Below are 111,132 nucleotides of genomic sequence, written 5' to 3' on the forward strand. Positions count from 1 at the left end.
TCCCGAACTCAGCAGTGAAACGATGCATCGCCGATGGTAGTGTGGGGTTTCCCCATGTGAGAGTAGGTCATCGTCAAGATTAAATTCCGAAACCCCAATTGCGAAAGCAGTTGGGGTTTTGTTTTTGTCCGCAGGAAATTCAAACTGCTGCCCCAACCACTCCTATGTGTGCTCCAGCGGTTCCAGCGACACACAGATCAGAAAGCCCAACCTTTTCAGGTTGGGCTTTCTTGTGCCTTCATTTCTGTCGATCGACAAAGGCCGTTCACTGATCCTTTTCGCAATTGACCATCCACGACACACCAAAACGGTCGACGAGCATGCCGAAGCGCGCTGCCCAGAACGTGGCCTCCAGTGGCATCTGCACACTGCCACCGTCCGCTAGTGCTTTGAACACCCGTTCAGCCTCGGCAATGCTGTCCACGTTGAGTGAAATCGAGCAGGCACTCATTTTATCGACGGGGCGATCCGGTGTGGTGTCCGACCCCATGATCGCCTGATCGCCCACGATCAGGCGGGTATGGATGATCAGCTTGTGCTGCTCCTTGGGGAAATGCTCACCCGCAGGGGTTTCGCCAAAGGTCAACATGGCTTCGATCTGGCCTTGCAGGCACTTTGCGTAGAACGTGAAGGCGTCTTTGCAGTCGCCGTTGAAGATAAGGTAGGGATTGATTTTCATGGTCGGCTCCAGGTGCTCGAGTGCATACATCGGGTTGGACGCCGGTTTTTTCGGCGAATTCCGATTGTGTCGAGCCGACAAGCAAAGCGCTAAATCTTTGTCGGAGCTTGTGTTTCTTTAGATGTTTTTTCCATCGGACGGGCGAGGCTAATCGCCTCCGGCACGCGCCGCGGCGCAAGCACTCGTTCGATGGCGCCGCTGACCATGCTTTCCAGCAGCTCCTCACGTTCCTGCTCGTCCAGCACATGGGGTGTGAGCCAGCTGGGGGCACTGTTGAGCAGCGCGCCAATGGCATGCCCGGCGGCCAGCAGGCCTTGCTCGCTGAAGCGGGACTTCGCGCCCAGCATCTTCAGCAACGTGCGTTCGTATTGCTCGCGCAGTTGTTGAACCCGAGCCTGTTGCTCTTCGTTCAGGCAACCGCTGTCGCGCTCCACCAGGCGGAAATGCCAAGGCATCTCCCGGTGCAGATTCAGATGGGCGCGGATCAGGCTGTTGAGTTTGTCGCGTTTGCCGGGCGTTTTTTGCTGGATGCGCCCCAGAGTGGCCAGCAGTTCCTCGTAGAACTCCTCGATCAGGTCCAGCAGCAGATGCTGTTTGCTGGGGTAATGGTGGTACAGCGAGCCTGGAGAGAGCCCCAGGCACGTCGCGAGCTCACGCATGCCGACCTGGCCGAACCCCTTGCAGGCAAACAGCTCCAGGACCTTGTCCCGGTACTCGGCAAAGCGCGAGCAACGCTCAGGCATAGGCATGGAAGCCGCGCCCCGTCTTGCGCCCCAGGTAACCGGCAGCGACCATTTCCTTGAGCAACGGCGCCGGGCGATATTTGCTGTCGTTGAATCCGTCATAGAAGGCTTCGAGGATCGACAACAGGGTATCCAGGCCAATCAGGTCCGCCAGGGCCAACGGACCGATAGGCTGGTTGCAGCCCAGGCGCATGCCGGCGTCGATGTCTTCGGCGCTGGCCAGGCCTTCCTGGAACACCAGGATCGCCTCGTTGATCATCGGCACCAGGATCCGGTTGACCACGAAGCCCGGACGGTTGCCGGCGGTGATCGCGGTTTTGCCGAGGGTGGTCGCCATGTCCAGCGCCAATTGGTGGGTCGCGTCATTGGTTTGCAGGCCACGGATGACTTCGATCAGGCCCATCACCGGCACCGGGTTGAAGAAATGCAGGCCGATGAAGCGCTCTGGCTGGCTGACACTGGCGGCCAGTTGGGTGATCGACAGCGACGAGGTATTGGAGGCGATGACGCATTCGCTGCCGACTTGCGCGGCGATCTGTTGCAGCACACGCAGTTTCAGGTCGAGATTCTCAGTGGCCGCTTCGATGACCAGTTGCGCGTCACGCAGGACGCTGTAATCGGTGCTGGTGCGGATTTTGTCGAGGGTGGCCTGTTTCTGCTCTGGCGTCAGGGTTTGCTTGGCGATCTGCCGGTCAAGATTTTTCCCGACCGTCGCGACGGCTTTTTGCAACGCGCTTTCAGAGATGTCGAGCAGGGTCACGTTGAAACCGGCCATGGCACAGACTTGTGCGATGCCGTTGCCCATGGTGCCTGCGCCGATTACACCGATGTTTTGCAGATTCATTTTCCGTCCTTCGATCAAACCCTGCGATACCTTGGCCGCGAATGCGACCGAAGGCGTACTATTGCCGCGAGTCTAGAGCCGGCAGGGCGGTTGTCCTATGCCAAAACTGTTCAACGGCACTGATGTTTTTTACCATTCGGGTGATGAGAGAGAAGCGAACCAATGCGGGAAAAGGACTCGGTTGCCGCCTATTTCGTGCAGGCAATGATCCATGGGCTGAGGGACGATCCGCAGCGCGTGACGGCCGTGCTCGAACAGGCGGGTATTGATCCGGCGGTCATGCAACAACCCACGGCGCGGGTGCCGGCCAATGCGTTTGCGGCGTTGTGGCTGATTCAGATCCGCGAGCTCGACGACGAGTTTTTCGGGCTAGATTCCCATGGCATGCCGCCGGGCAGTTTCGCCCTGATTTGCCGCGCCCTGATTCAGGAGCCCGATCTGCACAAGGCCATGCGTCAGTGCCTGGCCAACTTCGGGCTGTTCCTGCGCGACTTTCGTGGCTCGCTGGCCGTGCGGGGCAAGCGTGCGGTCATCAGCCTGCAAACCCGTTCGGAGGACAATGATGCCAGCCGGTTTGGTGAAGAAACCTTCCTGGTGTTGATGATCAGTCTGCTGTGCTGGCTGGGTGGGCGGCGCATTCCCATTGACCGTGCGGACTTCCGCCATTCGCGCCTGTCGCTGAGTGACGACCGCCTGCTTTGGGGGCCCAACCTGACCTTCGGTGCCGAGCGCACTGAAATCGAATTTGCCAGCCATTACCTGCGCCTGCCGGTGGTTCAGGACCTGGCGTCGCTGAAAGTTTTCCTGCGCACCGCGCCGCAATGGCTGGTGATCCGCTTCCGTAACCAGCATGGCCTGGCCTCGCAGGTTCATCAGCGCCTGCGCGGCAGTCACTACAGTCAATGGCCGACGTTGCAGGCCTTTGCCCTGGAACAGCACCTGAGCCCCAGCACCTTCCGCCGCAAACTGGAGCGTGAAGGTTGTTCCTATCAGGAGATCAAGGACGAAGTACGGCGCGGTGTGGCCTTTGAACAATTGCGTCAGAGCGACGCGAGCATCAGCGATATCGCCGAGCAACTGGGCTTCCAGGAGCCCAGCGCCTTCCATCGGGCGTTCAAGAAGTGGACCGGGGAGAGTCCGGGGCGCTATCGGGCCCGTTATCAGGGGGACTGTGGGAGCGAGCCTGCTCGCGAAAGCGACAGGTCATTCAACAGTGATGTCGTCTGACACTCCGCCTTCGCGAGCAAGCCCGCTCCCACAGGGATCCGTCATGGCATTTCCGGCAGTTCCTGCGGGCGCAGGTCGAAGACCAATACTTCAGCGTCCACGCCGTTGCTCAAGGTCAGTGCCTGTTCATCACGGACCCGCACACCGTCGCCTTCCTGCAATAACACGCCATTAAGTTCGACGCTGCCCCGGGCCACGTGCACGTAGGCATAACGGTTGGCGGCCAGCTCCAGGGTGGCGCTTTCCTTTCCGTCGATCAGGCCGGCATACACCCGTGCATCCTGACGCACCTTCAGCGAACCCTTGGCGCCGTCCGCAGAGATGATCAGTTGCAGGCGCCCGCGTTTTTTCCGGGTGCTGAAGTGCTCCTGCTGATAGCGCGGTTTGGCGCCGCTGACGTCGGGCACGATCCAGATCTGCAGAAAGTGCACCGGCCGTGTGCTGGAGTGGTTGAACTCACTGTGGGCCACGCCGCTGCCAGCGCTCATCAGTTGCACATCGCCGGGGCGGATCACCGACCCGGTGCCCAGGGTGTCCTTGTGTTCCAGGGAACCCTCAAGCACATAGGAGAAGATCTCCATGTCGCGGTGCGGGTGCTGGCCGAAGCCTTTGCCGGCGGCGACGCGGTCGTCGTTGATCACCAACAGGTCGGAAAAACCCTGCTCTTTCGGGTTGCGGTAGTTGGCGAAGGAAAAGGTGTGGAACGACTTCAACCAGCCGTGATTGGCCAGACCACGATCCGAGGCTTTGCGAAGAGTCAGCATGATGAAATCTCCTGTGGGGACGTGAATTCGTCCGAGTGAGGAGAAGGTTAATGTTTACTGGTATGTGCAATAAGTAGGTGAAAATTGAAATACTGTCTCCTTCAGGTTGACAATTGATTGCGACATGAATCGCTCATTCTTGAGGCATAATTCGCCATAACCCACGGCAACCAAACCTGTGGGAGCGGGCTTGCCCGCGATAGCGGTGTGCCAGTCAACTTCAATGCCAACTGGAGCTCAGCCATCGCGGGCAAGCCCGCTCCCACAGGTTTCAATGTCGGTCAATGTTTCCGCCTTTGATCCCAGTGAATTCCAATCCATGAAAACCGTGGCAATGGTGTTGTTTCCCGACTTTCTCCTGCTCGATATGGCCGGGCCCATGGAAGTGTTTTCCATCGCCAATCGTTATCTGAAACCCGACGATCACTATGTGCTGTCGACCATCGGAACCGAGCCCGGCGCATTGCGGGCGTCCAATGGCGTGAGCGTGCAGGCCGACCGGCACATCGATCAGGCCTGCGAAGGTTTTGATTTGCTGCTGGTGCCCGGTGGTCCCGGTGCCTACAACGAAAAGCATCCGCCGTTGCTCGAGTGGCTCAGGCACAACGTCAGCCGGTCCACCGGTTACGGCTCGATCTGCACCGGAGCGTTCGTATTGGGGCATGCGGGCTTGCTCGACGGCTATCGCGTCACCACCCACTGGCACTACACCGAGCGGCTGATCAAGGGCTTTCCGAAGGCGACCGTCGAGACTGACCAGATCTTTGTCCAGGACCGCAACCTGATCACCTCCGGCGGCGTCACCGCCGGGATCGACCTGGCGTTGTCGGTGGTGGCGCAGGACCACGGCAAAAAAGTCGCCCAGGACGTGGCCAAGGTCTTGCTGGTGGTGATGAAGCGTCAGGGCGGGCAGGCACAGTTCAGCCCGTTGATGGCGGCGGTCGCGCCTCACGAAACGGCGATTACCCGCGTGCAGAACCATGTGCTCGAGCACCTCGACGAGTCCTTCAGCATCGAGCGCATGGCGAGCCTGGCCAACATGAGCCCGCGGCATTTCGCCAGGGTGTTCGCCCGGGAGGTGGACATGACGCCGATGGAGTTTCTGCAAAGCGCACGCATCGATTGCGCCAGGAACCTGCTGGAAACCAGCGAGTTGCCGCTCAAGACCGTGGCCTTCAAAAGCGGCTTCGGCAGCGTGCGGCACATGCGTTTTCTGTTCAGTGAAAAGCTTGGCCTGACCCCGACTCAATACCGCGAGCAGTTCAGCTAGCGCGCGTGTCCGTTGTGCGCACCGCAATGGCCGTGACGCTCCCCCCGTGGCGGTTGTACCGTCACAGAGGGCTGCCAAGATACGAGGTAACTCATTGCAAGGAAGGTGCGGAGCCTGGATGGACTCACGTGCCAGATCAGGTGTCCCGCGAGTGACTACCCATGAACAGCCTCAGAGACGTCAGCAACGAAGCGGTGCTGCAATTCGGACCCTACGCTTTCCACCTCAGTCAGCGCCTGGTGCTGGAGGGCGATCGACCGCTGCGCCTGGGCGGCCGTGCCCTTGATGTGTTGCAGGTGCTGGTCGAACACGCGGGCTCGGTGGTCAGCAAGGACGAGTTGATTGCGCAGGTCTGGCCGCGCTCCGTGGTCGAAGAGATCAACCTGCGGGTGCACATTGCTGCCCTGCGTCGGGCCTTGGGCGACGGGCAGAACGGTCAGAGCTACATCGTCAACATTCCCCAGCGCGGCTACAGTTTTGTCGCCCCGGTACAGCATTCGCCGCAGCCCGTAGCGTTCCCCAGCGAGACCGTAAAAAAGCCCCTGCACAACTTGCCGGCGCGGCTCACGTCGATCACCGGGCGCGATGCGGTTGTCGGCAGCCTGGTGCGGCAGTTGCCGGTGCGCCGATTCATGACTCTGGTCGGGCCTTGCGGGATCGGCAAGACCACTGTGGCCTTGCGCGTGGCCGAACTGCTGTTGCAACACTATCGGCACGGCGTGTGGCTGGTGGACCTGGCGGCGATCGATGACCCGGCGCAAGTGACCGATCATCTCACGCGAACCCTTGGGCTGGAGGTCGGCATCACGCTCGAGGCGCTGGCGCAGCGACATGCCTTGTTGGTCCTGGACAACTGCGAACACCTGCTCGAACGCTGCCAGACGTTGGTCGAGACTCTGCTGCAATCGATGCCGCGATTGTCGATCCTCGCCACCAGCCGCGAGCCGCTCAGGGCCGCGGGCGAAACCGTATTGCGTCTGCCACCGCTGGCGGTGCCGCCGGCGTCAGCGCTGCGCAGCGTTGCCGAGGTCATGGGCTATTCGGCGGTGCAGTTGTTCGTCAGCCGTGCCCGGGCCCGTCAGCAAGGCTTCACCTTGCGCGAACAGGACCTCAGGAGCGTGCGCGAAATCTGCCGGCGCCTCGACGGCCTGCCGCTGGCGATTGAATTGGCGGCAGCGCAAATCGATGCGCTGGCGCTGGTGGGGTTGCAAGCGCAACTCGATAACTGTTTTCAGTTGCTGTCCCAAGGCCGCCGCACGGCCGTGCCCCGGCACCAGACGCTCAAGGCTGCTCTGGACTGGAGCTACGAACGGTTGAATCCGCTGGAACAATCCGTGTTGCAGCGTTTGGCGATATTCAAGATGGCCTTCACCCAGGACGCCGCGATAGGCGCGATCAGCGGCGACGCGTTACCGGTCGCCGAGCTGATCGAGGTGCTGGACAACCTCGCACTCAAATCATTGCTGTCCCTGGAGCAGGGCGGCGGGGTGATCCGTTACCGCTTCCTCAACACTACCCGCACCTACGCCCTGGAAAAGCTCGAACTCAGTGGTGAGCTGCGCACCCTTGAAATGCGTTATGCCGGTTACGTCAGTCAAACGCCCCGGCTTTCAGGCCGGCAAGTGGCAATGCAACTCACCGAGTAAGTGGCGTACGGCCTTAAGGTCCGGCGTGGCAAAACCTTCGGTGAAGCGCTGGTAGACCGGCGCCAGCAATGCATGCGCCCGTTGATGGTGGCCCTGTCGCTGCCACAATTGCGCCAGCGAGGTGGCGCTGCGCAGCTCCCAGGTCAAGGCGCCCTGGGTTCTTGCCACGTCGAGCGCCTTGAGCAACACGGTTTCAGCCATTGCGGCGTTGGCCAGACAATCTGTTGCCAGCAGCGTTTCGGCCCTGGCCCGTAGAATCTCTGCCGTGCTCCAGCCCGACGCGCCGCTTTGCGCACGTTCGAGCAAGTCGTCATCGACGCAGGTGGAGTCCAGCGTGACCATGATGTCCTTGATCAATCCGACACTTCGTTGCCTGGCGGGTGCGATATCGACGCCGCCGATCACCTGCGCGTAGTGTTGCGCCCAGGTATGGAACAGCAGGACCGAGTGTTTCTGCGCCTGTTGCAGCAGCAGGCGCAGGAGTTCGCGGGCGCTGCGGGTGTCACCGTTGTAGTAGGCGATCAGGCAGCCGGCGAGCGCCAGGGTGTAGCAGATCGACGTGCCGTGGTTGATCTGCAACGCGATGTCCAGCGCCTGCCGGGCTGCGCGCCAGGCCTGTTCCGGTTGGCCTCGCAGCCAGAGGATGCGCGCCTGGATGGTCAGCGCCGCGACACTCTGGTCGTATTGCACGCCGAAGCCATGGGTGAAACGGTTGAGATGACCACTGTGGGCCATGCGTTGCAGTACCTGTTCGGCATGCTCCCCGGCCTGTTGCTGGTCGCCGGAAAAATGCAGGGCAAGCACCCGCAATCGATGGGTGCTCAGGGATAACAGGGCGTCGTCATGCAGCCCCAGTTGATCGAATTGCCGGCTCTGTTGCAGGGCCATCTGGTATTGGCCGCCACTGAGATTGACCGCCAGGTGACCGGAAATCGCCCGCAACTGACCGGCCACATCGTTGAGTCGGCTGGCCAGGGTTCTGGCGCTGACAAAGGCGCCAAGGGTTTCGGCGCTCGCGCCTTGAGCGTGGTAACAGGCACTGCCCAGGGCCAGCTTGAGGGTCATCTGCAAGCGCGGGCACGGCTCGGCAGACTGCTCGAGCAAGGCCAGGGCCTTGCGCACATAACCGCCGTGTTCCTTGAGCAGTGACAGCTCCTGCCACAGGGGCGTGGACGTCGCGGCCAGGCGTATCGCCAGTGCCTGCGGCCCTTGTCCGTGCAGACCCCAGTCGAGGGCCGCGCGGATGTCCTCCAGGGTCCGGCCATAGCGCTCGAGCCACAGGCCGGTCGAGGTTTTCTCCCATTCGTCCTGCGCCTGTTGCATCAGCGCCAGGCAACGCTCGGCATGGCGCTCCCGCGTGCCGGGCAGGTCGGGGCTTTGCGCGAGTTTTTCCAGCGCATGGCTGCGGGTGGTATCGAGCAGACGGTAGTAGACATCTTCATCGCCCACCTCCACGTTCAACAGGGACTTGGCGACCAGTTGGGTGATCGAACCGAACACTTCGCGAGGTTCGATGTGTTCGCCGACAATCACCGCCGCTGCGGACTCCAGGGTGAAGCCGCCGCGAAACACGCTCAGTCGGCGCAGGCAGGTCTTTTCGCAGGCGTTGAGCAGCTCGAAGCTCCAGTCCAGTGTCGCGCGCAGGGTCTGATGGCGTGCCGGGGGCGTCTGGCAGGGCTGGGTCAACACCCGGAAACTGCTTTGCAACTGCGCCAGCAAGCCGGCTAATCCGAAGTTGCCCACTTGCGCCGCCGCCAGTTCGATGGCCAGCGGAATGCCGTCCAGTCGGTGGCAGATGTCGATCAACAGCGGCAGTTCATCGTCCGTCAGTTCAAAGCTGTCATGGCTGGCCATGGCCCGCTCGACAAACAGTTGCAAGGCGGAAAAGGTCATGGCTTGGGCACGGTCGAGGACGGCGATGGGCGGCGGGCAGTCGAGAGATGCCAGGCGCTGGACGAACTCGCCTTCGGCCCGCAGGCTCTCGCGGCTGGTGGCGAGAATGTGCACGTGCGGCGCACTGCGCAAAATGTTTTCGCAGAGCTGGGCGATGGCGTCGACCAAGTGTTCGCAGTTGTCGATGACCAACAGCATTTGCCTGTCGAGCAGACAGTCGGCAAGGCCGCTCAGGGGCTCGTCATCGTGCAGGGCCAGTTCGAGCAACGTCGCCAGGTGGCCGTCGATCATCAGTGGGCAGTTGATCGGGGCCAGGTCCAGCAGGCGAATGCCGTCCCGGTAGCGACCGATCATTTGTTCGGCGACTCGCAAGGCCACGGTGGTCTTGCCGATGCCGCCGGGACCGACGAGGGTGATGAAGCGCTGGCGCGGCAGTTGCACCACCAGATTGTCGACCAGCGCCCGTCGGCCGATCATGCGTGTGCGGCGCACCGGCAGGTTATGCCGGCTCGGCGCACAAGCCATGGGCGCAGACGGTTGTTCGACCTGCTCCCGTGAGTGTGGTGCGACGAAGCTGTACCCGCGCTGGGCCACGGTGACGATGTAGCGCTGGCCGGCCTGGCCGTCGCCGAGCGCCTTGCGCAACGCGGCCATGTGCACCCGCAGGTTGATGTCTTCGACCACGCTGTCGGGCCAGACCCGAGCGATCAATTGCTGCTTGCTGACCACGTTGCCGGCGTGTTCCAGCAGGATCAACAGGATGTCCATGGCGCGCCGGCCCAGGCGCAAGGGCTGGTCGGCCTCCATCACCAGGCGTTGTCCGGGGTAGACCCGGTAGGGGCCGAAATGCACAGCCTGTTCGGGGGAAAGGGTCAACGAGTCGCTCCTGCTGCAGCCGTCTGGTTCGCGGTTTACGAGCATATTCCTCAGGTTTTTTACGCAGCGCAATGTGCCGCCCCGGTGACTGAAAGGGAAGGCATTGACTCTAGCGTATCGACCAACTGCTGTCGGTCCCGAAAACATTGGGTGCGACAGATGGGCGGGACAGGCCGGGGCTTTTTGCGTGCCAAGGAAAATTAACAACGATTAACTCGTCGCGCGTCCGGTCTACGCCCAAAACTCTCCTTCTTCAACTTCCACTGAAGGCAGGGATGAAATGTCAGTAAGCCGCGAGCAGCTCGATGTGGGAGCGAGCCTGCTCGCGAAGGCGGTGTCACATTTAGTCTATGCGGTGACTGACACAGCGCTTTCGCGAGCAGGCTCGCTCCCACAAAGGGCAGAGCAATGAGCAACGTGGTGGTGGTCTATCACAGTGGCTACGGGCACACCCGGGTCATGGCCGAAGCCGTGGCCGCGGGCGTGGAGCGGCACCTGGGCAGCACTTGCCAGTTGATCCCGGTCGAGGAAGTGGACGAGCACTGGGCGCGGTTGCACAACGCCGACGCCATCATCTTCGGCGCGCCGACCTACATGGGCAGCGCCTCGGCGGCCTTCAAGGCGTTCATGGAGGCCACGGCGGCGTTCTACCTGACCCAGCCCTGGCGCGACAAACTCGCGGCGGGCTTCACCAATTCCGGCTGCCTGTGCGGCGACAAACTCAACACCTTGCTGCAGATGGCGGTGTTCGCGGCACAGCACTCGATGATCTGGGTCGGCCTCGACCTGCTGCCGGCGCGTTCCAGCACCGGCGCGTTCAACGGCCAACTCAATCGTCTGGGCAGCTCACTGGGTGCCATGGCCCAATCGAATGTCGAGCAATCCCCCGACGATGCGCCGCCCCCCGAGGATCGCTGCACCGCCGCGCACCTGGGCGAGCGGGTGGCGCGCCTGGCCGATCGCCTGAACCCACTTGCGGTTTGAATCATCCCCCAACCCTCGTTAAGGAGGCATCACCCATGAGCACTTTCACTACCCGCGACGGCGTCGAGATTTACTACAAGGACTGGGGCACCGGTCAGCCGATTGTCTTCAGCCACGGCTGGCCGCTGAACGCCGACAGTTGGGAATCGCAGATGATTTTCCTGGCCTCCAACGGGTATCGGGTCATCGCCCACGACCGTCGCGGTCATGGGCGTTCCAGTCAACCATGGTCGGGCAATGACATGGACCATTACGCCGACGATCTGGCGCAGTTGATCGAGCTGCTCGACCTGCAAGACGCGGTGCTGTTCGGCTTCTCCACCGGCGGTGGCGAGGTGGCGCGCTACATCGGTCGCCACGGCACCGACCGCGTGGCCAAGGCCGGGCTGATTTCCGCAGTGCCGCCCCTGATGCTCAAGACCGAAGCCAACCCCGGTGGCTTGCCACTGGAAGTGTTCGACGGCATCCGCCAGGCCTCGCTGGCCGACCGCTCGCAGCTCTACATCGACCTCGCCAGCGGGCCGTTTTTCGGCTTCAACAAGCCCGGCGCGAAACCGTCCCAGGGCATGATCGACTGGTTCTGGATGCAAGGCATGATGGCCGGGCACAAGAACGCCCATGACTGCATCAAGGCGTTCTCGGAAACCGACTTCACCGAAGACTTGAAGAAGTTCGACGTGCCGACGCTGGTGGTGCATGGCGACGCGGATCAGGTCGTGCCTTACGAGGCGGCAGGTGTCTCCTCGGCCAGACTGGTCAAAGGCTCGACCCTGAAGATCTACCCGGGCGCCCCTCACGGGCTGACGGACACCCACAAGGATCAGCTCAACGCTGACCTGTTGGCGTTCTTGAAAGGTTAAAAAACCAGATCAAAAGATCGCAGGCTTCGCCAGCGCCTAAACGCTAGCGTGCATGCCCGAAGGCTGCGATCTTTTGCTTTTAAGGCCATGCACCATCTGACAGCGCCAGGCAAACGGATTGATGCCTTCGCTGCGGGTGAAGAGGTGGCAGAAGTGCGCCTGATCGCAGAAGCCGCATTCGAGGCTGATCTGCGTAAGGCTCATGTCGGTGTACTGGATCAATTGCTTGGCCAGGATTATGCGTTGCCGGCGAATCCAGTCCTGCGGCGAGAGTCCGGTGCTGCACTTGAAGGCGCGGGAGAAATGACTGCGCGAGAGGGCGCAGGCCTGTGCCAGTTCAGTGACTTCCAGGCTGTCGCCGAGGCGCTCGAGGATCAGTTGTTTAACCAGCCGTTCGCGCTGCGGGCTGAGGCCGCCGGTGCTTTTCTTTGGCACAGGCGTGAATGGCGCGGGCGCGGCATTTTGCTGAACGTGAGCCATGGTGAATGTCCGTGTCGGTAGGCTTCATTCTTGGACCCGAAGGCTCTGGCTTGCGAGTTAATCGTTGTTAATTCCTCGTTAAGCGCGGGACGTCCCAGGTAAAGTCAGACACACTTCTCAACCTCGCGCCTGGCCGAACACACAAGGGAACCGTGCTTATGAACCGTAACGATCTGCGTCGCGTCGACATGAACCTGCTGGTGATTTTCGAGGCGTTGATGTTCGAAAAGAACCTGACCCGCGTCGCGGAAAAACTGTTCATGGGCCAACCGGCGGTGAGCGCCGCGCTGGGGCGTCTGCGTGATCTGTTCGACGATCCGTTGCTGCTGCGCAACGGTCGCGGCATGGAACCGACGGCGCGGGCGCTGACGATTCTCAAGGAGCTGCAGCCGGCGATGGATACCATTTCCGGTGCGGTCAGCCGGGCCAGGGAATTCGATCCGGCGACCAGTTGCGATGTGTTCCGCATCGGGCTGTCGGACGATGCCGAGTTCGGTTTGTTTCCGCCGTTGCTGCGTCAGTTGCAAGAGGACGCACCGGGCATCGTCGTGGTCGTGCGGCGGGCCAATTACCTGTTGATGCCGGCGTTGCTGGCGTCGGGGGAGATCTCGGTGGGCGTGAGCTACACCACGGACCTGCCGGCCAATGCCAAGCGCAAGAAGCTGCGCGATATTCCCTGCAAAGTGCTGCGCGGTGATACCCGGCCCGGGCCGCTGACCCTGGATGAGTACTGCGAACGGCCCCATGCGATGGTGTCGTTTTCCGGTGACTTGAGCGGCAATATCGATCTGGATCTGGCGAAGGTCGGGCGTAGTCGTCGTGTGGTGCTTGGCGTGCCGCAGTTCAGTGGGTTGCGGGCGTTGCTGGCGGGGACGGAGATGATCGCCACCGTGCCGGATTATGCGGCCTGTGCGCTGGTCGAGGGGTGTGGGTTGCGGGCTGAGGATCCGCCGTTCGAGATTGAGGCGGCGCAGTTGTCGATGGCCTGGAGCGGGGTGCATGACAATGATCCGGCGGAGCGGTGGTTGCGCTCGCGGATCAGTCAGTTCATGTCTGTGGCTTTGGATATTCGTTAGGCTTTTGACCTTGGCGGCCTCTGGGCCGACCAGGTTCTTGGTTGGTTGAGTACATATCCGTTTCTGCGGTAACGGCGGCTTATGGTTCCACTCTTACAGCGGGTCACTTTTGGCAAACGCCCGGAGTGCCGGCCCAGCCAAAAGTAACCAAAAGGTCTCGCCCCTTACGTACGGCCCCTCGCTTAGGCTCGGGGTTCCTTCGCTCCGGTGTCCATCCGGGGGCATTGCCCTCCGGTCGGCTTCGCTTCGACCTGCATGCAATGAGTTCGACTGCGTCGAACGGCGCTGCGCGCCCATCCCCGGATGAACACCTCCACTCAGCCTGCCGAGGGGGCGGGTGGATCAAGATCAAAAGCTGCAGGCGAGCTAACGCTCGGCCTGATGAGTGGTGAGAAGCGGCGCGGTGTGGACTGATCTGCCTTTACTCTTCTGTGGGAGCGAGCTTGCTCGCGATGGCGGCCTGCCAGCCAACCAATTTCTTTCGAATGTACCCAGCCCAACTGTGGGAGCGAGCCTGCTCGCGAAGGCGGTCTGCCAGCCGACCTGATTTTTGCAGATGTCCCCCAATCCCTGTGGGAGCGGGCTTGCCCGCGAAGGCGGACTGCCAGCCAACCAATCTCTTACAGGGAATATGCAGTGTTCTGACAGCTCTGTTTAAAAGCCGTCAGCCTCTATTCCTGAAAGCCACACCGCCTTGCGTCGTTGCCTACAACTACGCCAGAATCCGCCGGCTTGTGCGTCTTGGCCCTGATCTCTAACGTTCTCCGCATCGCTGGCCATTCAGCGATCGGGTTTAGCAGCTCGGTAAATTTCAAGGCTCGCCAGTGTCACCTCAAGATCATTTTGGTCTGCATGAAGGTGGCTGTGCGTGGGGCACTTCGGTGCGCCGGGTTCCTTGATCCCTGGTCTGCTAACCCGCGTACAGCCGCCACCCAATTCGTTTAGCAGCGACCTGTGGCGGCTCCATCGATCAAGGAGTTCCACCATGTTCAAACCCACCCCGAATCCCCCGAAAGACCCCGACTCACCGCGCAATCCCAGCACAATGTTTGTCATCACCCCCGACATCAACACCGAAACCCTGTTGGCCCACGCCTGCGAATCCCTGGCCTCGGCCAGCATCATGGCCAGTGATCTTGCTGGCTTTCTGCAGAGCCCGCATCGCAACGCGCTGCTGGGGATTGCGCAGATCATCATGTTGGGTGAGCTGGCGGTGAATAGGGCGCTGGATAATCTCGATCCGCAAGACTAACCAGGTAGTAGCAACAACAAATAACCCTGTGTGGGAGCTTGCTCGCGAAGGCGTCATGACATTCAGCATTGATGTTGACTGACCCACCGCCTTCGCGAGCAAGCCCGCTCCCACAGGATTTTGTGTGATTTGCAGACCGCCGACGTGGTCGCAAAACAGAGCACGTACATTCAATTTTTCCTCCTCCCGTCCCGGCACTATCGAATCCTGTCCCGGCGCATCGACGCCGGTGGTTTTTCATTGGTGCAGGTGGGCCATGGACACTTCGCGACGTGATGATCGGGCGCAAGACTGGGGGGTGCTGTTCCTGCGGGTCAGCGGCGGCTTGCTGGTGCGTCTGGCATGTTTGCCTATTCTGTTTTTGCTGTGGGTGTCGATGTTGCTCGTGCATCCGCAGTGGACCCTCTTCGAAGGCCAGTTCGGCTGGCTGTTGTTGATCGTGTTCACCAGCATTCTCATCGCCGGGCCGGGACGGCTGGCGCTCAATGTCCGTCTTGCCGGAGCCTTGCGTTATGTCTGATCTCAATCGCCGTGAGCCGGCAAGTCCCGGGCCTGATGAGGTGGTGACGCTGATCGTCAAGCACCGGGTCAAGGCCGGTTTCGAGGTGCCTTATGAAGCCTGGCTGCGCAACATCGTCAAGGTGGCCGCGCAGAACGTCGGGCATTTGGGGGTGGATGTGGTGCGCGGCAAGAACGCCGGCCTCGACACCTACACCTGTGTGCTGCGCTTTTGCTCGACCGAGGCGATGCAGAACTGGCTCGATTCGCCGCAGCGCCAGGCGTTGGTCGACGAAGCTGCGCCGATGCTGGCCGATGGCGACCAGACCGAAGTCAATCCGGTGAACGAGTTCTGGTTTTCGCCCCAGGCCGAAGCCGGTACGCCACCGCCGCGCTGGAAGCAGGCCGTGGTGACGTTGCTGGTGATCCTGCCGCACACCTTGCTGGTGCCGCTGCTCTGGGGGCCGCTGCTACGGCTCAACGTCTTGCTCTCCAACTACGTGGTGGCGACGTTCCTGATCACCCTGACCATCGTGCTCTCGGTGGTTTACATCTTCATGCCCATGGCGACGCGTCTGTTCGCGCCCTGGCTGTCTCCTGCCACATTGCACGAGGAACCCTGATGAACGCCGATCTGATTCTGTTCAATGGTCAATTTCATACCGTTGACCGCGAAAAACCGCTCGCCAGCGCGGTGGCGATCAGCGACGGTCGCTTTGTCGTGGTGGGCAGTGATGCCCAGGCCATGGCCCTGCGTGGCTCGAACACCCAAGTGATCGACCTCAAGGGCCGCTGTGTGATTCCCGGGCTCAACGACTCGCACTTGCACCTGATCCGTGGTGGCTTGAACTACAACCTGGAACTGCGCTGGGAAGGTGTGCCGTCCCTGGCCGATGCCTTGCGCATGCTCAAGGATCAGGCCGACCGCACGCCGACGCCGCAGTGGGTGCGGGTGGTCGGTGGCTGGAACGAATTCCAGTTCGCCGAGAAGCGCATGCCGACCCTGGCCGAGCTCAACCAGGCGGCACCGGACACCCCGGTGTTTGTCCTGCACCTGTACGACCGCGCCTTGCTCAACCGCGCGGCGTTGCGTGTCGCCGGTTACACCCGCGATACGCCGAACCCGCCGGGTGGCGAGATCGTGCGCGACGCCAATGGCGAGCCGACCGGCATGTTGGTGGCGCGGCCCAATGCGATGATCCTGTACTCGACCCTGGCCAAGGGGCCGAAGCTGCCGCTGGAGTATCAGGTCAACTCGACCCGCCAGTTCATGCGCGAACTCAATCGCCTGGGCCTGACCAGCGCGATCGATGCCGGCGGTGGTTTCCAGAATTATCCGGACGATTACCAGGTGATCGAGCAGTTGGCGAAGGATGAGCAACTGACCGTGCGCATCGCCTACAACCTTTTCACCCAGAAACCCAAGGAAGAGCTGACCGACTTCAAGAACTGGACCGGCAGCGTGAAGCTGCACCAGGGTGACGATTACCTGCGCCACAACGGCGCCGGGGAAATGCTGGTGTTCTCGGCGGCGGACTTCGAAGACTTCCTCGAGCCGCGCCCGGACCTGCCGCAAACCATGGAAGCCGAACTGGAACCGGTGGTGCGCCATCTGGTCGAGCAACGCTGGCCGTTCCGTTTGCACGCGACCTACAACGAATCCATCAGCCGCATGCTCGACGTGTTCGAGAAGGTCAACCGCGACATTCCTTTCAACGGCTTGCCGTGGTTTTTCGACCACGCCGAAACCATCACCCCGCAGAACATCGAGCGGGTGAGGGCGCTGGGTGGCGGCATTGCGATTCAGGATCGCATGGCCTTCCAGGGCGAATATTTCGTCGAGCGGTACGGCGCGAAAGCGGCCGAAGCGACGCCTCCGATCAAGCGCATGCTGGCCGAGGGTGTGCCGGTCGGTGCCGGCACCGACGCCACGCGGGTATCGAGTTACAACCCGTGGACTTCGTTGTACTGGATGGTCAGCGGCCGCACCGTCGGCGGCATGGAACTGCACGCCGAAGGTCTTTCACGCCTGACGGCGCTGGAACTGTTCACCCACGGCAGCGCCTGGTTCTCGTCCGAGCAAGGCAAGAAAGGCCAGATCAAGGTCGGGCAACTGGCCGACGTCGCCGCCCTCAGCGCGGACTTCTTCAGCGTCGATGAAGAGGCGATCAAGTGGATCGAGTCGGTGCTGACCGTGGTCGGCGGCAAGGTGGTGTACGGCGCCGGTGACTTCGAGAAACTCGGGCCGGCCAGCGTGCCGGTGCTGCCGGACTGGTCGCCGGTGGTGAAGGTGCCGGGCCACTGGCGCCCGACGTCGCCGATGCAGGCCCAGGTTCACCACTGCAGCGGGCCCTGTGCGGTGCATTCCCACAGCCATGAACGGGCACGCCTGTCGAACGCGCCGGTCAGCGATTTCGCCGGTTTCTGGGGCGCCTTTGGCTGCTCGTGTTTTGCCTTCTGACGCATTCAAGAAAGCGCCGACCCAACAGGGCGGCGCGGTATGCAACAACCATCCATCAAGGAGCTTCCAATGAGCAACGTTCCGTACAAACGCCTGAACAAAGACGATGCCGTGGTATTGCTGGTCGACCACCAGACCGGTCTGATCTCGCTGGTGCAGGATTTCTCGCCCAACGAGTTCAAGAACAACGTGCTGGCGCTGGGCGACATCGCCAAGTTCTTCAACCTGCCGACCATCCTCACCACCAGTTTCGACAGCGGTCCGAACGGCCCGATCGTGCCGGAACTCAAGGCGCAGTTCCCGGACGCGCCGTTCATTGCCCGCCCGGGCCAGATCAACGCCTGGGATAACGAAGACTTCGTCAAGGCGATCAAGGCCACCGGTCGCAAGCAACTGATCATCGCCGGTGTGGTGACCGACGTGTGCGTGGCGTTCCCGACCCTGTCGGCCATTGCCGAAGGCTATGAGGTGTTTGTGGTGACCGACGCTTCCGGCACCTTCAACACCACCGTGCAACAAGCGGCCTGGGCACGCATGTCGGCTGCCGGTGCGCACCTGCTGAACTGGTTCTCCGTGGCCTGCGAGCTGCAAGGCGACTGGCGCAACGACATGGAAGGCCTGGCCAACCTGCTGTCCGAGCGCCTGCCGAACTACCGCAACCTGATCAACAGCTACATGAAGTTCACTGCGAAGTAAGACGTACACCTGTGGGAGCGAGCTTGCTCGCGAAGGCGGCGTATCAGTCGACACATGTGTTGACTGACAGAAAGCTATCGCGAGCAAGCTCGCTCCCACAGTGTTTTGTGTCAGCCGTGGATCAGCGACTCTGCAACCACCCCAAAAAACCACCTTTCCTGACCGCCACCGGTTTGGCCATCAACGCCATCCGGCTGTTTTGCTGGCGCACCGCTTGCAGCTTGTTCAACGCCCGGTCGACCTCCCGACGTTGCCCCATGCAGTCGCGGGTCAGGGATTTGTCGAGGCGGTAGATGATGCTTGAAGTCATGGCGGTGAACCGTGCCTGGGACGGCGTATCGGCGAGGATGCTTTGTTCGCCCATGACTTCACTGGGCCCCATGCGCCCGGCTTCGATCTGCGTGCTGCCGTCGGGGACCGTGGCGCTGACCACGCCGGTGGCGATGATGAACAGACTGTCCGGTACTTCCTCCAGGTCCAGCACCACCTCACCGGCCGCGTATTGCTGCGCCACCATGTTCTGGGCCAGGCGATCCCGTTCCTCGGCGCTCAGGGAACGGAAGATTTTCACTTCATCGAGCAAGGCCCGTGCGCGGGTCGACGGCTCGATCACGCCATCGGGTTGCCGGGAAATGCCTGCCGCTTCGAGGTGCCGATGAGCCAGGTCGAACAGTTGATTGCGCACTTCACCCTTTTTGCCCAATTCGGCGATGAAGCCGCTGGCCACGTATTCGGACATGGTTTCGCCGGCTTCCTTGAGCACGGCTTTGGGCGCCGGATCGAGCAGCAGACTGCTGCTGCCCTGAAGGGTGCGGTCCAGGGCATCGAGTACCCGACGCGGGCGAATGTGGTTGGGCACCTGAATGCTGATCGACACGCCGTGCATGTTGAACGGGCGGCTGAGGTTGACGATCTTCGCCTTGGCCGCCACCGAGTTCGGCACCACCGCGGTGCTGCCGGCGCTGGTCAGCAGGTGAGTGGCACGCCAGTCGATGTCCAGCACCTTGCCCTCGATACCGTCGATGGAAACCCGGTCATCGACCTGGTAGGGCTTGGTGGTGTTGAGCACGATGCCGGAGAAGACGTCGCTCAAGGTGCTCTGCAATGCCAGGCCCACCACGATGGCGACGACGCCGGAGGTCGCCAGCAAGCCTTTCACTGGCAGTTCCAGCACGTAGCCGGCGGCGGCCACCACCGCAATCAGGAACACCAGTGCGCCGATGACATCCTGCAACAGCCGGCCGCTGTGGCCGATGCGCCGCATCAGGGCCAGGCCGATCACTTCGGTGAGCACCCGCGCCGCGTACAACCACCAGAGAATTCCCAGTGCCGTGGCCCCCAGTTGTGCCACGCGATCATCGGCAAACAAAGGTGCCTGCAACGGGCTGACGCCGGCGTTGATGAGCACCGCGCTGAACAGCAGAAACAGCGCCAGGCGCACACCGACCCGGCTGACGCGATGCTTGAATGGCGCGAGGTGCCAGAGCAGGGCGTCGATGGCCAGCAGCAGGGTGCTCAGGGAGAGCAGGTGACTGAGGAGAAAGGACATGGGAATGCTCCAGTAGAAATGAGGTCGCGCAGGTGGAGGATGCTGTTGTGGCGAGGGAGCTTTCTCCCGCTTGAGTGCGGAGCAGATTAATAGTGTGCCTGGAAGGAAAAAAGCGGCTATAAAATGTTTGACTGTCAACCAGGAAGTGACAATGAACCCCTTCGAAGATATGCGTATTTTTTGCCAGGTGATGGAGTCTGGAAGCTTCACGGCTGCCGCCGATCAACTGGGGCTGTCCAAGCAGTTTGTCAGCCGTCGCTTGATGCAACTCGAAGAGCGCCTGGGCGTGCGCCTGCTCAATCGCTCGACCCGGCGACTGGATGTCACGCCGCTGGGGCAAAGTTATTACGAGTCAGCCTTGCGCCTGCTCAGCGAAGTCGAACAAGTGGAGCAGGGCATCGCCGGCCAGACCACCGAGCCACGCGGGACCATTCGTGTGAGCGCTCCGCTGTCGTTTGCACTGGCGCATCTGGGCTGCCTGTTGCCGGTGTTTTTGCAGCGCTATCGCGACGTGACGGTGGAGATGGATCTGAGCGATCGGCCTGTGGATTTGCTGGGTGAGGGATACGACCTGGCGTTGCGCATCGGCACGCTCGAGGACTCGACCTTGATTGCCCGGCGGATCGCGTCGATCCAGCGGGTGTACTGCGCAAGTCCGGCGTACCTGGCCGAGCGCGGCACGCCGCTCAAACCTGAGGATTTGCATGGTCATGACTGTCTGCCGTACGGCCATGGTCGACAGGTGCAATGGCGTTTTGCGGGGCAGGGCAAGCCGCTGACGGTCAACGTCACCGGGCGGATGCGGGTCAATAACGGCGAGGTGCTCAGGGATGCGGCTATCGCCGGCCTGGGGATCACGTATTTGCCGGCGTTCATCGTCGGCTCGGCGTTGAAGGATGGACGGCTGGTGGAGGTACTGGAGGATTTGCGGCCGGAGCCGCTGACATTGTCGGCGGTGTATCCGCAGCATCGTCAGAGCTCGCGGCCGGTGCAGGTGCTGGTTGAGTTCTTGCGCGAGGCGCTGGATCAGTCTGAGGGTGGGTTGTAGAAATGCGGAGTCCCTGACTCAAACGAACCTGTGGGAGCGAGCCTGCTCGCGATGGCGTCGTGTCATCCAACATTGAAGTCGTCTGACACTCCGCCTTCGCGAGCAGGCTCGCTCCCACAGGGGGGTGTGTTGTTTGGGAATCAGCAGGAATCAGCTCCTTTTGTCATCACCGGGTTCGGCATGGACACCACGGTCATCGCCGGGTTCGCCATTGGCATGGACGCCACGGTCATCGCCGGGCTCGCCATTGGCATGGACGCCACGGTCATCGCCGGGTTCGCCATTGGCGTGGACGCCACGGTCATCGCCGGGCTCGCCATTGGCATGGACGCCATGGTCATCTCCAGCTTCATCATGGGTGCCGCTGCGTCCTGAGGACGAGGCCGTTCCGGAGTGGCTCGAACCGCTGTTGGCACTGCCATGGCCGCTGTTGCTGCCATGGTCGCCGCTATGGCCACTGCCGCTGTTGCCGCCACTGCCGCTTCCGCCGTGACTGCCGCCACCGCTGCCTCCATTGCCGCCGCCGTGACTGCCGCCACCGCCGCCTCCATTGCCGCCGCCGCCGTGACTGCCGCCACCGCCGCCTCCATTGCCGCCACCGCCTCCACCACCCCCGCCACCACCACTACCCCCATCCTTGGCCTGAGCACTGGATACCCCGGACAGGCTGTCCGGAATCAGTACGGTAGACGCCGACAGAACCGCGCCAATAGCTACTGCCAGTAAAAGCTTACTGATGTGCATGTCGTTCTCCGTCTTCTTGTTTGAGCCTGGAACGTTGATGAGCCTTGCAACGTGCTGCTTTTTCCCATGGGAGCCTGTTAAACACCTCGGCGGGCTGATTTATTCAGTTGGGTGGTTGAAGAAATGCAACGGACAGCGCAGCCCTGTTCCAAAGGTCAGTGAATACTCGAGGCCAGTTCGAAAATCGGGATGTACATCAGGATCACGATCACCCCGATCAACAGGCCGATGAAGGTCATGAGCAAGGGTTCGAACAGCCGTACGAACCATTCGATCCAGCGGCTGATTTCTTCGTCGTAGAAATCGGCGCTGCGCTCCATCATCTGCCCGAGGTTGCCGGACTGTTCGCCAGCGCGCAGCAGGCGCAGGGAAACGGGGGTCACCAGTTGATTGAGCTCCAGAGCGGTGGACAACGATTGCCCTTCGCGCACCCGTTCGCAGGCCTGGTCCAGGCGGCCTCGGGAGGCGACGGTGAGCAGGTTGCGGACCATGCCCATGGCGGTGACGAGGGGAATGCCGCCTTGCAGCAGAATGCCCAGGGATCGGTAGAAGCGTGCCAGCTCATACATGAAGATGCGCTGGTGCACCGCGGGGAGTTTTTCGATCACGCGGTCCAGTCCCCGCCGAAACGCCGGTTGGCGCTGGAGCAAGACGAGGGCGACGATGATGGCCAGCAAGCCACCGAAGAATTCGCCCTGGTGGGCGTGAAGGAACATGCCGCTGCTCATCAGGATCTGCGACAACCACGGCAGGTTCGACCCCAGCCCTTCGAACACCAGGCTGAAACGCGGCACGACGTAGCCCATCAGGAACAACACCACGCCGCCGCCCACTACCAGCAACAGCATGGGGTAGATCGACGCGCTGATGATCTTCTGGCGAACCTCGTCCATGCGCTGTCGATAGCTGACATATCGGCCCAGGGCATCGCCGACGGCACCGGTCTTCTCGCTGGACTGCACCAGCGCCACGTACAAAGGCGGGAAAACGGCCGCCAACTGGCCCAGGGCCTGGGAAAACGATTTGCCCTCGTAAAGCAGGCGCACCAGCTCGCTCAGGGTTTTGCGGGCTTGTGGCGCGTTTTCCTTTTCCGCCAGGCTTTCCAGCGCATCGATCAACGGCAGGCCGGCGTTGAGCAAGGTGGTCAGCTCCTGGCTGAACAACACCAGGTTGAACGTCTCGCGCCTTTGCAGGCGCAGCGCGCGCCAATGTCGCTCGGCATGCAGGCTGAGAACCCGCAAGCCCTGGTCTTCGGCGATGCGCCTGGCTTCGCTTTGCCCCGGCGCATCGACGGTCATTGAGACGACACCGGTCTTGCCGACGGCTTTGAGATGAAAGCGCGTGGTCGTCATATCCGTCAGTTCCAGTTGGTGACTTCGGCGTTCTCGCCTTCGCCGCCGGGTTGCCCGTCCTTGCCCATGGACAACAGGTCGTACTCGCTGTTTTCACCGGGATAGCGATAGCTGTAGTTGCGACCCCAAGGGTCTTGGGGGAGTTTTTTCTGCAGGTACGGGCCGGTCCAGCGCGGTTCGTCGCTGGGCGCGGTGACCAGCGCCTGTAAACCCTGTTCGGTCGAGGGGTAATGGCCGACCTCCAGGCGGTAAATGTCCAGGGCTTTGCTCAAGCCTTCTATTTGTGCCTTGGCCACTTTCACTTCGGAACGGCCCAACTGGGCGAAATACTTCGGCGCCACGATGCCGGCCAACAGCCCCAGCACCACCAGCACCACCAACAGTTCGAGCAGGGTGAACCCGCTTTGGGTTCGCCGGGCATAACGCAGATGCTGATTCATGATGACCTCGCACGGTAGGCAGCAGTGTTGCCATGCAGTTGCATGCAATTGCCATGCTCATGATCGGTGATCCTCCTGCACCCCCCGTGCCATGCGCCTTCTCACTTACGGCACAGTGCTTGCGTATGGCTGTTGCACGACTGGCCATTGGGGCAATACCCCCATTTTTCGGGGCCGGGAGGGGAGGTCTGACAATGAAGTTACTCACCACCGGGTTGCTGGGTCTGCTGGTGTTGACCGGCGCCGCCCAGGCCGATGTGTTTGTTTCCGTGGACGCCAATGGCAGCTACGTCCTGTCCAATGTCCACCGCCCCGGACGCCACTATGAACGGGTGATCCGAGAACCCGATGCGCCGGTCGTCAGCCTCGACCAGCAGCCGCAGATGATCGCCGCGCAACCCTACGCCGAACTGGTGGCGGCGGCGGCCAGGGCCAACGAACTGCCGGCGGCGCTGCTGCATGCGGTGATCAAGACCGAATCGAGCTACAACGCCCGCGCTACCTCACCCAAGGGCGCTCGCGGACTGATGCAGTTGATGCCCGACACCGCCCGCGAAATGGGCGTGACCAACGTCTACGACCCCAAGGCCAACATCCAGGGCGGCGCCCGCTATCTCAAACGTCTGATGACGATGTTCGACAACGATATCCGCCTCGCCGTGGCGGCCTACAACGCCGGCCCGCAAGCGGTGCTCAGCCGTGGCAACGTGGTCCCGCCGTTCGCCGAAACCCAGCGTTATGTGCCCAACGTGCTGAAGCAGTATCGGCGTTTGCAGGGTTTGTCCCCGGATGCGCCGCTGTGATCGAAACCTCCGGGGGGCGATTTTCCCCAATAGTGGGGAATGGTGGCCCCAGTCGGAAAGTTGGGGATTGGGTGGGGAATATCCCCCGGCTTATCAAGTCGTGATTATAACTTGCTGATTAATAACGTATTTTTTTTGGCATGCGGATTGCTCCAGACGATTTGTCGAGAAGTTTTCCCCGATAACCCGCAGCGAGGTCCGAGTCCATGATCGGCATATCCCGCGCTTTGTCCTTGATTAATTTGCAGCGGGTGGCTGCCGACGATTGCCTGACCATCAATCTGCAGAACCTGCTGGCCTACCCCGCCGACGTGCAATTTCGTGTGATGGACAAAGCCTCGGGCCAACCCTTGTCCGGTGACGCGCCGGGTGTTCGGGGCGAACCAGGCGATACCCAATAAGAGGAAGCTGACATGAACCGATTCGCGCATCGCGCAATGCTGACGTTCTGCCTGTTGGCCTTCGGTATCGACCAGATGCCGGCTCATTCGGCGGACGAGCACGCCGGGCACGGCATGGCAGCCAGGAAGGCCGGCCAGGAGACCGCCCGGATCAGGATTGCCGACGTGGCCTTGCTGGACCAGAACGGCAAGGTCGTCAGCCTGGAAAAAGACCTGGTGAGCAACAAGATCGTGGTCATGGGTTTCATCTACACCCGCTGCACCACGGTCTGCCCGGTGGTGTCCTCGATCATGGGCAAGGTGCAGAAACGGCTGGGTGCGCGGGTCGGTACCGAGGTGCAACTGGTGTCGATCAGCATCGACCCGCAGCGTGACGATCCCCAACGCCTGAACGACTACGCCCGCACCTTCCAGCAGGGGCCGGGCTGGAGCTGGCTGACCGGTTCGCCGCAGTCGGTCGATGCCACCCTCAAGGGCCTGGGTGCCTACGGCGGTGACTTCCAGAACCACTCGCCGCTGATTCTGGTGGGCGACGGCAACAACCGCCTCTGGACCCGCTATTACGGTTTCACCGACCCGACGGAACTGGCCCGGGCCGTCGAGAAACTCAGTGGTGAACGCAATACCCACGTCAAGCACACTGCCATTGCCATGGAGCGACAGCCATGAGAGCCATCGACTGCTTCACCCTGGGCATCTGCTACTGCATTTTCAGTTCAGTGGCGTTTGCCCACGAAGGGCATGAGCAGACCGCGCCTGTGGTGGCCGCCGCGCAACCTTCCAGCGGCACCCAGGATGCGAAAACCTGGTTCACCGACACGCCGTTGCAGGACCAGAACGGCAACACGCTGCGCTTCTACAGCGACGCATTGAAGGACCGTGTGGTGCTGCTCAATGTGGTTTTCACCCGTTGCGACGATGCTTGCCCGCTGATTACCCGCAAGCTCAAAGAAGTGCGTGAAGTGCTCGGCGACAAGGCCGACGGCATCACCTTTATCTCCCTTACCAGTGATCCGCTGCGGGACACCCCGGCGGTACTCAAGGCTTACACCTTGAAACAGGGCATCGATGGGCCCCACTGGTTTTTTCTTACCGGCGACAAGGCGCAAATGGACCTTGTACTGGGTCGTATCGGTCAGATCGTGCCGACCCCCGAGCAGCACTCCACCCACTTGATCGTCGGTGACGTGGCGAACAAGCGCTGGAGCAAAATCAGTCCCGATGCCCCGGCGGCCACCATCGCCCAGCGCCTGCAGTTGCTGACAATGCCCGTGGCCGGACGCTAGCCATGGCCATCAATACTGCCCTCGTCCTTGGCCTGCTGCTCTTCGGCGGCCTCACGCTCAGCGTCCAGGCGCTGCCGCTGAACCTCAGCGAAAGTGCCGGCAAGCGCCTGTACCGTGAAGGTGTATCGGCCAGCGGCGAGCCGATCATGGTCCGAGTCGGCGCATCGAACATGCTGCTGCCGGCCACCAGCCTGCCGTGCGCCAAATGTCATGGCGACGACGGCCTCGGGCGCCCGGAAGGCGGGGTGCGCCCACCGGACCTGAATTGGTCGCGGCTGGCCGGCAGCCATGGCCAGCAGCACTTCAACGGCCGCAGTTACCCGGCCTACAGCGACAGTACCCTGGCGCAGGCGGTGCAGGAGGGGCGCGACCCCGGCAATAACCGGCTCGATCCGTCGATGCCACGATTCGTGTTGTCGATGAACGATCAACGCAATCTCACGGCGTACCTCAAACGCCTGGCCGAAGACCGCGATCCGGGCCTGACCCCCGACAGTCTGCACCTGGGCACGTTGCTGCCGGGCACCGGGCCATTGCGCGAGGAGAGCGTCACGGTGGCAGCGGTGCTCAAGGGCTGCGTGACGCGTATCAACGAGGCGGGGGGCATTCACGGCCGGCAGTTGCGCCTGACCATCCTCGACCCCGGTACCGATCGCGCCAGTGCCGAAAAGGCGCTGAACCGGTTGATCGATGAAGAGCAGGTGTTCGCCCTGATCGCTCCGCTGGCGCCGGCATTGGACATGGACCTCGGCGTGCACCTGGAACGGGCCGGCATTCCGCTGATCGGGCCGCTGTCCTTGCAGGGCACGCCCCACGCCAGCCCGCAGATATTCGAACCACTACCGGGGCTTCGCGAGCAATTGATCGCCCTGGCCGATTACGCCAGTGCCAGCCTGCGGGTGCTTCAGGGGCCGACGTTGATCGCCTATCCGGACGAATCCGGCCAACGGCTGGCGGCACAGGAACTCAGCCGGTACTTGCAGGGGCGCGCCTGGCAAAAGGTGCGCCTGCAGGCCTACGACCCGAGCGGGGACGACTTGCCCCTGGGCTCGCGCTCGGTGTTTTACCTGGGCACAAGCAGCGGCTTCAGCCGATTGGCCGAGCGCCTGCAAACGGCGGGGCAGGTGCCTTACCTGTTCGCCACCTCGAACCAGGTGGCGGGCAATCTGACCCAGGTGCCCAGCGGATTTTCCCGGCGGGTGTTCCTGGCCTATCCGTTCGTGCCCAGCGACTGGACCCTGGCCGGGCGCCTGGCCCTGACTCAGTTGCGCGAACACCAGGGCCTCGGTGGCCAGCACGCGATACTGCAAGTGGGCGCGTTCAGTTCGATGATGCTGCTCAGCGAAGGCATGAAGCAGGCCGGGCGGGATGCCAGCCGCGAAAAGCTGGTCAGTGCCCTGGAAGGCCTGCAAGACTTCGATACCGGGCTGACGCCCCTGATGAGCTTTGGTCCAGGCCGACGCCTGGGCTTGAGCGGTGCCCATATCGTCACGGTGGATCTGCCGGACCAGCGGTTCTATCTGGTCGCCCCCTATAAACCTGTCGCTGCCACGCCCTGACCGGAGGCCGATCATGAAACTCGACACTTTGCCGGTCCTGCGGGCCCGACATACCCCGGTCAAGGTAGCGCCCGGTGCTGACGCTTCCACAGTCGAGGCCGCGGGTCTACGCTTAACTTCGATCAGGGCCCCCATCGTTACCGGGGCCGATTTCGGCCACGTTGCCCGTGGCGGGTCCGAAGAGGCGTCGGCCTGCGAAGGGGGTAACCTGGGTTACTTTCCCCGTGGACGGATGGTGCCGCAGTTCGAGGCTGCAGCGTTTGCCCTGGCACCGGGGGCCATCAGCCACTCGCACCATCGGATCGAGCGGATTGACGATGACTAGGGGGCGTTCCCCAACAGTGGGGGAAAAACTTCAATGCCAATCCGATCGCTTTCCCCGTTTTTGGGGGAAGGGATTGCTGTACAAAAAAGGCATTGTTTTTAAATTCAAGGACATGAATGCCTGAAATTACCGGCGCTCAGTCTGGCATGAAGTGTGCGTTAGTCCTCTCAGGGCACGCGCTCCGCCAGGTTCAAAACCCGGACCTGCGGTTTCAAGGAGTCGACCTTGTTGAACAAAGTACTGGTTGTTGATGACGAACAGCTGCTGGCACAAAACCTCCAGGATTACCTGCAGGCGCAAGCGCTGGAAGTCCGGATTGCTCACGACGGTGCACATGGAATCGCCGAAGCAGACGATTTCGCACCCGATGTGATGGTGTTCGATTACCGCTTGCCCGATATGGAAGGCTTTCAGGTGCTCGATGCCGTCCGCCAGAACAGGAAGTGCCATTTTGTGCTGATCACAGGGCATCCAACCGCAGAAGTTTGCGAGCGGGCCCGGCTACTGGGAGTCAGCCATATCCTGTTCAAGCCCTTTCCGTTGGCGGAATTGGCCCGTGCAGTGCTTGATCTTCTGGACAGGCGGCGCGAGCCCAGGCCGGGTGTGAGCACCTCCGAAGGATTCGTCGAACGACGCCAGAGTAGGACCGAGAGTTTCCCGCTGCAGTTGTACGACGGTAGTTGGGTGCTTGCAGATCGCCGAAAAAATACATCGGCTTCCATGGCGCCAGACGACGAACAATTGCTCACCGGGGAGTAGTGGCGCGACAAGACGTTCCGGCCCGTGCCGAAATGGCTCGCCGCGCTGACAGGGCTCAAAGCCCCGGGCGTTGGAGAGCAAGCCATGGACCGTCTATCCCTTGCCGTAGAACCGGCGCAAGTGGAAGGTGTACCGACTCGTTTCACCAGTGAACAACTGGCCCAGGCCCGCGCCCTGGCCACCAGTTCCGGCGAGCGGATGCTGGACACCCTCGGGGAGTTGAGTGAACTGGCTCCCATGCCTTTCATCCAGTGCCTGGGTGTAACCCTGCACTATCCGGTGCTCGACACCGACAGCCTGTTCAGTGCCACCCCGGTGTTCGACCGGGTGACCCTGGCCCAATGCATCAAGCGAGAATTCATCCTGCTGCGTCACGACGATGCGGTCATCGGCGTGTTCGCCGACCCCTTCGACAGTGCACGCCTGGCCTGGATCGATGAATGCCTGCATGGCGCGCCGCTGTACCTGGTGCATGCCGACGACCTGAAGGCCTACCTGGCGCGTCACGAAGAAAGTTTCCACGCGGTGGAATCGCTCAACGCCCATGCCGAGGGCGCAACCGAGATCGACACCCTGCAAAGCCTGTCCCTGACCAGCATCAGCGAAGACGCCAGCGTGGTGGTCAAGCTGGTCAACTCGACGCTGTACGACGCGCTGAAAATGCACGCCAGCGACATCCACCTGGGCACCACCGGCAGCGGCCTGGTGATCAAGTACCGGATCGACGGTGTGCTCAACAACATCAGCAAGATCCAGGGCAGCGAGTTCGCCGAGCAAGTGATTTCCCGGGTCAAGGTCATGGCTGAACTGGACATCGGCGAAAAACGCGTGCCCCAGGACGGTCGTTTCAAGATCGGTATCAGTGGCCGGCAGATCGACTTCCGGGTGTCGATCATGCCGAGCATCTTCGGCGAAGACGCGGTGCTGCGGGTGCTCGACAAACAGGACCTCGCCGACAAAGTCAGTGGCGTGCAACTGCAGGCCCTGGGCTTTGAAGAAGATACCCTGCGCCAGTTGCGCCGGCTGGCCGCCGAACCCTACGGCATGGTGCTGGTGACCGGGCCTACCGGTAGCGGCAAGACCACCACCCTGTACGCGATGATCACCGAGATCAACCACGGTGTGGACAAGATCATCACCATTGAAGACCCGGTGGAATATCAACTGCCGGGCGTACTGCAAATCCCCGTCAACGAGAAAAAGGGCCTGACCTTCGCCCGGGGCCTGCGCTCGATCCTGCGTCATGACCCGGACAAGATCATGGTCGGTGAAATCCGCGACCCGGACACCGCACAGATCGCCGTGCAATCGGCGCTCACCGGTCACCTGGTGTTCACCACCATCCACGCCAACAACGTGTTCGACGTGATTGGCCGATTCACCCAGATGGAAATCGATCCCTACAGCCTGGTCTCGGCACTCAATGCGGTACTGGCCCAGCGTTTGATCCGTCTGGTCTGCACCAGTTGCAGCGCTCCTTACAGCCCGACAGAAGAAGAGCTGGAGGTCTCGGGGCTCGATCCGCAAAAGGTCGCTCACTACCGGTTCGTCCATGGCAAGGGTTGCGGGCATTGCCGGGGCACCGGGTATCGCGGGCGCAGTGCGATTGCCGAGCTGCTGCACCTGGATGACGAACTGCGGCAAATGATCGTCGAGCGCCAACCCATCTCGAAAATCAAGGCCCATGCCTGCAAACGTGGCTTGCGCCTGTTGCGCGAGTCGGCGCTGGAGATGGTGGAACAAGGCCGGACCACTCTCGAGGAGATCAATCGTGTCACTTTTATCTCGTGAGCAATTTGTCGCCGTGCTCGGCGCCAGCGGTGTAGGCCTGGGGCATCGGCAAGGCAGTGCAACCCACTGGCTGGGGAGCGTCGGCTACATCGACGAAGGTTTCCAGGCCTGGGCAGTGGCCCTCGACACCCTCGACCGTTTGCTGGCCGAGCACGCCGTTGCCAGGGCGGAACTGACGGTGGTGGTCTCCGGACACTTCAGCCGCTTTTGCCTGGTGCCCTGGAGCGATCAGATCAGCAGCCCGGCCGAATTGCTTGGCTTCGCCCAACTGTGTTTCGAAGACCTCTACGGTGCACCGACGCAACCCTGGAGCCTGGTGCTGTCGGCTGAACCTGCCGGTTATGACCGCATCGCCACCGCGCTGCCCCAGGACTTGCTCGACCGCCTGCGCGCCCTGGTCAGCGCGCGTGGCTTGCGCCTGCGTTCGGTGCAGCCGTACCTGATGGCGGCGTTCAACCATTTCGATAAAAGCCTTGATGCCGGGGACTTCCTGTTCGTGGTCGCCGAACCGGTACGCAGCGTACTGCTGCTGGCCCGGGAAGGGCGCTGGGCTTCAGTGCGCTCGGTGGGCAGCAGCGACAGTGATGCGGCCCTGACGGCGCTGATCGGCCGTGAGAACCAGTTGCAGGCGTCAACCAGCGAGCGGCCGTTGACGGTCTACCTGCATGCGCCGGCGCGTATCGACTCGCACCCTGATGTGCCCGGTGTGCATCTGCGCACCCTCGAAGAAGACCGGACAGCCGTACGCGATTGCCTGTACGTCATGTCCCGGGCGGTGGCCTGACATGCGCCCCCTGATGCTCGACTTTCAGCCGCGCCGCCGTGCAGGTCCCCTGGGCTGGAGCCTGCTGGCCGGTGGCGTGGTGCTGACACTGACTTGCGCTCTGGTGCAGCAGCACCTGAGCAACGAGGCCGAACAACAGCAGGGCCACCTGCAAACCACCCAGCGGGTGCTCACCGGCGACAACGGCAGCAAGCCCGGCCTGACCCCGGCACAAACTCGCGAGCAGGCGCAGAACCTGGCCGAAATGCGCAAGGTCTCCCAGCAGTTGCGCCGTCCCTGGGAGCGTCTGTTCGCCACGCTGGAAGCCATGCCGCGGGACAACATTGCCCTGCTGACCCTGACCCCGGACGCCCGTAAAGGCCAGGTCCGGATCAGCGCCGAGGCGATGGACCTGGACGCCATGCTCGATTTCCACCGCCGCCTCGAAGCCAGTGACGAGCTGTCCGACGTGTCGCTGCTGAGCCACGAAATTGTCGCCAACGTGCCGGAACACCCGGTGCAGTTCAACCTGTCGGCTACCTGGGAGATCGGCGATGCAAATCCATAAATTGATCGTCCACGAATACCTGCAAGGCCTGGGGGCTCCGGGGCTGGCAGGGTTGGCCATGCTGGTGCTGGCGCTGAGCTATGGCCTGGCCGGATTGCTGCCGGACTGGCAGTCGCTGCAAAGCCTCAGCCAGCAGACCCGCGAAGCCACCGAGTACCTGGCCAGGGTCGAAGACGGCACAGTGGCTGCACCGGTGGTGCCGCAACGCCAGCTCGACGATTTTCGCAGCAAGTTGCCGTCCCAGCCCCAGGCCACCGTGGCCATCGACAAGATCTACGCCCTGGCCGCCCAGGAGCGCATCACCTTGTCCCGGGGGGAATACTCCCTGGGCGTGGACCCCAAGACGCACCTGGCCCGTTATCAGATTCTGCTGCCGGTACGTGGCAGCTATCCGCAACTGCGGCGTTTCCTGCACGCCTTGCTCGGCCAGTTGCCGGCGGTGGTGCTCGAGGATGTGGAGCTTCAGCGCAAGAATATCGCCGATACCGACCTGACCGGGCGGATCCGCATGACCCTTTATCTGTCGAGGTCATGATGAATACCAAACGAGTGGCGGGCTGGGTGGCGTTCTTCGGTGTAGCGGCAGCGCTCGCCTGGTTCCCCGAATACTTCAGGCAGGCTGACGACAGCGACCCTGCGGTGGCCGCCGTGGCCACGTCAGCCAAAGGCAAGGCCCCGGGCGCAGCGGCGGCTGCATCGAGCGCCGCGGCGGTAGTGCCGATCAAGGACCTGAGCCCTGCAGGCGACCTGTTCGCCGCCCGCAGCTGGAACGCGGAGCCGGCCCTCGGCACCGTCATTGAACAACCGGTAGTCGTGACTCCAGAGGTGCAGGTCCCCACTGCACCGCCGTTGCCCTTCCAGTTTGTCGGCAGGCTGGACGACCGTTCCGATCTGCAGGTGTTCTTGCAGAGCGGCGAAAAAATATACGTCGTGCGCAAAGGGGATGTCATCGACGAAACCTGGCGGCTCGAGCGCATTTCCGATAAGGAACTGAGCCTGGTCTACCTGCCTTTGCATTTGGCTCAGACTCTGTCTGTGGGGAGTACGGAATGAACAAATCCCGTTTGCTGATGAGCCTTTGTCTCTGCGCAGGGCTGGCTGCATGCAGTTCGGCGCAGATCGCCAAGGACGAAGCTTCCGCCCTGATGGAATCAGGCCAGTACGAAGCCGGTCTGGCTCGCATCGAACAGGGATTGCGCGAGAACCCTCGCGATACCGATCTGCACATAGCACTCAATAGCGGCCGGGCCCGCGCCGTGACGGCACTGCTGACCCAGGCCGACATGGACCGCGCCCAGCGTAATTTCGCCGGAGCCCGCATGGGCTACAGCCGGGTCCTGAGCATCGAACCGAACAACCGTCGTGCCCAGGATTCCCTGCGTCAACTCGACTACCTGCGCAGCATGGACGAGAAACTCGAAATGGCCCGTGGCGACCTGCGTCGCGGTGACATCTACGGTGCCGACCGCCAGGTCAAGCAGATTCTCGAACTGGACCCGCAGAACGAGGGTGCCCGGGAACTGCAAGACAGCATCCGCCTGGTGCAGAGCCGCAACGTGGTGCAGTACCCGCAGTTGCGCACACGCCTGGACCGGCCGGTGACCCTGGAGTTTCGCGACGCCAACCTCAAGACCATTTTCGAAGTGCTGTCCCAGGTCGCCGGCTTGAACTTCATCTTCGACAAGGACCTGCGCCCGGACATGAAAGCCACGATCTTCGTACGTGATGTGCGCATCGAAGACGCCGTGGAACTGCTGCTGCAACAGAACCAGTTGCATCAGAAAGTGGTGAATGAAAACACCTTGCTGATCTACCCGGACTCGCCGCAGAAGCTCAAGGATTATCAGGAGCTGGTGATGCGCACCTTCTACCTGACCAGCATCGATGCCAACACCGCGCTGAACATGATCAAGACCATGCTCAAGACCCGCGACGTGTTCGTCGATGAACGCCTCAATACCCTGACCATGCGCGACTCGGGCGACGCCATCCGCATGGCGGAAAAACTGCTGCAATCGCAGGACCAGTCCAACCCCGAAGTGGTGCTGGAAGTGGAAGTGATGGAAGTGGCCCGTCAGCGCATTCTCGACCTCGGCCTGCAATGGCCCAACACCTTCGGTGTGATCAACAGCGACGGCTCGCCAGTGTCCATCCTTGACCAGCTCAAAGGTATCGACTCCAGCCGGATTTCCATCAGCCCGGCGCCCCAGGCCAAGATCAACGCCCAGGACAAGGACATCAATACCCTAGCCAGCCCGGTGATCCGGGTGAGCAACCGCGAACAGGCGCGCATCCACATCGGTCAGCGCGTGCCCATCATCAGCGCCACCTCGGTGCCTTCGACCCAGGGGCCGGTGATCACCGAAAGCGTGACTTACCTCGACGTCGGTCTGAAGCTTGAAGTGCAGCCCATCGTGCACCTGAACAACGAAGTGGCGATCAAGGTCGCGCTGGAAGTCAGTAACGCCACGCCGCTGGCGCCGACCGCTCAGGGCACCATTCCGGTCCAGGTCGATACCCGCAACGCCCAGACCACCTTGCGTCTGCATGATGGCGAAACCCAGATCCTCGCCGGTCTGGTGCGCAACGACCATGGCAGCAGCGGTAACAAGATCCCTGGCCTTGGCGACATTCCTGGCCTGGGCCGCCTGTTCGGCAGCAACAAAGACGACATCAGCAAATCCGAACTGGTGCTGTCGATCACCCCGCGGATCGTGCGCAACCTGCCATACCAGAGCCCGTCGGACATGGAATTCTCGACCGGCACCGAAACCAGCATGCACATCCAGGCCCCTGACCGTTCGATGAGCACGACGGTTCAGACCGGCCCCATGAGCGCACCGATCGCCACCACGGTTACTGTCGGGAAGCCTTGATCATGAGCGCCTCGCAACGCGGTTTTACCCTGGTCGAAGTCGTGGTGACGCTGGCTTTGGTCGGTCTGTTGGCTGGCATGGCCGCACCGCTGACCGAGACGGTGGTGCGCCGTGGCAAAGAGCAGGAACTGCGGACCGCGCTGTACCAGATCCGCGATGGCATCGACGCCTACAAACGCGCCTTCGACGCCGGCTACATCGAGAAATCGCTCGACAGCAACGGCTACCCGCCGAACCTGAAAGTGCTGGTCGAGGGTGTACGTGACGTGCGCAGCGCCAAGGGGGCCAAGTTCTACTTCCTGCGGCGCATCCCCCGTGATCCGCTGGCCACCGTCAAGCGTGACGACGAGGGCGGCTGGGGCCTGCGTGCCTATGACAGTTCGGCTGAGAACCCGCGTGAGGGCCAGGACGTCTTTGACGTTTACTCCAAGGCCCGGGGCAAAGGTCTCAACGGCATCGCCTATCGTGAGTGGTGAGCATATGCGTCGGCAAAAGGGTTTTACCCTGTTGGAACTGATGGTGGTCATGGCAATCATCGCGACCCTGATGACGATCGCCATGCCACGCTACTTCACCAGCCTGGAAGCCTCGAAAGAGACCACCCTGCGCCAGAGCCTGTCGTCCATGCGCGAGGCGCTGGATCACTACTACGGCGACACCGGGCGTTATCCGGACTCCATCGAACAACTGGTCGAACTGCGCTACCTGCGTAACCAGCCGCTGGACCCGATTGCCGAGCGCAAGGACACCTGGGTCGTGGTCGCGCCACCGGATGGCGTGGCGGGCGGGGTGGCCGATATCAAGAGTGGCGCCAGCGGGAGGGCGCGTGATGGCAGCCTTTATTCCGAGTGGTAAGCCTTCGGGTCAGGACGGCTTCACCTACCTGGGTGTGCTGTTTCTGATTGTCGTGATCGGCATGGGCCTGGCCAGTGCCGGCGAGTTGTGGGCCACCGCTTCACGCCGGGATCGCGAACACCAGTTGCTCTGGGTCGGTACGCAGTATGCCCAGGCGCTGCGCAGCTATTACCGCAGTTCGCCCGGCGTCGCCATGTACCCGAAAGAGCTCGCGGACCTGTTGCAGGACGAGCGCTTCCCGTCGGCCAGGCACCATATCCGCCAGTTGTACCCGGAGCCGATGACGGGGGGCGAATGGGAGCTGATGCGCGGTATCGACGGACGGATCAGCGGTGTGTACTGCCCGTCCGAGCAGAAGCCGCTCAAACAAGAGAACTTTCCCAGCGAGTGGTCGGACTTCAAAGGCATGGCCAGCTACAAGGATTGGCAGTTCGTGGCCGAGAAAGTTGTCCTCGATGGCACCGAGGGGCTGCCGAAAGAACAGTCCACCGCGCCCCAGGCATTGCAGCCTTGAACCCTTGGGAGCGGGTTTTGCGCCAGATATACCGGGTCCAATTGTGGGCTTGCTCGCGAAGGCGGCCTGATAGCCGACCTGTCTTTTTTTGACTGTGTACATATCCGTTTTTTTGGTAACGGCGGCTTATGGTTCCGCTCTTACAGCGGGTCACTTTTGGCAAACGCCCGGAGTGCCGGCCCAGCCAAAAGTAACCAAAAGGTCTCGCCCCTTACGTACGGCCCCTCGCTGAGGCTCGGGGTTCCTTCGCTCCGGTGTCCATCCGGGGGCATTGCCCTCCGGTCGGCTTCGCTTCGACCTACATGCAATGAGTTCGACTGCGTCGAACGGCGCTGCGCGCCCATCCCCGGATGAACACCTCCACTCAGCCTGCCGAGGGGGCGGGTGGATCAAGATCACAAGCTGCAGGCGAGCGAACGCTCGGCCTGATGAGTGGTGAGGAGCGTGGGGGTACGCGGATCTGCTTTTGCTCTGCTCTTCTGTGGGAGCGAGCTTGCTCGCGATGGCGGCCTGCCAGCCAACCAATTTCTTTCGAATGTACCCAGCCCAACTGTGGGAGCGAACCTGCTCGCGAAGACGGCCTTGCAGCCAACGAAAATCCTCTGCCTCACACCAGCAAAATGGCCAGAAATTATGGACGTCAGGCAAGGCTGTAGGACCAGGAGTGAGGCTACACCGCCTTGCGTCGTTGCCTACAACTACGCCAGAATCCGCCGGCTTGTGGGCCTTGGACCCTGACTCTATCGTTGTCGGGTCGCTGCAAATTCAGCGACCGGATTTAGCGATCCGAACAGATACAGGGACACCAGCACTCCAGTCTTGATTGCATTCGTTTCTATGCCTGCAATTTGATTATGGCGGCTGTGCGTCGGAGACCTTCGGGTCTGCCGGGTTTGCCTGTAACCGGTTCGCTAACCTTCGTACAGTCGCCACCCTTACTTGTTTAGCGACAGGTCTTGGTGGTTCCAGTTTCTACAGGAGCTCCACCATGTTCAAACCCACACCCAATCCCCCCGAATCAGAAGCCGATACCACCCGGAGTGCATCAACTCTCCACCTCAAACCCGCCATCCTCAAAAACAACGCGCCCCACAACCCCAGCACAATGTTCATCATCGCGCCAAACATCGACACCGAAAGCCTGTTGACCCACGCCTGCGAATCGCTGGCATCGGCGAGTGTCATGGCCAGTGATTTCGCAACATTCCTGGATGGTCCGCAACGCAGCATGCTGCTGGGGATCCAGCAGGTGATCATGCTGGCGGACCTGGCAGTCAACCGTGCACTGGATAACGTTGCTCCACTGGACTAAACGCCGAGCTTTTGTGGCGAGGGGGCTTGTCGGATCGCCGCACCGCCCCGTTGGGGTGTGAAGCACCCCCAAAAAATGGTCCTTACGTTCATCTCCGGGAAACCGGGTAACGGCTTTTAGGGCCGCTGCGCAGCCCAACGGGGGCAAGCCCCCTCGCCACAGGGTTTGTGTACGCCGGAACGCATCAGGCGCTTTCCAGCATCTTGATCAATTCCTCAGGCCACACTGTTTCTCGGGTCTCTCGCAGTTCGGCTACGGACCACCACTTATGGTCAGCCATTACCCGGACTTCGTGAGCCGTCCATCCCTCACGGGACAGGCGTTCACTGTCGGTATGAACCACAAAATACCGCTCAACCGACAGAACCGTTTCGCCGCTTGGCAGCATCATCGGAAAACTGCGCTCTGCAACGCTGGCTCCCACGGCTGCGACAGTCAGCCCGGTTTCTTCAAACAGTTCACGAACCGCCGCAGCCTCAAAGGATTCACCCGGCTCAAGCCCGCCACCGGGTGTCGCCCAGTGGCTTTGGCCGTCGAGGGCATCGCCTTTGTGCTGGAAGTGAAACAGCAGAACCTGTTGTGCAGGATTGATCACCAGCAGTCTGGCGGAATTACGTTGGCGCATTTTTTCTTTCCATAGAGTGCCGCGAACCGCAGCTTTCACTGCGGCTCGCGACGGTAAAGCTCATGTCGGCGTTATTAGACCGAAAGGGTTAAGCCACCACCCGATAACACGGCACATACGCCGCGCCGCCCGGCAGTTTCATGCGGTGCTGGGCGACGAAGGCTTTGAGCAGCAGGTCCAGCGGTTGCATGATCGCCGCGTCGCCACGGATCTGGTAGGGCCCGTGCTCTTCGATCAGGCGGATGCCCTTGTCCTTGACGTTGCCGGCGACGATGCCGGAGAACGCGCGGCGCAGGTTGGCCGCCAGTTCGTGGGAGGGCAGGTCGAGGCTCAGTTTCAGGTTGGCCATGTTTTCGTGGGTCGGGTCGAACGGGCGCTGGAAGCCTTCGTCGATTTTCAGCAGCCAGTTGAAGTGGAACGCATCGTTGCGCTCGCGGCGGAACTGCTTGACCGCCTTGAGGCCCTGGGTCATCTGGCGCGCCACTTCGGCCGGGTCATCGATGATGATCTGGTAGTGCTGCTTGGCGGCGTCGCCCAGGGTGGCGCCGACGAACGCGTCCAGTTGCTCCAGGTACGGCGCGGCATGTTTGGGCCCTGTGAGGACGACCGGGAAGGGCAGGCCTGCGTTGTCCGGGTGCATCAGGATGCCCAGCAGGTACAGGAATTCTTCGGCCGTACCGGCGCCGCCCGGGAAGATGATGATGCCGTGACCGACGCGGACGAAGGCTTCCAGGCGTTTTTCGATGTCCGGCAGGATCACCAGTTCGTTGACGATCGGGTTCGGCGCTTCGGCGGCAATGATGCCGGGTTCGGTCAGGCCCAGGTAGCGGCCGCCGTGGATGCGTTGCTTGGCGTGGGCGATGGTCGCGCCTTTCATCGGGCCTTTCATCACGCCGGGGCCGCAACCGGTGCAGATGTCCAGGCTGCGCAGGCCCAGTTCGTGGCCGACTTTCTTGGTGTATTTGTATTCTTCGGTGTTGATCGAGTGCCCGCCCCAGCAGACCACGATCTTCGGCTCGACGCCGGGGCGCAGGGTCCGGGCGTTGCGCAGCAGGTGGAAGACGTAGTCGCTGATGCCCTGGGAGTTGCTCAGGTCGATGCGCTGGCTGTCGAGTTCGTTTTCGGTGTAGACGATGTCACGCAGGGCGCTGAAGAGCATTTCCCGGGTACTGGCGATCATTTCGCCGTCGACGAAGGCGTCGGCCGGAGCGTTCAGCAGTTCCAGGCGTACGCCGCGGTCCTGCTGGTGAATGCGGATCTCGAAATCCTTGTAGGCTTCCAGAATGGTCTTGGCGTTGTCGACATGGGCGCCGGTGTTGAGGATGGCCAGGGCGCACTGGCGGAAGAGGCTGTAGATACTGCCGGAACCGGCTTCGCTCAATTGCTGGACTTCCCGTTGCGAGAGCGTTTCCAGGCTGCCTTTGGGACTGACGGAGGCGTTGATAACTTGGCGTTGGGTCATTCAATGATCCTTAAAACGATGTCATTCACACAGCAACTACGAATGGCATCCGAATGATGTGTATTCATGAAAGAAGATGGCACGAACTGCGCGGTCTCGCCATGTCCCCCGATTGACGATGAAAAGATGAAAAGGAGCTCCAGCATAGCTAAATCCCTCGCAGAGGCGATAATGGCCCGCTGACTTTTTGCCTCAGCCCCCTTTTTACCCTTTCAGCTCAGGAAAAACCGACGCAATGTTCGAAATCCAGCCGATGAACGCTGACACCTACCGGCAACAGACGCGGCGCAGCACGGTCATCATTGCCCTGATCTTCCTGGCGCTGGCGATGCTGCTGTCCACGGCGGCGGTGGCGCTGTTCGGCACGCCCGGGGGCGACAATCTGCGCTTCAACGTCGGCGGCGTGTTTGTTGCCGTGCTGGCGATGGTCGCGCTGATGCGCAAGGTGTTCTGGCGCCAGGCGTGGATGGCGCCTGCGGTCTACAGTTGGCAGCTCAAGCGCAGCCTGATGAGCATCACCAATGTCATGCATCATGTAACGGCGGGCGTGGAACGGGGTGATCCGGTTGCGATGAAGCTGTTGCGTTTCTACCATTTGGGCTTGAACCAGATGCATCAACTCGACGGTAACTCCAGTGACCATGGCCAGTTGATCCGCGAAATGGACCAGCACAAGGAACGGATGCAAGCGCAGGGCATCGAAACCGAACAGACACGGCTGGATCCGGCGTGGCTGGAGGCGGTCAAGCAGGTGTCGCGCTAACATCATGGCGAGCCCGGCTCGGGCATAGTGAGCAAAAACGGCGATCAGGAAGGTTCGTCCGTCATCGACACAGGGAGCACCATGGGACATCCATTGATCAACGATCAAATTCAAATGCTTCGGTCAGCCGTGCCAAGGCTCAAGGTCCGCTCGGCGGTGACCTTGCTGATGGCGGTGTGCCTGTCGATGGTGGCTATCGTGATCTGGGAAGCCTGGAGCTCACGCCAGTACCACCTGCATGACAAGGAAGTGGTGATGTCCAACCTTGCGCAGACGCTGGCTTCGCAAGCACAGGCAACGATCAAGCAGGCCGATACGCTGCTGTTCACGTTGGTCGATCGTCTGGAACACGACGGCGTGGATCAATCCCGGCTGCCGGCATTGCTCAATGCCCAGCGCAGTGAGTTGAGCCAGCTCCATGGCTTGTTCGTTTTCGACGAAAAAGGGCAGTGGCTCGCCAATTCCAATGGCGCCGGCCAAACCGGCGTCAACAATTCCGACCGCGAATACTTCATCTTCCATCGCGACAACCCCAGCCGTGGGCCGCACATCGGGCCGTCGATCAAGAGCCGCTCGAGCGGCGAGTGGATCATGACGGTTTCACGTCGGCTCAATCATCCCGACGGCAGTTTTGCCGGCGTGGCACTGGCGACGATCTACCTCAGTCATTTCCTGCAGCTCTACGACAGCATCGACATGGGCAGCAATGGCGTGATCACCCTGATCGCCGACAACGCCAGCATTGTCATTCGCCGACCCTTCAAGGAGTCGGATATCGGCAGCAGTCTCGCCAAGAGCCCGTTGTTCACCCAGTTGCTGCCCAAGGGCGATGCGGGCACGGCCACGATCACGTCGGTCGTCGACGGTGTCGAGCGGGTGACGGGGTACCGCCGGGTCGAGGGTTATCCGCTGATCGTGTTTGCCGCGCTGAACAAGGATGAAGTGCTGGCCAGTTGGCGCAAGGAAACGCTGCTCAGCGCCGGCATCGTCACGCTTTTGCTTGGTGTTCTCGGGGTACTGGGGTTCCGGCTGATCAAACTGATGAAGCAGCAGAACCTGGCGCAGGTCGAGTTGCTGGACACCCAGGACAAGCTCCTGGAGGTCAATCGCAACCTTGAAGGCCTGGCCCTCAAGGATGCGCTGACGGGGCTGGCCAACCGGCGTCAGCTCGACGCGTTCATCGATGCCGAAATGGGCCGTGCCCGACGCAGCCAGAGCGAGCTGGCGCTGCTGATGATCGATGTCGATCATTTCAAACCGTTCAATGACCGCTACGGTCACCTGGCCGGTGATGAGTGTTTGCGCAAGGTCGGTGCGATCATCACCGACAACATCAAGCGCCCCGGTGACCTGGCCGCCCGTTATGGTGGCGAGGAGTTTGCAGTGGTGCTGCCCGGCAACGACTACGTGGGGGCATTCCTGGTGGCGGAGAAAATCCGTCGCGCGGTGCTGCAGGCTGAAATTGCCCACAGCGACAGCCCGGAAGGCGCCGTGACCGTCAGTGTTGGCGTGTGTGCGAGCAATGGTGCGTCCCAGGTTCGCTCCGAAGACCTGATCGGTGCGGCGGACAAGGCGCTGTACGTGGCCAAGGCCAGTGGGCGCAATATGAGTGTGATTGCCAACTGAGGCTCAGGCGTCAGGCAAACCGGTCCGTTCCCTGTGTAGGAGCTGCCGCAGGCTGCGATCTTTTGATCCTGGTTTCAGGTGGCCCGCCGCAATCGCCACTGCCTGATCAATCGAAGATAGACCAACACATTGATCACCAACACCACGCTACCCAAACCCAGCTGAATGCCGGGCGTCAGGCCCGCCGGGTAAATCACCGGCCAAATGTAATGCTCGATGAACCCACCGCCATAGCCAGTTTGCCCGGCTCCATGGCGCATGTGGTTTTCCCAGTCGGTCAGCGGGCAGGGCAGGTGGAAGAACTCCACCGCCATCCCCCACAGCGCAGCGGGCGGGTGCCACCAGATCAGGTGGCGCCATTTGAGTATCAGCAGCCCGCCGAACACGACAAACACAATGAACGACAGGTGAAACAGCATCAGCCCGTCGGCGGCGATTCGGTACAGCATGTCGGTGCCCCTGAAGGCTGAACGAATCGCTCCATGGTACTCGGGCCGCAGGCCGACGCTCTATCGATTGTCGCGATCCAATGTCCTGAGCACGCCTTTCAAACGTTCGGTCATCGATTCGCTGCTGCGTTGCATCGGTGCGCGCAGTTCGTCCCCGATCAAGCCTTGCAGGGCCAGCGCGGTTTTCACCGGGGCCGGGTTGGGTTCCAGGAACAGGCTGTTGATCAGCGGCAGCAGACGGAAAAACGTGGCACGACCTTCAGCCAATTGGTTGTCACGGATCTGCCGGTGCAACTGCACGAACAGTTCCGGATGGACATGCGCCGACGCGGCAATCGCGCCTTTGGCGCCCAGGCACAGGGCATTGAAGATCTGGTTGTCTTCGCCGCACAACACGTCGACATGGCCGCTATCGAGCAAGGCGAGGGTGTTGGAAAAGTTACCGCCGCAATCCTTGATCGCCACGATCCGCTCGTGGGCGACGATGTTGAGCAGGGTCGCCTGTTCGAAGGCCGCGCCGGTACGGTAGGGGATGTCGTAGAGAATCAGTGGCACGCTGGAGGCATCGGCGACCGTGCGGAAAAACACTTCCAGGCCGGCCTGGGACGGGCGGATGTAATACGGCGCCGGCACCAGCAGGCCCGCCACCGGGCGCTTGAGGATCTCGCTCTGGAACTGCAACAACTCGGTCAGGTTGTTGCCGGCCAGGCCCATGACCACCCGTTGCGCCGGCACCAGCTCCAGCACCGCATCAAGCACTGCCAGTTGCTCATGTTTGCCCATCGCCGCCGGCTCGCCCGTGGTGCCGCAAACGACGAGGCCGTCGACACCTTTTTCCAGCAGGTGGCTGACCAGCCGGCGCAAGCCGACGAAATCGATGGCGCCGTTGTGGAAGGGGGTGACCAGTGGAACCCAGATACCCTGAAACGCTGACATGCTTTTTTCTCCTGATGGTTGACCGATTTCGTCACCGTCAGGGGCATGGAAGGAGAGTAAGCAAGGGGAGTGTGGTCCGTCGCGCTCAATGTCCTGTCAGCTCATCTGACGGGACAGCGCGCCCCGGTCACATGAGCGACTGTTTCTTCGATTTGAGGGCGTGCGCAACGCAACCTTGCGCCTTGGCAATCAAGCCAATGACGGAAGTGTTGAGGTTGAAGGTTGCGGACATACTTGCTTACACCCTGAGTGAGGCGCCCAGTTTTAAAAGCCGGCGCGCCTTTTGTCAATCACGAAAATCAGCGAACTCGGCGCGCATCCGGCCATTGTGCTTGGCCTTGTAGAGCAGATGATCGACCTGCTCGACGAACTCCAGGGCGGTGGCATGCATCGATACCAGGGTGGTGCCGACGCCGAGGCTGATACTCAGCAGCTTTGACACGTTCGAGAATTCATGGGGGATCTGCTGCTGGCGAATCAGGTGCAGGCACTTGTGTGCCACCAGCCGTGCGGATTCGGCATCGGTTTCCGGCAGCAGCCAGACGAACTCTTCACCGCCGATCCGGGCGATGAAATCCCGTGGCCGGTTCGCCGCCAGGGACAAGGTTTGCGCGACGCGGCGCAGGCATTCGTCGCCCTTGATGTGGCCGTAATGGTCGTTGTACTGCTTGAAATAATCGATATCCAGCACGATCACCGACAACGGCAAGCCGTTACGCTGGGCCGTGTTCCACTCGCGCTCCAGCACGGTATCGAACATGCGTCGGTTGGCGATGCCGGTCAGGCCGTCCTGGAAGGAATACTCTTCGAGCTGCTTTTGCAGGCGGATCAGGTGCTCTTCGGTTTTCTTGCGCTCGCTGATATCGAACATGAACCCCACCAGCGCCTCGACCTCGCCGTCCTTGCGCACCACGTGCACCACATCGCGGATCCACACGTACTCGCCGCTTTCGGTCAGTGCACGATAGTCGGCCTCGTGATCGATTCCGGCCCGCGATTGCGAGACACAGAAGTCCATCACGTAGTCGCGGTCATCCGGGTGCATGCGCTCGACCCAGTCATTGACCGAGGCCCAGCTGTGCTGCTTCCAGCCCAGCAATTCTTCGATCTGTGGCCCGATGTAGCTGAAGGTCATGGTTTTCCAGTCGATGCGCCAGGGAATGGCTTTGGTCGACTCAAGCAGGGTTTTGTAAACGTCGCGGTCGGTTTCGACTGAACTCATGAAGGGCCTGCCTCGATGAAAAATGCAGGGCCATCATGTTGTTAGCACTTTGGCGAATCAAGCGGGCAGCCGATGAATGGCACGCGGGCGTATCAGTGAGCAAGATTGTTCAAGCCTTTGGCCGCCACAGCTGGCAAAGTCTCAGGTCTTTCCCTGTCTGTAGAACGTCATGCCCAACTCACTCATGCCGCGCAGCGCCTTTCTGCGCGGGGCTGCGGCGATCATGCCGCTGTCCCTGGCCACCGCGCCCTGGGGCCTGCTGGCCGGTTCCATGGCCATCGAAGCCAACCTCACGCCTTTGCAAGGGCAGGGCCTGTCGAGCATTGTGTTTGCCGGTGCGGCGCAACTGGTGGCCATCGGCATGCTCAAGGGCGGTGCCGGGATCTTTTCGATCTTGCTCACCACCTTGCTGCTGACCTCCCAGCATTTGCTTTACGGGATGAGCATGCGCTCGGTGATTTCGCCATTGCCGGGGCGCTGGCGTGCGGGGCTGGGGTTTTTGCTCACTGACGAGCTGTTCGCCCTGACCAGCCAGCATGACAAGCAGCAATTCAACCGCTGGTACGCCCTGGGCGTGGGCCTGACGTTCTACATCGCCTGGAACCTCTTCACCCTGGCGGGCATTGTGCTCGGCAGCAGCATTCCGGGCCTTGAACACCTGGGCCTGGATTTCTCCATCGCGGCCACCTTCATTGCCCTGATCACCCCGGTGGTACGCAACGTGCCGACCGTGGTGTGCGTGGCGGTGTCGCTGTTTTGCTCGGTGCTGTTCAGCTACTGGCAATGGGGTTCAGCGCTGGTGCTGTCGGGGCTGGCGGGGATGACCGCCGGGTTTGTCTGCAATAAATTCTACGGTGGACGCACATGATGGTCTGGGCTGTGATTGTCGGAATGGGCGTGTTGGTGTTCCTCAACCGCTACGTTTTTCTCGAACCGCGCCTGCCGGTGCGCCTGAGCAGCAATGCCCGGCAATTCCTCGGGTTTGCCGTACCGGGCATGTTGACGGCTATCTGTGGGCCGATTGTGTTCATGCCGGAAAAACAGCTGAACCTGCATTGGGACAACCCCTATCTGATCAGCTCGTTGGTGGCGGTGGGGCTGGTGCTTTACACGCGCAATACGTTGCTCAGCATGCTGTTGAGCATGGGCTTTTTCTTTTTGCTGCGCTGGTGGCTCTGAGCGGAGCAGGGGAACTGATCTAAGCTTAAAGGGGATGACCGATCCCTTCAGGAAGAGAGGTGAACATGGCCAATGAACCCAAGCGTCCGGACCCGGAAGAAGACGTGGACGAACCCACGGAAGAAGAGATTGAGCAGCAAAAGCGGTCGATGCCGGACTGGAAGCATCCTGACGACGGTAAGGAACTGTCAGAGCCTGACCGCAAGTTCTGATCACCCCAAACGACAAAGCCCCGTCATTGTAGGAGCGAGCTTGCTCCGGGCGGCGATCCGACGATGGTCGTTAACGATAACGCGTGTTTACTGGCTGAACGCGGCGCTCTTGAGTCCATCGCGAGCAAGCTCGCTCCTACAATTTCCTTAACTGAGCAGCATTACGCCATTGAGTGGGGCTCTGTCGTTATTGATAAGTTCATGGCACTTGTTCAATTAACGCAGCGCCCTGGTTCCTGACATTGCCGATGGCCTTGTCCACCTTGTACCACTCAAATACGTCACTGACCTCGCCCTGGGAAAACGCCATTTCCTCGGCCCTTTCCTTGGGCGTGGCCGGGTCCAGCCATTCCCGCGCCAGCTCGGGCGAGAACACCACCGGCCGCCGGTCATGCACGTCAAGCAGGCCGCCTGCGCTGTCCGCCGTGAGGATGACGAAACCGTCGTGTTCCCTGTGCGGGGCTCCGCCGATGGGGTACTGGCCGATGGCCGCGCAGAAAGCCGGCGCCCGGTCCCGTCGCCGGATCAACCAGGGTTGTTTGTTGCCGTCACCGGCATCCACCCATTCAAACCAGTTATCGATCGGGCAGATCGCGCGATGCGGCCAGATTGCCCGGAAGTACGGACCATGGGCGACTTTCTCGACCCGGGCATTGATCGGCTCCGTGCGATCCGTTGCCCAGTGCGGCCGCCAACCCCAGCGCACGGCGTCGGCGTGCAGCCGCTCGTTCTCCAGGTGCAACAGGGCAAGTTGCGTGGTGGGCGCGGCGTTATAGTGCGCCAGGGGTTCGTTGCCGACGTGATTGACCAGCGCGTCGGGGATGCTCAGCACCGCCACGAAGTCGTGAATCCCGCGGTATTGCGACAGTCGTCCGCACATGGCCTGACACTCTGGTTGAGCGTTTTTTCAGTTTAGTAGCTGGCGACGAAACAGGCTTGGCAAGCGTTGGAACCAAAGCCTGTGTACCTTATCCAACCTCGGCCCGGCGTCCCGGGCGAAGGATTCCTGCCAACTTGTATTTCAATCGTGATGGTCTGGCCCAAGGCAAAAGATGAAACAGTGGTTCAAGTGTTTAACGGTGTGCGCCCTGGCAGTTGGCTTGCTGGGTTGTATCGCTGCACCCATTGCAATGACGCCGCAGACTGAACAGCGTTTGCAGGCGCAACCGCCCATCCGTTTTCTGCTGACGTTCGATGACGGTCCCAGTGCATCGAGCTGGTGGAATCCGACCATCACGGTGCTTGAGAGCCTGGCGCAAAACCCGCTGCAGCCGGGGATCAAAGCCGTGTTCTTCGTGCAAACCCGCGCGCCGCGCGCCGGTGGCAGCGAATTGGGCCGGGACATCATGCGGCGCGAACACGCCGAAGGTCACATTCTGGGCTTCCACACGGCAACGCCCTGGCACACCAATCATCGCTCGCTGGAGCCGCAAGAACTGGAGCAGGCCCTGACCGATGGCAGCGCCGACATCGCGGCGATCACCGGCGCCCCTCCAACCCTGCTGCGCCCGCCATTCTGGAACTACGACAAGCGCACCTTCGCCGCTTATCAACAGCATGGCCTGCACGTGCTGCTCACGGACTTGAGCGCCAATGACGGCAAGATCTGGGGTTTCAACGCCAGCCCCCGGCGCCGGTCGCACATGCTGCGCTCGATGTCTGAAGTGCGCGAACGCATGGCTCGTGGCGAATTGCCGGTGGTCGACGGGGTGATACCGATCGTGGTGACGTTTCACGACCTCAACCGCTATACCGCCCGGCATACCCGTGAATACCTGCAGATTCTGCTCGACAGCGCCCGGGAGACCGGCGTGAAAACCGCGGACAAGCCGTTTTACGACGAACAGGCTGCGCTACAGCGGGCGGCCATGGCGCGAACCGTGCGCGATGGCTCGCAGCCGGTCGAGTTGCCGGGGTTCTGGAACTGGATCTGGGGTGGTAATTCCCACTGAGTTGCCGGAAATGCGAGGGGTATAACAAAATTGACGGCAATTTACTGGCGCAAAATCGGCAAAGTGTAACTATGCTGAAACGGATCCAATCGAACTGACTATCGCCCGAGGGACCGGCCATGCTTCCGATTTCAGTGCTTTGCAACATCGTAGAGTCCGGTTTCGAGCCACTGTCGTGCGAGTGCACCGAGAATCTCGGGCTGCTGCGCATCGAAGTCCGCGACCCCGTCGCCGGGCGGGTGGAGCTGCTGATCAGTGGTGTCTCGACAGCCGAACTGACCAGCGTGCGCGCCATCTCTGATTTTATCGGTGAGTTGCGTACCGAGATGAAGGCAGGGCGCCGGGCTTTTGCCGGCTGATCGAATGTAACCACCGTCCTGTGGCGAGGGGGCTTGCCTGTGGCGAGGGGGCTTGCCCCCGTTGGGCTGCGTAGCGGCCCTAAAATCCGTTACCCGGTTTCTCGGAGAACGTAAGGACCATCTTTTTTTGAGGGGCGCTTCGCACCCCAACGGGGCGGTGCGGCGATCCGACAAGCCCCCTCGCCACAAATGATCATCGTCTTACGCTGCCCGCGGCAGCAGCTCATCAATCATCCGCAAACAATGGCTCAACCCCGGTGAAACATCGCCCACCCGTCGGCTGAGGATGATCGGCGAGGTCGCGTTGTCTTCCAGCAAGGGTGTGAAACCGATGTCGTCGCGGTGCAGCAACTGCACCGAGGCCGGTACCAGCGTGACCCCGATTCCCGCCCCCACCAGACCGATCGCCGTTTGCAGTTCGTTGGTCCACTGCGCGACGTGGATGGTCACGCCATAGGACTCAAACAGCGCGATCACATGGTCGGCGTAACTCGGCCGTGGATTGCCGGGGTACAGCACAAAGGGTTCCCTGGCCAGTTCCCGCAGGCTGATGGGCCCGGCGAGCAACGGATGGCCGGCGGGCAGGGCGGCGACCAGGCGGTCTTCAGTGAGCACGGTCTGGACGATGGCCGGGTCGTCGATGCGGATCCGCCCAAAACCGATGTCGATACGCCCGGCCTTCAATGCCTGCACCTGTTGCAGGGTGGTCATTTCCGACAGGCCCAATTCCAGCTCCAGCGGTTCGCCACTGCGTAACCGGCGGATCAGCTCCGGCAGCACGCCATACAGTGTCGAGGGCGCAAAGCCGATACCCAGCCAGGTCTTTTCACCCAGGCCGATACGCCGTGTGTTGTCGCAGACCTTGTTCAGTTGTTCGAGCAGGGCGGTGGAGTGCTCATGGAAAAAACGCCCGGCGTCGGTCAGCTTCAACGGGCGGCCGCGCTCCAGCAACATCACCCCCAGTTCGTCCTCCAGTTGCTGGATCTGCCGGCTCAACGGCGGTTGGGCGATGTGCAGGCGCTCGGCGGCGCGGGTGAAGTTGAGGGTTTGAGCCAATACCTGGAAATAACGCAGGTGCCGCAGTTCCATGGGGCCTCCGGATTTTCAATTGAATACCTTTAAGGTATCAAGCCAGACCAATTCTATATTGGCCGCCCGGAAAAAGCCGTATGAGAATCCGACTCAGAACTTCAAGAACCTGACGGGTATCGAAATGCTTGCAACCGCCATTGAGTCGATCGAGACGATCATCGTCGATCTGCCGACTATCCGCCCGCACAAACTGGCCATGCACACCATGCAGAACCAGACCCTGGTGATCGTTCGCGTGCGTTGCGCCGACGGCGTCGAAGGCATCGGCGAATCCACCACCATCGGTGGCCTGGCCTACGGCAATGAAAGCCCGGACAGCATCAAGACCAACATCGACACGCACTTCGCCCCCTTGTTGATCGGCCAGGACAGCGGCAACGTCAATGCTGCCATGTTGCGCCTGGAGCGCAGCATCCGTGGCAACACCTTCGCCAAATCCGGTATCGAAACCGCGCTGCTCGACGCCCAGGGCAAACGCCTTGGCCTGCCTGTCAGTGAATTGCTCGGCGGCCGTGTTCGCGACGCACTGCCGGTGGCCTGGACACTGGCCAGTGGCGATACCGAGAAGGACATCGCCGAAGCAGAGAAAATGCTCGACCTGCGCCGCCATCGCATCTTCAAGCTGAAGATCGGTGCCGGCGAGGTCAACCGCGACCTGGCCCACGTCATTGCCATCAAGAAGGCCCTGGGTGACCGCGCCAGCGTGCGGGTCGACGTCAACCAGGCGTGGGACGAAGCCGTCGCGATACGTGCCTGCCGAATCCTCGGCAGCAACGGCATCGACCTGATCGAACAGCCGATCTCGCGCAACAACCGCGCCGGCATGGCCCGCCTGAACGCCATGAGCCCGGCGCCGATCATGGCCGACGAATCCATCGAATGCGTGGAAGATGCCTTCAACCTGGCCCGCGAAGGCGCGGCCTCGGTGTTCGCCCTGAAGATCGCCAAGAACGGAGGTCCGCGCGCCGTTTTGCGTACCGCCTGCATCGCCGAAGCGGCCGGTATCGCCCTGTACGGCGGCACCATGCTCGAAGGCGGCCTGGGCACGATGGCGTCGGCCCATGCCTTCGTCACCCTGAACAAACTGGCGTGGGACACCGAACTGTTCGGCCCGTTGCTGCTGACCGAAGACATTCTCAGCGAACCGCTGGTGTATCGCGATTTTGAACTGCACGTGCCGAAAACACCGGGCCTTGGCCTGAGCCTGGATGAGGAGCGCCTGGCGTTCTTCCGTCGCGACAAGACCACTCATCAAGCCTGAGGAGAGCATTATGCTGTTTCACGTAAAAATGACCGTGAACCTGCCGGTCGACATGAATCCGGAGGCGGCAGCCAGACTCAAGGCTGACGAAAAAGCCCTGGCCCAGCGCCTGCAAGAGCAGGGCAAGTGGCGTCACCTGTGGCGCATCGCCGGGCACTACGCCAACTACAGCGTGTTCGATGTCGACAGCGTTCAGGAACTGCATGACCTGCTGATGCAATTGCCTTTGTTTCCCTACATGGCCATCGAAATCGACGCGATGTGCCGGCATCCTTCTTCCATCCGTGACGATGACCGCTGAGTCCTGCCTGCTCAGCGCTACGCTAATAATTACAAGATGAGGAACCCTGAAAAATGAACGTCAAAATTTCCCACACTGCCGAAGTCCAGAAATTTCTCGAAGAAGCCAGCGGCCTGCTCAACGACGCCGGCAATCCACGGACCAAGGCGCTGGTCTACCGCATCCTGCGTGATTCGGTGAATATCATCGAAGACCTGGCCGTGACCCCGGAAGAGTTCTGGAAAGCCGTCAACTACCTCAACGTGCTGGGCGCGCGCCAGGAAGCCGGGTTGCTGGTGGCCGGTATTGGCCTGGAGCACTACCTCGACCTGTTGATGGACGCCGAAGACGAGCAGGCCGGCAAGACCGGCGGCACCCCGCGCACCATCGAAGGCCCGCTGTACGTGGCCGGTGCGCCGTTGTCCGAGGGCGAGGCGCGCCTGGATGACGGCGTCGATCCGGGCGTGACCCTGTTCATGCAAGGCCGCGTGTTCAATACCGCCGGCGAACCCTTGGCCGGGGCTGTGGTGGACGTCTGGCACGCCAACACCGGCGGCACCTACTCGTACTTTGATGCCACGCAGTCGGAATTCAACCTGCGTCGCCGTATCGTGACCGACGCCGAAGGCCGCTACCGTTTCCGTAGCATCGTGCCGTCGGGCTATGGCTGCCCACCGGACGGTCCGACCCAGCAACTGCTCGATCAACTGGGCCGTCATGGCCAGCGCCCGGCGCACGTGCACTTCTTCATTTCCGCGCCGGATCACCGCCACCTGACCACCCAGATCAACCTCGACGGCGATCAATACCTGCACGACGATTTCGCCTACGCCACCCGCGACGAACTGATCGCCAAGATCACCTTCAGCGACGATCAGCAGCGCGCAGCGGCCCATGGCGTGAGCGGTCGCTTTGCCGAAATCGACTTCGACTTCACCCTGCAGTCGTCTGCACAACCTGAAGAACAGCAGCGCCACGAACGGGTCCGCGCACTGGAGGACTGATCACCCCCGATCCCTGTAGGAGCGAGCCTGCTCGCGATGGTCGTCAACGATGACGCTGGGTGCCTGATGCCCCGCGGTGTCCTCAAGTCCATCGCGAGCAGGCTCGCTCCTACAAGTGTTTCGGTTCTAGAATGAACTGAAGCAACTCATTACAACAACGAGAGTGACCTGATGATGCAAGCGCAACTGTTGAGTCAGCGCAGCCGGGTGTTCGACCATGCCGACCCTTACGCCGTGTCGGGCTACGTCAATCAGCACGTCGGTAACCACTGCATTCTCATGCCCCGTGCCGGCAGCCCGCTGGCCAGCCTTGATCATCGCAAATTCGCCAGCCTCGACCTGTGCCGCATCAGCTACGGTGCCAGTGTGCGCGTAACGTCCGGTGCGCTGGACAGTATTTATCATCTGCAAGTGCTGCTGCGCGGCAACTGCCTGTGGCGTGGACACGGCCAGGAGCATTACTTCGCTCCCGGCGAATTGCTGCTGATCAACCCCGACGATCCGGTGGACCTGACGTACTCCGCCGATTGCGAGAAATTCATCCTCAAGGTCCCGACCCGTTTGTTTGAATCGGTCTGCGATGAGCAGCGCTGGCGATATCCGGAGCAAGGCGTGCGGTTTCTGGAAAACCGTTATCAGCTCAATGAACTGGAAGGTTTCGTCAACCTGTTGGCGATGATCTGCCAGGAGGCCGAATCCACTGAGCAGATCCCCAGGGTGCAGGAACATTACACGCAGATCATCGTCAGCAAGATGCTCAGCCTGATGAAGACCAACGTCAGTCGCCTCGATCCGGGCTCGCACGCGGCCACGTTCGAAGCGCTTGCCGATTACATCGCCAATAACCTCAAGCAGGACATCGACAGCGAAGCACTGGCGCGCCAGGCCCACATGAGCTTGCGTTCGTTGTACGGGTTGTTCGAACGCAATGCCGGTGACACGCCGAAGAACTACATCCGCCGCAAGCGCCTCGAGTCCATCAACGCCTGCCTCAGCGACCCGACCTGCAACGTGCGCAACATTACCGAGGTGGCCATGGACTACGGCTTCCTGCACCTGGGACGGTTCTCCGACAGCTACCGCAAGCAGTTCGGCGAATTGCCGTCCGATACCCTCAAGCGTCGGTATTGACCGGGGACTTCATACGATTTGCGCAAACGCCTAGAAACCCTGTGGGAGCGGGCTTGCCCGCGAAGGCGGTGTGTCAGGCAAGATATACGTCGACTGACACGGCCTCTTCGCGGGCAAGCCCGCTCCCACAGGTTCTGTGTCGTAGCGGACAAGTATTTCTCCACGCCGGCTTGTGCCAACCTCCACCTGCACAAAACGGATAAAGGTCTGCACCCCGCGGATACTCCCGCCTGATCCACCGTCCTAGCATGGCCCTGCCTGAACAATAACAATGGAGGCGGTGGCCATGACCCTGCGACCCGAATATTTGCATTCCCTGCTTGAAGACGATCCCGAGCAGGGCCTCTATCGCTGCAAACGCGAGATGTTCACCGACCCGCGTCTGTTCGATCTGGAGATGGAACACATCTTCGAAGGCAACTGGCTGTACCTGGCCCACGAAAGCCAGATCCCCAATATCAACGACTTCTACACCACGACCATGGGGCGCCAGTCGATCTTCATCGCGCGCAACAAGGACGGTGTGCTCAACGCCTTCATCAACGCCTGCAGCCACCGTGGCGCGACCCTGTGCCGGCACAAGTCTGGCAACAAGAGCTCCTACACCTGTCCGTTCCACGGCTGGACCTTCAACAACTCCGGCAAGCTGCTCAAGGTCAAGGATCCGGCCAACGCCGGTTATCCCGCGAGCTTCAACTGCGAAGGCTCCCACGACCTGACCCGTGTTGCGCGGTTCGAGTCCTATCGCGGCTTCCTGTTCGGCAGTCTCAAGGCCGATGTTGTGCCACTGGTCGAGCACCTGGGCGAGTCGGCGAAGATCATCGACATGATCGTCGACCAGTCCGCCGATGGCCTGGAAGTGCTGCGCGGCTCCTCCAGCTACATCTACGAAGGCAACTGGAAACTCACCGCCGAAAACGGCGCCGACGGCTACCACGTCAGCTCCGTGCACTGGAACTACGCGGCCACCCAGAACCAGCGCAAGCAGCGTGAAGCCGGTGACGCCAACCCGACCATGAGCGCCGGCAGCTGGGCCAAGCAGGGCGGTGGTTTCTATTCCTTCGACAAGGGCCACATGCTGCTCTGGACCCGCTGGGCCAACCCCGAGGACCGCCCGCTCTACGAGCGCCGCGATGAGCTGGCGCAGGATTTCGGCAAGGCTCGCGCCGACTGGATGATCGAGAACTCGCGCAATCTGTGCCTGTACCCCAACGTGTACCTGATGGACCAATTCAGCTCACAGATCCGCATCGCCCGGCCGATCTCGGTCAACCGCACGGAGATCACCATCTACTGCATCGCCCCCAAAGGCGAGAGCGACCACGCCCGTTCCAGCCGGATTCGTCAGTACGAGGATTTCTTCAACGTCAGCGGCATGGCCACGCCGGACGATCTGGAGGAATTCCGTTCCTGCCAGACCAGCTACCAGGGCAGCGTCACCACCTGGAACGACATGTCCCGTGGTGCCGAGCACTGGATCGAAGGCGCGGACGAAGCCGCCAAAGAGATTGATCTGCATCCGCTGCTCAGTGGTGTGCGCACCGAAGACGAAGGCCTGTTCGTGCTGCAACACAAGTACTGGCAGCAGACCATGCTCAAGGCCCTGGCGGCCGAGCAATCGAAACTGATCGCTGTGGAGGACGTGCAATGACGATTTCCCATGACACCGTGCGCGATTTCCTCTACCGCGAAGCGCGTTACCTCGACGACCGCCAGTGGGACCAATGGCTGGAGCTGTACGCACCGGATGCGACGTTCTGGATGCCGTCCTGGGACGACAACGACGAGTTGACCGAAGATCCGCAGCGGGAAATCTCGCTGATCTGGTACGGCAACCGCACCGGCCTGGAAGACCGCGTCTTCCGCATCAAGACCGAGCGCTCCAGCGCCAGCGTGCCGGACACCCGCACTTCCCACAACATCAGCAACATCGAGCTGCTCGAACAAGCCGACGGTTTGTGCAAGGTGCGTTTCAACTGGCACACCCTGAGCTTTCGCTACAAGACCGTCGACAGCTATTTCGGCAGCAGTTTCTACACCCTCGACGTGCGCGGTGAAAACCCGTTGATCAAGGCCAAGAAAGTGATCCTGAAGAACGACTACGTTCGTCAGGTCATCGATGTTTACCACTTGTGAGGCTGGCGTCATGACCCATTCCATTGCGTTCAATTTCGAAGACGGCGTCACCCGTTTCATCGATGCCAACGTGGGCGAAACCGTGGCCGATGCCGCTTACCGCCAGGGCATCAACATCCCGCTGGACTGCCGCGACGGTGCCTGTGGCACTTGCAAATGTTTTGCCGAAGCCGGTCAGTACGATTTGGGCGAGGAGTACATCGAAGACGCCCTCAGCCCTGAAGAGGCCGCGCAGGGTTTTGTCCTGACCTGCCAGATGCGCGCCCAAAGCGATTGCGTGGTGCGTGTACCGACGTCCTCCGAGGTCTGCCGCACCCGTCAGGCCAGCTACGACGCGACCATCAGCGCCGTGCGCCAGCTGTCCGACAGCACCATCGCCCTGTCGATCAAGGGCGAAGCCCTGAGCAAACTGGCGTTCCTGCCTGGGCAGTATGTGAACCTGGGAATTCCCGGCAGCGAACAGACCCGCGCCTACTCGTTCAGCTCGTTGCAGCGCGATGGCGAAGTCAGCTTCCTGATCCGCAACGTGCCCGGCGGCTTGATGAGCAGTTTCCTCACCGGCATGGCCAAGGCCGGCGATTGCATGAGCCTGGCAGGCCCCTTGGGCAGTTTCTACTTGCGTGACATCCGTCGGCCGCTGTTGTTGCTGGCCGGTGGCACCGGGCTGGCGCCGTTCACCGCGATGCTGGAGAAGATCGCCGAGCAGGGCAGCGATCACCCGCTGCATCTGATCTACGGCGTGACCCACGATTTCGACCTGGTGGAAATCGACCGCCTCGAAGCCTTTGCCGCGCGCATCCCCAACTTCACCTTCAGCGCCTGCGTCGCCAGCCCCGAGAGCCAGCATCCGCTCAAGGGCTACGTGACCCAGCACATCGAGCCAAAGCATTTGAACGAGGGGGACGTCGACGTCTACCTGTGCGGCCCGCCGCCGATGGTCGAGGCGGTCAGCCAGTTCATTGGCGAGCAAGGCATCGCGCCTGCGAACTTCTACTACGAAAAATTTGCCGCCAGCGCGGCGTGAGTCGACCCAATGTGGGAGCGGCGGTGCGGCGATTCGATTTGATCGCGAAGAGGCTGGAACATTCAGCATTGATGTCGTCTGTAAGTCCGCTTTCGCGGGCAAGCCCGCTCCCACAGTTGATGGGGGGCGGTCGCTGATTCTGTGCACGACACAGATCCATTGTGGGAGCGGGCTTGCCCGCGAAGGGGCCGGAACATTCAGCATCCAGGTTGCCTGTGAGTCGGCAATCGCGAGCAAGCTCGCTCCCACAGGATTGGGTTTCGACCGATATATCGTCATTGACCGATGAGGTACACATGAACAGATTTCACGAAAAAGTCGCGCTGATCACCGGCGCTGCCCAAGGCATCGGGCAGCGGGTGGCCGAGCGCATGGCAGCCGAAGGGGCGAAGCTGATCCTGGTGGATCGTTCCGAGCTGGTGTTCGAAGTGCAGCAACAATTGGCCGCGACCACTCAGGTGTTGGCCCTGACCGCCGACCTTGAGCAATACGACGAATGCAGCCGGGTGATGCAAACCGCCGTCGAGCGTTTCGGCCGCCTCGATGTGCTGGTCAACAACGTCGGCGGCACCATCTGGGCCAAACCGTTCGAGCACTACGAAGCATCGCAGATCGAGGCCGAGGTACGTCGTTCGCTGTTCCCGACCTTGTGGTGTTGCCATGCCGCGCTGCCGTTCATGCTGGAGCAGGGCAGCGGGGCGATCGTCAACGTCTCTTCCATCGCCACCCGCAGCCTCAACCGCGTGCCCTACGGTGCGGCAAAGGGTGGGGTCAATGCCTTGACCGCTTGTCTGGCGTTCGAAACCGCCGGTCGTGGCGTACGGGTCAACGCCACGGCGCCTGGAGGCACCGAAGCACCGCCGCGACGCATACCCCGCAATGGTACCGAGCAGAGTGAGCAGGAAAAACTCTGGTACCAGCAGATCGTCGACCAGACCCTCGACAGCAGCCTGATGAAACGCTACGGCACCCTGGATGAGCAGGCGGGGGCTATTCTGTTTCTGGCCAGCGACGAAGCGTCCTATATCACCGGCATGGTCATGCCCGTGGGCGGCGGCGATCAGGGCTGACGCGAGCGACGAGCAACCCCATCGGCAAACGGAGTCATGGTGATGAGTGACAAACCCACGATCGTGCTGGTCCATGGTTTCTGGGGCGGTGCCGCCCACTGGAACAAGGTCATCGTCAAATTGCTCAGCCGGGGCGACACGCACATTCGTGCCGTCGAATTGCCGCTGACTTCGCTGGCTGATGATGCCGAGCGTACGCGCAAGATGGTCGCCCAGGTGTCCGGTCCGGTGCTGCTGGTGGGGCATTCCTATGGCGGCGCGGTGATTACCGAAGCCGGCGACCAGCCGAATGTGGTCGGGCTGGTGTACATCGCCGCGTTCGCCCCGGACGCTGGTGAAAGCCCCGGCGGCATCACGCAACGGCACCTGCCTGCGGCAGCGGCCAACCTGACGCCGGACAGCGACGGTTATCTGTGGGTCAAGCCCGAGCTCTACCACGAGAGCTTCTGTCAGGACTTGCCGGCGACCGAAGGGTTGGTCATGGGCCTCACCCAGAAAGCGCCGCTGGCGAGCACCTTCGGCGACACCATTGGCACGGTGGCCTGGAAGAACAAGCCATCCTGGTATCAGATCTCGACCGCCGACCGGATGATCGCGCCACAGAACCAGCAATGGATGGCCGCGCGGCTCAACGCCCGGGAGATTCTGACCTTGAACGCCAGTCATGCGTCATTGGCGTCGATGCCCGCCGAAGTGGCGGCCTTGATCGACAGGGCTGCGACGGCGTTGGCTAACGCCCCCTAGGGGCTACAACGCATCCAGGGATGGCAAGGGAATTTCCATGGCGACGTCTGGTCGGTATTTTGGAGAAGGGCGGGTGTAAGGTAAACAAGTCAACCTGATAGCACTGCCCAGGAGGAGGTGACCATGAACGTTTCGATGCTGAACAAGATGCATATGAACGGCTATGACGTACTCAGCGTGAACAACGGCCCCTGGCGGGTATGCACCCGGAGTGACCGGCTTGGCTCGTTCAACAGTCGAGAGGAGGCACTGGCGTTTGCCGCGTCACTGCCCGGCTACAGGGCGCGTGCCGGCCGCCATCAAACAAAATGACCTCAATCTCCTGTAGGAGCGAGCTTGCTCGCGATGGACGTCAACGATGACGCGCCCTGTTTGAATGAACGCGTTGTCCGGACGTTTATCGCGAGCAAGCTCGCTCCTACAGTGTTAATAGCCACCGCCTCCACTGGGGCGGGAGGGTTCCCGGGCCTTTTGCTGCGTGTGACTCCATTGCGCGCAGGTCATGAAGCCCTTGTGGTCGACCATGCCGCGGCCATCGAAACTGACGTTGTACGCCTGCTGATGGCCTTCGTGAGTCAGTTTGTAGTCAAAGCAGGTACCGGGTTCAACGGTACGATCGGTGACCGCCAGGGGCTGGCCGCCGATTTGCCGGACTTGCTCGCGGGTCATGCCGGTGTCGACTTTCGCCACCAGCGGCTGGTCCTGATAGATCGAGTGGGTGCTGCAGCCTGTCAACGCGGTCAGTGCGACGACCAGCGTGAATAGAGGCCTGTTCATGGCAGCGCTCCCGCTATTGAGCCTTGTTGCGGCTAATGACCTTGGCTTTCACTTCCTCGGCATAGCCGGACAGTTTTTCTTCATCACCCTGAAACAAGGCACACAGTCTTTGCACGGCTTGCGCGTCGACTTCGCTGCCGAGCTGGCGCAACTGCTGTTCTATGCGCAAAAGCTCTACCGCCGACCAGCGCAAATCTGACGCAAGCCCTTGCAGATCACGCCGAAGTTGCTGTTCCGATTCGTTAAGCCACATGATGATCTCTTGAACGCTGCATTCCGCAATTTTAGACCCGTTTACCGGACCCGATGTTGTGTTCATCTGAATCAGCGGGGTTTCCTTTGGTCGGGAAAAGCGAACGGGAAAATGCGCTGTCTGCTCTAGGGGGCGTTCTCACGGCAGGACAATGTCAAATGACCGCCTGCAAGGAACTAACTGGGCGAAGTGATATCAATGACTCGCCGAATCGTCGGGATGGATGTGCGGTCAACGGCAAGCTACATTTTCTCTTTTCGAATTTAAGGAAGCAGCATGCGGATGTTGATGGGGGGAGTCGCGCTGGCATTGCTGGGCGGATGTTCGTTGCCGGCGTCGCTGGTACCGGGCGAGCCGAATTTCAGCAAGCACAGCGAGAAGACGCCAAAAGAGTATGCGGCGTGCGTTTTGCCCGCCTGGCAGACGGAAGTATCGAATACGACCCAGATTTCGATTTCCAACGGCTACCGGATCACCGCACCGAGCGTGATAACGGCCGATGAAGTGCTGGATATCGTGAAACACAAGGACGGCAGCCGGGTTTCGCTGTATCAGGGGCCACCTTGGGCCAAATCCGGCGACCTGCGCAGAATCGTGCGCGACTGCCTGTAAGAGCGAGAACGTGAAAATCGGTCACAGACCGTTTTGCGCCTGAATCGAGAAAAACCGGATGCCTGGCGTGCATCCGGTTCAATGAGATGGTCAGTCTGAAAGGTTGGTCGCAGGAATGATCTGCTCACTGGCCTGGGCGCTGCTTTTCCTTTCCCGACGCTCGTTCATCCAGCTCTCCACCTTGACGCCGAATTCTGCCGGGGCCTTGCGCCCGAATTTCCTGGCGATGTCGAGGATGGTTTGCTGGGCGAGGGCCTCTTCCATGCGTTTTTGCGCAACCATCATCGCCCCATGGACCGCACACGGACCGTCCAGTGCCCAGGCCGGCGGGGTGCCCTCAAACACTGCGCAACGACCGCGGATCTCCCGACAATCGAAGATCGACTTGCGGCCGTCGATGGCGTTGACGATATCCAGCAGGGTGATTTCGTCGGCGGGCCGGGCCAGCTTGAAGCCTCCGCGCATGCCTTCGGTGGCGACCACCAGCTTGCCTTTGGCCAGCTTGGTGAAGATTTTCGCCAGATAGTCCAGGGGAACGCCTTGCAGTTCGGCAAGGTCGCGCACACTCGCTTCGCGCGAATCGCCGCCGTTGCCGACGAGAAAAAGCAGGCAGTGGATGCCGTATTCGACACCTGCGCTGTAAAGAGACATACAGATCTCCGACTTGATTAGTCGCCAATTCTAACAGCCGAGCCTAAGCCAGGCAACGAATCGTCGTGTCCTGAATTTTCTTTTTTAGCTCGAAAAACCCTTGTCATGCACGTTCTTGAGGCTTTTCTGCGCAGGCATCGACGCGTTCGATGGCAGCCATCAAAAAAAACGGGTTGCAGGATTTAACTTGGATCAATAGAGTCGTAGTTGTTCGAGCGGCATAGGTCGACGATTCTCGAAAAACACCGACCTCATGCCTGCTCCCGATGAGCGTGACTCACAACCCTTGTTTATCCCCTGGAGTTAAAAATGAAACAGCACATTCTGGTGATCGGCGCAGGTTTCGGTGGCATGTGGACCGCTTTGAGTGCCACGCGCCTGTTCGACATTCACGGCCACAACGACGTAGAAGTGACCGTGCTGGCGCCCCAGGCCGAGCTGCGTGTGCGCCCGCGCTTCTACGAACCGAACGCCCACCAACTGGCTGCGCCGATCGGCGATCTGTTCGATGTTGTCGGGGTAAAGTTCATCAAGGGCGCGGCGCAAACCATCGATGTCGAGCAAAAGCAGGTCGGCTATGTCGATGCCGCCGGTGCCCGACAAGTCTGCAGCTACGACAAACTCGTTCTGGCCACCGGCAGCAGCCTGGCTTCGCCAAACATTCCGGGCGTGGCCGAACATGCGTTCGACGTCGACCAGATCGAACAGGCCGTGCGCCTGGAAAACCACCTCAAGGCGCTGGCCAATCAGCCCGAAAGCAACGCGCGCAACACGGTGGTGGTGGCCGGTGGCGGTTTCACCGGGATCGAAACGGCGACTGAAATGCCGACCCGCCTGCGGGCCATCCTCGGCGACCGAGCAGACATCAATGTGATCATCGTTGACCGTGGCGATAAAATCGGCGGCTCGATGGGCGAGGAAATCGCCGAATCGATCGCCGAGGCCAGTGTGGCGACCGGCGTGAAATGGCACTTGAAAGCCTCGGTGGTGGCGGTCGATGCCAACGGCGTCACCCTGTCCGACGGTGCGCGTATCGATGCCAGGACCGTGGTCTGGACCACCGGCGTTCGCGCCAGCTCCCTGACCGAACAGATCCCGGCCGAACGCGATCGCCTGGGCCGCCTGCATGTCGACGCCCACCTGAAAGTGATTGGCCAGGACGACATCTTCGCCACCGGCGACGTCGCCTACGCAGCCAGTGACGAGATCGGCAACTACGCCCTGATGACCTGCCAGCACGCGATTTCGCTGGGCCGTCATGCCGGCAACAACGTTGCAGCGCAGATCCTCGGTGTCGACCCGACGCCGTACAGCCAGCCCAAGTACGTGACCTGCCTGGACCTCGGCGCCTGGGGCGCGGTCTACACCGAGGGTTGGGACCGCCAGGTCAAGTTGATCAAGCAAGAGGCCAAGGCATTGAAGACCCAGATCAACACCCAGTGGATCTACCCTCCGGCGGCAGATCGAGTCACCGCACTGGCTTCGGCGGATCCGATGATTCCTGTGGCCTGATTGATTCGAGCATCGCGTCTGAACAAAACAATCCCGCTCGGGTTCGCCGAGCGGGATTTTTTACGTCTCGATTGCCTGCGTGAAATTAACCGTGTATTTTTTCATGAAATTAAAAATACAAAATTTCACGAGGCAGTATGTTTCAGCAATCCACCCGGCATGTCGCCAGTTACTACGCCCATAGCTGCGCCGATCGACTGGTCAATCGCACCGCACTGGAGGGTGAGCAAGACACCGAAGTGCTGATCATCGGGGCCGGTTTCAGTGGACTGCACACGGCATTGCGCCTGGCGCTGGCCGGCAAGCGCGTGACCGTGCTCGAGGCCAGCCGGGTGGCCTGGGCCGCGTCCGGGCGTAATGGCGGGCAGGCGATTCTCGGCTGGTCGTGTGACATGCCACCACTGGAGGCGGCGCTGGGATACGAGCGAGCGCGGCGATTGTGGGACGGCATGCGCTGGGCCGCGCGCGAATTGCGTGATCTGCCCGGCCGCCATGAGTTCGATTGCGACTATCGCGCCGGCCATCTCTGGACTTCGGTGATGCCGCGGCGAGTGGGGCTGCTGACCGAGTGGCAGCACGAGGCCAGCCACAAGTGGGGTCACGACAAACTGCAATTCATCCCCCGGCAACAGCTGCCGGAATGGGTGGCCAGCGAGCGTTATCAGGCCGGCCTGTTCGACCCCGAGGGCGGGCATTTGAACCCGCTGAAACTGGCGCTGGGTCTCGCGGATGCAGTTGAGCGGGCTGGCGGTCGTATCTACGAGCAAAGCAAGGCACTGAGTTATGGCGAGGAGGGCGAAGGCTTTGTGGTCACGACCGAACGCGGTCGTATTCGCGCCGATGTGCTGGTGCTGGCGTGCAACGCCTACCTCGATCGGCTCGACCCGCAACTGGCCAGTTGCGTGTTGCCGGTCGGCACCTATCAGGTCGCGACCGCGCCGCTCACCAAGGACCAGGCCACTGCGCTGCTGCCGAGCAACGTGTGCGTGACCGACAACCAGTTCGTGCTCGATTATTTCCGCCGCACCCCGGATAACCGCCTGCTGTTCGGCGGCGGTTGCACTTACCTGGGCGGGATGCCCAAGGACATCGCCGCGGCGACCCGGCCGTTCCTGGAGCGAGTGTTCCCGCAACTCACGGGCGTGGCGCTGGAGTTTGCCTGGGGCGGACACATCGACCTGACCCTCAAGCGCACGCCGGATATCGGTCGCCGTGGCGATCTGTACTGGATGCAGGGCTATTCCGGGCATGGCGTGCTGCCGACACTGGCCGCGGCGCGGGCGGTGTCCGACGCGATCCTCGGTCAGCCCGACGAACTGTCCCTGTACCAGGGCCTGAACAACGGCAGTTTTCCCGGCGGCAAATACCTGGCCGCGCCGCTGGAAGCCATCGGCAAGGCCTGGTATCGACTGCGCGACAGCATTTGAAGCGACACTTTCTGGAAGCCTCAAGATGGACATGCAAGAAGAAATCTCGGCGCTGGCGATCCTGATCCAGGACCTGCGCAAGCACAAGAAGTACACCCTGAAGGAACTGGCGGACAAAATCGGCCGCTCCGTCGGTTTTCTGTCCCAGGTCGAGCGCGGCCTGTCGCGCCCGACGGTGGCGGACCTGACCGCGATCAGCGAAACCCTCGGCGTGCCCACCACCTATTTCTACAGCCTGCCCAAACCCATGGCGTTGTCCTGGGTCACCCGCCCGGACGAGCGCCGCACGCTGTACTACGCCGACGGCATCACCGACATCCTCGTTTCGCCAAAAATGCGCGCGTCGTTCTCGATGCTTGAAAGCCAGCTCGAACCCGGCGCCAGCAGCGGCGACCGGCACATGAAGGACAGCTCCGAGCAGGGCGGTTATGTCCTTGAAGGGCAACTGACCCTGTGGCTCGACGACAACGAACCGGTGACCCTGCATCCCGGCGACAGCTTTCAACTGGCCAGCCATGCGCACTGCCGCTACGGCAACCTGTCCGACCAACTGACCCGCGTGCTTTGGGTTTACACCTGATAACAACAAGGAACAAGACGATGGATGCCGTGTGCTCTGAACTGCTGGCCGAAGTTCGCAACTTCCGCCACTGCAACCCCGAAGTGCGTTATGTCGACCTGATTTCCCTGGACATTCCGGGGCATTTCTACGGCAAGCGCTACCCGATCGAGATGCTGGAAAAAGTCGCTGCCGGCAGTGCACTGAAACTGCCGCAAAACTGCGTGCTGCTCGGCACCCAGGGCGGGCTGTTCAAGATTGGTGACTACTGCTTCAACGATGGTGACCCGGATGCGCTGCGGCGTTTGGTGCCTGGCACCTTGAAGCTGGTGACCTGGGAAAAGCAGCCTCTGGGCCAGATGCTGATCACCTCCGACGGCACGGAAAAACCCATCGAATTCGAACCCCGTGAAGTGCTGGCCCAGGTGCTGAACCGCCTGCACCGTAAAGGGATTTTTCCGGTGGTGGCCTTCGAGCTGGAGTTTTACCTGTTCGACAGCCGCTTGAAGGACGGCCTGCCACAGTTCCCCCGTGACGAGCTGACGGGTGACGCCGATGATCAGCCGAACATGCACATCGAACGCTTGTCGCGCTTCGCCCCGGTGCTCGATGAAATGGTCGAGACCGCGCGAGCCCAAGGCATTGATGCCACGGTGATTACCGCCGAACTCGGCCCGGGCCAGTTCGAAATCAACTTCGGCCATTGCGATGACGGCCTGCGCGCCGCCGACTGGGCCGCTCTGTTCTGCCGCAGCACCCGGGGCGTGGCGCTCAAGCACAACCTGCGCGCCAGCTTCATGGCCAAACCCTACTTGCAACACCCCGGCAGTGGCATGCACGTGCACGTCAGCCTGTATGACCAGGCCGGCAACAACCTGCTGGCGGCGAACGGTCAGCGGGCGCTGCGCCATGCCGTGGCCGGTTGCCTGGAGGTGTTGCCACACTGCATGCCGATCTTTGCCCCGAACCACAATGCCATGCGTCGCTTGAGCGGCACGGTGAACGTCGCGTCCCGCGCCAGCTGGGGCTTCGAGGATCGCGATGCGTGCTTGCGCATTCCGGAGTCGGACGTCAAGAACCTGCGCATCGAACATCGCCTGGCGGGCGCCGATGCCAACCCGTATCTGGCGCTGGCGGCGATCCTGGTGGGGTTGGAGCAGGGCCTGGAAGGGGAGCGCGAGCCGATTGCACCGCTCAACGAAGACCGCAGCAGTGGCATCGATTTCCCGTTGGAAATGCTCGAAGCGGTGCAGTCCATGCAACATCATTCAGCCGTGCGCGAAGGCTTGGGGGCGGAGTTTGTGGACGTCTATTGCGAAAACAAACGGCAGGATCATCTGGCATTTCTGCATGACATCAGCGCGCGTGAGTATCGCTGGTTCTTGTAGTCGACCTTAAAAAACATGTGGATATATAAGGGCTTAGAGCGTTTAGTAACTGAATGGTGAATAAAAATATCTTGTTACAGGCCGAAATATTCCGTAATATCCGCGCCGCGTTCACCACCACGGTTTATGCATTTTTAAGTCCCGGGCGTCCATCAGCTGCCCGGGATTTTTTTTGCCTGATTTTTGTTGATTGCCATTGGTGGCGAGGGAGCTTGCTCCCGCTGGGCTGCGTAGCAGCCCTAAAAATCGGAATTCATACTGTCAGGCGTCAATTGGGTTCGCTTCGCGACCCTACGGGAGCAAGCTCCCTCGCCACAGATTGTGTGCGCCGCTTCATCAGCCAGTAATAACTCACCGCCGGCACCAGCAACCCCACAACCCACGCCAGATCCACCCCGTCCAGTGCCGTGGCCACCGGGCCGACGTACAGCGTGGTGTTCATGAACGGAATTTCCAGGGCGATCGCCAGCAGGAAACTGCCGCAGGCAATCCGGTTGACTCGCCCGTAGATCCCGTCCAGGTCGAAGATGTCGTCAATCCGGTATTGCCCTTTGCGCAGGCAGTAGTAGTCCACCAGGTTGATCGCTGTCCACGGGATCAGGAAGTAGCTCATGAAGAAGATGAAGTTCAGGAAGAAGTTGATGAAGTCGTCCTGACTGATGGTGCACAGGGCCGTGGCCACCAGGCTGATCAGCAGCATGAACACACCGCGCACCCGCGGCGTCACCTTGAGTCGGGCGAAAGGCTCGATCACGGTGATGGTCGACATGAACGCGCCGTACAGGTTGAACACGTTGATCGATACCTGGCCATAGACGATGAAGGCGAACAGCAGCACCGCACCGGTGCCGAACAAACCGGCGACATGCCCGCCGACGTTGCTGGAAAAGTCGCCGATGCCGACGCTCAGGATCGCTCCGAGAATCATCATCCACGCACCGCCGCTGACCGTGCCGGCGTAGCTGTACCAGAACACCCGGGCGGTCGGCGTATTACTCGGCAGGTAGCGCGAGTAGTCGGCGACATAAGGCGCGTAGGACAGTTGCCAGGTCACGGCGATGCTCACCGCCACCAGGAACTTGGACAACGAGAAGCCGGTCGGCAGCCATTGTTCGGCCGAGATCGGCAACTGCAAGGCGAGCACCGTGGCGGCCACGAACACCACAAGCGACAGGATCGACAGCAGCTTCTGCAAACGGTGAATCAACCGATAGCCATAGAGGGCAACGACGAAGCACAACGCGCCGATCAGGTAGATGTTGCCGGACATCGGCAGCGGGCTGACGGACTCCAGCGCCTGGGCCGCTAGCAGGGTGTTGCTGACGAAGAAACCCAGGTAAATCAGCATCACGAACAGCAGCGGCAAGACCGCCCCCAGCACGCCGAATTGCGCCCGACTCTGGATCATCTGCGGAATGCCCAGCTTCGGTCCCTGGGCCGAGTGGGAGGCCATGAAAATCGCTCCCAGCAACGAGCCGACGATGATCGCCAGCGCACTCCAGAACAGGTTGAGCCCCATCACCACCGGCAACACGCCGGAGGCGATGGTGGTGATGTTCATGTTGGCGCCGAACCAGATATAGAACAGTGAGCCCGGCTTGCCGTGGCGTTCGGTTTCGGGGATGAAATCGATGCTTCTTTTTTCGACTTGCATGGCGATCACTCCTGAGTCCGGACGAGACGGGATTGCAGACGGGCGATGGTGCCGGGCAGCTCATGGGGCTGGTGGGCAAACAGGTCCGGACGCTCGGGGATCAGGCTCAGGTAGTCGCGCTGTTCCAGGGCGCGCAGGCATTCGGTCGCGGTAAGGATTTCCAGCGAGTAGACCCAGTTGGCCATGATCAACAGGGCCGAGTAATGCCCGGCCTCGGTGGTCGTGGTGCAGGCATCGCTGACCAGGCGTACGCGATAGCCCAGGGCAAAGGCATCGAACACGCTGGTCAGTACGCAGACGTCCGTTAGTACGCCGCAGACGATCAGTGTGTCGACCTCCATGGCCCTGAGTCGGGCATCGAGGTCGGTGCGGTGGAAGGCACTGTACCGACCCTTGTCGATGATCCATTCACCGGACTGTGGCGTCAGCGACTCGATGATTTCCACCTGCCGGGTGCCGGCGCGGTAACTGCCGGGGCCACCGTCGGCGGCCAGGGGTTCACCGTGGGGCAGGTCACTGCCGTCGGCCTGATTGATGTGGCGGGTATAGATGACAGGCATCCGCTGATGGCGGGCGGTATCGAGCAGGGCGGCGGTATGGGCGACCACCCTGTCGAGGTTCTCCAGGACGAAGCCGTCCTCCTGCTGCATGTCGATGATCAACAGCGCGTTGTTATTGTTCATTGGGCAAACCTGATCAAAGGCGAATACAAGACACCGCACGCGCCATGCCATGGCGAGACGCGGGGTGCGTGATTGGCTGTTCGGGTGGGCTCAGTGAACTATTTGCCAGAAGCCGTTCTGCTTGGCCGAAACGCTGGCGCGCAGACGCTTGAAATGCAGGTGCGAGGCGGTCCATTCACCGCGTAGATAAGCCCGCGCGGCGCCGGAGGGGAGGGCGAGTGATGGGAGGCGATCAGTGAACATGGAAATCGACCCCCCTGTAGGAGCGAACCTGTGGCGAGGGGGCTTGTCGGATCGCCGCATCGCCCCGTTCGACTGCGAAGCAGTCGTAAAACCAATACTTGCGGTACGTCTGACACACCGTGGTCACAGGCTGCAGGGCTGCTCCGCAGCCCAACGGGGGCAAGCCCCCTCGCCACAGGCTCGCTCCTACAGTTGATGTCGCAGGGCGGCGCAATCAGCGGAACGCTGGCACCACATGCTTGATAAACAGCTCCAGGGATTTTTTCTTCTCCGCGTGGGGCAGGCTGTTATCGCACCAGAAGCTGAATTCGTCCACGCCCAGTTCCTGGTAGTACTTGATGCGCGGAATGATTTCTTCCGGGGTGCCGATCATGGCGGTCTTGTGCAGGCTCTCGAGTTCGAACTCAGGGCGACCGGCGAATTTCTCTTCCGGGCTCGGTGCGAGGAAGCCGTTGACCGGGGTGGTCTTGTTGCCGAACCAGGCATCGAAGGTGCGATAGAACTTCGAGATCGCCTTGGCCCCGACTTTCCAGCCTTCTGGATCGTCAGCGGTGTGCACGTGGGTGTGTCGCAGCACCATGAGCTGCGGGCGCGGCACGTCCGGGTTGTTGTCCAGGGCGGCCTGGAATTTGTTCTTCAGGTCGAGGACTTCCTCGTCGCCTTTCATCAGCGGCGTGACCATGACGTTGCAGCCGTTGGCCACCGCGAAGTTGTGCGAGTCCGGGTCGCGGGCGGCGATCCACATCGGCGGGTTCGGTTGCTGGATCGGCTTGGGCACGCTGGTGGAGGTCGGGAATTTCCAGATGTCGCCGTCATGGGCGTAGTCGCCGTTCCACAAGGCCCGCACCACCGGAACCATTTCCCGCAACGCCTGGCCGCCGGAGGAGGCTGGCATGCCGCCGGCCATGCGGTCGAATTCGATCTGGTAGGCCCCACGGGCCAAACCGACTTCCATGCGGCCGTTGCTGATCACGTCGAGCAACGCGCATTCACCGGCCACCCGCAGCGGATGCCAGAACGGCGCGATGATGGTGCCGGCACCCAGGTGAATGGTGGTGGTCTTGCCCGCCAGATAAGCCAGCAACGGCATCGGGCTTGGCGAGATGGTGTACTCCATGGAGTGGTGTTCGCCGATCCACACGGTGCTGAAACCACCGGCTTCGGCCATCAGCGTCAGTTCGGTCAGGTCTTCGAACAGCTGGCGGTGGCTGACGCTTTCGTCCCAACGTTCCATGTGTACGAACAGGGAAAACTTCATGACGCTTACCTCGGATCTTTTGTTGTTGGCCTGTCGACTGCGGGCCTGATGGTTATTGGTATACCATAATACGAAATGTCTGCAAAACATTTCTCTGCCGGCAACCCCCGGTCCTGTGGGAGCGGGCTTGCCCGCGAAGGCGGAGTGTCAGGCGACATCGATGTTGAGTGTGCCGGCCTCTTCGCGGGCAAGCCCGCTCCCACAGGGTATGCGCTTATTCCATTGACGTCGGCGTCAGGCCAGAACAGGCAGGGCGCCCATCTTGCCGTGGCAATACACCAGTGGCCCGCTGCTCTGCCGGGGCACGATCAGGTTCTTCACCGCGCCGACCATGATGGCGTGGTCGCCGCCTTCATATTCGCGCCACAACTCGCATTCGATGACCGCCGTGGCGTTGGCCAGGATCGGGTTGCCCAACTCGCTGAGCGTCCACTCGATCCCCTGGGCCTTGTCCTTGCCTTTGCGCGCGAAGGCATAGGCTTCGCTTTGCTGGCCGCCGGACAGCACGTGGATCGCAAAACGCTTGTTCTTGATCAGGACAGGATAGGAGTCGGAGCTGTAGTTGGGGCAGAACAGCACCAGGGCCGGGTCCATCGACAGCGAGCTGAAGGCGCTGGCGGTCAGGCCGACGATTTGCCCATCTTCATCGAGCGTAGTGATCACGGTCACTCCGGACGGGAACGAGCCCATGACTTGTTTGTAGATGGCGGCATCGATCATTGGACGGTCCTCGGGTGGTGTGACGCGTTTTTATGTGTTTGTAGGTCTGATGGTATACCGTAATACATCGATTGCAAGGTCTTTTTGAGTGAACCGATAAACGTACGGCTGGCGTCGCAAACCCAATGGATACGGGGCTATTGGCTAGCCAGTGTGGGCGTGAATCGGGCAGGATGCCGGTTCAGATGCTTGTTCAAAGACCGGATCAGTCTTGTTTAAAGTTTGGAATACCATAATATGGTCCGCATCTGAGGGGCGACCAGAGAGTCCCCCCGGTTTGACTTCATACAAAGATAAGAACAGACAAACTCGAGTTCATGCACATGTCCCAGATGTCCCGGCAAGATCCGTTGATCGAGAACCATACGGTCGACTACGTTCCACTCGCAGAGCGCCATGGGAAGGCCCGCGATCTTTTCACCCTGTGGTTCAGCACCAACATCGCGCCACTGCCCATCGTCACCGGCGCCATGGTGGTCCAGGTGTTCCACCTCAACCTGTTCTGGGGTCTGCTGGCGATTGTCCTCGGGCACATGGTCGGCGGTGTGGTGATTGCGCTGGCGTCGGCCCAGGGGCCATGCATGGGCATTCCGCAAATGGTCCAGAGTCGTGGTCAGTTCGGTCGCTACGGCGCGCTGCTGATCGTGTTCTTCGCCGCATTGATCTACATCGGCTTCTTCATCTCCAACATCGTGCTGGCAGGCAAATCGATTGTCGGCATTGCGCCGTCGGTTCCGGTGCCGGCGAGCATTCTGATCGGCGCACTCAGCGCCACGGCCATCGGGGTGATCGGTTATCGCTTCATCCACACCCTCAACCGCATCGGCACCTGGGTCATGGGCAGCGCGTTGCTCGCCGGTTTCCTCTACATATTCGCCCATGACCTGCCGGCGGACTTTTTCACTCGCGGCGGGTTCAACCTGTCGGGCTGGCTGGCCACGGTCTCGCTGGGCGTCATCTGGCAGATCAGCTTCTCGCCGTATGTGTCGGACTACTCGCGCTACCTGCCGGCGGACATCGGCATCACCCGGCCGTTCTTCGCCACTTACCTGGGGGCGACCCTGGGCACGGTCCTGTCGTTCACCTTCGGTGCCGTGGCGGTACTGGCGACACCCGAAGGCACCGAGGCGATGGCGGCGGTCAAGCAGTCCACCGGTTGGCTGGGGCCGATCCTGATGGTGCTGTTCCTGCTCAACATCATCAGCCACAACGCCCTGAATCTGTATGGCGCGGTGCTGTCGATCATCACCTCGATCCAGACCTTCGCCAGCCAGTGGACGCCGAGCATCAAGGTGCGCGTGGTGTTGTCGGGCATTATCCTGGCGGGTTGCTGCGTGGTGGCGCTGGGTGCCTCGGCGAACTTCATTTCGCAGTTCATCGGCCTGATTCTGGCGCTGTTGCTGGTGCTGGTGCCCTGGGCGTCGATCAACCTGATCGACTTCTACCTGATCAAGCGTCGCCGCTACGACATCGCCTCGATCTTCCGCGCAGACGGCGGCATCTACGGGCGTTTCAACCTGCACGCGATCATCGCCTACTTCATCGGCATCATCGTGCAGCTGCCATTCGCCAACACTTCACTGTATGTCGGGCCATACGCCAATCTGGTAGACGGCGCGGACCTGTCGTGGCTGGTGGGGCTGGTGGTGACATGCCCGTTGTATTACTGCCTCGCTACGCGCAGCCAGGCGCAGGAAAACCGTGCGGTGAAGTTCGGCTACAGCGACTGAGGCAAAATCGTTCGGTGTGCGATTGAAAATGCCCGGCGCGTCGCCGTCACTGTAGGAGCGAGCTTGCTCGCGATGGACGTTAACGATACCGCGTGTTTACTGACTAAACGCAGCGCTCTTGAGTCCATCGCGAGCAAGCTCGCTCCTACAGTGACGGTAACGTGTCGGGCATTTTTGTGTTCGCTGATTGCTCATCACTGCTTGAACACATTCAGGCCGCGTTGTACCGCCGGCCTGGCTTCAACCGAGTTGAACCAGCGCGATAGCTGTGGCAGCAGCTTCCAGTCCAGCCGGTCACGGAATGCCATGGCAATGGTGAACGCCGAGATGTCGGCCATGGAAAACTGTTCGCCGGCCATGAATCCGCCGGTCAGAAAACTTTCCGAGTAGGTCAGTTGTTCGATCACCCGCAGATCGATGATTGCCGCCGCTTTGTCCTGCCCTGCCTGGTGCAGAAAAAACGCTGCATGGCTGGGGGCGATGACATCGGTCACGAAAAAGAAATAGCGGTCGATCACCCGGGTGCGCACAGGTCCCGGCTGCGCCGGTGCCAGCTTTCCGGGGGCAATGGAGTCGGCGTACTGGATGATGGCGTTGGACTGGTTGATGACCAGCGGCGGTGTCGTGCCGTGATCGATCAGGGTCGGCACTTTCCCGGCCGGGTTAAGCGCCAGGAAGTCCGGCCCGCGGTGCTCCTGCGCATACAGGTCGAGCTTGCGTGCCGTGTAGGCGATGCCCGACTCTTCCAGGGCGATCGCGGCCCGCAGACTGTTGCCGGTACTGGCGCCGAACAGCTCTATCCGATGGTTCATGGGCATTGCTCCTTGAGTGCACACAGGCAGCCAGTGAACACTGCCGATGAGGTCAGTATGATGAAAATCCGCCGCACCGATATTCAACAACAGTGATCGTCCATACCCCTGCGCGACAAGCCGTATCCCTCTACGAAAACGACTTTCACCGCGTTTGATAATAGCCTGCCGGGCAATACACCTGCGACTTCGCTTCGCTCCCACAGAAAAAACGATGTATGGGTTGGCCGCCGCACTGTCGGTGAAACGCCTCGCGACGCTGATCAATGCGGACAGGTATTTTGGCCGTTTCGATCTCCTTTTGGCCTGACTCACGCTGTGAACCGGCCCCGCCCTCGGCAAGAATCACAACCAGAAGCGGACTTCCTTGCCCTTGGCTATTTTCAAGGCCGCTGCCGTGTACAGAACATAAAAACCATCGAACTCACGCCACACTTGGGGAAATGATCCATGGACTCAATGAAACGCATACTGGGCGCCACCGTTTGCGGACTGTCGCTGCTGGCCAGCGCGGTGCACGCCGAACCGCGCGAATTGCGGGTGTACAACTGGGCGGACTACATCCTGCCGTCCGTACCCAAGGATTTTGCCAAGGACACCGGGATCAAGGTGACCTGGGACACCTTCGACACCAACGAGTCCCTGGAAGCCAAGCTGCTCACCGGCAACTCGGGCTACGACCTGGTGGTGCCCTCGAACCAGTTCATCGAAACCCAGATCAAGGCCGGCGTGTTCCAGAAACTCGACAAGTCCAAACTGCCGAACTGGTCGCACCAGGACCCGGCGTTGCTCAAGCTGCTGGACAAGAACGACCCGGGTAACCAGTACGGCGTGCCCTACATGTACGGCACCGTGCTGATCGGTTTCAACCCGGCCAAGGTCAAGGCGGCGCTGGGCGAGAATGCGCCGGTGGACAGCTGGGACCTGGTGTTCAAGCCCGAGAACATGGAGAAGCTCAAGGCCTGTGGCGTCGCGATGCTCGACTCGCCATCGGAAATCCTGCCGCTGGCTCTGCATTACCTGGGGCTGGACCCGAACAGCCAGAACCCGGATGACTACGAAAAAGCCAAGGCGCTGATGCTCAAGGTCCGCCCTTACGTCACCTACTTCAACTCCGCCAAGTACATGACCGACATCGCCAACGGCGATATCTGCGTGGCCATCGGGTATTCCGGCAGCTTCTATCAGTTCGGCAACCGCGCCAAAGAGTCGGGCAACGGTGTGGTCGTCGACTGGCGCCTGCCCAAAGAGGGCGCGCCGATCTGGTTCGACACCTTCGCCATCCCCAAAAGCGCCAAGAACGTCGCCGAAGCCCACGAATTCCTCAACAACCTGCTGGACCCGAAAGTCATCGCGCCGATCAGCGACTTCCTCGGTTACCCGAATACCAACAAGGACTCGCTGGCGCTGATCAACAAGGACATCACCGGCAACCCGAACCTGACACCGACCAGTGAGGCATTGAAGACGCTGTACGTCGTGCAGCCATTGCCGCAAAAGCTCGAGCGGGTGCGCACGCGGGTGTGGACCAGCATCAAGTCTGATCAGTAACACTGGGGTATTTTTGTGAGATCCCTGTAGGAGCGAGCTTGCTCGCGATGGTCGTTAACGATAACGCGTGTTTACTGGCTAAACGCGGCGCTCTTAAGTCCATCGCGAGCAAGCTCGCTCCTACAGGTCGTCCTGTGTCGAATTTATCGAAAAAACTCCCCCGGCGTTTCACCAAACTGCTGACGAAACGCCGCAATAAACGCCGACGTTGAGTCGTAGCCACAAGCCAGGGCGACGTCGGTCACTCGCTCGCCCTGTTCCAGCGGTGTCAGGGCTCCGAGCAGGCGCAAGCGCTGGCGCCAGGCGCGAAAGGTCAGGCCGGTGTCGCGCAGGAACAGGCGACTGAGGGTTTTCTCGGTGATGCCGAACTGGTCGCTCCAGTGACTGAGGGTGGTTTGTTGCTCGGGGTGCGACTCCAGGCTTTGCGCGATTTGCCGCAATCGGCTGTCCTGGGGCAGCGGCAGCATCAGGTCGATCTGGGGGGCCTCAGCCAACTGATCGAGAATCACCTGGGCCAACCGACCGTGCGCACCGTCCTGGTCGTATTCCACCGGAATCTGACTGAAGGCACGGATCAACTCACGCAACAGATCGCTGACCGCCAACACATGACAGCCCGGCGGCGCCCAGGTCGAGACGCTGCAATCGATGTACAGGCTGCGCATTTCCGTGCGCGGCGAACTGAACACCCGGTGCGGCATGCCCGCCGGAATCCACACCGCACGCTCCGGCGGGGCGACGAAGCGCCCGACGCCGGTCTGGATTTCGAGCACGCCCTGGATCGCATAGGACAGCTGCACCCACGGGTGGCTGTGGCGCCGGGTCAGGGCGCGATTGGGCAGCGATTCGGTACGGCCGTAGAGCGGCCTTGGCAGGCTGGACAGCCCGGGAATACTGCGCCGGATACTTTTGTCATGTCCTTTAGGCGGCATCGGTGGGCTCATCGGCGTTAGTCGGTAATATCCAGTCACGTTAGAGTCGCTTTCACGTACTGGCAACCCCCGGATGATCACCCCATGACGCGCCCCCGTTTGTTACCCGACAACTTCACCCTGACCCTGATCGGCGTGGTCGCGCTCGCCAGCCTGCTGCCTGCCAGCGGCCAGGTCGCGGTCGGTTTTGGCTGGCTGACCAACATCGCCATCGCGCTGCTGTTTTTCCTGCATGGCGCCAAGCTGTCCCGCGAGTCGATCATTGCCGGTGCCGGGCACTGGCGCCTGCATTTGCTGGTGTTCAGCCTGACCTTCGTGCTGTTCCCGCTGCTCGGCCTGGCGCTCAAGCCGCTGCTGTCACCGCTGATCGGCAACGACCTGTACATGGGCATGCTTTACCTGTGTGCGCTGCCCGCCACGGTGCAGTCGGCGATTGCCTTTACTTCGCTGGCGCGGGGCAACATCCCGGCGGCAATCTGCAGCGCGGCAGCGTCCAGCCTGTTCGGGATTTTCCTCACGCCCTTGCTGGTGACCTTGCTGCTCAATGTGCATGGCGAAGGCAGCTCGACCCTCGACGCCATCCTCAAGATCAGCGTGCAGTTGCTGCTGCCGTTCATTGCCGGGCAGATCGCGCGGCGCTGGATCGGCAACTGGGTGGCGCGCAACAAGAGTTGGCTGAGGTTCGTCGATCAGGGTTCGATTTTGCTGGTGGTCTACGGCGCGTTCAGCGAGGCGGTGATCGAAGGTCTCTGGCACCAGATTCCGTTGCTGGACCTGGTTGGGCTGGTGGTGGCGTGCTGCGTGGTCCTGGCGCTGGTGTTGGTGGCCTCGACCGTACTGGGCAAGGCGTTCGGCTTCAATCAGGAAGACCGCATCACCATTCTTTTCTGCGGCTCGAAGAAAAGCCTGGCAACCGGTGTGCCGATGGCGCAGGTGTTGTTTGCCGGTAGCACCATTGGTGTGTTAATCCTGCCGTTGATGCTGTTCCATCAGATTCAACTGATGGTCTGTGCGGTGCTGGCGCAGCGTTTTGCCAATCGCCCGGAATCGATTCCGCAACTGATGGCCCAGGTCGATCCCTGAAAATCCCGGGAACCTGTAGGAGCCAGCTTGCTGGCGATGGACTGTAGGAGCCAGCCTGCTGGCGATGGACTCAAGCGCGCCGCGCTCATCCAGTTCGCCCGCGTTATCGTTAACGACCATCGCTGGCAGGCCAGCTCCTACAAAGGACCGCGGTTATCCAGCTCACACGCGTTATCGTTAACGACCATCGCGAGCAAGCTCGCTCCTACAGGAGACTGCGTCTGTAGGAGCGAGCTTGCTAAGCCAGCGCCTGCATTAGCGCTTGCCAGCCGCCAATGGCGGGGTGCGCGGCGGGATCATGCGTTTGCTGCCGGTGGACTCGAACGCCGATGCCAGGTGCAGCAGTGACGAGTCGTCATAGGCGCGCCCGGCAAAGGTCAGGCCGACCGGCATGCCGATGTCAGGCATCACGCCCATCGGCACGGTGACCGTTGGCACGCCGAGGTGGCGGATGGCGAGGTTGCCGTTGGCGACCCATATACCGTTGCTCCAGGCGATATCCGCCGAATGCGGATCGACATCGGCATTCGCCGGCGCTACATCGGCGACCGTCGGGAACAGCACCGCGTCGAGGCCCAGGCGATCCATCCAGTCTTCCAGATCGATCTTGCGGGTCTTCTCCAGTCCGCGCAGGCCGTCGGGCACTGTGCTGATCTGGTCCCACGGCGTGATGCCGCGCTCGGCCATGCGCACGTATTCGTCCATGCCGGCAACCAGGTCGCCCTCGCGGTTGGGCAGGGTGCCTGGGTCGTGAGGGAAGATCAGCGGGCCGTCGACATCGGCCAGGCGATTCAATTTCGGATCGCCATTGGCCTGCAGGAAGTCATCGAACGCCCAGGCGGTCAGGTCCCACAGTTCATGGTGCAGGAACTCCTTGGAGACGATGCCGCGATTGAACACGGTTGGCGCGCCAGGACGATCGCCTTCGCAATTGGAGACCAGCGGGAAGTCCACGTCGATCACTTGCGCACCGGCGTCTTCGAGGGCCTTGCGCGCCTGTTCCCAGAGGCCGATCACCGAAGGACGGGTGTTGATGCGCTGGCCGGTCGGGCCACCGATGCCCGGCGCTTCGGAGGTGCCGGCTTCAGGGTCGGCGTTGATGTACATGCGCGGAACGCCGAACTTCTTGCCTTTGAGCGCTTCGCTGTTCGCCGCCAGCGCGGCATAGGATTGCGGGCGTACCTCGGACGATTTCGGAATGGGCACCCAAGGCTGCAAGCGCCACAGGTCACCGCGGGTATCCGCGTCATCGGCCACCACCACGTCGAGCACTTCGAGCAGGTCGGCCATGGTCCGGGCAAACGGCACGACCACGTCCATGGTCGGGGTCAGCGGCCAGTTGCCGCGTACCGAGATCACGCCGCGCGAAGGGGTGTAGGCGCACAAACCGTTGTTCGAGGCCGGGCCGCGACCACTCGACCAGGTTTCTTCCGCCAGACCGAAAGCGGCGAAACTGGCCGCGGTGGCCGTGCCGGCACCGTTCGACGAACCGGAGGCGAAAGGGGCGGTGAGGTAGCCGGCGTTGTAGGGGCTCTCGGCACGGCCGTAGACGCCGCGCTGCATCCCGCCGTTGGCCATCGGCGGCATGTTGGTCTTGCCCAGGCAGATCGCCCCGGCGGCGCGCAGGCGCTCGATGGTGAACGCATCGCGATAGGCGATCAGGTCCTTGAAGGCCGGGCTGCCGGAAGCGGCGGTGAGGCCCTTGACCAGATAACTGTCCTTGGCGGTGTAAGGGATGCCGTCCAGCGGACCCAGCGTCTGGCCCTTGGCGCGACGGGCGTCGGCGGCCTGTGCTTCGGCGAGAGCCTCGGGGTTGCGCACCACCACCGCGTTCAGTGCCGTGGGCGTCTCGGGGCCGTCATAGGCGTCGATCCGCGCGAGATAGGCCTGGACCAGTTCAACCGAGGTGGTCTGGCCGGATTCGAGCGCGGCGCGCAGCTCGGCAATGGAAACTTCGGTGACTTCGATCATGCTGCCACCGCCGCTTGCAGGTGGAGGTTCCCAAACACTTCACTTTTCTCGAAATGGACTTTCATATCGTTATTCTCGTTGCACTGTGTGGCACGACAGGGTCGGGTGTTAAAAATACTGAGCACTATTTAGCATTAAACCGGGATTTTAGGAATCCGTTGTCCAATTTATCTTACAGGCGACTTCACGCCATCCCTGGAACCTGTAGGAGCCGGCTTGCCGGCGATGGGCTCAAGTGCTCCACGTTTATCCAGTTTGCGCGTCATCGTTAAAGTCCATCGCGAGCATGCTCGCTCCTACAGAAGAGCAAAAAAAGGCCACCACAACCCGACGTTGTGGTGGCCCGAGGGTGACGCATTATAGTAGCCCGCGCGCGCAGGCCAATGGATCAGTGAGCGCCGGCAGCCTTGTTCAGGTCGCTTTCGGCCCATTCGGTGTAGACGCAGGCATCCGCGGTGGCCCAACGCACCCGCACCGGGTCACCGGCCTTGAGTGGCATGCCGGCGGCGGACAGTGCCTTGACCGTCATCGAGGTGCCGCCGGCAGTGATCACGCTGCAGGTCTGGCTTTCGCCGAGGAACAACACTTCCACGACCTTGGCCGAGACTTCGTTCCAGCCGGCGGCCAGCGGTTCGGCGAGGGCTTGTTCGTTGCTCAGGGCCAGGGCTTTTTCCGGGCGTACCATCAGCAGCACGTCCTGGTCGGTTTGCAGGCTGGCGGTGAGTCGGATCGACAGCGGTTGCCCCTCGAAGGTCGCCACCGCATTGCCCTGGGCCTTGAGCTTGAGGAAGTTGGAGTTGCCCAGGAACGAGGCGACAAAGGCGTTCGGCGGGTTCTGGTACAGGTCATAACCGCTGCCCAGGCCAACGATCTTGCCGTGGCTGAAAATCGCGATGCGCTGGGACAGGCGCATGGCTTCTTCCTGATCATGGGTCACGTAGACGATGGTGATGCCCAGGCGCCGATGCAGCTGGCGCAGTTCATCCTGCAAGTCTTCGCGCAGTTTCTTGTCCAGCGCACCGAGGGGTTCGTCCATCAGCAGGATACGTGGCTCGTAAACCAAGGCGCGGGCGATGGCGACGCGTTGCTGCTGACCACCGGACAGTTGCGAAGGGCGGCGATGGGCGAATTGCTCAAGCTGCACCAGCTTGAGCATTGCATCGACCCGGCGCTCGCGCTCGGCGGCAGCCAGTTTGCGGATGGTCAGCGGGAAGGCGATGTTGTCGCGCACCGACAGGTGCGGGAACAGCGAGTAGCGCTGGAACACCATGCCGATGTCGCGCTTGTGCGGCGGCACGTTGACCAGCGACTGGCCGTTGACCAGGATCTCGCCGCTGCTCGGCGTTTCGAAGCCGGCGAGCATCGACAGCGTGGTGCTTTTGCCCGAGCCGCTGGAGCCGAGGAAGGTGAGGAATTCACCGTCCTTGATGTCCAGCGAGATGTTGTCCACGGCGGCGAAGTCGCCGTAGTGCTTGTTCAGGTTACGCAGGCTGACCAGGGGTTTGTCATTTTGCTGCGCGGAATCTTTGATCACTGCACTCATGTCGTACTCCTGGCGCTCAAGCGCTGATTTCGTTGCGCCGGCGCAGAGCGGCGGCGATCACCATGACCAGTACCGAGAGGCCGATCAGCAGCGTCGAGGCGACGGCGATCACGGGCGTCAGGTCCTGGCGCAGGGTGGTCCACATTTTCACGGGAAGGGTTTGCAAGGTCGGGCTGGCCATCATCACGCTCAGCACCACTTCATCCCACGAGACGAGAAAGGCGAAGAGGGCGCCGGCAACCATGCCCGGACGGATCGCCGGGAAGGTCACCTTGAACACCGCTTGCAGGCGCGAGGCGCCGCAGATCACCGCTGCATCCTCGATCGACTGATCGAACAGCTTCAGCGAGTTGATGATCGAGATGATGGTGAACGGCAATGCCACGATCACATGGCTGACCACGAAGGCGAACATGGTTCCGGTGTAGCCCAGTTTCAGGAACAGCGCGTACACCGCCACGGCGATGATCACCAGGGGCACGATCATCGGCAGGGTGAACAGGCCGTAGAGCATTTCCCGGCCAGGGAAGCGACCGCGCACCAGGGCGAACGCGGTCGGCAGGCCCAGCGCGACGGCGAAGAACGTGGTCAGCACCGCGACCTTGAGGCTGGCCATGGCCGCGTTCATCCAGTCGGCGTTGGAGAAGAACTGGCCGTACCATTTCAGTGTCCAGCCCGGCGGCGGGAACACCAGCCATTGCGACGAGCCGAACGACAGCAGCACGATGAACACGATCGGCAGCAGCAGGAACAGACCGATCAGCCCGGTGGTGGCATAGAGGCCGAAGCGCATCCGGCGGCTCATGGCATTGGGGGTCAGGAGCATGACGGCTTACCTCGCGTTGCTGGCGCCAACCGGGGATTCCGGCTGGAGCTTCAGGTAGAAGTAGAACAGCACCAGCGTGATCACGATCAACAACGCGGCGCCGGCGCTGGCCAGGCCCCAGTTGAGGAACGACTGCACCTGCTGAATGATGAACTCGGGCAGCATCATGTTCTGCGCACCGCCCAGCAGCGCCGGGGTCACGTAGTAACCGAGGGACATCACGAACACCATCAGACCGCCGGAGAACAGCCCCGGCCGGCACAGCGGCAGGAACACCCGGAAGAAGTTGGTCCAGGGGCTGGCGCCGCAGATCGAACCGGCCTGCAGGATCATCGGGTCGATGGCCTGCATGGTCGCCTGCAACGGCAGCACGATGAACGGGATCATGATGTAGCTCATGCCGATCACCACACCGGTGAGGTTGTGCACCATCTCCAGTGGTTGATCGATGATGCCCATCGCCATCAACGCCTTGTTGATCACCCCGGAGGCTTGCAGCAACACCAGCCAGGAGTAGGTGCGGGCGAGCAGGCTGGTCCACATCGACAACAGCACGATGTTGAGGATCCAGCGCCCCCAGCCACGGGGCACCAGGGTGATAGCCCAGGCCAGCGGGAAGCCCAGCAACAGGCTGAACAGCGTGACCAGGCCCGCCACCGAGAAGGTGTTGAGCAGGACCCGGGCATAGGCCGAGTTGGCGAACAGTTGCTCGTAGTTGCCCAGGCCCGGCACCGGTTCCAGCACGCCGCGCAGCAGCAGGCCAATCAGCGGCGCGAGAAAGAACAGGCCGAGAAACAGCAGGGCGGGGACCAGGTTGCTGGCGCCACGCCAACGCTGTTTCAGCGAAGGCGAGGGTTGCTTTGCAAGGGTCTGGCCGACTGCCGGACCGGCAGCGCCAATGGCGCTCCCGGAGGCCGTGGAAGGACGAGGCGCGGTTGCCGTCATTTTCATTTGACCAGCCATTCGTTCCACCGTGTCGCAATGGCCGGACCGTTCTTGGCCCAGTATGCGAAATCAAGAGTGATCTGATCCTTTGCGTAGGCCGTCGGCAGGTTCGGGGCCAGCGCCGAGTCCAGGCGTGCCACGCTGTCGACGTTGACCGGGGCGTAGGCGGTCAGGTTGGAGAAGTCGGCCTGTCCTTTGGCGCTGCTGGCGTTGGCCAGGAACTTCATCGCCGCGTCCTTGTTTTTCGAACCCTTGGGAATGACCAGGATGTCGGCCATGACCAGGTTCTGCTTCCAGCTTACGCCGACCGGGGCGCCGTCTTCCTGCAGGGCATGAATCCGGCCGTTCCAGAACTGGCCCATGCTCGCTTCACCGGAGGCCAGCAGTTGCTGCGACTGCGCGCCGCCGCCCCACCAGACGATGTCTTTCTTGATGGTGTCGAGTTTCTTGAACGCACGGTCCAGGTCCAGCGGGTAGAGCTTGTCTGGCGCTACACCGTCGGCCAGCAGGGCCAGTTCGAGCACGCCTGGGCTTGGCCATTTGTAGAGGGCGCGTTTGCCGGGGTAGGTCTTGGTGTCGAACAGCGCGGACCAGTCCTGGGGCTTGTTGGCGCCGAGCTTGCCTTCGTTGTAGCCGAGGACGAAGGAGAAGAAGAACGAGCCGACGCCATGATCGCTGACGAAGCGCGGGTCGATCTTGTCGCGCTCGATGACTTTGAAATCGAGGGGTTCGAGCAAGCCTTCGGCGGCGGCGCGCAGGGCGAAGTCGGCTTCGACATCGACCACGTCCCATTGCACGTTGCCGCTTTCGACCATGGCCTTGAGCTTGCCGTAGTCGGTCGGGCCATCCTGCACCACGGTGATGCCGCTGGCCTTGCTGAACGGATCGGCCCAGGCCTGCTTCTGCGCATCCTGGGTGCTGCCGCCCCAACTCACGAAGTTGACGCTTTCAGCCGCCAGCAATGCCTGGCTGGTCACACTCAGCAGTCCCGCAAAAAGAACTGCGGTCGCACGTTTGTTCAACACCATTTTCACGCCCTCATTGTTGTGTTTATGAGCGGGGCCTTCGAGTGCCCGCCTATCGGGAGCAGTAGGTCCGTCGAGTCAGTGCTGACTGTCCGGTCTATGGAATATCATATTATGGTATTCCAAACTTTGTGCAAGCACTTTGCCGTACCGGCTATCAGCCAAATTGCTCTTTATGAAGTTGATTTATCCCTAGCCACATTCCTGTGGGAGCGGGCTTGCCCGCGATAGCGGTACATCTGTGACATTGATTTTGGATGTACCACCGTCATCGCGGGCAAGCCCGCTCCCACAGGGTTTTTTCCATGCAGGAATGACTGCGTATCACTCGGTGAACGGAATGCTCTCCACCACCTCCAGGTCATACCCGGTCAAACCCGCATATTTCAACGGCGGACCGAGATGGCGCAGCTTGCCGACACCCAGGTTTTGCAGGATCTGCGCGCCGGTGCCCACCTCCGAATAAATCCGCGACTGCGAACGGCTGAACTGCCGGGGCGACTGGGTCAATTGCGGCACGCGTTCCAGAAGCGCCTGGGAGGATTCGTGATTGGCCAGCACCACCACCACGCCGTGGCCTTCGGCGGCGACACGCTGCAAGGCGGCCCACAAGGTCCAGTTGGTCGGCCCGCTGTATTCGGCGCCAACCAGGTCGCGCAACGGATCGATCACATGCACGCGCACCAGCGTCGGCTCATCGCGGCGCAGATCGCCCATGACCATGGCCATGTGGACACCGCCTTCGATGCGATCCTCAAAGGTGATCAGACGGAAGGTGCCGTGCACCGTCGGCAAGTCACGTTCACCGATGCGCACGATGGTGTGTTCGGTGCTCAGGCGGTAGTGGATCAGGTCGGCGATGGTGCCGATCTTGATCCCGTGCTTGCGCGCGAACACTTCCAGGTCCGGGCGGCGGGCCATTGTGCCGTCGTCGTTCATCACTTCGACGATCACCGAAGCGGGCGTATGGCCGGCCAGGCGGGCCAGGTCGCAACCGGCTTCGGTGTGGCCGGCGCGGGTCAGCACGCCGCCTTCCCGGGCGCGCAGCGGGAAGATGTGGCCCGGTTGCACGATGTCGGCGGGACCTGCGTTGGCGGTGACGGCGGCGGCCACGGTGCAGGCACGATCGGCGGCGGAGATACCGGTGGTCACGCCGACGGCGGCCTCGATGGACACGGTAAACGCGGTGCTGAACACGCTGCCGTTGCTCGGCACCATTTGCTCCAGGCCCAGGCGTTTGCAGTGTTCGTCGGTCAGGGTCAGGCAGATCAGGCCACGGGCTTCACGGGCCATGAAGCTGATTGCCTCGGGTGTGCAGCAGTCGGCGGCCAGCAACAGGTCGCCTTCGTTTTCCCGGTCTTCATCGTCGACCAGCAGGACCATTTTGCCGAGGCGGTAGTCTTCGATGATTTCTTCGATGCTGTTGAAGGCCATGCTGGAGTCTCAGTGTTTGTGGGATGGGTAATGTGGTATACCATAATACAAAATAAACCGAGAGGTCACTATGAAGGCGTACTGGATTGCTCATGTGGATGTCACTGACTCTGATCAGTACAGCCAATACACCCGGCGGGCGCCACAGGCGTTTGCTCTGTATGGCGGTCGGATTCTGGCGCGGGGAGGGCGTAGCGAGGCGATGGAGGGTCGGGTGACGCCGCAGCGCAGTGTGGTGATCGAGTTTGATTCCTACGAGCAGGCGGTGGCGTGCTATCACTCGGCGTTGTATCAGGAGGCGCGTGGGTATCGTGAGGGAGTGGCTTTGGCTGAGGTCATCATTGTCGAAGGCGTGGCGCCGCTCTGAACTGACCCTGTAGGAGCGAGCCTGCTCGCGAGAAAGCTGAGAGCAACGCGGGGTGTCAGGCTCCCCGCGTCATCGTTGGCCTCCATCGCGAGCAAGCTCGCTCCTACGGGGGATCTGGGTTCACGGGGTAACGATATTGAACTGCGGCGCAAACGTATCGAGGCTGGTCATCAACTCCCCAAGCTTCTTGCCATTGCCTTGCAGCTTGATCAGGCCTTTCTGGATCGCCGTGGGGATATCCAGTTGCTTGAGGCTGATCTGTTCCAGGGTGGCCTTGCTCATGGTCACGCTGGCATCCGCCTGGGCATTGAGGCCGGCGCGGTGGGTCAGCACGCCGTTGCGCAGGGTCAGGTTGAAGTCCTTGTTCAGGTCCTCGAAGGTCCAGTTCAGGGTCAGGTCATGGCCTGCGGCCTTTTCGCTGTCCAGGCGCACGGCCAGGAAGTCGAAGAACATCTGCGGGCTCATCGCCCGCACCATGTCGACCGACACCGAAGTGCCCGCATGGGGCGGTACGCCGTTGCGCAGTTCCATGGCGCCGGTCAGGTACATGTTGCGCCAGGTGGCGTTTTCGCTTTGATAGCCCATCTGCTCCAGCGCCTCGGCCTGGGCTTTGCGCGCGTCGCTGTTGTCCGGGTTGGCGAACAGCAATTGATTGCCCAGTTGCGCGGCCCAGCGGTACTCACCCTTGGTCATCGCCGCGCGCATTTTCTCCAGTACCGCCGCTTCGCCACCCATGGCCTCGACCGTGTACTTCGCCGTTTCCACAGGTGGCAGCGGATTGAGGTTGGCCGGGTTGCCGTCATAGAAACCCATGTAGCGCTGATACACCGCACGGGTGTTGAAGCTCAGCGAGCCGTAGTAGCCGCGGGTGTACCACTTCTGGTCCAGGCTGCCGGGCAGTTTCTTGATCGAGTCGGCGATTTCCAGCGGCGTCAGGCCCTGGTTCAGCAGGTGCAGGGTGCGGTCATTGAGGAAGGCGTACATGTCGCGCTGGTCGGCGAGGAAGGTGCGGATGCGTTCGCCGCCCCAGGTCGGCCAGTTGTGCTGGGCAAACAACACGTCGCTCTTGTCGCCGTATCGTGCCAGGCTGCCGTCCAGGTACTCGGCCCAGGCCTTGGCATCCCGCACTTGCGCTCCGCGCGGGGTGAGGATGTTGTGCATCATTTGCGTGGCGTTTTCCGCCATGCACAAGGCACGCAATTGCGGCAGGTAAAGGTTCATTTCCGCAGGCGCCTCGGTGCCCGGGGTCAACTGGAATTCCACCTCGAGGCCGGCGATGGTGCGGGTCTGCAGTGCCTTGTCGATCAGGTCGGTGGGCGGGATCAGGGTGACGGTGCCGCCGCTCGGTGTGCTCTTGCCCAGGCCGGCATCGACCTGGCCTCTTTCGCCACGGGGCAGCAGGCTGCCGAACTGGAACTGCGCGCGGCGGCTCATGGCGTTGCCGGCGTAGACGTTCTCGCTCATCACGTGTTCCATGAACCCGGCGGGGGCGAACACCTTGACCTTGCCGGCCTTGACGTCGGCTTCGTCGATGACCCCGCGCACGCCACCGAAGTGGTCGACGTGGGTGTGGCTGTAAATCACCGCCACCACCGGCTTGTGCGGGCGGTTCTGGTAGTACAGGTCCAGTGCCGCCTTGGCGGTTTCGGCCATGGTCAACGGGTCGATGATGATCAGCCCGTCGTCGCCTTCGATGATGGTCATGTTCGCCAGATCAAGGCCGCGCACCTGATACAAGCGCGGGCTGACTTCGAACAGTCCGGCATGGGCGCTGAGTTGGGCCAGGCGCCAGAGGCTCGGGTTGACCGACTCCGGGGCCTGGTCTTTGGTGAGGAAGTCATAGGCCTGGATATCCCAGATGACCTTGCCCGAGGCGTCCTTGACCTGGCCCTTGAAGGGCGCGATCAAGCCCTTGGTGACAGACTCGTAGTCGGTGCGGTCGGTGAAGGGCAGTTGCTTCAGTACGGCGGCGTTACTGGCCGTGGTTTGCGGGCTGGCCGCGACCGGTGCATCGGCGGCGATCACCGATTGCGCCAGGCAGGCGGTGATCAGGCAAGCGAGCAGCCCGCGAGGGCTCAAGGTGAAACGAGGCATGGTGTCTCCGTTTTTTATCGTTATGGCTAGACCAGCTTCGAGGGTAGGGCGGGGCACGGGCAGGGCGATCATCGGCAACGGACAAAAAACATTCAGGGCCGCTATCCTTGAGCCACGCATATCCAGCAGGTTGACCCATGCTTGAAGTCCATGGCGTTTTCAAAAGCTACGCCACACCGCAGGGGCCGCTGCCGGTGCTGCAAGGCGTCGACCTGACGCTCAGGCCCGGCAGCAGCCTGGCGCTGATGGGCGAGTCAGGCAGTGGCAAAAGCACCTTGCTGCACCTGATCGCCGGGCTGGACAAGGTCGACAGCGGCAGCATCCGCAGTGGCGGGCATCGCCTGGAACAGATGAACGAAGGGCAACTGGCAAACTGGCGCCGAACGGAAATCGGCCTGGTGTTTCAGCAATTCAACCTGATCGGCAGCCTGCGGGTCGAAGACAACCTGGCGATTCAGGCGCGTCTGGCCGGGCGTCATGACCCACGCTGGCAAGCCCATCTGGTGCAGCGCCTGGGCTTGGGTGAGCTGCTGCGGCGCTACCCGGAGCAACTGTCCGGCGGCCAGCAGCAACGGGTCGCGCTGGGCCGGGCGCTGGCGTCGCGCCCGCCATTGCTGCTGGCCGACGAACCCACCGGCAGCCTCGATGAAACCACCGGCGCCGAGGTGTTGCAGTTGCTGCTGGAACTGCTCGACGACAGTCCCACCAGCCTGCTGATGGTCACCCACAGTCCCGGCGTGGCGGCGCGGCTGGCGGAAAAGGCCTTGCTGTGCGGTGGTCGCCTGGCCGGTGTGGGCGAGCGCTGACATGGGCATCTTTGGCCAGACCCTGCACGCGCTGCTCAGCCACTGGCGGCAGCATCCGGTGCAGTTTTTCAGCGTGCTGACCGGGTTGTGGCTGGCCACCGGCCTGTTGACCGGCGTCCAGGCACTCAACAGCCAGGCCCGTGACAGCTATGCCCGCGCCAGTCAGTTGATCGGCGGCGAGCCTCAGGCCAGTCTCGGTGCGCCCGGTGGCGGCACCTTCGCGCAGCAATGGTTTGTCGATCTGCGCCGCGCAGGGTGGCCCGTGTCACCAGTGCTGCAAGGGCGGGTCACGCTCAAGGGGCATGAAGAACAGCGCCTGCAGTTGATGGGCATCGAGCCGGTGTCGCTGCCGGCGGGTGCGGCGGTGGCGGGGCAGGCCTTGGCGATTGAGCAGGTGGTCGGTTTTTTCAGCCCGCCGGGCAGTACCTGGATATCGTTGCAAACCTTGCAGGCACTGGGCTTGCGCGAAGGTGACCGGCCACTGAACCTGGCGGGCGTGGCACTGCCGCCGCTGCAGGTGCAGGCCGATATGGCGCCCGGTGTGCTGCTGGTGGACATCGGTTTTGCCCAGCAGATTCTCGGGTTGCCGGATCAACTGTCGCGCCTGCTGTTACCGAAGGATTTCACTGCACCGCTGCCGCACGCCCTCCATGGACAGCTGCAACTCAAAAGCGCTGGCGAAGAAAACAACCTCACTCGCCTGACCGAAAGCTTTCACCTGAACCTCGCGGCCCTGGGGGTGCTGTCGTTCGTGGTTGGTCTGTTTATCGTGCATGCCGCCATCGGGCTGGCGCTGGAGCAACGTCGGGGTTTGCTGCGCACGCTGCGTGCCTGTGGTGTGAGTGCGCGCATGCTGATCGCCTGTCTCGCCGTCGAATTGGGTGGATTGGCCCTGATCGGCGGTGTGGCCGGGGTGGTCAGCGGCTACCTGCTGGCCGCCGTGCTGTTGCCGGATGTCGCCGCCAGCCTGCGTGGCTTGTATGGCGCCGAAGTGGCGGGGCAGTTGAACCTCGGCCTGTCATGGTGGTTCAGTGGTATCGGCCTGAGTCTGATCGGCGCATTGCTGGCCGGTGTCAACAGTCTGCTGCGGGCGGCGCGTTTGCCATTGCTGGCGCTGGCCGACCCGCAGGCCTGGCATCAGGCCCATGCACGCTGGTTGCGCCGCCAGGCCTGGGTGGCGGCAATGGCCGGGGTGATCGCGCTGCTGGCGCTGATCTTCGGCGACAGCCTGGTCAGTGGCTTCGTACTGATGGCGGCGCTGTTGATCGCCGCCGCGCTGGCGTTGCCGGTGGTGCTCAGTTCGCTGCTCAGTCTCGCTTCGCAGCGCAGTCGCTCGGTACTGGGCCAATGGTTTGTCGCCGATTGCCGCCAGCAACTTCCGGCGTTGAGCCTGGCGTTGATGGCGCTGCTGTTGGCCATGGCCGCCAATATCGGTGCCGGCAGCATGACCGCAGGCTTTCGCCAGACCTTCAGCGACTGGCTCGAGCAACGGCTGACGGCCGAGCTTTACCTCAATCCACAAAACCCGGCCCAGGCCCGGGAGCTGCACGGCTGGCTCAACCAGCAGCCGCAACTGGCGGCGGTGCTGCCCAACTGGCAGGTGTCGATCCAGTTGCAGGGCTGGCCGACGGACCTGTCCGGGATCATCGACCACCCGACCTATCGCCAGCACTGGCCGCTGCTCGACGCCTTGGGCGACAACCCTTGGGAACGACTGGCCAAGGACGATGCGGTGATGCTCAGCGAACAACTGGCCCGGCGCCTGCGCGTGCAACCGGGCGACCACCTGACGCTGCCGACGCCCACTGGCCCGTGGTCGCCACGGATCGTCGGGATCTACGCCGACTACGGCAATCCCAAGGGTCACATCCTGGTCAACATCCGACACCTGTTGCGCGGCTGGCCGCAACTGACACCGAACCGCTTCAACCTGCGCATCGACCCGGCGTCGATCCCGGCGTTCGTCACGGCGTTGCAGGCGCGTTTTACCCTGGACGACAGCCGCATCGTCGATCAGGCGCGACTCAAGGGCTGGTCCACGCAAGTCTTCGAACGCACCTTCGCCGCCACCGCTGCGCTCAATAGCCTGACGTTGTGCGTGGCCGGCGTGGCGCTGTTCATCAGCCTGTTGACTCAAAGCCAGAGCCGTCTGGGGCAGTTGGCGCCGCTGTGGGCGCTGGGTGTGACGCGCCGGCATCTGATGTTGCTCAACCTCGGGCAAACCTGGTTGCTGGCGCTGCTGACCCTGGTGCTGGCGTTGCCGTTGGGCATCGCCCTGGCGTGGTGCCTGGACACGGTGATCAATGTGCAGGCCTTTGGCTGGCGCCTGCCGTTGCGGGTGTTCCCGTTGCAACTGTTGCAGTTGATGGGCCTGGCGCTGGTGGCGACATTGCTGGCTTCGGCCTGGCCGTTGTTGCGTTTGTACCGCACGCAACCGGCGGACTTGCTGCGCACGTTTGCCTATGAAAATTAATCTCGGCGTCTTGCTCCTGGTGCTGCTGGCGCTGCTGTTCAATGGCTGCGATCAACCGGCACCGGTAGAAAAAGGTTTTGCCGGGCTGGGCAACCAGGCCGCTGCGTTTACCAAGGTGGTGCCCGGTCGGGTGTTCAGCTTCCCGACGGATCACGGCCCCCACGATGGCTTTCGCATCGAATGGTGGTACATCACCGCCAACCTGAAGGACGCTCAGGGGCATGAGTTCGGCGCGCAATGGACGCTGTTCCGCAGTGCCTTGAAAGCCACCCCCGAGGTGGCAGGCTGGCAGAACCAGACGATCTGGCTCGGTCATGCGGCGGTGACGTCGGCGACGGTGCATCACGCGGCGCAGCGCTATGCCCGTGGCGGCGTCGGTCAGGCCGGTGTCAGTGTTATGCCGTTCAATGCATGGATCGATGACTGGCAACTGAGCAGCCAGGCGCCAGCCGACGATCCGTTGGCCGACCTGCTGCTCAGCGCCCGCGACAAGCGTTTCAGCTACCGGCTGCGGTTGACCTCGACAGGTCCGCTGGTGCTGCAAGGGGACAAGGGGTTCAGCCAGAAGTCCGAACAGGGTCAAGCCTCTTACTACTACAGTCAGCCGTTTTTCCAGGCCAGCGGCGCCCTGGAAATCGACGGCCAGACCTTTCAGGTCAGTGGCCCGGCCTGGCTCGACCGTGAGTGGAGCAGCCAGCCCCTGACGGCCAACCAGAGCGGTTGGGACTGGTTATCCCTGCATTTGGACAGCGGCGAGCAGGTGATGCTGTATCGCATGCGGCAAAAGGACGGCGAGCCTTACCTCACCGGCACCTGGGTCGACGCCCGGGGGCAGACACAGTTGCTGCACGCCGGCGATATCAGCCTGACGCCGCAAGACAGGGCCAGCGTGGCCGGGCGCGAGATGCCCATTCGCTGGTCGATCAAGATCCCCTCCAGACACCTCGATATCACCATCACCGCGCTCAATCCCCAGGCGTGGATGGATTTGCGCATACCGTACTGGGAAGGCCCGGTGCGCCTCAGTGGCAGTCATGCAGGGAACGGCTATCTGGAAATGACCGGGTATTAGAAAATCAGCGCCTGCTGCGACCACTCGCCAAACAGCGTCTATGCTCATCGCACACATGGCGTTGGGCTTGGCTTCAACGCCGTCTGTTGCCATCTATCACAGGGAAAGTTCTGCCTATGAAACGCCACGCACTGACCAAAGCCATCACCCTCGCAACCTTGTTGTCTGCCGCCAGTTTCGGTGCGGTTGCCGCCGAACTCCCGTTGTCCGAAGTTGTGGTGGTCGATCAGGTCGCCACCCAAGTCGTTTCGGTCGATACCGCAAACCGTATCGTGGTCCTCAAAGGCCCGCAGGGTAATGAATTCCCTGTGCAACTGACCGAAAAAGCGAAAAATCTCGACAACCTCAAGGCCGGCGACAAGGTTGACATCAGTGTGACCAGCGCCGTTGCCGCCTTCCTCGACACCGATGTCGACAAAGGCCTGCCGGGCACTGCCGAAGTCACTGGCGAAGTGCGCGCAGCACCCGGTAGCGACAACCCCGGCGGCGAAGCTTACCGTCAGGTGAAAGTGCAGCTGAAAATCACCCACATCGACCAGAAAAAACACCAGGTGACTTTTGAAAACCCGGAAGGCAAGTCTAAGACGGTTGACGTCAAGCGTCCTGAAGTCCAGGCCAAACTCAAGGACTTGAAAGTTGGACAAAGCGTTAACGTGGTTTACACCGACATATTGACGGTGACCAGCAAACACTGAAATTGAGTTATATGGGCTGATTGTTTTTGTAGAAGTCTTGTACGGGAATAATCAGCTCATAGCGTTTAACGGGCGCGTTTAAAGCGTTGTGCGGCGTCGTAATCAAGTCGACATTTCCTTAAACATTGTGTCGATAAATTTCATCTTTGCAGTGCGGACATATTGATTCTCATCTATTAAAATGCTTTCCGTTCGCCCAGTGTACGGCTCTTTACCAGTGCATGGATTGCCGAGGCCATCGCACTGGGCGAACACTTTATTGGTTGTATTGAAAGTTTCGGATATAAAAAAAACGGGCGACCTGCGGGTCGCCCGTTTTTGTTTGGAGTTGCAGCGTGGGCATGGTCCCTTGTGGGAGCTGGCTTGCCAGCGATGGTCGTTAACGATTACGCGTTTGGACTGGATGAACGCGGCGCATTGGAGTCCATCGCCAGCAGGCTGGGCTCCTACAGTTTCAGCGTGGGCACGGTCCTTTGTGGGAGCTGGCTTGCCTGCGATGGTCGTGAACGATGACGCGTGTGAGCTGGATAAACGCGGCGCATCTGAGTCCATCGCCAGCAGGCTGGCTCCTACAGTTTCAGCGTGGGCACGGTCCTTTGTGGGAGCTGGCTTGCCTGCGATGGTCGTTAACGATAACGCGTTTGGACTGGATGAACGCGGCGCACTGGAGTTCATCGCCAGCAGGCTGGCTCCTACAGTTTTAGCGTGGGCACGTTCCTTTGTGGGAGCTGGCCTGCCTGCGATGGTCGTTAACGATGACGCGTGTGAACTGGATGAACGCGGCGCACTGGAGTCCATCGCCAGCAGGCTGGCTCCTACAGTTTTAGCGTGGGCACGTTCCTTTGTGGGAGCTGGCTTGCCTGCGATGGTCGTTAACGATTACGCGTTTGGACTGGATGAGCGCGGCGCACTGGAGTCCATCGCCAGCAGGCTGGCTCCTACAGTTTTAGCGTGGGCACGTTCCTTTGTGGGAGCTGGCTTGCCAGCGATGGTCGTTAACGATAACGCGGGTGAGCTGGATAAACGCGGCGCATTTGAGTCCATCGCCAGCAGGCTGGCTCCTACAGGTATTGCGTTATCGGTGTTGCCCGGAATTGCGTGAAGAGCCTTTTTCATTGGCTGGAACAACATCGGCCAACGCCGCGAAACACTGTTCGATCGAGCGCCGCTGGCTCTCGGCATACAACGCCAACTCATCGATCGTCGAACGCCCAAGGGCCTTTTCGAACGCCTGCTGATTGGCGTGCACGCCGTAACGGGTTTGCGCCGCGTCCCCCAGGTTTGACTGAAAAATCCCCGCCGCGCTGACCGGCAGGAAGTCTTCGTACACCAGCGGCTCAACCCGCAGGTAACCGCTGCCGAGCAGGTCTTCCAGGGCGGTATTTTTCAGGTTGCCCGCCGCCAGGCCTTTTTCCGTCACAAAGTAGCGGAAGTAAGCCAGGCCCTGTTGGCGCATGCCTTCCCAGGTGTCGGGAAACTCGCTGAAATGCTGCGCCATCAGGGCGTTATAGCGCGCGGCGTTGGCTTCGTTGGGGAAGTCCTTGAGTTCGTCCCGCGCGGCATTGAGCAAGCGGTCGTACAGTGCGCGGCCTTTTGGCGTGAGGGCGGCTCCGCGCTGTTCGATCTCGCCGAAGCGGGCACTGTGGCTGCCGCGAGCTTCGTTCTGATTGGTGAAGGCAATCGGCTCGTCGAGGGCCTTGAAACTGGTCTGGCGCAGCAGGATCGGGCACTGGCGGCGGGGCGGACCTTCGATCACCGCTTTGGGGGTGATGCCGTGGGCGGGCATTTGCGCCTGGACGATGTCGATGTCCAGAGTCCGTGGCGTCAGGTGGTTGATGTGCGGGCCCTTGAACGCCACCACGTCGGCGATCAGCCGATGCTGGGCGCTGAGCTTCTGATACTGCTCGGCGGTGACGGTGGCGCTGTGGTGCCAGCGGAAGGTTTCCAGGGCCTGTTCGACGAATTCCAGGGCTTGCGGTTCGGTCAGGCCACCCTCGGACTCGGCACGCTCGATGAGCGTGAGGGCTTGGGCGGTGAAGATCGAGCGCCGGTCGAGCATCGACTGGGCGAACGCTCGCAGTTCCAGGTCTTCGATCAACTCCAGGCGCAGCAGCGAAGTGAATACCCGGAACGGACTGATCTGCAAGGACGCTTCATGCACTGCGCGAAACGCCGTGGAATGCACCGGTACGCCGGCCGGTGTCAGGTCGTAGTAACCCACCGGTTGCATCCCCATCACCGCGAACAGGCGGGCGAGGGTCGCCAGTTCATCGGCCGTACCGACGCGGATCGCCCCATGGCGTTCCAGGTCCAGCCGCTCGATTTCGCCGGTGCTGGTGAGCTGTTGCAGGATCTGCGGATCGCTTTGCAGCACGTGACGGTTGGTCTGCTCCACCAGTTCCATCAACGCGCCGTACAACGGCACTTCCTCGCGGTACATGTCGGACATCGCTTTGGAGAAGCGTTGGCGGATCAGGTCAGGGCTGACGAAGTTCGGGTGGTTCATGAACAGGATTCCTGGCGCGGTGACGTAAAGGATGGGCAAAAGATCGCAGCCTTCAGCGACGCCGACAAACGAAGTTTCTGACGAACTTCATTCTGCAAACGAATGCAAACCTAGTGGAGCCGTTGATCCTGTGGACTCTCCGAACGCAGTGATGCCAAAAAATCCCGATACAGGCGCGCCGAACCGGAGGGCGCTTCCACCATGGGCATGTGCCCGATTGCATCCCAGATATGCACGCGCAGGTCGGCGATGCCCTTGCTCCAGACCGCTACGCTGCTGACGTCGATCAGTCGGTCCTTGCGCCCCCACAGCAACAGCGACGGGACGCTGATGTCGGGCAGGCGGGGCTCCATCGGCGGGCTGGCGCGGAAATCGCGGAAGATTTCTTCCAGCTCCTCGCGGGACTGTTCATAACGCTGGGCGACGGCATCGAGCACGAGCTTCGGCACCCAGGGCGGGGACGCCATGGTCATGGCGTAGAAACGCCGGAATTCCTCCCGCGAATGAATCAGAAACGGGTTGTGGCCCTTGGCCAAATGCCGCTCCAGGTCACTGGGCTCGGGCGAGGTGACCCCCGACGGGTCGATCAGGGCCAGGGACACGATGCGTTCCGGGTAATTGGCCGCGAGCCATGCCGCCATGTAGCCACCCATGGAGTTGCCGATGACATGGACTTTCTCGACGCCGCACACGTCCAGCAGCTGGATCATGCGCTTGGCCTGCAGCGGGATGTCGTAGCCGCCGCCCGCCTTGAAGCCGGTTTCGCCATGGCCGGCGATGTCCGGGATGATCACCCGGTGGCTGCCGACAAAGTGCCGGGCGAAACGCAGCCAGAGGTTCTTGTCGGCGCTGAAACCATGGAGCATCAGCACACTGCTGGTGGCCTCGTACGGCCCGCCTTGCCAGGTTGAGACAGTCATCTCGGGGATGGGCACGACGATTTTATGCAGCCGGTACAGCTTGGCCTCGGCCGCCATGCTCAAATCATAGAGCCAGTAGCCGATGGCCGGGTAGGTCAGCCAGCTCCAGGCGACGAACACTGCGAGAACCACGAACAACAAAAGCATCACGCGTCTCCCTTCTATCTGCTCAGGACAAAATGTGATCGGCGGGTTTCAGCGCTCGGGTCAAGCGATGAAAGCTGAAACTGAACCCCGGAAACATCGCAATCACATGACCGCTCTTGCTTTGATACCAACTGTGGCAACCACCGGACTTCCACACGGTACGTTCCATTTCCCGGTGGATCATTTCAGTGTAGGTACGTTCCGCCTCATGGCGAACTTCGATGCTGCGTAAACCTTGAGCCTTCAACGTGCGAATGCAGTCGAGGATGTAATTCATCTGCGATTCGATGATGAACAGCGCCGAGGTGTGGCCGATCCCGGTGTTCGGCCCGGTGACGATAAACAGGTTGGGAAAGTCGGGCAGGGCGGTGCCGAGGTAGGCCCGAGGGTATTGCGCCCAGACCTCCTTGAGGCGGGTGCCGTTTTTTCCCGTGACCGGGTAGGAAATCACCCCGTCGGTGGCGTCGTAACCGGTGGACCAGACGATCAGGTCCAGGTCGATGTGCTGGCCATCCAGGGTGACGATGCCGGTTTCGTCGATGGCGGCGATGCCTTGCTCGCGGCTATGCAGCGTCACGTTGCGCCGCGCCAGTGCCGGGTACAGCGTGCTGGACAGGATCACCCGTTTGCAGCCGATGGTGTAGTCCGGCGTCAGTTGCCGCCGCAGTTCGGCATCCGGCACCTGGCGTTTGAGAAAACGCAGGGCCTGGCGCTGGACCATGTGTATCGCCGGCTTCGAATACTTGAAGGCAATCACCCGGGTTTCGAACTGCCAGTAGATCCCCCAGCGCAGCAGTTTGTAGGCCGGCTTGAGCCCCAGCAGCCAGCGCTGGAAACGGCCAAAGCTGCGGTCAGCCCGGGGCAACACCCAGTGGGGCGTGCGCTGGAACACATGCAAGTGCCCCACGTCCGGGGCGATGGCCGGTATCACCTGGGCCGCACTGGCGCCGCTGCCGACGATGGCCACGCGTTTTTGCCGATAGTCGTAGCCGTGATCCCAGTTGTTGGTGTGAAACGTTGTACCTTGAAAACGCTCCTGTCCCTCGAAGCGCGGTACCACCGGTTGGCTCAGCGGCCCGGTCGCGTTGATCAGGAACTGCGCGCAATACGTGCCCTTGCCGGCGGTGTAGACGGTCCAGCGCTTGCTGGTGTCGTCCCATTCGATGCGTTCGACATTCGCGTCCAGTTCCACCTTGTCGCGCAGGCCGAAGTGTTCCACCACATGGCGGGTGTAGCGATGCAGCTCGGCCTGTTCGGCGAACATCTGCGTCCAGCGATAGGGCGCGAAAGACAACGAATACAGCGGCGAAGGCACGTCGACGGCCGCGCCGGGGTAGGTGTTCTGGCACCAGGTGCCGCCGAAGAAATCCCGCCGCTCCAGCAGGCGAAAATCGTCGATGCCGGCCTTGAGCAAATTGATTGCTGCACATTGGCCGCCAAACCCGCTGCCGATGATCAATACTTGAAAGGTCTGCATGGGCCTCCTCTTATGGTCATTGATCAACCCCTTCTGTCATGTATAGCCGTTTCTGGGGTGAGGCTTTTGCTTTTATGCGAGGGTGATGTCGCGATATTCAGCCCGTCAGCCGGTGATGGCTATTTAATCTCGCCCTGATAGACTCCAGCGCACAGGCGCAGGCTGATATCGCATTCCGTCGAGTGGCACAGAGGCCTTATGGAAAAAGCGGGAGGAAAGGGGTTCTCATTGGCCAGGAGGCTCTATACATCGCGAATCCTGGGGGTGGCCCTGGGATTGGTGTGCGTGAGCGCGGCGATGTATCCACTCGATCCGGCGCCCTGGGTCTGGGGTTTCATGTGGTTCAATGGCCTGGTCTGGCCGCACGTGGCTTATCAATGGGCGCGCCGGGCCAGAAAGCCTTATCACGCCGAACACCGCAATCTGCTGATCGATGCCTTTCTCGGCGGCTTCTGGATTGCCGCGATGCATTTCAATCCACTGCCCAGCGCAACCACCATTTCCATGATGGCCATGAACAACGTGGCCATCGGCGGCATGCGCTTCCTGTTGGCCGGGACGGCCGCGCAAGTGCTGGGCATTGGAGTCGGTTTGCAGATTTTCGCCCCGGCGTTCATTCCAGCGACCAGCCCGCTGCAGCTCTATGCCTGTTTGCCCTTGCTGTGCCTGTATCCGTTGGCGCTGGGCTGGATCTGCTTCCGCCAGGCCCATACCCTCGGCCGCCAGAAGCGTGAACTGCTGGCACTGAGCCGCACCGACAGCCTGACGGGCCTGTTCAACCATGGCACCTGGAAGGACCAGCTGGAAGTCGAGTTCCAGCGTTGCAAACGCCAGCAAAAAGGCGGGGCGATTGCCCTGATCGACATCGACCATTTCAAGGCCATCAACGACACCTACGGCCATGTTGCCGGTGATATCGTCCTGCGTCAGTTGAGCAAAATGCTCAAGCAGAACCTGCGAGCGACCGATGTGGCCGGACGCTACGGCGGTGACGAGTTCTGCGTGATCCTTCCGGACCTGCCCCTGAACCGCGCCGCGGTGGTCATGGAGGCCCTGCGTGATCGCTTCGCCACCTTGGGCTACGAGCAGAGTCCGGCGCTGAAAGTCAGCCTGAGCATTGGCCTGGCGTCATTCGACCCGGCGCATACCGATGCCACGCTTTGGCTCAACGACGCCGATCATGCGCTGTACGAAGCCAAGACCACCGGGCGTAACCGCGTGATCTGTTGCGGCAATGGCAAACCCCATCGCGAACTGCTCGACTCGGCGTGACCTGTGGGAGCGGGCTTGCCCGCGAAGGCGGAGTGTCAGGCGGCATGGATGTTGGCTGTGATGGCCTCTTCGCGAGCGAGCCCGCTCCCACAAGTATCTGGGTGAATACAAGATTTGTGTTCAACAATAACCAACTGTGGGAGCGGGCTTGCCCGCGATGGCGGCGTGTCAGGCAGCAGGGATGTTGGGAGTGAAGGCCTCATCGCGGGCAAGCCCGCTCCCACAAGGATCTGGGTGAATACAAAATTTGTGTTCAACAGAAATCAACTGTGGGAGCGGGCTTGCCCGCGATGGCGGCGTGTCGGTTCACACTGTCAGCGGCATGAAACCATCACTCCTTCACGCTCATGAACTCTTCCGCGTAGCGGATGTATTCCTCAGGTTGCGTGTAGGTGTGAGTCAGTTCGGTCGCGCTCAGGTCCGAGGTCTGGGTGAGGATTTGGCGTTGTTCACGCAGGCTGTCGTAGGTCGCCTTGATCGCGGCGAAGTAGGCGCCATGGCCGTCGATGGTCACACGCACACCCAGTTCGGCCAGGCGCTTGTCGTCGCGCAGCAGCGGGTTGCCGTAGGTCACCAGCATCAGCGGCACGCTCAAGTGCTCGGCGATCTGCTCCAGATGGTCGAAGTCCTTTACACCCACCATGCAGATCCCGTCGGCCCCGGCTTGCTGGTATTGCCGGGTGCGGCTGATGATTTCCTGCACCGGCAGAATCCCGGCGTGGGTGCGGGCGATGATCGCCATTTCCTTATCGCAACGGGCTTCCAGCGCCGCGCGGATCTTGCCGACACCTTCGGCGACCGTGATCAGGTCGGTGGATTTGCGGCCGAACTGCGCGGGCAGCAGGGTGTCTTCGATGGTCAGCGCAGCGACGCCGGCCCGTTCGAGTTCGACGATGGTGCGCATGACGTTGAGCGCGTTGCCGTAGCCGTGGTCGGCATCGGCAATCACCGGCAACTGGGCGACACGGCCGATGCGGGTGGCCTGTTCAGCGAACTCGCTGAGGGTGATCAGGGCAAAGTCAGGGGCGCCCAGCACCTGCAGCGAGGCGACCGAGCCACCCAGGATCCCGACTTCGAAGCCCAGGTCGGCGGCGATGCGCGCCGACATCGGGTCGAACACCGAGGCCGTGTGGTAGCAGGTGTTGGAGGCGAACAGTTGGCGAAAATTGCGGCGCAAATCTTGATGGGAAAGCCTGGACATATGAGTTCCACCAATGGAATGGAAGGGCTTGAGCAAAAGTGTCAACGCCGAAGAAATAAAAGGCTATCACGCGCGCAGGGGGAGAATGATGACGAATTTGCCGGGTAAGCCCGATTGACGCCTGAGGCAGGAAGCTGATAGGTCACGCCGCTGCGGCCTGGTGCCGCTGATTGAGCAGCGGCACGGCGCGCACCGAGTCGCCGGGCTGCAGCTGCAAACGCTTGGCGGTCAGGCGATCGACCACCAGGCTGTTGCCCGCCAGTCGGGCCGGGACGCAGGTAATGCGGCAGTTTTCCAGGCGCCGATTGTGAATCAGCCAGAGCGGATCGTTAGCGTCCGGCGAGCCGATGGCCAGTTGCAGCGGTCGGCTGTCGCACACGGTGCGGATACCGGAAACCGGGGCCTCGATGACCGGTCCGCCGTCGAAGATATCGATATGGCCGTTGTGGGCAAAACCTTCGGCGCTGAGGATTTTCAGGGCCGGCTCGGTGTTCGGGTGGGCCTTGCCGATCACCGCCTGGGCCTGTTCGGTGAGCAGGCAGGTGTACAGCGGCTGGCGTGGCATGAGTTCGGCGATGAACGATTTGTTGCCCAGCCCGGACAAGTGATCGGTATGGCTGAAATCCATCTTGAAAAAATGCCGGCCGAGGCTGTCCCAGAACGGTGAGTCGCCTCGTTCATCGGTACTGCCGCGTAATTCGGCGATCAGCCGGTTGCCGAATAGCTGCGTAAACTCGGCCACGAACAACAAGCGCCCGAGCGAAAGCAAGCGGCCGTTGCTTCCCTGGCGCTGATCGGGGCGCAGGTACAACGAGCAAACTTCCGATTGCCCGGTCAATTCGTTGCTCAGGAACAGGGTCGGGATCTGGCGCTGGATACCCAGGTCCGCGCAAGCACTGACCGTCAGCCCGACCCGGTAGTTGTACCAGGGCTCGCGCAGGCCGATTCCACCCTTCAGGGCGCTGACGCCCACCACTTGCTGCTCGTCGTCCTCGAGCACGAACAGGTAATCGGCATCGGCCCGATCGACCTGCCCGGCGAAGGTGCGTTGGACCCAGCGGATCCTGTAGGCCAGGCGTTCTTCGTCGGCCGGCAGGCTGGTGAGTCCGGGGCTGGCCTGACGCACCAGCGTGAACAAGGCGGGCAGGTCGGTGATCTGGACCGGGCGGACAATCATGCGGCTATTCCTTGTTCATGGGGCGGGCGATGACCCAGGCGGGCACTCACAGGGCGATCAGCCTGACCGGGCTGCCTTCGGTGACCCTCAACGCCGTGCACATGGCCGCATCCAGCGTGACGGGTTGCCCGGCGATGTAATCAAGATCGGCGACAATGGCCCGATAATCCGTCAAGGACTCGTTGCTCACCAGATAGCTGCCCCGGGCATCGATCACCGGGCCAGGCTGCGTGAGGCCGCACTGGCTGTGGGTGATCGACCGAATGCCCGAGGTGCGCGCATAGAGCGTCGGGCCGCCATCGAACAGATCGATGTAGCTGTTGGTTTCGAAACCTTCACGCTCGAGGATATCGAAGGCCTCCTGGCCATCGGGGTGGATGCTGCCGATGCAGTCCTGTGCCGCTTTGGGCAGCATGGGCACGTAAATCGGATACTGCGGCATCAGTTCGGCGAGAAAGGTGCGGCTTTGCAGGCCGCAAAGCCGTTCGGCCTCGACGTAGGGCAGGTCGAAGAAATGCTTGCCCACGGCATCCCAAAAGGGAGAGTGCCCTTCATCACTGCTGTAACCAACGATTTCGGTGATCACCGTTGTGGAAAAACGCCCGGGGTGGGCCGCGATGAACAACAGGCGCGCACGCGACAGCAGTTCGGAATGGGCGGTGCGTACCCGTGCGGCATCGATATGAAAGCCGCGCAGCAAGGTGTGGCCACTGAGATCGTGACACAACGACAAGGCCGGTACACCGTGCTCGATGTTCAGTTCCCGCGAGGCGCTGGTGAAGTGCCGGTTGCGCAGGCTGTAGAACGGCTCGCCGTACCCCGCCGTGGCGAGGATTTCCGAGCAGCCGACCAGGTGCTGCGTCGCCGGGTCTTCGAGGACAAAGAAATAGTTTTCCGGGCCATGACCCTCGACGTCTTTCTCGAACGAGGCGCAGGAATCGAGAATTTTTTCGCGCAACCGTTCGCTATCGTCGGGCAGGGATGTGACGCCCACCAGACTTTCACGAGCCAGCTTCTGCAACCTTGGCAGGTCGGCCAACTCGACTGGACGCAAGACCAGCATGGAGACACTCCTGTATCAAACGATTCGGCGGTTTGAGCCAAACCTGACTATCACTGTCAGTTTTTCCATACATTGATTCGGTGGGCATCTGATTGTTGTCAGGCGCCACTCTTTTTCTTGTCAGATGCTGCTTGGGGTTGCCTGCGTTAAACGAGGAGCGGACGGTTTGGCCGCTGGCGTTGCCGGGCCTGGCACATTGATCGGGTATTGGAGAAAGGGCATCCGGGCTCCTGCTGGATGAGCGTGGCACATGTTTTAACAGTCCGTTGAAAAGAGTATTTAATTATCGCGTGCTGCCTGTCTAGTTAATTTTCGCGTGGTCCGGCCGTGCCAGAAAATGGGGTGAAGTGCCTGTAGCAAGGGGCTACGCCGATGTCGCAAAGTCTTGTAGGCCATTGCCTTTATTGCAGTCAGCGATAACGGAAAACCTGCCAGGACATGCCTGACGGAGCCCGCTTCAAACAGGCAAATTAAACGCCCCCAAGGTCTAGTGCCAGTCAGTTAAGCGTTTGATCACAGCAAACCTTGTGGGAGCGAGCTTGCTCGCGATGACGGCTGGACAGTCAAACAAGGGGTGCCTGACAGTCTGCCATCGCGAGCAAGCTCGCTCCCACAATGTCCGGGGCTTAACTGATCGGCATTACCCCCAAGGCCTGCTTTCTTGCGGCACAATTGCGCGATGGCAGTCCCCTGACGCCGTTGTTCCTTTCCATCCCTGGAGTGATTGCCGGTGCAGGCGACCCGTTTAACCCTGATTTGTCACGCTCGAACCGTCGCACAGAAACTGGCGCGTTTTCCATTGGACGAACCTCTGGAGATGGATTGGCAAGCGCTCAGGCTTTCCCGTTGCAATCAGTTCAAGGGCGTTCCACGTCTTGTCTGCGGTCCGGAACTGCGCACCCGGCAAACCGCTGAGCTTTTCAGCAGTGCACCGGAAATTGTCGATGCACTGAAAGATTGCGACTTCGGGTGTTGGCGGGGGGAGCGCATCGGCGCTCTGCAAAAAAACGACCCCGGGGCGCTCGAGCATTGGCTGGAAGATCCGGCTTCGGCACCCCACGGTGGCGAGTCGCTGGTGCAATTGGGCGAACGGGTGGGGGCGTGGTTGACCGCATTGCAGTCGACACCCGGACACATCGTTGCCATTACCCATCCCTTTGTCATTCGCGCCGCGCTGACGCAGGTGTTGCAGAGTGCGGCGTCCGACATGATCGACGTCGAACCCCTGTCGGCGGTGGAACTGAGGTTCCATGGCCGCTGGCGGTTGCGCTTGCCGGGCACCGACCCCGAGGACCTGCTGTGATGAAAAGACTCCTGGTCATCGGCATCGGCGCCGGCAATCCCGACTACATCACGATGCAAGCGGTGAAGGCGCTGAATCAGGTCGATGTTTTTTTCCTCATGGACAAGGGGGAGAGCAAAGACAAGCTCATCGACTTGCGGCGCGAAATCTGCGAACGCTACATCACCGACCACGCTCACCGTTTTGTCCAGGCCCACAGCCCCGAGCGCGAGCGCGGTGAGGTGGACTACAGGAGCAGTGTCGACCACTTGAACCTGGCCAAACAGCAGACCTTCGAACGTCTGATCAATGACGAACTGTCCGACGGCCAGTGTGGTGGTTTCCTGGTGTGGGGCGACCCTGCACTGTACGACAGCACAATCCGTATCCTTCAGGCGATCCAGGCCTCGGGCGCCTGTGGGTTCGAGTTCGAGGTGATCCCCGGCATTACCAGCGTCCAGGCCCTGGCGGCACAGCACAAGGTGGCGCTCAACCAGATTGGCCGCTCCGTTGAAATCACCACGGGCCGGCGTTTGGCGGCAGGGCAGGTGAGCGATGCCGACAGCCTGGTGGTGATGCTCGATGCTCAGGATGCCTACCATCAGGTGGCGGACCGGGACACCGAGATTTACTGGGGGGCCTATCTGGGGACGCCGGATGAAATCCTGATCAGCGGCAAGCTCAAGGACGTGGCGGATGAAATCGAACGGGTGCGCAAGGCAGCGCGGCTGGCCAATGGCTGGATCATGGATACCTACCTGTTGCGCAAGCCTTGAGAGTTGGCTAACCCGGTCTGGCCCCTTCGCGAGCAAGCCCGCTCCCACAGGGATGGTGTGAACAACACAAAACCTGTGGGAGCGGGCTTGCCCGCGAAGAGGCCCTTGAAAGCACCTCAAAAACCAGCACTGCCCCCACGCCCAAACCGCTCCCGATACACCGAAGGCGGTACGCCAACCACGGTTCGAAAGGCCACCCGGAAGCTTTCCACCGAGCGATAACCGCAACGTTCGGCAATCTGCTCGGTGTTCTGGTCGCTGCTTTCCAGCAGTTCGCGGGCGCGGCCCAGGCGTTGCTGCTGCAACCAGGTTTTCGGTGACTGGCCGCTGGCTTCGGTGAAGCGACGCAGGAACGTGCGTTCGCTCATGGCGGCTTCGCTGGCCAGGTCGCGCACCTCCAGCGGTTCGTGCAAGCGCTCACGTGCCCACTGCATGACGCGGGAAAGATCGCTGCGCGGTGCAGGACTGACCGGCGTCGGAATGAATTGCGCCTGGCCGCCGCTGCGTTGCGGCGACATGACCAGGCGCCGGGCCACGGAATTGGCCACTTGCGTGCCGAAATCCCGGGCCACCAGATGCAGGCAGGCATCGATGCCGGCCGCGCTGCCGGCGGAGGTGATCAATTGGCCGGAATCGACATACAGCACGTCCGGGTCCACCAGGATGCCGGGAAACCGCTCGGCCAGTTCCGAGGTGTAGCGCCAGTGCGTGGTCGCACCGTGCCCGTCGAGCAACCCGGTGGCGGCGAGGACGAACACCCCGGAGCAGATCGACAGTAACCGTGCGCCCCGCGCATGGGCCTGGCGCAGGGCGTCGATGAGCTCTGCGGGGACCGTGGCGCTGCGGTCGCGCCAGCCGGGAATGATGATGGTGCGGGCATCGGCGAGCAATTCCATGCCACCGTCGGCCAGGACCTGGATCCCGCCCATGGCACGCATCGGGCCTTGATCGACGGCGACGATACGATGTTCGTACCACGGGAAATCGAACTCAGGGCGTGGCAGGCCGAAGATCTCCACGGCGATGCCGAACTCGAATGTGCAGAGGCCGTCGTAGGCCAGAATCGCGACCATTGCCTGGTTGGGATGCATTTGGCGGAAAATTCCCGATCGGTGTCTTGTGCGCCACTGTAGCCGCAAGTGCCGGGCGGATAAAGTCTTCCCACACCCACCGCCTCTTAGGAGTACAACCCATGACCAGTCTGGTTCGCGAAATTCCCGCCGCCCCATCGGCCATCGCCCTGATGCATTTCAGCAACCGTCTGACGTTCGAAACCGATTGTTCCGACGTCTACGGCAGCCAGCAGGCTGGCGAAGTTGATTTCATTCTGGTGGATGTGCGTGGCCCGCTGGCGTTCGAGCGCGGGCATGTACCGGGAGCGATCAACATTCCCGGGCGCTTGTTGACCGCCGAAGGTTTGGCCGGTTATCCGAAAAACAGCCTGTTCGTGGTCTATTGCGCCGGGCCTCACTGCAACGGCGCCAACAAGGCCGCGGTGAAGCTGGCGGCCTTGGGTTATCCCGTCAAGGAGATGATCGGCGGCGTGACCGGGTGGCTGGATGAGGGGTATGAGTTGAGTGTCACGGAGCCGCGGCTGGCCCGTGAAGTGATCGGTTGCGAATGCTGATACCCAAACACCAATGATCATTGTGGCGAGGGGGCTTGCCCCCGTTGGAGTGCGAAGCGCTCCCAAAACTCTCGACTATTAGTGAGATTCTGGGGGTTGCTGCGCAACCCAACGGGGGCAAGCCCCCTCGCCACAGGAATGTGCTTTGATCTGGATCAGCGACAGGCAGCGGCCGCCCACCACTCATCCAGTGTCGCCTGCAACCACGCCAACACCTCGGCATAGGCTGCATCGTCCTGCGGCCCCCGTGGCAATGGCGACTCCTCACCAAAATGCGCATTGAGCACGGCCACCGACCCGGCGTTCCACTCCGGATGAAACTGCAACCCCAGCCGCGCCGGCCCGGCGCGGTACATCTGCTGCACACAGTGCTCACTGCTGGCCAACAACTGCGCGCCAGGCGGCAGGTCGATGGCGTCTTCGTGCCACTCGAGTAACTTCAGCGCTTGCCCATCGATAAAGCTCACCGTGGTCCATCCGGTTTCGCTCCGGTCCATGCGCCGTACATTGCCGCCCAGACTCAACGCCAGCAACTGAGCCCCCAAGCATATGGCGAACACGGCCCCGCCCAGATCCAGGCTGCCTTTGAGCCATTGCCGTTCGGCCGCAAGCCAGGCCGGGCCGGCGTTGGATTCATAAGGCCCGCCCAGCAGGATCACCGGATCGGCGCTGACGGGCGGCAATTGCCCCAGGTCGGCGCGAAACACCTTCAGCGTCAGCCCTCGGGACTCGGCCCAAAAGGCGATGGCACCCGGGCCTTCGGCGGGGTGGTGCTGGATCAGGTTCAACGTGGGCATCGCGCTACTCTCGATGGGACGCAAGGGCGCTCAATGTGCCGTAAAACACCCGGTATTGCCAGTTGGCCCGTTGCGTCGGATGGCGTCTGAAAGCCTGTAGGTCTGGTCTGAAAATGTGATCTGTCTGACAGACATTTCGCCTTCACGGCGCGTTCACCGCATTGACTCAATCACGGCGCCACTTTTTTGTAAGTTTTTGTCGTCCTGGCGTAATTTGCCCTCCTGTAGCCGCTCTAGACTGCCGGCCACTTCGGTTTCTGTTCACAAGGCAAGGACCGAACGCTGCCAATCGAAGCTGCCAATAAAAGCCTCCGCACACAGGAGTTATAAATGAAGAAGCTAGTGATGTTCGGTGCCCTGGCACTGTCGATGTTGTCCCTGACCGCCGTGGCTGACGACGCCAAGCCGATCCGCATCGGCATCGAAGCCGGCTACCCGCCATTTTCGATGAAAACCCCTGACGGCAAACTCACCGGTTTCGACGTGGACATCGGCGATGCCCTGTGCGAGCAGATGAAGGTCAAGTGCACCTGGGTCGAGCAAGAGTTCGACGGCCTGATCCCTGCGCTGAAGGTCAAGAAAATCGACGCGATCCTGTCGTCCATGACCATCACTGACGACCGCAAGAAGAACGTCGATTTCACCATCAAGTACTACCACACCCCGGCGCGCTTCGTGATGAAGGAAGGCAGCGACGTCAAGGACCCGCTGACCGAACTCAAGGGCAAGAAAGTCGGTGTCCTGCGTGCCAGTACCCACGATCGCTTCGCCACTGAAGTGCTGCAACCGGCGGGGATTGTCCTGGTGCGCTACAGCTCCCAGCAGGAAGCCAACCTGGACATGGTCTCCGGCCGCATCGACGCGCTGCTGGCCGACTCGGTCAACCTGGACGACGGTTTCCTGAAAACCGACGCCGGCAAGGGTTTTGCCTTCGTCGGCCCTGAGTACAACGATCCGAAATACTTCGGTGGCGGCGCCGGCATTGCCGTGCGCAAGGGCGATACCGCCCTGGCCGAGCAGTTCAACAAAGCCATCACCGAGATCCGCGCCAACGGCAAGTACAAGCAAGTGCAGGACAAGTACTTCAAGTTTGACGTTTACGGCGAGTAATCCAGCCGTTTGGAAAAGTGGCAACCGTCAGACGCGGTTGCCATTTTTTTTGTGCAATCATTTTCAGCACAAAGATCCCTGTGGGAGCGAGCTTGCTCGCGAAGGCGCCGGTACATTCAACATCCATGTTGGCTGGCTTGACGCATTCGCGAGCAGGCTCGCTCCCACAGGTGATTTCGCCGTGCAGACATCAGGAGTCCGTCCATGCAACGCATCGATCACAAACTTCCCTGGAGCCACCTGGGCACTGAGCGCACCCTCAGCGTGTTTCGTTATGGCGCGGGGCCGCGCAAGGTGTACATCCAGGCCAGCCTGCATGCCGACGAATTGCCGGGTATGCGCACGGCCTGGGAGTTGAAGAAGCGCCTGACCGAACTTGAGCAACAGGGACAGTTGAACGGTGTGATCGAACTGGTGCCGGTGGCCAATCCCATTGGCCTCGACCAGCACCTGCAAGGCAGCCACATGGGGCGTTTCGAGCTGGGCAGCGGCAAGAACTTCAACCGCTCGTTCGTCGAACTCAGCGCGCCGGTGGCCGAGCGGGTCGGTGATCGCCTCGGCAGCGATGCCCAGGCCAACATCGCGCTGATTCGCCAGACCATGGGCCAGGTGCTCGACGACTTGCCGGCAGCGACATCACAGCTGGAAGCCATGCACCGCCTGTTGCTGCGCCATGCCTGCGACGCCGACATCACCCTCGACCTGCATTGCGATTTCGAAGCTGCGATCCACATCTACGCGTTGCCGCAGCACTGGCCACAATGGCGATCCCTGGCGGCGCGCTTGCAGGCTGGCGTGGCGCTGTTGTGTGAGGACTCCGGCGGCAGCTCGTTCGACGAGTCCTGTTCTTCGCCCTGGTTGCGCCTGGCCCGGGCATTCCCGGCGGCGGCGATTCCACCGGCCAACCTGGCGACCACGCTGGAGCTGGGCAGCATGGGGGACACTCGGGTCGACCAGGCTCGGGCCAATTGCGAGGCCATTCTCGGCTTCCTCGCCGAGCAGGGTTTCATCTGCGGCACCTGGCCGGCGGCACCGGCCGACTGCTGTGAAGGCATGCCGTTCGAAGGCACGCAATACCTGTTCGCACCGCATCACGGCGTGGTCAGTTTCCTGCGTGAAGCCGGGGAATGGGTAGAGAAGGGCGATGCGCTGTTCGAGGTGGTCGACCCGTTGAACGACAAGGTCACCACCGTGCAGGCCGGCACCAGTGGCGTGCTGTTCGCCATTGATCGTGGGCGCTACACCCAGCCAGGCACCTGGCAGGCTAAAGTCGCCGGGCGTGAGCCGATTCGGGTGGGGAAGCTGATCAACGACTGAGCCGGGAATTTTCTTTGTCTGTACTGGCCTCATCGCGGGCAAGCCCGCTCCCACAGTGGATTTGTGGCGTTTACAAAACCTGTGGGAGCGGGCTTGCCCGCGATGACGGCATTCGCCTCACCGGAGATGTTCCTGCCTGATTCACAGTGTTAGGCTCTTGCGCGAATCCTGCATTCCGTGAAGGAAGACCCATGTTGAAGATTCTCGCGCTGCTCACGCTGTTGGCATCCAGTGCCGTCCACGCCCAAACCCCGCTGCAAACCGACCTGCCACTCAAGTACCTGGCGCAGGCCACCACCGATTCGAACCCTCAACCCCTGGTGATTTTCCTTCACGGTTACGGTAGTAACGAACAGGACCTGTTCGACATCAAGGACGACTTGCCCGCGTCCTACACCTACCTGTCGGTGCGGGCACCTTTGGTGATGGAGGCGGGCAGTTATCAATGGTTCCGCAAGAAGGGCGAAGGGGCCTACAACGGTGAGACCGATGATCTGAAGTCCAGCGGCCAGTTGCTGCTGGATTTCGTCGCACAGGCCGCGAAGAAATATCACACCGAGCCCGAAAAGGTGTTCCTGGTCGGTTTCAGCCAGGGCGCGATCATGTCTTACGAGGTGGGCTTGCGGCACCCCGAAGCGCTCGGCGGGATCGCGGCGCTGAGCGGGCGGATTCTGCCGGTGCTCAAGGCCGAACTCAAACCGGATGAAAAGCGCCAGTCGCTGGCGATTTTCATTGGTCATGGCGAGCAGGACAAACGTCTTCCCTACAGCGACGGCACTGAGGCCAACAGCCTGTTGCAGAGCGTGTCACTCGACCCCGAGTTTCACGGCTACCCCGGTGTCGGCCACAACATCAGCGCCGAAGAGATCCAGGACTTGAGCGCCTGGTTGCAGCGTCTTAACCCCTGAGCCTTATTTTCCGCTGACGATCTGTTTGATCAGGGTTTCATGGGCCGCCATGTCGCCAGGGCGGGAAATCACCTGGATCACCGCCATGCGGGTGCCGGAGGCGGCCATCAGCGTGGTGGTGAGGGTCATGCCACCGCCTTGCGTGGCCGTGCCGTCGATCTGGCGCAGGCCCAGCCCGGATTTCTGGGTCAGGGTTTTCTCGCTGAGCTTGTTGTAGTCGGGCAGGGATTGGTGTTGCGCCGCATCGAAGTCGGCCACGGTGCCGTCGAGGAACCCGCCGTCGTTGTCCTTGACGCTGATACCGTTGGGCAGGGTGTTTTCAGCGGCGATCACCACGGTCTTGGTGGTCGCATTGCTGTACAGGGTGCCACTGGCACCGTCCGGGCTGGCGGGCAGCGGGTTGGCGCTGAAACCCTTGGGCAGGTTGAAGGTGAACTTGCTGCCGAGCATCGAGACTTTCTGCGCTGGCGCGTCGCTGGAAGTGGCCTTGGCGGCCTGCGCATTCAAAGCCCCCAGGCCGGTAGCGGCTGCCAGCAGCAGGACAAGGGCTTTTTTACTCAACAAAGACATCGGAATCTCCAGGGATGGGCGCGCGGTAGGGCGCGATCATCCCACGGAGGTTGTGCTGCATTCCAGCGTGCTCTACCGAGCGGTCACTTGCGGTGAGGTCGCTTTCCTGTGGCGAGGGAGTCTTGCTCCCGCTGGGCCGCGAAGCGGCCCCCTGCATTCTTTCCAACGTACCTCATCGAACGTGTTTCGGTGCTTTGACGGTTCCTCCAGCGCCCGTCGTCGGGCCAACCGGCCGCGCCAGCAGACGCTTTGTCACACCCAGCATGGCCACCGACACCGCGATGCCCAGCACAAAAGCGTTCATTCCCATCGTCGGCAGGGTCAGCGCCAACACCAGGCAGAAGGCGGCGAACGAGTACATGCCGGTGGCGGTGGCGCGCAGCAACGCGGCGGTAAAGGCCGGGCCACGGGTTTGCTGGGAGAACACCGCCATCACGCTGCCCAACACCGGGAACACCGCCAGCAGGCCACTCCAGCGGTCGCCAACGGTGCTGGCCAGCAGCGTCACGACCAGGGTGAGCAATGCACCGGCCACCATGCGCAGCACAAGCTTGTCGGATTTCGGCCCCGGGCCACTGAGCACCGGTTGCACGGGGGGGAAAAGATAAGGCGCGGCGAGCAGCGCGGTCGCAGCGGCGCACAGCGAAAACACCAGGGATCCCGGAATCAGCGACAGGACAACCGCCACCAGCGCCCAGACCGACAGCGAGGTCATCAACGCCAGTGGCCATCCGGCCCGTTGTGCGACCTGGGCGTAGGTCACGCAAAACGCAATCATCGCGAACATGGCCGACAGTGCTGCAGTGGCCGATTGCGCAGCGAACGCCTGGCCTTGCTCAAGAGCAAGGAACAACAGGATCGGCCCGACCACCACCGGCAACCCCGACAACCAGCCGGCCACGCTCGGTCCCCAGCGTTTGCCTGCCAGGGAAATCAGCAGCAGGAAGCCCGGGATTACCAGTAGTTTGAGGATCAACACGCGCATGTCTCCGACCTGTGTGAGGTGGCAACGGTAACATTGCATCGGCCAGATTGCTTTATCTGTGTGCGGATTTTGTATACATGCAGGCTTCTGAATTTGTACGAAAGGATCTTTTGCGCCTACGTTTCCTGGGCATCTGCGAGGAGGCCAGCCTGCCATGAACCACCGCTGCGCCATGGTCTGTGGCTGCTTGTATTGTTGAGCTGCCAGGCTTCCAGGGCAGCAGAAGCTGGGCATGGCTGCGTAGACTTTGCTTTGTGGTGATCAGTGGGGCGGACAGTGGGTTGATTCTGCAGTTTTTGGGGTGACAGGACTGGCCCCTTCGCGGGCAAGCCCGCTCCCACATTTGACCGAGTTGTCCAGACGAGCGCGGTCCACTGTGGGAGCGGGCTTGCTCGCGAAGAACGATGACGCGGCCTACCTGAAAAAACGGGGATAAAAAACCAGGATGTGGCGAGGGGGCTTGCCCCCGTTGGAGTGCGAAGCACTCCCAAAGTACTCGACTATTGCCGAGATTCTGGGGCTGCTGCGCAACCCAACGGGGGCAAGCCCCCTCGCCACAGTTGTCCAGACGGCGACGGATCTTCGTGGGTCCCCGCGCCGTCTGTTGAACGCTTTAAGCCCGTTCGAGCGCCAGTGCCACGCCCTGACCGCCACCTATGCACAGGGTGGCGAGGCCTTTTTTGGCATCACGCTTGAGCATTTCATGCAGCAGGGTCACCAGCACGCGGCAACCCGAAGCACCGATCGGGTGGCCCAGGGCGATGGCGCCGCCGTTGACGTTGACCTTGTTCAAGTCCCATTCCAGGTCCTTGGCCACCGCCAAAGATTGCGCGGCGAAGGCTTCGTTGGCTTCAACCAGGTCAAGCTGGTCGACGTTCCAGCCGGCCTTGTCCAGGCAACGACGGGTGGCCGACACCGGGCCGATGCCCATGATCGCCGGGTCAACGCCTGCGTTGGCGTAGGCCGCGATTTTCGCCAGTACCGGCAGGCCCAGGGCCTTGGCCTTGTCGGCGCTCATCAGGATCACGGCGGCGGCACCGTCGTTCAGTGACGAAGCGTTGCCGGCGGTCACCGAACCGTCCTTCTTGAAGGCCGGCTTGAGTTTGCCCAGGGATTCGGCGGTGGTGCCGGCCCGTGGCTGCTCGTCGGTGGCGAAGGACAGCGGATCGCCCTTGCGCTG

111 protein-coding genes and 1 rRNA gene (1 of these 112 only partly in view) are annotated in these 111,132 nt (G+C 61.6%); 68 read left to right on the top strand and 44 right to left on the bottom strand.

What is annotated here, in order from left to right:
• Positions 1-79, top strand: a 5S ribosomal RNA gene (gene rrf, locus Q8X48_RS25715); the annotation flags it as partial.
• A 186-nt stretch (positions 80-265) separates the two neighbouring features.
• Here rrf and Q8X48_RS25720 read toward each other — a convergent pair.
• The 3 genes from Q8X48_RS25720 to Q8X48_RS25730 all read right to left on the bottom strand — a co-directional run bounded on the left by Q8X48_RS25720 (position 266) and on the right by Q8X48_RS25730 (position 2,266).
• Positions 266-679 (bottom strand): VOC family protein, encoded by a 414-nt coding sequence (locus Q8X48_RS25720; protein WP_407802609.1) that lies wholly within the window; start codon positions 677-679, stop codon positions 266-268.
• 89 nt (positions 680-768) lie between these two features.
• Complete coding sequence (locus Q8X48_RS25725) at positions 769-1,428, bottom strand: TetR/AcrR family transcriptional regulator (RefSeq protein WP_126050625.1); 660 nt, start codon at positions 1,426-1,428, stop codon at positions 769-771.
• The gene (locus Q8X48_RS25730) at positions 1,415-2,266 is read right to left on the bottom strand and encodes a 3-hydroxybutyryl-CoA dehydrogenase (RefSeq protein ID WP_407802610.1); all 852 of its coding nucleotides are present in this window, start codon (positions 2,264-2,266) and stop codon (positions 1,415-1,417) included. The genes Q8X48_RS25725 and Q8X48_RS25730 overlap by 14 nt, the downstream gene beginning before the upstream one ends.
• 162 nt (positions 2,267-2,428) lie before the next feature.
• Here Q8X48_RS25730 and Q8X48_RS25735 point away from each other — a divergent pair, with 162 nt between their 5' ends.
• Complete coding sequence (locus Q8X48_RS25735) at positions 2,429-3,493, top strand: AraC family transcriptional regulator (protein ID WP_217837837.1); 1,065 nt, start codon at positions 2,429-2,431, stop codon at positions 3,491-3,493.
• 41 nt (positions 3,494-3,534) lie between these two features.
• On the opposite strand, the gene Q8X48_RS25740 is transcribed toward Q8X48_RS25735, so the two are convergent.
• A complete protein-coding gene (locus Q8X48_RS25740) occupies positions 3,535-4,257 on the bottom strand; it encodes a pirin family protein (protein ID WP_407802611.1) in 723 nt (240 codons plus the stop codon).
• A gap of 319 nt (positions 4,258-4,576) precedes the next feature.
• Between Q8X48_RS25740 and Q8X48_RS25745 the strand changes: the two genes are divergently transcribed.
• Both Q8X48_RS25745 and Q8X48_RS25750 read left to right on the top strand, forming a co-directional pair.
• Positions 4,577-5,527 (top strand): GlxA family transcriptional regulator, encoded by a 951-nt coding sequence (locus Q8X48_RS25745; RefSeq protein ID WP_407802612.1) that lies wholly within the window; start codon positions 4,577-4,579, stop codon positions 5,525-5,527.
• A gap of 161 nt (positions 5,528-5,688) precedes the next feature.
• Positions 5,689-7,173: an ATP-binding protein gene (locus Q8X48_RS25750; RefSeq protein WP_407802613.1), complete on the top strand. Its 1,485-nt coding sequence runs from the start codon at positions 5,689-5,691 to the stop codon at positions 7,171-7,173.
• Here the strand turns inward: Q8X48_RS25750 and Q8X48_RS25755 are convergent.
• The gene (locus Q8X48_RS25755) at positions 7,138-9,942 is read right to left on the bottom strand and encodes an ATP-binding protein (RefSeq protein ID WP_407802614.1); all 2,805 of its coding nucleotides are present in this window, start codon (positions 9,940-9,942) and stop codon (positions 7,138-7,140) included. The genes Q8X48_RS25750 and Q8X48_RS25755 overlap by 36 nt on opposite strands.
• Positions 9,943-10,350: 408 nt before the next feature.
• On the opposite strand from Q8X48_RS25755, the gene Q8X48_RS25760 reads away from it, so the two are divergent.
• Positions 10,351-10,926: a flavodoxin family protein gene (locus Q8X48_RS25760; RefSeq protein WP_126050640.1), complete on the top strand. Its 576-nt coding sequence runs from the start codon at positions 10,351-10,353 to the stop codon at positions 10,924-10,926.
• A 35-nt stretch (positions 10,927-10,961) separates the two neighbouring features.
• Positions 10,962-11,786, top strand: a complete 825-nt coding sequence (locus Q8X48_RS25765) for an alpha/beta fold hydrolase (protein WP_407802615.1) — start codon at positions 10,962-10,964, stop codon at positions 11,784-11,786.
• A 36-nt stretch (positions 11,787-11,822) separates the two neighbouring features.
• On the opposite strand, the gene Q8X48_RS25770 is transcribed toward Q8X48_RS25765, so the two are convergent.
• On the bottom strand, positions 11,823-12,266 hold the full coding sequence (locus Q8X48_RS25770) for a helix-turn-helix domain-containing protein (protein ID WP_126050642.1): 444 nt from the start codon (positions 12,264-12,266) through the stop codon (positions 11,823-11,825).
• Between the two features lie 158 nt (positions 12,267-12,424).
• On the opposite strand from Q8X48_RS25770, the gene Q8X48_RS25775 reads away from it, so the two are divergent.
• The 6 genes from Q8X48_RS25775 to ycaC all read left to right on the top strand — a co-directional run bounded on the left by Q8X48_RS25775 (position 12,425) and on the right by ycaC (position 18,249).
• On the top strand, positions 12,425-13,342 hold the full coding sequence (locus Q8X48_RS25775) for a LysR family transcriptional regulator (RefSeq protein ID WP_407802616.1): 918 nt from the start codon (positions 12,425-12,427) through the stop codon (positions 13,340-13,342).
• 985 nt (positions 13,343-14,327) lie between these two features.
• The gene (locus Q8X48_RS25780; RefSeq protein ID WP_407802617.1) at positions 14,328-14,594 is read left to right on the top strand and encodes a DUF6124 family protein; all 267 of its coding nucleotides are present in this window, start codon (positions 14,328-14,330) and stop codon (positions 14,592-14,594) included.
• 256 nt (positions 14,595-14,850) lie between these two features.
• Positions 14,851-15,114, top strand: a complete 264-nt coding sequence (locus Q8X48_RS25785; RefSeq protein WP_095968230.1) for a hypothetical protein — start codon at positions 14,851-14,853, stop codon at positions 15,112-15,114.
• The gene (locus tag Q8X48_RS25790) at positions 15,107-15,715 is read left to right on the top strand and encodes an antibiotic biosynthesis monooxygenase (RefSeq protein ID WP_407802618.1); all 609 of its coding nucleotides are present in this window, start codon (positions 15,107-15,109) and stop codon (positions 15,713-15,715) included. The genes Q8X48_RS25785 and Q8X48_RS25790 overlap by 8 nt, the downstream gene beginning before the upstream one ends.
• The gene (locus Q8X48_RS25795; protein WP_150724274.1) at positions 15,715-17,553 is read left to right on the top strand and encodes an amidohydrolase; all 1,839 of its coding nucleotides are present in this window, start codon (positions 15,715-15,717) and stop codon (positions 17,551-17,553) included. Before Q8X48_RS25790 ends, Q8X48_RS25795 begins: the two co-directional genes overlap by 1 nt.
• A gap of 69 nt (positions 17,554-17,622) precedes the next feature.
• A complete protein-coding gene (gene ycaC, locus Q8X48_RS25800) occupies positions 17,623-18,249 on the top strand; it encodes an isochorismate family cysteine hydrolase YcaC (protein ID WP_407802619.1) in 627 nt (208 codons plus the stop codon).
• Between the two features lie 121 nt (positions 18,250-18,370).
• Here the strand turns inward: ycaC and Q8X48_RS25805 are convergent, their stop codons facing one another.
• Positions 18,371-19,798 (bottom strand): mechanosensitive ion channel domain-containing protein, encoded by a 1,428-nt coding sequence (locus Q8X48_RS25805; RefSeq protein WP_407802620.1) that lies wholly within the window; start codon positions 19,796-19,798, stop codon positions 18,371-18,373.
• 151 nt (positions 19,799-19,949) lie between these two features.
• Here Q8X48_RS25805 and Q8X48_RS25810 point away from each other — a divergent pair, with 151 nt between their 5' ends.
• Positions 19,950-20,846, top strand: a complete 897-nt coding sequence (locus Q8X48_RS25810; protein ID WP_126050658.1) for a LysR family transcriptional regulator — start codon at positions 19,950-19,952, stop codon at positions 20,844-20,846.
• A 150-nt stretch (positions 20,847-20,996) separates the two neighbouring features.
• Here Q8X48_RS25810 and Q8X48_RS25815 read toward each other — a convergent pair whose 3' ends face one another.
• The 3 genes from Q8X48_RS25815 to gspG all read right to left on the bottom strand — a co-directional run bounded on the left by Q8X48_RS25815 (position 20,997) and on the right by gspG (position 23,382).
• Entirely contained in the window at positions 20,997-21,590 is a 594-nt protein-coding gene (locus Q8X48_RS25815; RefSeq protein WP_407802793.1) for a hypothetical protein, read from the bottom strand.
• Positions 21,591-21,745: 155 nt separating this feature from the next.
• Positions 21,746-22,942, bottom strand: coding sequence for a type II secretion system F family protein (locus Q8X48_RS25820; RefSeq protein WP_407802198.1), 1,197 nt, complete (start codon positions 22,940-22,942; stop codon positions 21,746-21,748).
• A 5-nt stretch (positions 22,943-22,947) separates the two neighbouring features.
• Positions 22,948-23,382, bottom strand: a complete 435-nt coding sequence (gene gspG / locus Q8X48_RS25825; protein ID WP_102675571.1) for a type II secretion system major pseudopilin GspG — start codon at positions 23,380-23,382, stop codon at positions 22,948-22,950.
• Positions 23,383-23,576: 194 nt separating this feature from the next.
• Between gspG and Q8X48_RS25830 the strand changes: the two genes are divergently transcribed.
• The 17 genes from Q8X48_RS25830 (at position 23,577) to Q8X48_RS25910 (ending at position 37,194) form a co-directional block, all read left to right on the top strand.
• Positions 23,577-24,185, top strand: a complete 609-nt coding sequence (locus Q8X48_RS25830) for a lytic transglycosylase domain-containing protein (RefSeq protein ID WP_126050662.1) — start codon at positions 23,577-23,579, stop codon at positions 24,183-24,185.
• A gap of 206 nt (positions 24,186-24,391) precedes the next feature.
• Positions 24,392-24,586 (top strand): hypothetical protein, encoded by a 195-nt coding sequence (locus Q8X48_RS25835; RefSeq protein WP_126050664.1) that lies wholly within the window; start codon positions 24,392-24,394, stop codon positions 24,584-24,586.
• 12 nt (positions 24,587-24,598) lie between these two features.
• Positions 24,599-25,255, top strand: coding sequence for an SCO family protein (locus tag Q8X48_RS25840; protein WP_407802197.1), 657 nt, complete (start codon positions 24,599-24,601; stop codon positions 25,253-25,255).
• The gene (locus tag Q8X48_RS25845) at positions 25,252-25,872 is read left to right on the top strand and encodes an SCO family protein (RefSeq protein ID WP_407802195.1); all 621 of its coding nucleotides are present in this window, start codon (positions 25,252-25,254) and stop codon (positions 25,870-25,872) included. The genes Q8X48_RS25840 and Q8X48_RS25845 overlap by 4 nt, the downstream gene beginning before the upstream one ends.
• An 8-nt stretch (positions 25,873-25,880) precedes the next feature.
• Positions 25,881-27,431, top strand: a complete 1,551-nt coding sequence (locus tag Q8X48_RS25850; protein WP_407802200.1) for a cytochrome c/ABC transporter substrate-binding protein — start codon at positions 25,881-25,883, stop codon at positions 27,429-27,431.
• 13 nt (positions 27,432-27,444) lie between these two features.
• Positions 27,445-27,756, top strand: coding sequence for a peptidylprolyl isomerase (locus Q8X48_RS25855; RefSeq protein ID WP_126050670.1), 312 nt, complete (start codon positions 27,445-27,447; stop codon positions 27,754-27,756).
• A 225-nt stretch (positions 27,757-27,981) separates the two neighbouring features.
• On the top strand, positions 27,982-28,515 hold the full coding sequence (locus tag Q8X48_RS25860; protein ID WP_041474905.1) for a response regulator: 534 nt from the start codon (positions 27,982-27,984) through the stop codon (positions 28,513-28,515).
• A gap of 84 nt (positions 28,516-28,599) precedes the next feature.
• Positions 28,600-30,306 carry a GspE/PulE family protein gene (locus Q8X48_RS25865; RefSeq protein WP_015095753.1) on the top strand — a complete coding sequence of 569 codons (1,707 nt, stop codon included), beginning with the start codon at positions 28,600-28,602 and terminating at the stop codon, positions 30,304-30,306.
• On the top strand, positions 30,287-31,090 hold the full coding sequence (locus tag Q8X48_RS25870) for a hypothetical protein (protein ID WP_407802193.1): 804 nt from the start codon (positions 30,287-30,289) through the stop codon (positions 31,088-31,090). The genes Q8X48_RS25865 and Q8X48_RS25870 overlap by 20 nt, the downstream gene beginning before the upstream one ends.
• 1 nt (position 31,091) lies before the next feature.
• Positions 31,092-31,637 carry a PilN domain-containing protein gene (locus tag Q8X48_RS25875; RefSeq protein ID WP_095967671.1) on the top strand — a complete coding sequence of 182 codons (546 nt, stop codon included), beginning with the start codon at positions 31,092-31,094 and terminating at the stop codon, positions 31,635-31,637.
• Positions 31,624-32,172, top strand: a complete 549-nt coding sequence (locus Q8X48_RS25880) for a GspMb/PilO family protein (protein ID WP_015095750.1) — start codon at positions 31,624-31,626, stop codon at positions 32,170-32,172. Before Q8X48_RS25875 ends, Q8X48_RS25880 begins: the two co-directional genes overlap by 14 nt.
• Positions 32,172-32,690 (top strand): hypothetical protein, encoded by a 519-nt coding sequence (locus Q8X48_RS25885; RefSeq protein ID WP_407802192.1) that lies wholly within the window; start codon positions 32,172-32,174, stop codon positions 32,688-32,690. Before Q8X48_RS25880 ends, Q8X48_RS25885 begins: the two co-directional genes overlap by 1 nt.
• Positions 32,687-34,513, top strand: a complete 1,827-nt coding sequence (locus tag Q8X48_RS25890) for a secretin N-terminal domain-containing protein (protein WP_407802191.1) — start codon at positions 32,687-32,689, stop codon at positions 34,511-34,513. The genes Q8X48_RS25885 and Q8X48_RS25890 overlap by 4 nt, the downstream gene beginning before the upstream one ends.
• A gap of 2 nt (positions 34,514-34,515) precedes the next feature.
• Complete coding sequence (locus tag Q8X48_RS25895; RefSeq protein WP_015095747.1) at positions 34,516-34,989, top strand: type II secretion system protein; 474 nt, start codon at positions 34,516-34,518, stop codon at positions 34,987-34,989.
• Between the two features lie 4 nt (positions 34,990-34,993).
• Positions 34,994-35,368, top strand: a complete 375-nt coding sequence (locus tag Q8X48_RS25900; RefSeq protein ID WP_015095746.1) for a type II secretion system protein — start codon at positions 34,994-34,996, stop codon at positions 35,366-35,368.
• A complete protein-coding gene (locus tag Q8X48_RS25905) occupies positions 35,343-35,882 on the top strand; it encodes a type II secretion system protein (RefSeq protein WP_015095745.1) in 540 nt (179 codons plus the stop codon). The genes Q8X48_RS25900 and Q8X48_RS25905 overlap by 26 nt, the downstream gene beginning before the upstream one ends.
• A 988-nt stretch (positions 35,883-36,870) precedes the next feature.
• On the top strand, positions 36,871-37,194 hold the full coding sequence (locus Q8X48_RS25910; RefSeq protein ID WP_407802189.1) for a DUF6124 family protein: 324 nt from the start codon (positions 36,871-36,873) through the stop codon (positions 37,192-37,194).
• 184 nt (positions 37,195-37,378) lie between these two features.
• On the opposite strand, the gene Q8X48_RS25915 is transcribed toward Q8X48_RS25910, so the two are convergent.
• Positions 37,379-37,819, bottom strand: coding sequence for an NUDIX hydrolase (locus Q8X48_RS25915; RefSeq protein ID WP_407802187.1), 441 nt, complete (start codon positions 37,817-37,819; stop codon positions 37,379-37,381).
• A gap of 88 nt (positions 37,820-37,907) precedes the next feature.
• Complete coding sequence (ppnN, locus tag Q8X48_RS25920) at positions 37,908-39,281, bottom strand: nucleotide 5'-monophosphate nucleosidase PpnN (protein WP_095967677.1); 1,374 nt, start codon at positions 39,279-39,281, stop codon at positions 37,908-37,910.
• A gap of 235 nt (positions 39,282-39,516) precedes the next feature.
• Between ppnN and Q8X48_RS25925 the strand changes: the two genes are divergently transcribed.
• Positions 39,517-40,044, top strand: coding sequence for a DUF3087 domain-containing protein (locus tag Q8X48_RS25925; RefSeq protein ID WP_407802186.1), 528 nt, complete (start codon positions 39,517-39,519; stop codon positions 40,042-40,044).
• 81 nt (positions 40,045-40,125) lie between these two features.
• Positions 40,126-41,670, top strand: coding sequence for a sensor domain-containing diguanylate cyclase (locus tag Q8X48_RS25930; protein WP_407802184.1), 1,545 nt, complete (start codon positions 40,126-40,128; stop codon positions 41,668-41,670).
• A gap of 74 nt (positions 41,671-41,744) precedes the next feature.
• Here the strand turns inward: Q8X48_RS25930 and Q8X48_RS25935 are convergent, their stop codons facing one another.
• The 3 genes from Q8X48_RS25935 to Q8X48_RS25945 all read right to left on the bottom strand — a co-directional run bounded on the left by Q8X48_RS25935 (position 41,745) and on the right by Q8X48_RS25945 (position 44,277).
• The gene (locus Q8X48_RS25935) at positions 41,745-42,119 is read right to left on the bottom strand and encodes a DUF2784 domain-containing protein (protein WP_407802183.1); all 375 of its coding nucleotides are present in this window, start codon (positions 42,117-42,119) and stop codon (positions 41,745-41,747) included.
• A 60-nt stretch (positions 42,120-42,179) separates the two neighbouring features.
• Positions 42,180-43,055 carry a 4-hydroxy-tetrahydrodipicolinate synthase gene (gene dapA / locus Q8X48_RS25940; RefSeq protein ID WP_407802182.1) on the bottom strand — a complete coding sequence of 292 codons (876 nt, stop codon included), beginning with the start codon at positions 43,053-43,055 and terminating at the stop codon, positions 42,180-42,182.
• Between the two features lie 286 nt (positions 43,056-43,341).
• Positions 43,342-44,277 (bottom strand): diguanylate cyclase domain-containing protein, encoded by a 936-nt coding sequence (locus tag Q8X48_RS25945; protein ID WP_407802181.1) that lies wholly within the window; start codon positions 44,275-44,277, stop codon positions 43,342-43,344.
• 169 nt (positions 44,278-44,446) lie between these two features.
• Here Q8X48_RS25945 and Q8X48_RS25950 point away from each other — a divergent pair, with 169 nt between their 5' ends.
• From Q8X48_RS25950 to Q8X48_RS25960, 3 genes are all read left to right on the top strand, one after another.
• Positions 44,447-45,145 (top strand): AzlC family ABC transporter permease, encoded by a 699-nt coding sequence (locus Q8X48_RS25950; RefSeq protein WP_041474903.1) that lies wholly within the window; start codon positions 44,447-44,449, stop codon positions 45,143-45,145.
• On the top strand, positions 45,145-45,456 hold the full coding sequence (locus Q8X48_RS25955) for an AzlD domain-containing protein (RefSeq protein ID WP_015095729.1): 312 nt from the start codon (positions 45,145-45,147) through the stop codon (positions 45,454-45,456). Before Q8X48_RS25950 ends, Q8X48_RS25955 begins: the two co-directional genes overlap by 1 nt.
• Positions 45,457-45,521: 65 nt before the next feature.
• Positions 45,522-45,668 carry a hypothetical protein gene (locus tag Q8X48_RS25960; protein WP_167399513.1) on the top strand — a complete coding sequence of 49 codons (147 nt, stop codon included), beginning with the start codon at positions 45,522-45,524 and terminating at the stop codon, positions 45,666-45,668.
• A 199-nt stretch (positions 45,669-45,867) separates the two neighbouring features.
• On the opposite strand, the gene Q8X48_RS25965 is transcribed toward Q8X48_RS25960, so the two are convergent.
• Positions 45,868-46,548: an SOS response-associated peptidase family protein gene (locus Q8X48_RS25965; protein WP_407802180.1), complete on the bottom strand. Its 681-nt coding sequence runs from the start codon at positions 46,546-46,548 to the stop codon at positions 45,868-45,870.
• Positions 46,549-46,720: 172 nt separating this feature from the next.
• Between Q8X48_RS25965 and Q8X48_RS25970 the strand changes: the two genes are divergently transcribed.
• Entirely contained in the window at positions 46,721-47,620 is a 900-nt protein-coding gene (locus Q8X48_RS25970) for a polysaccharide deacetylase family protein (RefSeq protein WP_407802179.1), read from the top strand.
• Positions 47,621-47,739: 119 nt separating this feature from the next.
• Complete coding sequence (locus tag Q8X48_RS25975) at positions 47,740-47,979, top strand: DUF1652 domain-containing protein (RefSeq protein ID WP_126050692.1); 240 nt, start codon at positions 47,740-47,742, stop codon at positions 47,977-47,979.
• Positions 47,980-48,180: 201 nt separating this feature from the next.
• On the opposite strand, the gene Q8X48_RS25980 is transcribed toward Q8X48_RS25975, so the two are convergent.
• A complete protein-coding gene (locus Q8X48_RS25980) occupies positions 48,181-49,068 on the bottom strand; it encodes a LysR family transcriptional regulator (protein ID WP_407802178.1) in 888 nt (295 codons plus the stop codon).
• Positions 49,069-49,192: 124 nt separating this feature from the next.
• Between Q8X48_RS25980 and Q8X48_RS25985 the strand changes: the two genes are divergently transcribed.
• The 10 genes from Q8X48_RS25985 (at position 49,193) to Q8X48_RS26030 (ending at position 58,033) form a co-directional block, all read left to right on the top strand.
• Entirely contained in the window at positions 49,193-50,332 is a 1,140-nt protein-coding gene (locus Q8X48_RS25985; protein ID WP_407802177.1) for a muconate cycloisomerase family protein, read from the top strand.
• Positions 50,333-50,342: 10 nt separating this feature from the next.
• Complete coding sequence (catC, locus tag Q8X48_RS25990; protein WP_007978984.1) at positions 50,343-50,633, top strand: muconolactone Delta-isomerase; 291 nt, start codon at positions 50,343-50,345, stop codon at positions 50,631-50,633.
• Between the two features lie 53 nt (positions 50,634-50,686).
• Positions 50,687-51,616 (top strand): catechol 1,2-dioxygenase, encoded by a 930-nt coding sequence (gene catA / locus Q8X48_RS25995; RefSeq protein ID WP_407802176.1) that lies wholly within the window; start codon positions 50,687-50,689, stop codon positions 51,614-51,616.
• 171 nt (positions 51,617-51,787) lie between these two features.
• Positions 51,788-52,747, top strand: coding sequence for an AraC family transcriptional regulator (locus Q8X48_RS26000; RefSeq protein ID WP_407802175.1), 960 nt, complete (start codon positions 51,788-51,790; stop codon positions 52,745-52,747).
• A 286-nt stretch (positions 52,748-53,033) separates the two neighbouring features.
• Positions 53,034-54,398 (top strand): benzoate 1,2-dioxygenase large subunit, encoded by a 1,365-nt coding sequence (benA, locus tag Q8X48_RS26005; RefSeq protein WP_407802174.1) that lies wholly within the window; start codon positions 53,034-53,036, stop codon positions 54,396-54,398.
• The gene (benB, locus tag Q8X48_RS26010) at positions 54,395-54,883 is read left to right on the top strand and encodes a benzoate 1,2-dioxygenase small subunit (RefSeq protein ID WP_126050702.1); all 489 of its coding nucleotides are present in this window, start codon (positions 54,395-54,397) and stop codon (positions 54,881-54,883) included. The genes benA and benB overlap by 4 nt, the downstream gene beginning before the upstream one ends.
• Positions 54,884-54,893: 10 nt before the next feature.
• On the top strand, positions 54,894-55,907 hold the full coding sequence (gene benC, locus Q8X48_RS26015; RefSeq protein ID WP_217837876.1) for a benzoate 1,2-dioxygenase electron transfer component BenC: 1,014 nt from the start codon (positions 54,894-54,896) through the stop codon (positions 55,905-55,907).
• 296 nt (positions 55,908-56,203) lie between these two features.
• Positions 56,204-56,977, top strand: coding sequence for a 1,6-dihydroxycyclohexa-2,4-diene-1-carboxylate dehydrogenase (locus tag Q8X48_RS26020; protein WP_015095717.1), 774 nt, complete (start codon positions 56,204-56,206; stop codon positions 56,975-56,977).
• Between the two features lie 42 nt (positions 56,978-57,019).
• On the top strand, positions 57,020-57,721 hold the full coding sequence (locus Q8X48_RS26025; protein WP_407802173.1) for an alpha/beta hydrolase: 702 nt from the start codon (positions 57,020-57,022) through the stop codon (positions 57,719-57,721).
• 123 nt (positions 57,722-57,844) lie between these two features.
• Positions 57,845-58,033, top strand: a complete 189-nt coding sequence (locus tag Q8X48_RS26030; RefSeq protein ID WP_095967694.1) for an SPOR domain-containing protein — start codon at positions 57,845-57,847, stop codon at positions 58,031-58,033.
• 114 nt (positions 58,034-58,147) lie between these two features.
• On the opposite strand, the gene osmE is transcribed toward Q8X48_RS26030, so the two are convergent.
• Positions 58,148-58,498: an osmotically-inducible lipoprotein OsmE gene (gene osmE / locus Q8X48_RS26035; protein WP_095967695.1), complete on the bottom strand. Its 351-nt coding sequence runs from the start codon at positions 58,496-58,498 to the stop codon at positions 58,148-58,150.
• A gap of 13 nt (positions 58,499-58,511) precedes the next feature.
• A complete protein-coding gene (locus tag Q8X48_RS26040; protein WP_095967696.1) occupies positions 58,512-58,751 on the bottom strand; it encodes a hypothetical protein in 240 nt (79 codons plus the stop codon).
• Positions 58,752-59,027: 276 nt separating this feature from the next.
• On the opposite strand from Q8X48_RS26040, the gene Q8X48_RS26045 reads away from it, so the two are divergent.
• Entirely contained in the window at positions 59,028-59,363 is a 336-nt protein-coding gene (locus tag Q8X48_RS26045; RefSeq protein WP_126050709.1) for a hypothetical protein, read from the top strand.
• A 90-nt stretch (positions 59,364-59,453) separates the two neighbouring features.
• On the opposite strand, the gene Q8X48_RS26050 is transcribed toward Q8X48_RS26045, so the two are convergent.
• Positions 59,454-60,014 carry an RrF2 family transcriptional regulator gene (locus tag Q8X48_RS26050; protein WP_126050711.1) on the bottom strand — a complete coding sequence of 187 codons (561 nt, stop codon included), beginning with the start codon at positions 60,012-60,014 and terminating at the stop codon, positions 59,454-59,456.
• A 309-nt stretch (positions 60,015-60,323) separates the two neighbouring features.
• On the opposite strand from Q8X48_RS26050, the gene Q8X48_RS26055 reads away from it, so the two are divergent.
• From Q8X48_RS26055 to Q8X48_RS26070, 4 genes are all read left to right on the top strand, one after another.
• The gene (locus Q8X48_RS26055; protein ID WP_407802172.1) at positions 60,324-61,526 is read left to right on the top strand and encodes an NAD(P)/FAD-dependent oxidoreductase; all 1,203 of its coding nucleotides are present in this window, start codon (positions 60,324-60,326) and stop codon (positions 61,524-61,526) included.
• A gap of 137 nt (positions 61,527-61,663) precedes the next feature.
• On the top strand, positions 61,664-62,953 hold the full coding sequence (locus tag Q8X48_RS26060; protein ID WP_095967700.1) for an NAD(P)/FAD-dependent oxidoreductase: 1,290 nt from the start codon (positions 61,664-61,666) through the stop codon (positions 62,951-62,953).
• A gap of 25 nt (positions 62,954-62,978) precedes the next feature.
• Positions 62,979-63,533 carry a helix-turn-helix domain-containing protein gene (locus Q8X48_RS26065; protein ID WP_007976194.1) on the top strand — a complete coding sequence of 185 codons (555 nt, stop codon included), beginning with the start codon at positions 62,979-62,981 and terminating at the stop codon, positions 63,531-63,533.
• 20 nt (positions 63,534-63,553) lie between these two features.
• Complete coding sequence (locus Q8X48_RS26070) at positions 63,554-64,900, top strand: glutamine synthetase family protein (RefSeq protein WP_095967701.1); 1,347 nt, start codon at positions 63,554-63,556, stop codon at positions 64,898-64,900.
• A gap of 268 nt (positions 64,901-65,168) precedes the next feature.
• Here the strand turns inward: Q8X48_RS26070 and Q8X48_RS26075 are convergent, their stop codons facing one another.
• From Q8X48_RS26075 to Q8X48_RS26090, 4 genes are all read right to left on the bottom strand, one after another.
• On the bottom strand, positions 65,169-66,554 hold the full coding sequence (locus Q8X48_RS26075; protein WP_407802171.1) for a purine-cytosine permease family protein: 1,386 nt from the start codon (positions 66,552-66,554) through the stop codon (positions 65,169-65,171).
• A 5-nt stretch (positions 66,555-66,559) separates the two neighbouring features.
• Complete coding sequence (locus tag Q8X48_RS26080) at positions 66,560-67,237, bottom strand: isochorismatase family cysteine hydrolase (RefSeq protein WP_407802170.1); 678 nt, start codon at positions 67,235-67,237, stop codon at positions 66,560-66,562.
• A gap of 457 nt (positions 67,238-67,694) precedes the next feature.
• Positions 67,695-68,738, bottom strand: a complete 1,044-nt coding sequence (locus tag Q8X48_RS26085; RefSeq protein WP_407802169.1) for an LLM class flavin-dependent oxidoreductase — start codon at positions 68,736-68,738, stop codon at positions 67,695-67,697.
• Between the two features lie 234 nt (positions 68,739-68,972).
• Positions 68,973-69,458, bottom strand: coding sequence for a flavin reductase family protein (locus Q8X48_RS26090; protein WP_217837894.1), 486 nt, complete (start codon positions 69,456-69,458; stop codon positions 68,973-68,975).
• 323 nt (positions 69,459-69,781) lie between these two features.
• Between Q8X48_RS26090 and Q8X48_RS26095 the strand changes: the two genes are divergently transcribed.
• The gene (locus Q8X48_RS26095) at positions 69,782-71,188 is read left to right on the top strand and encodes a purine-cytosine permease family protein (RefSeq protein WP_407802168.1); all 1,407 of its coding nucleotides are present in this window, start codon (positions 69,782-69,784) and stop codon (positions 71,186-71,188) included.
• Between the two features lie 194 nt (positions 71,189-71,382).
• Here the strand turns inward: Q8X48_RS26095 and Q8X48_RS26100 are convergent, their stop codons facing one another.
• Complete coding sequence (locus tag Q8X48_RS26100; RefSeq protein WP_407802167.1) at positions 71,383-72,000, bottom strand: glutathione S-transferase family protein; 618 nt, start codon at positions 71,998-72,000, stop codon at positions 71,383-71,385.
• A gap of 450 nt (positions 72,001-72,450) precedes the next feature.
• Between Q8X48_RS26100 and Q8X48_RS26105 the strand changes: the two genes are divergently transcribed.
• A complete protein-coding gene (locus Q8X48_RS26105) occupies positions 72,451-73,551 on the top strand; it encodes a polyamine ABC transporter substrate-binding protein (protein WP_407802166.1) in 1,101 nt (366 codons plus the stop codon).
• Between the two features lie 143 nt (positions 73,552-73,694).
• Here Q8X48_RS26105 and Q8X48_RS26110 read toward each other — a convergent pair whose 3' ends face one another.
• Positions 73,695-74,483: an AraC family transcriptional regulator gene (locus Q8X48_RS26110; RefSeq protein ID WP_407802165.1), complete on the bottom strand. Its 789-nt coding sequence runs from the start codon at positions 74,481-74,483 to the stop codon at positions 73,695-73,697.
• Between the two features lie 84 nt (positions 74,484-74,567).
• Between Q8X48_RS26110 and Q8X48_RS26115 the strand changes: the two genes are divergently transcribed.
• Positions 74,568-75,566: a bile acid:sodium symporter family protein gene (locus Q8X48_RS26115; RefSeq protein ID WP_407802163.1), complete on the top strand. Its 999-nt coding sequence runs from the start codon at positions 74,568-74,570 to the stop codon at positions 75,564-75,566.
• A gap of 255 nt (positions 75,567-75,821) precedes the next feature.
• Here the strand turns inward: Q8X48_RS26115 and Q8X48_RS26120 are convergent, their stop codons facing one another.
• From Q8X48_RS26120 to ribBA, 6 genes are all read right to left on the bottom strand, one after another.
• Positions 75,822-77,537 carry an amidase gene (locus Q8X48_RS26120; RefSeq protein WP_407802162.1) on the bottom strand — a complete coding sequence of 572 codons (1,716 nt, stop codon included), beginning with the start codon at positions 77,535-77,537 and terminating at the stop codon, positions 75,822-75,824.
• Positions 77,538-77,925: 388 nt separating this feature from the next.
• On the bottom strand, positions 77,926-79,080 hold the full coding sequence (locus Q8X48_RS26125) for an ABC transporter ATP-binding protein (protein ID WP_407802161.1): 1,155 nt from the start codon (positions 79,078-79,080) through the stop codon (positions 77,926-77,928).
• Positions 79,081-79,096: 16 nt separating this feature from the next.
• The gene (locus Q8X48_RS26130) at positions 79,097-79,906 is read right to left on the bottom strand and encodes an ABC transporter permease (protein ID WP_007976227.1); all 810 of its coding nucleotides are present in this window, start codon (positions 79,904-79,906) and stop codon (positions 79,097-79,099) included.
• Between the two features lie 6 nt (positions 79,907-79,912).
• Positions 79,913-80,857, bottom strand: coding sequence for an ABC transporter permease (locus Q8X48_RS26135; protein WP_193601733.1), 945 nt, complete (start codon positions 80,855-80,857; stop codon positions 79,913-79,915).
• On the bottom strand, positions 80,854-81,879 hold the full coding sequence (locus Q8X48_RS26140; protein WP_407802160.1) for an ABC transporter substrate-binding protein: 1,026 nt from the start codon (positions 81,877-81,879) through the stop codon (positions 80,854-80,856). The genes Q8X48_RS26135 and Q8X48_RS26140 overlap by 4 nt, the downstream gene beginning before the upstream one ends.
• A 321-nt stretch (positions 81,880-82,200) precedes the next feature.
• Positions 82,201-83,310, bottom strand: coding sequence for a bifunctional 3,4-dihydroxy-2-butanone-4-phosphate synthase/GTP cyclohydrolase II (gene ribBA, locus Q8X48_RS26145; RefSeq protein ID WP_407802159.1), 1,110 nt, complete (start codon positions 83,308-83,310; stop codon positions 82,201-82,203).
• 70 nt (positions 83,311-83,380) lie between these two features.
• Here ribBA and Q8X48_RS26150 point away from each other — a divergent pair, with 70 nt between their 5' ends.
• Positions 83,381-83,677 carry a DUF1330 domain-containing protein gene (locus tag Q8X48_RS26150; protein WP_407802158.1) on the top strand — a complete coding sequence of 99 codons (297 nt, stop codon included), beginning with the start codon at positions 83,381-83,383 and terminating at the stop codon, positions 83,675-83,677.
• Between the two features lie 120 nt (positions 83,678-83,797).
• Here the strand turns inward: Q8X48_RS26150 and Q8X48_RS26155 are convergent, their stop codons facing one another.
• The gene (locus Q8X48_RS26155; RefSeq protein WP_407802157.1) at positions 83,798-85,771 is read right to left on the bottom strand and encodes an alkyl/aryl-sulfatase; all 1,974 of its coding nucleotides are present in this window, start codon (positions 85,769-85,771) and stop codon (positions 83,798-83,800) included.
• 137 nt (positions 85,772-85,908) lie between these two features.
• Here Q8X48_RS26155 and Q8X48_RS26160 point away from each other — a divergent pair, with 137 nt between their 5' ends.
• The 5 genes from Q8X48_RS26160 (at position 85,909) to Q8X48_RS26180 (ending at position 91,919) form a co-directional block, all read left to right on the top strand.
• Positions 85,909-86,577: an ABC transporter ATP-binding protein gene (locus Q8X48_RS26160; protein ID WP_407802155.1), complete on the top strand. Its 669-nt coding sequence runs from the start codon at positions 85,909-85,911 to the stop codon at positions 86,575-86,577.
• A 1-nt stretch (position 86,578) separates the two neighbouring features.
• On the top strand, positions 86,579-89,050 hold the full coding sequence (locus Q8X48_RS26165) for an ABC transporter permease (RefSeq protein ID WP_407802154.1): 2,472 nt from the start codon (positions 86,579-86,581) through the stop codon (positions 89,048-89,050).
• A complete protein-coding gene (locus tag Q8X48_RS26170; protein WP_407802153.1) occupies positions 89,040-90,122 on the top strand; it encodes a lipocalin-like domain-containing protein in 1,083 nt (360 codons plus the stop codon). Before Q8X48_RS26165 ends, Q8X48_RS26170 begins: the two co-directional genes overlap by 11 nt.
• Positions 90,123-90,238: 116 nt before the next feature.
• Entirely contained in the window at positions 90,239-90,817 is a 579-nt protein-coding gene (locus Q8X48_RS26175) for a hypothetical protein (RefSeq protein ID WP_407802152.1), read from the top strand.
• Positions 90,818-91,313: 496 nt separating this feature from the next.
• Positions 91,314-91,919, top strand: a complete 606-nt coding sequence (locus Q8X48_RS26180) for a hypothetical protein (protein WP_407802794.1) — start codon at positions 91,314-91,316, stop codon at positions 91,917-91,919.
• Here the strand turns inward: Q8X48_RS26180 and hglS are convergent.
• The 3 genes from hglS to Q8X48_RS26195 form a co-directional block, all read right to left on the bottom strand.
• Entirely contained in the window at positions 91,893-93,323 is a 1,431-nt protein-coding gene (gene hglS / locus Q8X48_RS26185; protein ID WP_407802150.1) for a 2-oxoadipate dioxygenase/decarboxylase HglS, read from the bottom strand. The genes Q8X48_RS26180 and hglS overlap by 27 nt on opposite strands.
• A 110-nt stretch (positions 93,324-93,433) precedes the next feature.
• Entirely contained in the window at positions 93,434-94,390 is a 957-nt protein-coding gene (locus Q8X48_RS26190) for an alpha/beta fold hydrolase (protein WP_407802149.1), read from the bottom strand.
• Positions 94,391-94,412: 22 nt separating this feature from the next.
• On the bottom strand, positions 94,413-95,867 hold the full coding sequence (locus Q8X48_RS26195) for a flavin-containing monooxygenase (RefSeq protein ID WP_407802148.1): 1,455 nt from the start codon (positions 95,865-95,867) through the stop codon (positions 94,413-94,415).
• Positions 95,868-96,065: 198 nt separating this feature from the next.
• Here Q8X48_RS26195 and Q8X48_RS26200 point away from each other — a divergent pair, with 198 nt between their 5' ends.
• Positions 96,066-97,139 carry a diguanylate cyclase gene (locus Q8X48_RS26200; protein WP_126045306.1) on the top strand — a complete coding sequence of 358 codons (1,074 nt, stop codon included), beginning with the start codon at positions 96,066-96,068 and terminating at the stop codon, positions 97,137-97,139.
• A gap of 331 nt (positions 97,140-97,470) precedes the next feature.
• On the opposite strand, the gene Q8X48_RS26205 is transcribed toward Q8X48_RS26200, so the two are convergent.
• From Q8X48_RS26205 to Q8X48_RS26215, 3 genes are all read right to left on the bottom strand, one after another.
• Positions 97,471-98,340 carry an isocitrate lyase/PEP mutase family protein gene (locus Q8X48_RS26205; RefSeq protein ID WP_007975765.1) on the bottom strand — a complete coding sequence of 290 codons (870 nt, stop codon included), beginning with the start codon at positions 98,338-98,340 and terminating at the stop codon, positions 97,471-97,473.
• Positions 98,341-98,482: 142 nt separating this feature from the next.
• Positions 98,483-99,517: an arginine N-succinyltransferase gene (gene astA / locus Q8X48_RS26210; RefSeq protein ID WP_407802147.1), complete on the bottom strand. Its 1,035-nt coding sequence runs from the start codon at positions 99,515-99,517 to the stop codon at positions 98,483-98,485.
• A 46-nt stretch (positions 99,518-99,563) separates the two neighbouring features.
• The gene (locus tag Q8X48_RS26215; protein WP_407802146.1) at positions 99,564-100,580 is read right to left on the bottom strand and encodes an arginine N-succinyltransferase; all 1,017 of its coding nucleotides are present in this window, start codon (positions 100,578-100,580) and stop codon (positions 99,564-99,566) included.
• Between the two features lie 730 nt (positions 100,581-101,310).
• Between Q8X48_RS26215 and Q8X48_RS26220 the strand changes: the two genes are divergently transcribed.
• Entirely contained in the window at positions 101,311-101,883 is a 573-nt protein-coding gene (locus Q8X48_RS26220) for a histidine phosphatase family protein (RefSeq protein ID WP_126045309.1), read from the top strand.
• A complete protein-coding gene (gene cobF / locus Q8X48_RS26225; protein WP_407802145.1) occupies positions 101,883-102,638 on the top strand; it encodes a precorrin-6A synthase (deacetylating) in 756 nt (251 codons plus the stop codon). The genes Q8X48_RS26220 and cobF overlap by 1 nt, the downstream gene beginning before the upstream one ends.
• A 116-nt stretch (positions 102,639-102,754) precedes the next feature.
• On the opposite strand, the gene ftrA is transcribed toward cobF, so the two are convergent.
• Positions 102,755-103,729 carry a transcriptional regulator FtrA gene (gene ftrA / locus Q8X48_RS26230; RefSeq protein ID WP_407802144.1) on the bottom strand — a complete coding sequence of 325 codons (975 nt, stop codon included), beginning with the start codon at positions 103,727-103,729 and terminating at the stop codon, positions 102,755-102,757.
• A gap of 101 nt (positions 103,730-103,830) precedes the next feature.
• Between ftrA and Q8X48_RS26235 the strand changes: the two genes are divergently transcribed.
• The gene (locus tag Q8X48_RS26235) at positions 103,831-104,265 is read left to right on the top strand and encodes a rhodanese-like domain-containing protein (protein WP_407802143.1); all 435 of its coding nucleotides are present in this window, start codon (positions 103,831-103,833) and stop codon (positions 104,263-104,265) included.
• 155 nt (positions 104,266-104,420) lie between these two features.
• Here Q8X48_RS26235 and Q8X48_RS26240 read toward each other — a convergent pair whose 3' ends face one another.
• The gene (locus tag Q8X48_RS26240) at positions 104,421-105,062 is read right to left on the bottom strand and encodes a type 1 glutamine amidotransferase (protein WP_407802142.1); all 642 of its coding nucleotides are present in this window, start codon (positions 105,060-105,062) and stop codon (positions 104,421-104,423) included.
• A gap of 330 nt (positions 105,063-105,392) precedes the next feature.
• Between Q8X48_RS26240 and Q8X48_RS26245 the strand changes: the two genes are divergently transcribed.
• From Q8X48_RS26245 to Q8X48_RS26255, 3 genes are all read left to right on the top strand, one after another.
• The gene (locus Q8X48_RS26245) at positions 105,393-106,172 is read left to right on the top strand and encodes an ABC transporter substrate-binding protein (RefSeq protein ID WP_407802141.1); all 780 of its coding nucleotides are present in this window, start codon (positions 105,393-105,395) and stop codon (positions 106,170-106,172) included.
• A gap of 204 nt (positions 106,173-106,376) precedes the next feature.
• Positions 106,377-107,489 (top strand): succinylglutamate desuccinylase/aspartoacylase family protein, encoded by a 1,113-nt coding sequence (locus Q8X48_RS26250; RefSeq protein ID WP_407802140.1) that lies wholly within the window; start codon positions 106,377-106,379, stop codon positions 107,487-107,489.
• A 191-nt stretch (positions 107,490-107,680) separates the two neighbouring features.
• Positions 107,681-108,397, top strand: coding sequence for an alpha/beta hydrolase (locus Q8X48_RS26255; protein WP_407802139.1), 717 nt, complete (start codon positions 107,681-107,683; stop codon positions 108,395-108,397).
• A 3-nt stretch (positions 108,398-108,400) separates the two neighbouring features.
• On the opposite strand, the gene Q8X48_RS26260 is transcribed toward Q8X48_RS26255, so the two are convergent.
• The 3 genes from Q8X48_RS26260 to Q8X48_RS26270 all read right to left on the bottom strand — a co-directional run.
• The gene (locus Q8X48_RS26260) at positions 108,401-108,967 is read right to left on the bottom strand and encodes a hypothetical protein (RefSeq protein ID WP_126045318.1); all 567 of its coding nucleotides are present in this window, start codon (positions 108,965-108,967) and stop codon (positions 108,401-108,403) included.
• A 172-nt stretch (positions 108,968-109,139) separates the two neighbouring features.
• Positions 109,140-109,946, bottom strand: coding sequence for a hypothetical protein (locus Q8X48_RS26265; RefSeq protein WP_407802199.1), 807 nt, complete (start codon positions 109,944-109,946; stop codon positions 109,140-109,142).
• A gap of 619 nt (positions 109,947-110,565) precedes the next feature.
• A protein-coding gene (locus Q8X48_RS26270; RefSeq protein WP_407802138.1) for an acetyl-CoA C-acetyltransferase crosses the window boundary here: on the bottom strand, positions 110,566-111,132 show its end. It continues 615 nt past the right edge of the window; only the last 567 of its 1,182 coding nucleotides appear in the window; its start codon lies beyond the right edge, outside the window; its stop codon occupies positions 110,566-110,568.

It is taken from the genome of Pseudomonas sp. QLc11A (assembly GCF_052112305.1).
In the GTDB taxonomy this organism is placed as follows: domain Bacteria; phylum Pseudomonadota; class Gammaproteobacteria; order Pseudomonadales; family Pseudomonadaceae; genus Aquipseudomonas; species Aquipseudomonas laurylsulfatiphila.

Bases quoted from the DNA above. Each gene is read 5' to 3' on its own strand.
- Q8X48_RS25720 (WP_407802609.1), bottom strand. From the start codon at position 679: ATGAAAATCAATCCCTACCTTATCTTCAACGGCGACTGCAAAGACGCC.
- Q8X48_RS25725 (WP_126050625.1), bottom strand. From the start codon at position 1,428: ATGCCTATGCCTGAGCGTTGCTCGCGCTTTGCCGAGTACCGGGACAAG.
- Q8X48_RS25730 (WP_407802610.1), bottom strand. From the start codon at position 2,266: ATGAATCTGCAAAACATCGGTGTAATCGGCGCAGGCACCATGGGCAAC.
- Q8X48_RS25735 (WP_217837837.1), top strand. From the start codon at position 2,429: ATGCGGGAAAAGGACTCGGTTGCCGCCTATTTCGTGCAGGCAATGATC.
- Q8X48_RS25740 (WP_407802611.1), bottom strand. From the start codon at position 4,257: ATGCTGACTCTTCGCAAAGCCTCGGATCGTGGTCTGGCCAATCACGGC.
- Q8X48_RS25745 (WP_407802612.1), top strand. From the start codon at position 4,577: ATGAAAACCGTGGCAATGGTGTTGTTTCCCGACTTTCTCCTGCTCGAT.
- Q8X48_RS25750 (WP_407802613.1), top strand. From the start codon at position 5,689: ATGAACAGCCTCAGAGACGTCAGCAACGAAGCGGTGCTGCAATTCGGA.
- Q8X48_RS25760 (WP_126050640.1), top strand. From the start codon at position 10,351: ATGAGCAACGTGGTGGTGGTCTATCACAGTGGCTACGGGCACACCCGG.
- Q8X48_RS25765 (WP_407802615.1), top strand. From the start codon at position 10,962: ATGAGCACTTTCACTACCCGCGACGGCGTCGAGATTTACTACAAGGAC.
- Q8X48_RS25770 (WP_126050642.1), bottom strand. From the start codon at position 12,266: ATGGCTCACGTTCAGCAAAATGCCGCGCCCGCGCCATTCACGCCTGTG.
- Q8X48_RS25775 (WP_407802616.1), top strand. From the start codon at position 12,425: ATGAACCGTAACGATCTGCGTCGCGTCGACATGAACCTGCTGGTGATT.
- Q8X48_RS25780 (WP_407802617.1), top strand. From the start codon at position 14,328: ATGTTCAAACCCACCCCGAATCCCCCGAAAGACCCCGACTCACCGCGC.
- Q8X48_RS25785 (WP_095968230.1), top strand. From the start codon at position 14,851: ATGGACACTTCGCGACGTGATGATCGGGCGCAAGACTGGGGGGTGCTG.
- Q8X48_RS25790 (WP_407802618.1), top strand. From the start codon at position 15,107: ATGTCTGATCTCAATCGCCGTGAGCCGGCAAGTCCCGGGCCTGATGAG.
- Q8X48_RS25795 (WP_150724274.1), top strand. From the start codon at position 15,715: ATGAACGCCGATCTGATTCTGTTCAATGGTCAATTTCATACCGTTGAC.
- ycaC (WP_407802619.1), top strand. From the start codon at position 17,623: ATGAGCAACGTTCCGTACAAACGCCTGAACAAAGACGATGCCGTGGTA.
- Q8X48_RS25805 (WP_407802620.1), bottom strand. From the start codon at position 19,798: ATGTCCTTTCTCCTCAGTCACCTGCTCTCCCTGAGCACCCTGCTGCTG.
- Q8X48_RS25810 (WP_126050658.1), top strand. From the start codon at position 19,950: ATGAACCCCTTCGAAGATATGCGTATTTTTTGCCAGGTGATGGAGTCT.
- Q8X48_RS25815 (WP_407802793.1), bottom strand. From the start codon at position 21,590: ATGCACATCAGTAAGCTTTTACTGGCAGTAGCTATTGGCGCGGTTCTG.
- Q8X48_RS25820 (WP_407802198.1), bottom strand. From the start codon at position 22,942: ATGACGACCACGCGCTTTCATCTCAAAGCCGTCGGCAAGACCGGTGTC.
- gspG (WP_102675571.1), bottom strand. From the start codon at position 23,382: ATGAATCAGCATCTGCGTTATGCCCGGCGAACCCAAAGCGGGTTCACC.
- Q8X48_RS25830 (WP_126050662.1), top strand. From the start codon at position 23,577: ATGAAGTTACTCACCACCGGGTTGCTGGGTCTGCTGGTGTTGACCGGC.
- Q8X48_RS25835 (WP_126050664.1), top strand. From the start codon at position 24,392: ATGATCGGCATATCCCGCGCTTTGTCCTTGATTAATTTGCAGCGGGTG.
- Q8X48_RS25840 (WP_407802197.1), top strand. From the start codon at position 24,599: ATGAACCGATTCGCGCATCGCGCAATGCTGACGTTCTGCCTGTTGGCC.
- Q8X48_RS25845 (WP_407802195.1), top strand. From the start codon at position 25,252: ATGAGAGCCATCGACTGCTTCACCCTGGGCATCTGCTACTGCATTTTC.
- Q8X48_RS25855 (WP_126050670.1), top strand. From the start codon at position 27,445: ATGAAACTCGACACTTTGCCGGTCCTGCGGGCCCGACATACCCCGGTC.
- Q8X48_RS25865 (WP_015095753.1), top strand. From the start codon at position 28,600: ATGGACCGTCTATCCCTTGCCGTAGAACCGGCGCAAGTGGAAGGTGTA.
- Q8X48_RS25875 (WP_095967671.1), top strand. From the start codon at position 31,092: ATGCGCCCCCTGATGCTCGACTTTCAGCCGCGCCGCCGTGCAGGTCCC.
- Q8X48_RS25880 (WP_015095750.1), top strand. From the start codon at position 31,624: ATGCAAATCCATAAATTGATCGTCCACGAATACCTGCAAGGCCTGGGG.
- Q8X48_RS25885 (WP_407802192.1), top strand. From the start codon at position 32,172: ATGAATACCAAACGAGTGGCGGGCTGGGTGGCGTTCTTCGGTGTAGCG.
- Q8X48_RS25890 (WP_407802191.1), top strand. From the start codon at position 32,687: ATGAACAAATCCCGTTTGCTGATGAGCCTTTGTCTCTGCGCAGGGCTG.
- Q8X48_RS25895 (WP_015095747.1), top strand. From the start codon at position 34,516: ATGAGCGCCTCGCAACGCGGTTTTACCCTGGTCGAAGTCGTGGTGACG.
- Q8X48_RS25900 (WP_015095746.1), top strand. From the start codon at position 34,994: ATGCGTCGGCAAAAGGGTTTTACCCTGTTGGAACTGATGGTGGTCATG.
- Q8X48_RS25905 (WP_015095745.1), top strand. From the start codon at position 35,343: ATGGCAGCCTTTATTCCGAGTGGTAAGCCTTCGGGTCAGGACGGCTTC.
- Q8X48_RS25910 (WP_407802189.1), top strand. From the start codon at position 36,871: ATGTTCAAACCCACACCCAATCCCCCCGAATCAGAAGCCGATACCACC.
- Q8X48_RS25915 (WP_407802187.1), bottom strand. From the start codon at position 37,819: ATGCGCCAACGTAATTCCGCCAGACTGCTGGTGATCAATCCTGCACAA.
- ppnN (WP_095967677.1), bottom strand. From the start codon at position 39,281: ATGACCCAACGCCAAGTTATCAACGCCTCCGTCAGTCCCAAAGGCAGC.
- Q8X48_RS25925 (WP_407802186.1), top strand. From the start codon at position 39,517: ATGTTCGAAATCCAGCCGATGAACGCTGACACCTACCGGCAACAGACG.
- Q8X48_RS25930 (WP_407802184.1), top strand. From the start codon at position 40,126: ATGGGACATCCATTGATCAACGATCAAATTCAAATGCTTCGGTCAGCC.
- Q8X48_RS25935 (WP_407802183.1), bottom strand. From the start codon at position 42,119: ATGCTGTACCGAATCGCCGCCGACGGGCTGATGCTGTTTCACCTGTCG.
- dapA (WP_407802182.1), bottom strand. From the start codon at position 43,055: ATGTCAGCGTTTCAGGGTATCTGGGTTCCACTGGTCACCCCCTTCCAC.
- Q8X48_RS25945 (WP_407802181.1), bottom strand. From the start codon at position 44,277: ATGAGTTCAGTCGAAACCGACCGCGACGTTTACAAAACCCTGCTTGAG.
- Q8X48_RS25950 (WP_041474903.1), top strand. From the start codon at position 44,447: ATGCCCAACTCACTCATGCCGCGCAGCGCCTTTCTGCGCGGGGCTGCG.
- Q8X48_RS25955 (WP_015095729.1), top strand. From the start codon at position 45,145: ATGGTCTGGGCTGTGATTGTCGGAATGGGCGTGTTGGTGTTCCTCAAC.
- Q8X48_RS25960 (WP_167399513.1), top strand. From the start codon at position 45,522: ATGGCCAATGAACCCAAGCGTCCGGACCCGGAAGAAGACGTGGACGAA.
- Q8X48_RS25965 (WP_407802180.1), bottom strand. From the start codon at position 46,548: ATGTGCGGACGACTGTCGCAATACCGCGGGATTCACGACTTCGTGGCG.
- Q8X48_RS25970 (WP_407802179.1), top strand. From the start codon at position 46,721: ATGAAACAGTGGTTCAAGTGTTTAACGGTGTGCGCCCTGGCAGTTGGC.
- Q8X48_RS25975 (WP_126050692.1), top strand. From the start codon at position 47,740: ATGCTTCCGATTTCAGTGCTTTGCAACATCGTAGAGTCCGGTTTCGAG.
- Q8X48_RS25980 (WP_407802178.1), bottom strand. From the start codon at position 49,068: ATGGAACTGCGGCACCTGCGTTATTTCCAGGTATTGGCTCAAACCCTC.
- Q8X48_RS25985 (WP_407802177.1), top strand. From the start codon at position 49,193: ATGCTTGCAACCGCCATTGAGTCGATCGAGACGATCATCGTCGATCTG.
- catC (WP_007978984.1), top strand. From the start codon at position 50,343: ATGCTGTTTCACGTAAAAATGACCGTGAACCTGCCGGTCGACATGAAT.
- catA (WP_407802176.1), top strand. From the start codon at position 50,687: ATGAACGTCAAAATTTCCCACACTGCCGAAGTCCAGAAATTTCTCGAA.
- Q8X48_RS26000 (WP_407802175.1), top strand. From the start codon at position 51,788: ATGATGCAAGCGCAACTGTTGAGTCAGCGCAGCCGGGTGTTCGACCAT.
- benA (WP_407802174.1), top strand. From the start codon at position 53,034: ATGACCCTGCGACCCGAATATTTGCATTCCCTGCTTGAAGACGATCCC.
- benB (WP_126050702.1), top strand. From the start codon at position 54,395: ATGACGATTTCCCATGACACCGTGCGCGATTTCCTCTACCGCGAAGCG.
- benC (WP_217837876.1), top strand. From the start codon at position 54,894: ATGACCCATTCCATTGCGTTCAATTTCGAAGACGGCGTCACCCGTTTC.
- Q8X48_RS26020 (WP_015095717.1), top strand. From the start codon at position 56,204: ATGAACAGATTTCACGAAAAAGTCGCGCTGATCACCGGCGCTGCCCAA.
- Q8X48_RS26025 (WP_407802173.1), top strand. From the start codon at position 57,020: ATGAGTGACAAACCCACGATCGTGCTGGTCCATGGTTTCTGGGGCGGT.
- Q8X48_RS26030 (WP_095967694.1), top strand. From the start codon at position 57,845: ATGAACGTTTCGATGCTGAACAAGATGCATATGAACGGCTATGACGTA.
- osmE (WP_095967695.1), bottom strand. From the start codon at position 58,498: ATGAACAGGCCTCTATTCACGCTGGTCGTCGCACTGACCGCGTTGACA.
- Q8X48_RS26040 (WP_095967696.1), bottom strand. From the start codon at position 58,751: ATGTGGCTTAACGAATCGGAACAGCAACTTCGGCGTGATCTGCAAGGG.
- Q8X48_RS26045 (WP_126050709.1), top strand. From the start codon at position 59,028: ATGCGGATGTTGATGGGGGGAGTCGCGCTGGCATTGCTGGGCGGATGT.
- Q8X48_RS26050 (WP_126050711.1), bottom strand. From the start codon at position 60,014: ATGTCTCTTTACAGCGCAGGTGTCGAATACGGCATCCACTGCCTGCTT.
- Q8X48_RS26055 (WP_407802172.1), top strand. From the start codon at position 60,324: ATGAAACAGCACATTCTGGTGATCGGCGCAGGTTTCGGTGGCATGTGG.
- Q8X48_RS26060 (WP_095967700.1), top strand. From the start codon at position 61,664: ATGTTTCAGCAATCCACCCGGCATGTCGCCAGTTACTACGCCCATAGC.
- Q8X48_RS26065 (WP_007976194.1), top strand. From the start codon at position 62,979: ATGGACATGCAAGAAGAAATCTCGGCGCTGGCGATCCTGATCCAGGAC.
- Q8X48_RS26070 (WP_095967701.1), top strand. From the start codon at position 63,554: ATGGATGCCGTGTGCTCTGAACTGCTGGCCGAAGTTCGCAACTTCCGC.
- Q8X48_RS26075 (WP_407802171.1), bottom strand. From the start codon at position 66,554: ATGCAAGTCGAAAAAAGAAGCATCGATTTCATCCCCGAAACCGAACGC.
- Q8X48_RS26080 (WP_407802170.1), bottom strand. From the start codon at position 67,237: ATGAACAATAACAACGCGCTGTTGATCATCGACATGCAGCAGGAGGAC.
- Q8X48_RS26085 (WP_407802169.1), bottom strand. From the start codon at position 68,738: ATGAAGTTTTCCCTGTTCGTACACATGGAACGTTGGGACGAAAGCGTC.
- Q8X48_RS26090 (WP_217837894.1), bottom strand. From the start codon at position 69,458: ATGATCGATGCCGCCATCTACAAACAAGTCATGGGCTCGTTCCCGTCC.
- Q8X48_RS26095 (WP_407802168.1), top strand. From the start codon at position 69,782: ATGTCCCAGATGTCCCGGCAAGATCCGTTGATCGAGAACCATACGGTC.
- Q8X48_RS26100 (WP_407802167.1), bottom strand. From the start codon at position 72,000: ATGAACCATCGGATAGAGCTGTTCGGCGCCAGTACCGGCAACAGTCTG.
- Q8X48_RS26105 (WP_407802166.1), top strand. From the start codon at position 72,451: ATGGACTCAATGAAACGCATACTGGGCGCCACCGTTTGCGGACTGTCG.
- Q8X48_RS26110 (WP_407802165.1), bottom strand. From the start codon at position 74,483: ATGCCGCCTAAAGGACATGACAAAAGTATCCGGCGCAGTATTCCCGGG.
- Q8X48_RS26115 (WP_407802163.1), top strand. From the start codon at position 74,568: ATGACGCGCCCCCGTTTGTTACCCGACAACTTCACCCTGACCCTGATC.
- Q8X48_RS26120 (WP_407802162.1), bottom strand. From the start codon at position 77,537: ATGATCGAAGTCACCGAAGTTTCCATTGCCGAGCTGCGCGCCGCGCTC.
- Q8X48_RS26125 (WP_407802161.1), bottom strand. From the start codon at position 79,080: ATGAGTGCAGTGATCAAAGATTCCGCGCAGCAAAATGACAAACCCCTG.
- Q8X48_RS26130 (WP_007976227.1), bottom strand. From the start codon at position 79,906: ATGCTCCTGACCCCCAATGCCATGAGCCGCCGGATGCGCTTCGGCCTC.
- Q8X48_RS26135 (WP_193601733.1), bottom strand. From the start codon at position 80,857: ATGAAAATGACGGCAACCGCGCCTCGTCCTTCCACGGCCTCCGGGAGC.
- Q8X48_RS26140 (WP_407802160.1), bottom strand. From the start codon at position 81,879: ATGGTGTTGAACAAACGTGCGACCGCAGTTCTTTTTGCGGGACTGCTG.
- ribBA (WP_407802159.1), bottom strand. From the start codon at position 83,310: ATGGCCTTCAACAGCATCGAAGAAATCATCGAAGACTACCGCCTCGGC.
- Q8X48_RS26150 (WP_407802158.1), top strand. From the start codon at position 83,381: ATGAAGGCGTACTGGATTGCTCATGTGGATGTCACTGACTCTGATCAG.
- Q8X48_RS26155 (WP_407802157.1), bottom strand. From the start codon at position 85,771: ATGCCTCGTTTCACCTTGAGCCCTCGCGGGCTGCTCGCTTGCCTGATC.
- Q8X48_RS26160 (WP_407802155.1), top strand. From the start codon at position 85,909: ATGCTTGAAGTCCATGGCGTTTTCAAAAGCTACGCCACACCGCAGGGG.
- Q8X48_RS26165 (WP_407802154.1), top strand. From the start codon at position 86,579: ATGGGCATCTTTGGCCAGACCCTGCACGCGCTGCTCAGCCACTGGCGG.
- Q8X48_RS26170 (WP_407802153.1), top strand. From the start codon at position 89,040: ATGAAAATTAATCTCGGCGTCTTGCTCCTGGTGCTGCTGGCGCTGCTG.
- Q8X48_RS26175 (WP_407802152.1), top strand. From the start codon at position 90,239: ATGAAACGCCACGCACTGACCAAAGCCATCACCCTCGCAACCTTGTTG.
- Q8X48_RS26180 (WP_407802794.1), top strand. From the start codon at position 91,314: ATGGTCGTGAACGATGACGCGTGTGAGCTGGATAAACGCGGCGCATCT.
- hglS (WP_407802150.1), bottom strand. From the start codon at position 93,323: ATGAACCACCCGAACTTCGTCAGCCCTGACCTGATCCGCCAACGCTTC.
- Q8X48_RS26190 (WP_407802149.1), bottom strand. From the start codon at position 94,390: ATGCTTTTGTTGTTCGTGGTTCTCGCAGTGTTCGTCGCCTGGAGCTGG.
- Q8X48_RS26195 (WP_407802148.1), bottom strand. From the start codon at position 95,867: ATGCAGACCTTTCAAGTATTGATCATCGGCAGCGGGTTTGGCGGCCAA.
- Q8X48_RS26200 (WP_126045306.1), top strand. From the start codon at position 96,066: ATGGAAAAAGCGGGAGGAAAGGGGTTCTCATTGGCCAGGAGGCTCTAT.
- Q8X48_RS26205 (WP_007975765.1), bottom strand. From the start codon at position 98,340: ATGTCCAGGCTTTCCCATCAAGATTTGCGCCGCAATTTTCGCCAACTG.
- astA (WP_407802147.1), bottom strand. From the start codon at position 99,517: ATGATTGTCCGCCCGGTCCAGATCACCGACCTGCCCGCCTTGTTCACG.
- Q8X48_RS26215 (WP_407802146.1), bottom strand. From the start codon at position 100,580: ATGCTGGTCTTGCGTCCAGTCGAGTTGGCCGACCTGCCAAGGTTGCAG.
- cobF (WP_407802145.1), top strand. From the start codon at position 101,883: ATGAAAAGACTCCTGGTCATCGGCATCGGCGCCGGCAATCCCGACTAC.
- ftrA (WP_407802144.1), bottom strand. From the start codon at position 103,729: ATGCATCCCAACCAGGCAATGGTCGCGATTCTGGCCTACGACGGCCTC.
- Q8X48_RS26235 (WP_407802143.1), top strand. From the start codon at position 103,831: ATGACCAGTCTGGTTCGCGAAATTCCCGCCGCCCCATCGGCCATCGCC.
- Q8X48_RS26240 (WP_407802142.1), bottom strand. From the start codon at position 105,062: ATGCCCACGTTGAACCTGATCCAGCACCACCCCGCCGAAGGCCCGGGT.
- Q8X48_RS26245 (WP_407802141.1), top strand. From the start codon at position 105,393: ATGAAGAAGCTAGTGATGTTCGGTGCCCTGGCACTGTCGATGTTGTCC.
- Q8X48_RS26250 (WP_407802140.1), top strand. From the start codon at position 106,377: ATGCAACGCATCGATCACAAACTTCCCTGGAGCCACCTGGGCACTGAG.
- Q8X48_RS26255 (WP_407802139.1), top strand. From the start codon at position 107,681: ATGTTGAAGATTCTCGCGCTGCTCACGCTGTTGGCATCCAGTGCCGTC.
- Q8X48_RS26260 (WP_126045318.1), bottom strand. From the start codon at position 108,967: ATGTCTTTGTTGAGTAAAAAAGCCCTTGTCCTGCTGCTGGCAGCCGCT.